121 protein-coding genes (2 of these 121 only partly in view) are annotated in these 108,527 nt (G+C 68.3%); 66 read left to right on the forward strand and 55 right to left on the reverse strand.

What is annotated here, in order from left to right; all coding sequences use genetic code 11:
• The 7 genes from O3139_RS04425 to O3139_RS04455 all read left to right on the forward strand — a co-directional run.
• On the forward strand, positions 1 to 1,077 hold the 3' portion of the coding sequence (locus O3139_RS04425; RefSeq protein WP_269515754.1) for a sensor histidine kinase. It extends 336 nt beyond the left edge of the window; 1,077 of the gene's 1,413 nt are visible here — the last part of the coding sequence; its start codon lies off the left edge, out of view; it ends in the stop codon at positions 1,075 to 1,077.
• The gene (locus O3139_RS04430; RefSeq protein ID WP_269515756.1) at positions 1,074 to 3,965 is read left to right on the forward strand and encodes a bifunctional [glutamine synthetase] adenylyltransferase/[glutamine synthetase]-adenylyl-L-tyrosine phosphorylase; all 2,892 of its coding nucleotides are present in this window, start codon (positions 1,074 to 1,076) and stop codon (positions 3,963 to 3,965) included. The genes O3139_RS04425 and O3139_RS04430 overlap by 4 nt, the downstream gene beginning before the upstream one ends.
• On the forward strand, positions 3,965 to 4,390 hold the full coding sequence (gene arsC / locus O3139_RS04435; protein ID WP_269515757.1) for an arsenate reductase (glutaredoxin): 426 nt from the start codon (positions 3,965 to 3,967) through the stop codon (positions 4,388 to 4,390). Before O3139_RS04430 ends, arsC begins: the two co-directional genes overlap by 1 nt.
• Positions 4,391 to 4,486: 96 nt before the next feature.
• Complete coding sequence (locus O3139_RS04440; protein ID WP_269515758.1) at positions 4,487 to 5,116, forward strand: EF-hand domain-containing protein; 630 nt, start codon at positions 4,487 to 4,489, stop codon at positions 5,114 to 5,116.
• Positions 5,117 to 5,176: 60 nt separating this feature from the next.
• Positions 5,177 to 5,737, forward strand: a complete 561-nt coding sequence (locus O3139_RS04445; RefSeq protein ID WP_269515759.1) for an RNA polymerase sigma factor — start codon at positions 5,177 to 5,179, stop codon at positions 5,735 to 5,737.
• Positions 5,738 to 5,757: 20 nt separating this feature from the next.
• The gene (locus tag O3139_RS04450) at positions 5,758 to 6,186 is read left to right on the forward strand and encodes a hypothetical protein (protein WP_269515760.1); all 429 of its coding nucleotides are present in this window, start codon (positions 5,758 to 5,760) and stop codon (positions 6,184 to 6,186) included.
• A complete protein-coding gene (locus O3139_RS04455; protein ID WP_269515761.1) occupies positions 6,183 to 6,701 on the forward strand; it encodes a periplasmic heavy metal sensor in 519 nt (172 codons plus the stop codon). The genes O3139_RS04450 and O3139_RS04455 overlap by 4 nt, the downstream gene beginning before the upstream one ends.
• Here O3139_RS04455 and O3139_RS04460 read toward each other — a convergent pair.
• The 3 genes from O3139_RS04460 to O3139_RS04470 all read right to left on the reverse strand — a co-directional run bounded on the left by O3139_RS04460 (position 6,698) and on the right by O3139_RS04470 (position 10,429).
• Positions 6,698 to 9,076, reverse strand: a complete 2,379-nt coding sequence (locus tag O3139_RS04460) for an ATP-binding protein (RefSeq protein ID WP_269515762.1) — start codon at positions 9,074 to 9,076, stop codon at positions 6,698 to 6,700. The genes O3139_RS04455 and O3139_RS04460 overlap by 4 nt on opposite strands.
• Positions 9,077 to 9,343: 267 nt before the next feature.
• Positions 9,344 to 9,928 carry a hypothetical protein gene (locus O3139_RS04465; protein WP_269515763.1) on the reverse strand — a complete coding sequence of 195 codons (585 nt, stop codon included), beginning with the start codon at positions 9,926 to 9,928 and terminating at the stop codon, positions 9,344 to 9,346.
• 87 nt (positions 9,929 to 10,015) lie between these two features.
• Positions 10,016 to 10,429, reverse strand: coding sequence for a CBS domain-containing protein (locus tag O3139_RS04470; protein WP_269515764.1), 414 nt, complete (start codon positions 10,427 to 10,429; stop codon positions 10,016 to 10,018).
• A 198-nt stretch (positions 10,430 to 10,627) separates the two neighbouring features.
• Here O3139_RS04470 and O3139_RS04475 point away from each other — a divergent pair, with 198 nt between their 5' ends.
• The 3 genes from O3139_RS04475 (at position 10,628) to O3139_RS04485 (ending at position 13,643) form a co-directional block, all read left to right on the forward strand.
• Positions 10,628 to 11,044 carry a hypothetical protein gene (locus tag O3139_RS04475; protein ID WP_269515765.1) on the forward strand — a complete coding sequence of 139 codons (417 nt, stop codon included), beginning with the start codon at positions 10,628 to 10,630 and terminating at the stop codon, positions 11,042 to 11,044.
• Between the two features lie 98 nt (positions 11,045 to 11,142).
• A complete protein-coding gene (locus O3139_RS04480; RefSeq protein WP_269515766.1) occupies positions 11,143 to 12,639 on the forward strand; it encodes an aldehyde dehydrogenase family protein in 1,497 nt (498 codons plus the stop codon).
• A 59-nt stretch (positions 12,640 to 12,698) separates the two neighbouring features.
• A complete protein-coding gene (locus O3139_RS04485) occupies positions 12,699 to 13,643 on the forward strand; it encodes a retropepsin-like aspartic protease (RefSeq protein ID WP_269515768.1) in 945 nt (314 codons plus the stop codon).
• A 131-nt stretch (positions 13,644 to 13,774) separates the two neighbouring features.
• Here O3139_RS04485 and O3139_RS04490 read toward each other — a convergent pair whose 3' ends face one another.
• The 3 genes from O3139_RS04490 to O3139_RS04500 are packed head-to-tail and all read right to left on the reverse strand — an operon-like array spanning position 13,775 to position 17,073.
• A complete protein-coding gene (locus O3139_RS04490) occupies positions 13,775 to 15,037 on the reverse strand; it encodes a glutamate-5-semialdehyde dehydrogenase (protein ID WP_269515769.1) in 1,263 nt (420 codons plus the stop codon).
• Complete coding sequence (gene proB / locus O3139_RS04495; RefSeq protein ID WP_269515770.1) at positions 15,034 to 16,176, reverse strand: glutamate 5-kinase; 1,143 nt, start codon at positions 16,174 to 16,176, stop codon at positions 15,034 to 15,036. Before proB ends, O3139_RS04490 begins: the two co-directional genes overlap by 4 nt.
• A 42-nt stretch (positions 16,177 to 16,218) precedes the next feature.
• Complete coding sequence (locus O3139_RS04500) at positions 16,219 to 17,073, reverse strand: neutral zinc metallopeptidase (protein WP_269515771.1); 855 nt, start codon at positions 17,071 to 17,073, stop codon at positions 16,219 to 16,221.
• A gap of 610 nt (positions 17,074 to 17,683) precedes the next feature.
• Between O3139_RS04500 and O3139_RS04505 the strand changes: the two genes are divergently transcribed.
• Positions 17,684 to 18,205 (forward strand): EF-hand domain-containing protein, encoded by a 522-nt coding sequence (locus O3139_RS04505; protein ID WP_269515772.1) that lies wholly within the window; start codon positions 17,684 to 17,686, stop codon positions 18,203 to 18,205.
• A gap of 38 nt (positions 18,206 to 18,243) precedes the next feature.
• On the opposite strand, the gene O3139_RS04510 is transcribed toward O3139_RS04505, so the two are convergent.
• Positions 18,244 to 18,894 (reverse strand): class I SAM-dependent methyltransferase, encoded by a 651-nt coding sequence (locus tag O3139_RS04510; protein ID WP_269516408.1) that lies wholly within the window; start codon positions 18,892 to 18,894, stop codon positions 18,244 to 18,246.
• A 32-nt stretch (positions 18,895 to 18,926) separates the two neighbouring features.
• Positions 18,927 to 20,219, reverse strand: coding sequence for an ABC1 kinase family protein (locus O3139_RS04515; protein WP_269515773.1), 1,293 nt, complete (start codon positions 20,217 to 20,219; stop codon positions 18,927 to 18,929).
• A 213-nt stretch (positions 20,220 to 20,432) separates the two neighbouring features.
• Here O3139_RS04515 and O3139_RS04520 point away from each other — a divergent pair, with 213 nt between their 5' ends.
• The 4 genes from O3139_RS04520 (at position 20,433) to O3139_RS04535 (ending at position 22,451) form a co-directional block, all read left to right on the forward strand.
• On the forward strand, positions 20,433 to 20,801 hold the full coding sequence (locus O3139_RS04520; RefSeq protein WP_269515775.1) for a lysozyme inhibitor LprI family protein: 369 nt from the start codon (positions 20,433 to 20,435) through the stop codon (positions 20,799 to 20,801).
• Between the two features lie 78 nt (positions 20,802 to 20,879).
• On the forward strand, positions 20,880 to 21,281 hold the full coding sequence (locus tag O3139_RS04525; RefSeq protein WP_269515776.1) for a hypothetical protein: 402 nt from the start codon (positions 20,880 to 20,882) through the stop codon (positions 21,279 to 21,281).
• Positions 21,281 to 21,478 carry a helix-turn-helix transcriptional regulator gene (locus tag O3139_RS04530; RefSeq protein ID WP_209321505.1) on the forward strand — a complete coding sequence of 66 codons (198 nt, stop codon included), beginning with the start codon at positions 21,281 to 21,283 and terminating at the stop codon, positions 21,476 to 21,478. The genes O3139_RS04525 and O3139_RS04530 overlap by 1 nt, the downstream gene beginning before the upstream one ends.
• 34 nt (positions 21,479 to 21,512) lie before the next feature.
• Positions 21,513 to 22,451 carry an alpha/beta fold hydrolase gene (locus O3139_RS04535; RefSeq protein WP_269515778.1) on the forward strand — a complete coding sequence of 313 codons (939 nt, stop codon included), beginning with the start codon at positions 21,513 to 21,515 and terminating at the stop codon, positions 22,449 to 22,451.
• A 1-nt stretch (position 22,452) separates the two neighbouring features.
• On the opposite strand, the gene O3139_RS04540 is transcribed toward O3139_RS04535, so the two are convergent.
• The 5 genes from O3139_RS04540 to O3139_RS04560 are packed head-to-tail and all read right to left on the reverse strand — an operon-like array spanning position 22,453 to position 25,782.
• Positions 22,453 to 23,271: a DUF3298 and DUF4163 domain-containing protein gene (locus tag O3139_RS04540; protein WP_269515779.1), complete on the reverse strand. Its 819-nt coding sequence runs from the start codon at positions 23,269 to 23,271 to the stop codon at positions 22,453 to 22,455.
• Between the two features lie 13 nt (positions 23,272 to 23,284).
• Positions 23,285 to 24,304: a UbiA family prenyltransferase gene (locus O3139_RS04545; RefSeq protein ID WP_269515780.1), complete on the reverse strand. Its 1,020-nt coding sequence runs from the start codon at positions 24,302 to 24,304 to the stop codon at positions 23,285 to 23,287.
• Between the two features lie 32 nt (positions 24,305 to 24,336).
• Complete coding sequence (locus O3139_RS04550; protein WP_269515782.1) at positions 24,337 to 24,792, reverse strand: YkgB family protein; 456 nt, start codon at positions 24,790 to 24,792, stop codon at positions 24,337 to 24,339.
• Positions 24,793 to 24,851: 59 nt separating this feature from the next.
• Positions 24,852 to 25,301: a DMT family transporter gene (locus O3139_RS04555; RefSeq protein WP_269515783.1), complete on the reverse strand. Its 450-nt coding sequence runs from the start codon at positions 25,299 to 25,301 to the stop codon at positions 24,852 to 24,854.
• Positions 25,302 to 25,311: 10 nt separating this feature from the next.
• Positions 25,312 to 25,782, reverse strand: coding sequence for an NUDIX domain-containing protein (locus tag O3139_RS04560; RefSeq protein ID WP_269515784.1), 471 nt, complete (start codon positions 25,780 to 25,782; stop codon positions 25,312 to 25,314).
• Between the two features lie 124 nt (positions 25,783 to 25,906).
• Between O3139_RS04560 and O3139_RS04565 the strand changes: the two genes are divergently transcribed.
• The 7 genes from O3139_RS04565 to O3139_RS04595 all read left to right on the forward strand — a co-directional run bounded on the left by O3139_RS04565 (position 25,907) and on the right by O3139_RS04595 (position 29,962).
• Positions 25,907 to 26,692, forward strand: coding sequence for a hypothetical protein (locus O3139_RS04565; protein ID WP_269515786.1), 786 nt, complete (start codon positions 25,907 to 25,909; stop codon positions 26,690 to 26,692).
• Positions 26,693 to 26,701: 9 nt separating this feature from the next.
• Positions 26,702 to 26,833 carry a hypothetical protein gene (locus O3139_RS04570; protein WP_269515787.1) on the forward strand — a complete coding sequence of 44 codons (132 nt, stop codon included), beginning with the start codon at positions 26,702 to 26,704 and terminating at the stop codon, positions 26,831 to 26,833.
• The gene (locus tag O3139_RS04575; protein WP_269515788.1) at positions 26,826 to 27,596 is read left to right on the forward strand and encodes an SDR family oxidoreductase; all 771 of its coding nucleotides are present in this window, start codon (positions 26,826 to 26,828) and stop codon (positions 27,594 to 27,596) included. Before O3139_RS04570 ends, O3139_RS04575 begins: the two co-directional genes overlap by 8 nt.
• A 4-nt stretch (positions 27,597 to 27,600) precedes the next feature.
• Positions 27,601 to 27,984, forward strand: coding sequence for a dihydroneopterin aldolase (gene folB / locus O3139_RS04580; protein WP_269515789.1), 384 nt, complete (start codon positions 27,601 to 27,603; stop codon positions 27,982 to 27,984).
• Between the two features lie 41 nt (positions 27,985 to 28,025).
• Positions 28,026 to 28,550 (forward strand): 6-pyruvoyl trahydropterin synthase family protein, encoded by a 525-nt coding sequence (locus tag O3139_RS04585; protein ID WP_269515790.1) that lies wholly within the window; start codon positions 28,026 to 28,028, stop codon positions 28,548 to 28,550.
• Between the two features lie 109 nt (positions 28,551 to 28,659).
• Complete coding sequence (locus O3139_RS04590; RefSeq protein WP_269515791.1) at positions 28,660 to 29,424, forward strand: DUF4870 family protein; 765 nt, start codon at positions 28,660 to 28,662, stop codon at positions 29,422 to 29,424.
• Positions 29,425 to 29,569: 145 nt separating this feature from the next.
• Entirely contained in the window at positions 29,570 to 29,962 is a 393-nt protein-coding gene (locus O3139_RS04595) for a hypothetical protein (protein ID WP_269515792.1), read from the forward strand.
• Positions 29,963 to 30,031: 69 nt separating this feature from the next.
• Here O3139_RS04595 and O3139_RS04600 read toward each other — a convergent pair whose 3' ends face one another.
• The 3 genes from O3139_RS04600 to O3139_RS04610 all read right to left on the reverse strand — a co-directional run bounded on the left by O3139_RS04600 (position 30,032) and on the right by O3139_RS04610 (position 33,376).
• The gene (locus tag O3139_RS04600; protein WP_269515793.1) at positions 30,032 to 30,349 is read right to left on the reverse strand and encodes a hypothetical protein; all 318 of its coding nucleotides are present in this window, start codon (positions 30,347 to 30,349) and stop codon (positions 30,032 to 30,034) included.
• A gap of 116 nt (positions 30,350 to 30,465) precedes the next feature.
• A complete protein-coding gene (locus tag O3139_RS04605; protein ID WP_269515794.1) occupies positions 30,466 to 32,319 on the reverse strand; it encodes a monovalent cation:proton antiporter-2 (CPA2) family protein in 1,854 nt (617 codons plus the stop codon).
• Between the two features lie 223 nt (positions 32,320 to 32,542).
• Positions 32,543 to 33,376 carry an alpha/beta hydrolase gene (locus O3139_RS04610; protein ID WP_269515795.1) on the reverse strand — a complete coding sequence of 278 codons (834 nt, stop codon included), beginning with the start codon at positions 33,374 to 33,376 and terminating at the stop codon, positions 32,543 to 32,545.
• Between the two features lie 46 nt (positions 33,377 to 33,422).
• Between O3139_RS04610 and O3139_RS04615 the strand changes: the two genes are divergently transcribed.
• From O3139_RS04615 to O3139_RS04635, 5 genes are all read left to right on the forward strand, one after another.
• Positions 33,423 to 33,680, forward strand: a complete 258-nt coding sequence (locus tag O3139_RS04615; protein ID WP_269515796.1) for an Lrp/AsnC family transcriptional regulator — start codon at positions 33,423 to 33,425, stop codon at positions 33,678 to 33,680.
• 107 nt (positions 33,681 to 33,787) lie between these two features.
• The gene (locus O3139_RS04620) at positions 33,788 to 34,966 is read left to right on the forward strand and encodes an acyl-CoA dehydrogenase family protein (protein WP_269515797.1); all 1,179 of its coding nucleotides are present in this window, start codon (positions 33,788 to 33,790) and stop codon (positions 34,964 to 34,966) included.
• A gap of 309 nt (positions 34,967 to 35,275) precedes the next feature.
• On the forward strand, positions 35,276 to 36,397 hold the full coding sequence (locus O3139_RS04625) for an acyl-CoA dehydrogenase family protein (protein ID WP_269515798.1): 1,122 nt from the start codon (positions 35,276 to 35,278) through the stop codon (positions 36,395 to 36,397).
• Positions 36,398 to 36,590: 193 nt separating this feature from the next.
• Positions 36,591 to 37,892 carry a homogentisate 1,2-dioxygenase gene (hmgA, locus tag O3139_RS04630; RefSeq protein WP_269515799.1) on the forward strand — a complete coding sequence of 434 codons (1,302 nt, stop codon included), beginning with the start codon at positions 36,591 to 36,593 and terminating at the stop codon, positions 37,890 to 37,892.
• Positions 37,893 to 37,894: 2 nt separating this feature from the next.
• Entirely contained in the window at positions 37,895 to 38,248 is a 354-nt protein-coding gene (locus O3139_RS04635; protein ID WP_269515800.1) for a hypothetical protein, read from the forward strand.
• A 7-nt stretch (positions 38,249 to 38,255) separates the two neighbouring features.
• Here O3139_RS04635 and O3139_RS04640 read toward each other — a convergent pair whose 3' ends face one another.
• The 4 genes from O3139_RS04640 to O3139_RS04655 form a co-directional block, all read right to left on the reverse strand.
• On the reverse strand, positions 38,256 to 39,224 hold the full coding sequence (locus O3139_RS04640; RefSeq protein ID WP_269515801.1) for a cation diffusion facilitator family transporter: 969 nt from the start codon (positions 39,222 to 39,224) through the stop codon (positions 38,256 to 38,258).
• A 152-nt stretch (positions 39,225 to 39,376) separates the two neighbouring features.
• Positions 39,377 to 40,036 carry a hypothetical protein gene (locus O3139_RS04645; RefSeq protein ID WP_269515802.1) on the reverse strand — a complete coding sequence of 220 codons (660 nt, stop codon included), beginning with the start codon at positions 40,034 to 40,036 and terminating at the stop codon, positions 39,377 to 39,379.
• Between the two features lie 18 nt (positions 40,037 to 40,054).
• The gene (locus O3139_RS04650) at positions 40,055 to 41,653 is read right to left on the reverse strand and encodes a hypothetical protein (protein ID WP_269515803.1); all 1,599 of its coding nucleotides are present in this window, start codon (positions 41,651 to 41,653) and stop codon (positions 40,055 to 40,057) included.
• Between the two features lie 73 nt (positions 41,654 to 41,726).
• Complete coding sequence (locus O3139_RS04655; RefSeq protein ID WP_269515804.1) at positions 41,727 to 43,052, reverse strand: SAM-dependent methyltransferase; 1,326 nt, start codon at positions 43,050 to 43,052, stop codon at positions 41,727 to 41,729.
• Between the two features lie 202 nt (positions 43,053 to 43,254).
• On the opposite strand from O3139_RS04655, the gene rplU reads away from it, so the two are divergent.
• The 3 genes from rplU (at position 43,255) to O3139_RS04670 (ending at position 44,834) form a co-directional block, all read left to right on the forward strand.
• The gene (gene rplU / locus O3139_RS04660) at positions 43,255 to 43,770 is read left to right on the forward strand and encodes a 50S ribosomal protein L21 (protein WP_269515805.1); all 516 of its coding nucleotides are present in this window, start codon (positions 43,255 to 43,257) and stop codon (positions 43,768 to 43,770) included.
• Between the two features lie 63 nt (positions 43,771 to 43,833).
• Positions 43,834 to 44,133: a 50S ribosomal protein L27 gene (gene rpmA / locus O3139_RS04665; RefSeq protein ID WP_269515806.1), complete on the forward strand. Its 300-nt coding sequence runs from the start codon at positions 43,834 to 43,836 to the stop codon at positions 44,131 to 44,133.
• Between the two features lie 167 nt (positions 44,134 to 44,300).
• Complete coding sequence (locus tag O3139_RS04670) at positions 44,301 to 44,834, forward strand: GNAT family N-acetyltransferase (protein ID WP_269515807.1); 534 nt, start codon at positions 44,301 to 44,303, stop codon at positions 44,832 to 44,834.
• Here O3139_RS04670 and O3139_RS04675 read toward each other — a convergent pair.
• The 3 genes from O3139_RS04675 to O3139_RS04685 form a co-directional block, all read right to left on the reverse strand.
• A complete protein-coding gene (locus O3139_RS04675; protein WP_269515808.1) occupies positions 44,831 to 45,028 on the reverse strand; it encodes a hypothetical protein in 198 nt (65 codons plus the stop codon). The two genes, O3139_RS04670 and O3139_RS04675, sit on opposite strands and share 4 nt — an antisense overlap.
• A 125-nt stretch (positions 45,029 to 45,153) precedes the next feature.
• Complete coding sequence (locus O3139_RS04680) at positions 45,154 to 45,642, reverse strand: BA14K family protein (RefSeq protein WP_269515809.1); 489 nt, start codon at positions 45,640 to 45,642, stop codon at positions 45,154 to 45,156.
• Between the two features lie 54 nt (positions 45,643 to 45,696).
• Positions 45,697 to 46,203: a hypothetical protein gene (locus O3139_RS04685; protein WP_269515810.1), complete on the reverse strand. Its 507-nt coding sequence runs from the start codon at positions 46,201 to 46,203 to the stop codon at positions 45,697 to 45,699.
• A gap of 115 nt (positions 46,204 to 46,318) precedes the next feature.
• Here O3139_RS04685 and O3139_RS04690 point away from each other — a divergent pair, with 115 nt between their 5' ends.
• A complete protein-coding gene (locus tag O3139_RS04690; RefSeq protein WP_269515811.1) occupies positions 46,319 to 47,521 on the forward strand; it encodes a threonine ammonia-lyase in 1,203 nt (400 codons plus the stop codon).
• The gene (locus O3139_RS04695; protein WP_269515812.1) at positions 47,502 to 48,029 is read left to right on the forward strand and encodes an FKBP-type peptidyl-prolyl cis-trans isomerase; all 528 of its coding nucleotides are present in this window, start codon (positions 47,502 to 47,504) and stop codon (positions 48,027 to 48,029) included. The genes O3139_RS04690 and O3139_RS04695 overlap by 20 nt, the downstream gene beginning before the upstream one ends.
• A gap of 4 nt (positions 48,030 to 48,033) precedes the next feature.
• Here O3139_RS04695 and O3139_RS04700 read toward each other — a convergent pair whose 3' ends face one another.
• The 5 genes from O3139_RS04700 to O3139_RS14745 all read right to left on the reverse strand — a co-directional run bounded on the left by O3139_RS04700 (position 48,034) and on the right by O3139_RS14745 (position 50,884).
• Complete coding sequence (locus O3139_RS04700; RefSeq protein ID WP_269515814.1) at positions 48,034 to 48,609, reverse strand: hypothetical protein; 576 nt, start codon at positions 48,607 to 48,609, stop codon at positions 48,034 to 48,036.
• Positions 48,606 to 48,803, reverse strand: a complete 198-nt coding sequence (locus tag O3139_RS04705; RefSeq protein ID WP_269515815.1) for a hypothetical protein — start codon at positions 48,801 to 48,803, stop codon at positions 48,606 to 48,608. Before O3139_RS04705 ends, O3139_RS04700 begins: the two co-directional genes overlap by 4 nt.
• Before the next feature lie 374 nt (positions 48,804 to 49,177).
• On the reverse strand, positions 49,178 to 49,519 hold the full coding sequence (locus O3139_RS04710) for a GIY-YIG nuclease family protein (protein WP_269515816.1): 342 nt from the start codon (positions 49,517 to 49,519) through the stop codon (positions 49,178 to 49,180).
• A 466-nt stretch (positions 49,520 to 49,985) separates the two neighbouring features.
• Positions 49,986 to 50,138, reverse strand: coding sequence for a hypothetical protein (locus O3139_RS14740; RefSeq protein WP_420022345.1), 153 nt, complete (start codon positions 50,136 to 50,138; stop codon positions 49,986 to 49,988).
• 530 nt (positions 50,139 to 50,668) lie between these two features.
• Positions 50,669 to 50,884 carry a hypothetical protein gene (locus O3139_RS14745; RefSeq protein WP_420022339.1) on the reverse strand — a complete coding sequence of 72 codons (216 nt, stop codon included), beginning with the start codon at positions 50,882 to 50,884 and terminating at the stop codon, positions 50,669 to 50,671.
• On the opposite strand from O3139_RS14745, the gene O3139_RS04715 reads away from it, so the two are divergent.
• Together O3139_RS04715 and O3139_RS04720 are read left to right on the forward strand one after the other, a co-directional pair.
• Positions 50,823 to 51,635, forward strand: coding sequence for a BglII/BstYI family type II restriction endonuclease (locus tag O3139_RS04715; protein WP_269515818.1), 813 nt, complete (start codon positions 50,823 to 50,825; stop codon positions 51,633 to 51,635). The two genes, O3139_RS14745 and O3139_RS04715, sit on opposite strands and share 62 nt — an antisense overlap.
• Positions 51,636 to 51,775: 140 nt before the next feature.
• The gene (locus O3139_RS04720; protein ID WP_269515819.1) at positions 51,776 to 52,423 is read left to right on the forward strand and encodes an MT-A70 family methyltransferase; all 648 of its coding nucleotides are present in this window, start codon (positions 51,776 to 51,778) and stop codon (positions 52,421 to 52,423) included.
• A 3-nt stretch (positions 52,424 to 52,426) separates the two neighbouring features.
• Here the strand turns inward: O3139_RS04720 and O3139_RS04725 are convergent, their stop codons facing one another.
• Together O3139_RS04725 and uvrB are read right to left on the reverse strand one after the other, a co-directional pair.
• Positions 52,427 to 52,714 (reverse strand): ribbon-helix-helix domain-containing protein, encoded by a 288-nt coding sequence (locus O3139_RS04725; RefSeq protein WP_269515820.1) that lies wholly within the window; start codon positions 52,712 to 52,714, stop codon positions 52,427 to 52,429.
• Between the two features lie 71 nt (positions 52,715 to 52,785).
• Complete coding sequence (gene uvrB, locus O3139_RS04730) at positions 52,786 to 55,017, reverse strand: excinuclease ABC subunit UvrB (protein ID WP_269515821.1); 2,232 nt, start codon at positions 55,015 to 55,017, stop codon at positions 52,786 to 52,788.
• On the opposite strand from uvrB, the gene O3139_RS04735 reads away from it, so the two are divergent.
• A complete protein-coding gene (locus tag O3139_RS04735) occupies positions 55,016 to 55,192 on the forward strand; it encodes a hypothetical protein (protein ID WP_269515822.1) in 177 nt (58 codons plus the stop codon). The two genes, uvrB and O3139_RS04735, sit on opposite strands and share 2 nt — an antisense overlap.
• A 70-nt stretch (positions 55,193 to 55,262) precedes the next feature.
• Here O3139_RS04735 and O3139_RS04740 read toward each other — a convergent pair whose 3' ends face one another.
• The 3 genes from O3139_RS04740 to O3139_RS04750 form a co-directional block, all read right to left on the reverse strand.
• On the reverse strand, positions 55,263 to 55,715 hold the full coding sequence (locus O3139_RS04740; protein WP_269515824.1) for an SgcJ/EcaC family oxidoreductase: 453 nt from the start codon (positions 55,713 to 55,715) through the stop codon (positions 55,263 to 55,265).
• A gap of 125 nt (positions 55,716 to 55,840) precedes the next feature.
• Complete coding sequence (locus O3139_RS04745; RefSeq protein ID WP_269515825.1) at positions 55,841 to 56,638, reverse strand: helix-turn-helix domain-containing protein; 798 nt, start codon at positions 56,636 to 56,638, stop codon at positions 55,841 to 55,843.
• A gap of 133 nt (positions 56,639 to 56,771) precedes the next feature.
• The gene (locus tag O3139_RS04750) at positions 56,772 to 57,155 is read right to left on the reverse strand and encodes a DNA-binding protein (RefSeq protein ID WP_269515826.1); all 384 of its coding nucleotides are present in this window, start codon (positions 57,153 to 57,155) and stop codon (positions 56,772 to 56,774) included.
• 120 nt (positions 57,156 to 57,275) lie between these two features.
• Between O3139_RS04750 and O3139_RS04755 the strand changes: the two genes are divergently transcribed.
• Positions 57,276 to 57,623, forward strand: coding sequence for an endonuclease domain-containing protein (locus O3139_RS04755; protein ID WP_269515827.1), 348 nt, complete (start codon positions 57,276 to 57,278; stop codon positions 57,621 to 57,623).
• Between the two features lie 132 nt (positions 57,624 to 57,755).
• Here the strand turns inward: O3139_RS04755 and O3139_RS04760 are convergent, their stop codons facing one another.
• Positions 57,756 to 60,851: a type ISP restriction/modification enzyme gene (locus O3139_RS04760; RefSeq protein ID WP_269515828.1), complete on the reverse strand. Its 3,096-nt coding sequence runs from the start codon at positions 60,849 to 60,851 to the stop codon at positions 57,756 to 57,758.
• A gap of 241 nt (positions 60,852 to 61,092) precedes the next feature.
• Positions 61,093 to 61,989 (reverse strand): hypothetical protein, encoded by an 897-nt coding sequence (locus O3139_RS04765; RefSeq protein ID WP_269515829.1) that lies wholly within the window; start codon positions 61,987 to 61,989, stop codon positions 61,093 to 61,095.
• Positions 61,990 to 62,085: 96 nt separating this feature from the next.
• On the opposite strand from O3139_RS04765, the gene O3139_RS04770 reads away from it, so the two are divergent.
• From O3139_RS04770 to O3139_RS04790, 5 genes are all read left to right on the forward strand, one after another.
• Positions 62,086 to 62,262: a hypothetical protein gene (locus tag O3139_RS04770; RefSeq protein WP_269515830.1), complete on the forward strand. Its 177-nt coding sequence runs from the start codon at positions 62,086 to 62,088 to the stop codon at positions 62,260 to 62,262.
• A 166-nt stretch (positions 62,263 to 62,428) separates the two neighbouring features.
• Positions 62,429 to 62,728, forward strand: a complete 300-nt coding sequence (locus O3139_RS04775; protein ID WP_420022346.1) for a PadR family transcriptional regulator — start codon at positions 62,429 to 62,431, stop codon at positions 62,726 to 62,728.
• Between the two features lie 24 nt (positions 62,729 to 62,752).
• Complete coding sequence (locus tag O3139_RS04780) at positions 62,753 to 63,901, forward strand: hypothetical protein (protein ID WP_269515832.1); 1,149 nt, start codon at positions 62,753 to 62,755, stop codon at positions 63,899 to 63,901.
• Positions 63,902 to 63,977: 76 nt separating this feature from the next.
• Positions 63,978 to 65,096, forward strand: a complete 1,119-nt coding sequence (locus tag O3139_RS04785; protein ID WP_269515833.1) for a bifunctional transcriptional activator/DNA repair enzyme AdaA — start codon at positions 63,978 to 63,980, stop codon at positions 65,094 to 65,096.
• Positions 65,077 to 65,601, forward strand: coding sequence for a methylated-DNA--[protein]-cysteine S-methyltransferase (locus tag O3139_RS04790; protein WP_269515834.1), 525 nt, complete (start codon positions 65,077 to 65,079; stop codon positions 65,599 to 65,601). The genes O3139_RS04785 and O3139_RS04790 overlap by 20 nt, the downstream gene beginning before the upstream one ends.
• A gap of 26 nt (positions 65,602 to 65,627) precedes the next feature.
• Here the strand turns inward: O3139_RS04790 and ilvA are convergent, their stop codons facing one another.
• Positions 65,628 to 67,148, reverse strand: coding sequence for a threonine ammonia-lyase, biosynthetic (ilvA, locus tag O3139_RS04795; protein ID WP_269515835.1), 1,521 nt, complete (start codon positions 67,146 to 67,148; stop codon positions 65,628 to 65,630).
• Positions 67,149 to 67,359: 211 nt separating this feature from the next.
• Here ilvA and nadA point away from each other — a divergent pair, with 211 nt between their 5' ends.
• The 4 genes from nadA to nadC are packed head-to-tail and all read left to right on the forward strand — an operon-like array spanning position 67,360 to position 71,691.
• Entirely contained in the window at positions 67,360 to 68,436 is a 1,077-nt protein-coding gene (gene nadA, locus O3139_RS04800) for a quinolinate synthase NadA (protein ID WP_269515836.1), read from the forward strand.
• A complete protein-coding gene (locus O3139_RS04805) occupies positions 68,436 to 69,317 on the forward strand; it encodes a metalloprotease (RefSeq protein WP_269515837.1) in 882 nt (293 codons plus the stop codon). Before nadA ends, O3139_RS04805 begins: the two co-directional genes overlap by 1 nt.
• Positions 69,314 to 70,825 carry an L-aspartate oxidase gene (locus O3139_RS04810; protein WP_269515838.1) on the forward strand — a complete coding sequence of 504 codons (1,512 nt, stop codon included), beginning with the start codon at positions 69,314 to 69,316 and terminating at the stop codon, positions 70,823 to 70,825. The genes O3139_RS04805 and O3139_RS04810 overlap by 4 nt, the downstream gene beginning before the upstream one ends.
• Complete coding sequence (gene nadC / locus O3139_RS04815; protein WP_269515839.1) at positions 70,822 to 71,691, forward strand: carboxylating nicotinate-nucleotide diphosphorylase; 870 nt, start codon at positions 70,822 to 70,824, stop codon at positions 71,689 to 71,691. The genes O3139_RS04810 and nadC overlap by 4 nt, the downstream gene beginning before the upstream one ends.
• A 54-nt stretch (positions 71,692 to 71,745) precedes the next feature.
• On the opposite strand, the gene O3139_RS04820 is transcribed toward nadC, so the two are convergent.
• Positions 71,746 to 72,789: a cell wall hydrolase gene (locus O3139_RS04820; protein ID WP_269515840.1), complete on the reverse strand. Its 1,044-nt coding sequence runs from the start codon at positions 72,787 to 72,789 to the stop codon at positions 71,746 to 71,748.
• Between the two features lie 515 nt (positions 72,790 to 73,304).
• On the opposite strand from O3139_RS04820, the gene O3139_RS04825 reads away from it, so the two are divergent.
• The 6 genes from O3139_RS04825 (at position 73,305) to O3139_RS04850 (ending at position 78,217) form a co-directional block, all read left to right on the forward strand.
• Entirely contained in the window at positions 73,305 to 73,487 is a 183-nt protein-coding gene (locus tag O3139_RS04825; RefSeq protein WP_269515841.1) for a hypothetical protein, read from the forward strand.
• Positions 73,488 to 73,731: 244 nt separating this feature from the next.
• The gene (locus O3139_RS04830) at positions 73,732 to 74,091 is read left to right on the forward strand and encodes a DUF6481 family protein (RefSeq protein WP_269515842.1); all 360 of its coding nucleotides are present in this window, start codon (positions 73,732 to 73,734) and stop codon (positions 74,089 to 74,091) included.
• Positions 74,092 to 74,316: 225 nt separating this feature from the next.
• A complete protein-coding gene (locus O3139_RS04835) occupies positions 74,317 to 74,799 on the forward strand; it encodes a Dps family protein (RefSeq protein ID WP_269515843.1) in 483 nt (160 codons plus the stop codon).
• Positions 74,800 to 74,897: 98 nt separating this feature from the next.
• Entirely contained in the window at positions 74,898 to 76,112 is a 1,215-nt protein-coding gene (locus O3139_RS04840; RefSeq protein ID WP_269515844.1) for a cell wall hydrolase, read from the forward strand.
• 76 nt (positions 76,113 to 76,188) lie between these two features.
• A complete protein-coding gene (locus tag O3139_RS04845; RefSeq protein ID WP_269515845.1) occupies positions 76,189 to 77,736 on the forward strand; it encodes a sensor histidine kinase in 1,548 nt (515 codons plus the stop codon).
• A 73-nt stretch (positions 77,737 to 77,809) separates the two neighbouring features.
• Positions 77,810 to 78,217 carry a response regulator gene (locus O3139_RS04850; protein WP_269515846.1) on the forward strand — a complete coding sequence of 136 codons (408 nt, stop codon included), beginning with the start codon at positions 77,810 to 77,812 and terminating at the stop codon, positions 78,215 to 78,217.
• A 52-nt stretch (positions 78,218 to 78,269) separates the two neighbouring features.
• Here the strand turns inward: O3139_RS04850 and trxB are convergent, their stop codons facing one another.
• Positions 78,270 to 79,277: a thioredoxin-disulfide reductase gene (gene trxB / locus O3139_RS04855; RefSeq protein WP_269515847.1), complete on the reverse strand. Its 1,008-nt coding sequence runs from the start codon at positions 79,275 to 79,277 to the stop codon at positions 78,270 to 78,272.
• A gap of 64 nt (positions 79,278 to 79,341) precedes the next feature.
• Here trxB and O3139_RS04860 point away from each other — a divergent pair, with 64 nt between their 5' ends.
• A complete protein-coding gene (locus O3139_RS04860; protein ID WP_269515848.1) occupies positions 79,342 to 79,692 on the forward strand; it encodes a hypothetical protein in 351 nt (116 codons plus the stop codon).
• Positions 79,693 to 79,695: 3 nt separating this feature from the next.
• On the opposite strand, the gene O3139_RS04865 is transcribed toward O3139_RS04860, so the two are convergent.
• The 4 genes from O3139_RS04865 to O3139_RS04880 all read right to left on the reverse strand — a co-directional run bounded on the left by O3139_RS04865 (position 79,696) and on the right by O3139_RS04880 (position 82,262).
• Positions 79,696 to 80,655 (reverse strand): mitochondrial fission ELM1 family protein, encoded by a 960-nt coding sequence (locus O3139_RS04865; protein WP_269515849.1) that lies wholly within the window; start codon positions 80,653 to 80,655, stop codon positions 79,696 to 79,698.
• A gap of 47 nt (positions 80,656 to 80,702) precedes the next feature.
• The gene (gene greA, locus O3139_RS04870; RefSeq protein WP_269515850.1) at positions 80,703 to 81,176 is read right to left on the reverse strand and encodes a transcription elongation factor GreA; all 474 of its coding nucleotides are present in this window, start codon (positions 81,174 to 81,176) and stop codon (positions 80,703 to 80,705) included.
• Positions 81,177 to 81,317: 141 nt separating this feature from the next.
• Entirely contained in the window at positions 81,318 to 81,548 is a 231-nt protein-coding gene (locus tag O3139_RS04875) for a hypothetical protein (RefSeq protein ID WP_269515851.1), read from the reverse strand.
• 48 nt (positions 81,549 to 81,596) lie between these two features.
• Positions 81,597 to 82,262 carry a glutathione S-transferase family protein gene (locus tag O3139_RS04880; RefSeq protein ID WP_269515852.1) on the reverse strand — a complete coding sequence of 222 codons (666 nt, stop codon included), beginning with the start codon at positions 82,260 to 82,262 and terminating at the stop codon, positions 81,597 to 81,599.
• 151 nt (positions 82,263 to 82,413) lie between these two features.
• Here O3139_RS04880 and selD point away from each other — a divergent pair, with 151 nt between their 5' ends.
• The 3 genes from selD to O3139_RS04895 are packed head-to-tail and all read left to right on the forward strand — an operon-like array spanning position 82,414 to position 85,819.
• Complete coding sequence (selD, locus tag O3139_RS04885; RefSeq protein ID WP_269515853.1) at positions 82,414 to 83,457, forward strand: selenide, water dikinase SelD; 1,044 nt, start codon at positions 82,414 to 82,416, stop codon at positions 83,455 to 83,457.
• Positions 83,454 to 84,536: a tRNA 2-selenouridine(34) synthase MnmH gene (mnmH, locus tag O3139_RS04890; protein WP_269515855.1), complete on the forward strand. Its 1,083-nt coding sequence runs from the start codon at positions 83,454 to 83,456 to the stop codon at positions 84,534 to 84,536. Before selD ends, mnmH begins: the two co-directional genes overlap by 4 nt.
• Positions 84,533 to 85,819: a dicarboxylate/amino acid:cation symporter gene (locus tag O3139_RS04895; protein ID WP_269515856.1), complete on the forward strand. Its 1,287-nt coding sequence runs from the start codon at positions 84,533 to 84,535 to the stop codon at positions 85,817 to 85,819. Before mnmH ends, O3139_RS04895 begins: the two co-directional genes overlap by 4 nt.
• A 233-nt stretch (positions 85,820 to 86,052) precedes the next feature.
• Here the strand turns inward: O3139_RS04895 and carB are convergent, their stop codons facing one another.
• From carB to O3139_RS04910, 3 genes are all read right to left on the reverse strand, one after another.
• Positions 86,053 to 89,355 carry a carbamoyl-phosphate synthase large subunit gene (carB, locus tag O3139_RS04900; RefSeq protein WP_269515857.1) on the reverse strand — a complete coding sequence of 1,101 codons (3,303 nt, stop codon included), beginning with the start codon at positions 89,353 to 89,355 and terminating at the stop codon, positions 86,053 to 86,055.
• A gap of 11 nt (positions 89,356 to 89,366) precedes the next feature.
• Complete coding sequence (locus O3139_RS04905; RefSeq protein WP_269515858.1) at positions 89,367 to 89,708, reverse strand: ribonuclease E inhibitor RraB; 342 nt, start codon at positions 89,706 to 89,708, stop codon at positions 89,367 to 89,369.
• Positions 89,709 to 89,818: 110 nt separating this feature from the next.
• On the reverse strand, positions 89,819 to 90,514 hold the full coding sequence (locus O3139_RS04910) for an HAD family hydrolase (RefSeq protein WP_269515859.1): 696 nt from the start codon (positions 90,512 to 90,514) through the stop codon (positions 89,819 to 89,821).
• Positions 90,515 to 90,627: 113 nt separating this feature from the next.
• Between O3139_RS04910 and O3139_RS04915 the strand changes: the two genes are divergently transcribed.
• From O3139_RS04915 to O3139_RS04935, 5 genes are all read left to right on the forward strand, one after another.
• Positions 90,628 to 91,323, forward strand: a complete 696-nt coding sequence (locus O3139_RS04915; protein WP_269515860.1) for an SDR family NAD(P)-dependent oxidoreductase — start codon at positions 90,628 to 90,630, stop codon at positions 91,321 to 91,323.
• Positions 91,324 to 91,332: 9 nt separating this feature from the next.
• Complete coding sequence (locus O3139_RS04920; protein WP_269515861.1) at positions 91,333 to 92,640, forward strand: amino acid permease; 1,308 nt, start codon at positions 91,333 to 91,335, stop codon at positions 92,638 to 92,640.
• A 57-nt stretch (positions 92,641 to 92,697) separates the two neighbouring features.
• The gene (locus tag O3139_RS04925; protein ID WP_269515862.1) at positions 92,698 to 93,096 is read left to right on the forward strand and encodes a DUF805 domain-containing protein; all 399 of its coding nucleotides are present in this window, start codon (positions 92,698 to 92,700) and stop codon (positions 93,094 to 93,096) included.
• Positions 93,097 to 93,185: 89 nt separating this feature from the next.
• A complete protein-coding gene (gene carA / locus O3139_RS04930; protein WP_269515863.1) occupies positions 93,186 to 94,343 on the forward strand; it encodes a glutamine-hydrolyzing carbamoyl-phosphate synthase small subunit in 1,158 nt (385 codons plus the stop codon).
• 1 nt (position 94,344) lies between these two features.
• A complete protein-coding gene (locus O3139_RS04935) occupies positions 94,345 to 95,301 on the forward strand; it encodes a hypothetical protein (protein ID WP_269515864.1) in 957 nt (318 codons plus the stop codon).
• A 7-nt stretch (positions 95,302 to 95,308) separates the two neighbouring features.
• Here O3139_RS04935 and O3139_RS04940 read toward each other — a convergent pair whose 3' ends face one another.
• Both O3139_RS04940 and O3139_RS04945 read right to left on the reverse strand, forming a co-directional pair.
• Entirely contained in the window at positions 95,309 to 95,575 is a 267-nt protein-coding gene (locus O3139_RS04940) for a hypothetical protein (protein ID WP_269515865.1), read from the reverse strand.
• A 188-nt stretch (positions 95,576 to 95,763) separates the two neighbouring features.
• Positions 95,764 to 96,912, reverse strand: coding sequence for a patatin-like phospholipase family protein (locus tag O3139_RS04945; protein ID WP_269515866.1), 1,149 nt, complete (start codon positions 96,910 to 96,912; stop codon positions 95,764 to 95,766).
• A gap of 92 nt (positions 96,913 to 97,004) precedes the next feature.
• Here O3139_RS04945 and dnaG point away from each other — a divergent pair, with 92 nt between their 5' ends.
• The 5 genes from dnaG to rpoD all read left to right on the forward strand — a co-directional run bounded on the left by dnaG (position 97,005) and on the right by rpoD (position 101,939).
• Positions 97,005 to 98,873 carry a DNA primase gene (dnaG, locus tag O3139_RS04950; protein WP_269515867.1) on the forward strand — a complete coding sequence of 623 codons (1,869 nt, stop codon included), beginning with the start codon at positions 97,005 to 97,007 and terminating at the stop codon, positions 98,871 to 98,873.
• A gap of 24 nt (positions 98,874 to 98,897) precedes the next feature.
• Positions 98,898 to 99,146 (forward strand): AbrB/MazE/SpoVT family DNA-binding domain-containing protein, encoded by a 249-nt coding sequence (locus O3139_RS14750; RefSeq protein ID WP_269515868.1) that lies wholly within the window; start codon positions 98,898 to 98,900, stop codon positions 99,144 to 99,146.
• Positions 99,143 to 99,547 carry a type II toxin-antitoxin system VapC family toxin gene (locus O3139_RS04960; protein WP_269515869.1) on the forward strand — a complete coding sequence of 135 codons (405 nt, stop codon included), beginning with the start codon at positions 99,143 to 99,145 and terminating at the stop codon, positions 99,545 to 99,547. The genes O3139_RS14750 and O3139_RS04960 overlap by 4 nt, the downstream gene beginning before the upstream one ends.
• Positions 99,544 to 99,882: a hypothetical protein gene (locus tag O3139_RS04965; protein WP_269515870.1), complete on the forward strand. Its 339-nt coding sequence runs from the start codon at positions 99,544 to 99,546 to the stop codon at positions 99,880 to 99,882. Before O3139_RS04960 ends, O3139_RS04965 begins: the two co-directional genes overlap by 4 nt.
• Positions 99,883 to 99,974: 92 nt before the next feature.
• Complete coding sequence (gene rpoD, locus O3139_RS04970) at positions 99,975 to 101,939, forward strand: RNA polymerase sigma factor RpoD (protein WP_269515871.1); 1,965 nt, start codon at positions 99,975 to 99,977, stop codon at positions 101,937 to 101,939.
• A gap of 40 nt (positions 101,940 to 101,979) precedes the next feature.
• Here the strand turns inward: rpoD and O3139_RS04975 are convergent, their stop codons facing one another.
• The 8 genes from O3139_RS04975 to O3139_RS05010 form a co-directional block, all read right to left on the reverse strand.
• Positions 101,980 to 102,330, reverse strand: coding sequence for a DUF1428 domain-containing protein (locus O3139_RS04975; RefSeq protein WP_269515872.1), 351 nt, complete (start codon positions 102,328 to 102,330; stop codon positions 101,980 to 101,982).
• A 38-nt stretch (positions 102,331 to 102,368) separates the two neighbouring features.
• A complete protein-coding gene (locus tag O3139_RS04980; protein WP_269515873.1) occupies positions 102,369 to 102,578 on the reverse strand; it encodes a flagellar hook protein FlgE in 210 nt (69 codons plus the stop codon).
• Positions 102,575 to 104,251, reverse strand: coding sequence for a pilus assembly protein TadG-related protein (locus O3139_RS04985; protein WP_269515874.1), 1,677 nt, complete (start codon positions 104,249 to 104,251; stop codon positions 102,575 to 102,577). Before O3139_RS04985 ends, O3139_RS04980 begins: the two co-directional genes overlap by 4 nt.
• Before the next feature lie 142 nt (positions 104,252 to 104,393).
• Positions 104,394 to 105,098, reverse strand: a complete 705-nt coding sequence (gene mtgA / locus O3139_RS04990) for a monofunctional biosynthetic peptidoglycan transglycosylase (RefSeq protein WP_269515875.1) — start codon at positions 105,096 to 105,098, stop codon at positions 104,394 to 104,396.
• Positions 105,099 to 105,279: 181 nt separating this feature from the next.
• Complete coding sequence (locus tag O3139_RS04995) at positions 105,280 to 106,266, reverse strand: WD40 repeat domain-containing protein (RefSeq protein WP_269515876.1); 987 nt, start codon at positions 106,264 to 106,266, stop codon at positions 105,280 to 105,282.
• A 64-nt stretch (positions 106,267 to 106,330) separates the two neighbouring features.
• Complete coding sequence (locus O3139_RS05000) at positions 106,331 to 106,741, reverse strand: type II toxin-antitoxin system VapC family toxin (protein ID WP_269515877.1); 411 nt, start codon at positions 106,739 to 106,741, stop codon at positions 106,331 to 106,333.
• Entirely contained in the window at positions 106,725 to 106,991 is a 267-nt protein-coding gene (locus tag O3139_RS05005) for an AbrB/MazE/SpoVT family DNA-binding domain-containing protein (protein WP_269515878.1), read from the reverse strand. Before O3139_RS05005 ends, O3139_RS05000 begins: the two co-directional genes overlap by 17 nt.
• 31 nt (positions 106,992 to 107,022) lie before the next feature.
• Positions 107,023 to 108,126, reverse strand: a complete 1,104-nt coding sequence (locus O3139_RS05010; RefSeq protein WP_269515879.1) for a CobW family GTP-binding protein — start codon at positions 108,124 to 108,126, stop codon at positions 107,023 to 107,025.
• A gap of 100 nt (positions 108,127 to 108,226) precedes the next feature.
• Here O3139_RS05010 and O3139_RS05015 point away from each other — a divergent pair, with 100 nt between their 5' ends.
• On the forward strand, positions 108,227 to 108,527 hold the 5' end (the start) of the coding sequence (locus tag O3139_RS05015; protein ID WP_269515880.1) for a DUF1295 domain-containing protein. It continues 506 nt past the right edge of the window; 301 of the gene's 807 nt are visible here — the first part of the coding sequence; its start codon is at positions 108,227 to 108,229; the stop codon falls past the right edge of the window.

The raw sequence follows: 108,527 nt of genomic DNA on the forward strand, positions 1-108,527 counted from the left end.
ATCACCTTCCCCTTCACCGACACCGATGCCGAGGGCAATGTGATCCGGCCCAAGGTGCGGGCGGTCACTTCGCGCCTGTCGGGCGGAGAGACCCTGATCGTCGGCGAGAGCCTGGGCGACACCGAAGCCTATCTGAACCGGCTGACCCAGGCCCTGTGGGCGGCGATGGGCATGGTGCTGCTGCTGGGGCTCAGCGGCGGGCTCCTCATCAGCCGAAATCTCGAACGGTCGATGGCGCGGCTGAACCGTGTCGTCACGGCTGTGGAGGAGGGGGATCTCAAGGCCCGTGTGCCGGTCAAGGCGTCGGGCGACGAGCTGGACGAGCTGGGACGTGGCCTGAACCACATGCTGGACCGGCTGGAGGGGTCGATGGCCTCGATCCGGCATGCGGGCGATGCCATCGCCCATGACCTGCGCTCGCCGCTGACGCGGATGCGGGCCAAGCTGGAGGTTGCCCTGATCGATGCCGACAGCGGCCGGGTGACGGGCGTCGAGGCCCTGGGCATCGCGCTGGACGAGGCCGACACCCTGCTGAAGACCTTCAACACCGTCCTGGCCATCGCCCGGCTGCAGGCGGCGGCAGGGCGGATCCCCGACGCCGCCGTGTTCGACGCCGCTGACCTGGCCGCCGACATGGCCGAGCTGTACGAGCCCGCCGCCGAGGACAAGGGGCTGGAGTTCTCGGCCGAGATCGAGACCGGACTGATGATCGAGGGTGGGCGGCCCTTCCTGGCCCAGGCCCTGGCCAACGTCATCGACAACGCCATCAAATATACCCCGGTCGGGGGTGCGGTGATGCTGCGCGCGCGCAGGCGCTCCTCGGGCGAGATCGAGTATTCGGTCACCGACACCGGACCGGGCGTGCCCGAGGCGGATCGCGGTCGGGTGATCGAGCGCTTCGTGCGGCTGGACAACAGTCGCACCGAAGCCGGGTCGGGGCTGGGCCTGTCGCTGGTGGGCGCCGTGATGGAGGCGCACATGGGCCGCATCCAGCTGGACGAGGGCCCGGGCGAATACGGCGGCTTCGGACCCGGCCTTCGCGTCGCCCTGATCCTGCCGCCCGCGAGCGTGGCGTGAGCGATCTGCCGCTGGGCCGGCGGATCGCGCCGTGCGGTCCGGTGGTCGATGCGAGCGCGGCAGAGCGGGCGCGCGAGCGGCTGGCCCCGCTGGCGGCCGAGGGTGGCTGGGGCGAGGCTCTGGAGGCTGCCTGGCCCGCCCTGGCTCCGGTGTTCGCGGCTTCGCCCTATCTGTTCGGTCTGGCCCGGCGCTGGCCCGACATCCTGCAGGCCGTACTGACCGATCCGGTCGACGACCGGCTGGCCGACGTCATCGCCCGCACCATCGCCCTGACCGGCGGGGCCGACGACATGCGGGCCCCCCTGCGGCACCTGAAGGCCGAGCTGCATCTGCTGACGGCGCTCGCCGATCTGGGCGGTGTCTGGGATCTGGATCAGGTGACGGGCGCGCTCAGCCGGTTCGCGGATGTCGCCAGCCGCGCGGCCCTGTCCGGCGTGGCCGAGGACCTGCGGCGTCGCGGCAAGCTCCTGACCCCCGCCGCCGACACCCGAGGGCCCATCCCCGGCCTGTTCGGCCTTGCCATGGGCAAGCACGGCGCGTTCGAGCTGAACTATTCCTCCGACATCGACCTCAGCCTGTTCTTCGATCCCGAGCGGCTGGCCCCCGTCCTGGCCGGGGGCACGGAGGCGCAGGGCTTGATGAACCGGGTGGCCCAGGGGGTCGCGGCCCTGCTGAGCGAGCGCACCGCAGACGGCTATGTCTTCCGCGTCGATCTGCGTCTGCGGCCCGATCCGTCGTCCACGCCGCCGGTCGTGGCCGTGCCCATGGCGCTCGATTACTACGAGAGCGTCGGCCAGAACTGGGAGCGGGCCGCCTTCATCAAGGCGCGCGCCATCTGCGGGGACTTCGAGGCCGCGACGGCGTTCCTGAAGGAGATGGTCCCCTTCGTCTGGCGACGCAGCCTCGACTATCAGGCCGTGCTCGACATCCAGTCGATCAAGCGACAGATCCATGTCCACAAGACCGGCGAGGGGCTGGAGGCGGCGGGTGCGAACCTGAAGCTGGGGCGCGGCGGCATCCGCGAGATCGAATTCTATGCCCAGACCCAGCAGCTGATCCTGGGCGGGCGGGACGCCGGCCTGCGCAAACCCCGCACCGTCGATGCGCTGGCGGCCCTGGTCGACAGGGGCCATCTGCCCGCCGAGGTCGCCGCCGGGATGACCGACGCCTATATCGAACTGCGTGGTCTGGAACATCGTATCCAGATGCTGGACGACGAACAGACCCACGTCCTGCCCGCCGATCCCGTCCGCCGCGCGGCCGTCGCGGCCCTGGCGGGGGCGGGCGACCTGGCGACCTTCGACGCCGGGGTGGAGGCGGTGCTGCTGGGCGTCAACCGGCGCTACGGGGCCCTGTTCGAGGGGGAGGAGGAACTGTCCTCGCCGTTCGGCAGCCTGGTGTTCACCGGGGTGGACAACGACCCGGAGACCCTGGCGACACTGCAGCGGATGGGGTTTTCGGACCCCTCGAACGTCGCCGACACCATCCGGTCCTGGCACCATGGCCGCATCCCGGCGACGCGGTCGGTCCGGGGGCGAGAGCTGTTCACCCGGCTGGCCCCGCGCCTGCTGACGGCGCTGGCGCGGACGGGCGCGGCGGACGCGGCCTTTCGTCGGTTCTCGGTCTTCTTTTCCGGCCTGTCGGCGGGCGTGCAGATCCAGGCCCTGTTCCTGAACCAGCCCGAGCTGTTCGAGCGCATCGTCGGTGTCATGGCCTTCGCCCCCCGGCTGGCCCGGACCCTGGGACGCTATCCGGCCGCGCTGGATTCCATGCTGGACGTCCGGTTCGAGACCGAGCTGGGCGTCAACACCGGCCTGTTCGACCAGATGGACGAGGAGGCGAAGGCCGCGGGCGACTTCGAGGGGGCCATGAACGCCGTGCGCCGCCTGCACCGCGAACAGGCCTTCCGTATCGGCATGCAGACCCTGACCGGCCGGGTCGGCCCACAGGCGGCGGGGAAGGGTTTCACCAACCTGGCCGACGCTGTCCTGCGCACCCTGTCGGCCGCGGCCCTGACCGAGACGCTACGGCTGGGCGGGACCTTCCCCGGCGCGGTCGCGGTCATCGCGCTGGGCAAGGCGGGGTCTGGCGAGATGACGGCGGGGTCCGATCTGGATCTGATGACCGTATACGATGCGCCCGCCGATGCGGTGTCCGCGACCCGGGGCTGGTCGGCAGACACCTTCTATGTCCGCTTCACCCAGAGGCTGATCTCCGCCCTGTCGGCGCACACGGCCGAGGGCGGGCTGTACGAGGTCGACATGCGGCTGCGGCCGTCCGGCTCCAAGGGACCGGTGTCGGTCAGGCTGTCTGGCTTCAGCGCCTACTATGCCGGGGAGGCCGCGACCTGGGAGTTCATGGCCCTGACCCGCGCCCGCGTCGCCTGGGCCAGCGACCCGGCCTTCGGGTCTCAGGTGACCCAGGCCATCGAGGAGGCCCTGCGCCGGCCGCGTCCGGGCGTCGATGTCGCCGCAGAGGTGCGCGCCATGCGCGACCTGATGGCACGCGAACGCCGCGCCTCGGGGTTCTGGGACCTGAAACTGGTGCCCGGCGGTCTGGTCGACGCCGAATTCGTCGGTCAGTTCCGGCAGTTGCAGGCTGCGGCAAAGGGCGGCGCGCTCGGCGTCTCGACGCTACAGCAACTCGCCTCCGACAAGGCCCTGCAGGAGGCCTGGGCCCTGCAGCAGGGTCTGTCCCAGCTGCTGGCCTGCGCCTTCGACGACCGCGCCGACGTCGAGGCCGAATCCGCCACCTTCCACGCCCGGCTGGCGACAGCGGCCGGCGAGAAGGACTTCAAGGCTCTGGTCCGGCGGCTGGAGCGAACACGCAAGGCGGCGCGCAAGGCCTTCGACAAGGCCCTGCCACCCCTCGGAGGACCTGCGACCTGATGGACGTCGTCATCTATCACAACCCCGCCTGCGGCACGTCCCGCAATACGCTGGCCCTGATCCGTCACGTCGGGATCGAACCCCATGTGATCGAGTATCTGAAGACCCCGCCCAGCCGGGCCATGATCGTCGATCTGGCGGCGCGCGCCGGTGTTCCGATCCGGATGCTGATGCGCGAGAAGGAGGCGGCGTTCGCCGATCTCGGCCTGGGCGATCCCGGGCTGGACGACGACCGGCTGCTGGATGCGATCGAAGCGCACCCGGTCCTGCTCAATCGCCCGATCGTCGTGTCCGTCCTCGGCGTTCGGCTTTGTCGGCCGTCGGAAGCCGTCCTCGACCTGCTGCCGTCCGACGGCCTCAGGCCGTTCATCAAGGAGGACGGAGAGGTGGTCGTCGATGCCTCCGGACAGCGCGTCCTGCCCTGACGACGGCCCCGCGACGGACTCCCGGGCGAGCCGCGTTGAATGTGTCGGTGGGCAACACGGGGCAGCGCACGGCGCACCCCTTTCGGAGACGACATCATGAGAAAGACCCTTCTGGCCGCGGGCGCGGCGAGCGTCCTGGCCATCCTCGCCGGAGCCGCCGTCGCCCAGACGGCGACACCGGCACCGCATGGCATGCGCGCGGATGCCAATGTCGACGGCCGTATCAGCCGTGACGAGTTCGTTCAGGGCCGGGTGGCACGGCTGACGGCCGTGGACGCCAACCGCGACGGCTCGGTCTCGGCCGAGGAAATGCGCTCCGGCTTCGACACCCGCCGCAACCAGCAGGTCTCGGCCCGCTTCGACACGGCCGACACCGACGGCAACGGCATGCTGAGCCGCGAGGAGTTCATCTCTGCTGCGGGTCAGCGCGGCGAGCGCGCCGGGCGTGGCGGCCACGGGCGGGGTGGAGAGCATCGCGGCTGGCGCGGAGCGGGCAGGGGCGGTGCAGAGCGCGGCACGCGCGGACCGGTGGCCATCGCCGATGTCGAGGCCCGCACTGCAGCCGCCTTCGCCCGACTGGACCAGGACGGCGACGGCTATGTGACCGCCGGGGAGCGTCAGGCCGCCCGGGGCGAGATGCGCCAGCACCGCCAGGAGCGTCGGGCGGAGCGGATGGCCCACCGCGCCGCCGGAACCCCGTCGCCATCGACGGCTCCTTCGGAGTAGGGTCCATGTCGGGGTCGACGATGCGCGTCCCACCGTCTCTCTTGTCCGGAAAGGGACCGATTGGCTTCGATCGTCGACCCCGACGAGGACCTGGTGCGCCGCGTGGGTCAGGGCGACCCGGCGGCGATCCAGGCCATGGTGGCCAGGAAGTTGCCGCGCATGCTGGCTCTGGCCCAGCGGATGCTGGGCGATGCCGGCGAGGCCGAGGACGTGGCCCAGGACGCCATGCTGCAGGCCTGGAAGCAGGCACCGCGCTGGCAGCCCGGCAAGGCCAGGTTCGACACCTGGCTGCACCGGGTCGGGCTGAACCTCTGCTACGACCGATTGCGGAAACGGCGCGAGGTCCCGATCGCGACGCCACCGGACCGGCCCGATTTGGGACCGGCGCCGGATCGGGGCCTGCTGGCCGCGCAGCTGGGCGACCGGGTCAACCGGGCGCTGGCGAACCTGCCGGAGCGCCAGCGCGAGGCCATCGTCCTGTGCCACTACCAGGAGCTGGGCAATATAGAGGCCGCCAGCCTGATGGATATCAGCGTCGAGGCGCTGGAGAGCCTTCTGTCGCGGGGCCGCCGGACCCTGCGCCAGACCTTGTCGGACCTGGCACCCGGCGCTGAACCGTGACGGGCATGAGGAGCGAAGAGATGGACGAGGCGAGGCTGCGTGCACTGGCCGATATCTGGGGCGCGGACCTGCGCCGGTGGCCCGTGACCGATGCTGCTGCCGCGCGGGCCTGGTCGGCGGCGAATCGACTCCTGGCCGAGCGGGCCCTGTTCGAGGCACGTCAGCTGGATGCCGCACTGGATACCTCGCCCCGGCCGGCCGTATCGACCGCCTTGCGGGATCGGGTCATCGCCTCGGCGGGCACCGCCGGGCTGAAGGCGCGGGAAGGCCTGTCCGTCGCGCTGAAACGCCTGTTCTGGATCGGCGGGGTTGGCTGGGCCGCCGCCGCCTGCGCGGGCGTCGTGTTCGGTACCGCTCTTGGCAGCCAGATGGCGGCCGACCAGCAAACCGATCTGGTGCTGGAACAGGCGCTCGTCTCCGGCCTGGACGACACGTCGGTGCCGGGATGAAGACTCGAACCCTGACCATCGTCCTCGGCGCGGCCCTGGCCATTTCGGTCGGTGTGAACCTGTTCGCCGCGACCGCCGCCTATTCGGTCCTCTTGCGCCAGGACAGCGGCGAGCACCACCGGGGCGACGCGGATGGCACGGGTCGCCCGTCCAGCCGCGAGATGATCGACAGGCTGAGCCCGGAGGCCCGTGAGCCGGTCCGTCAGGCCCTGCGCGTCGCCGCCCGGCGTGCCCGTCCGGACTTTCAGGCCTCACGCGAGGCCAGGCGTCAGGCGATCGGGGCCGCATCGGCCGAGCCCATGGACGCCGCCCGCGTCGCCGCCCTGCTGGATCAGTCGCGCGCCGCCGAGGTCCGGGGCCGTGAGTCGCTGGAGGTCGACGCCGTCGCCATCCTTCAGACGCTGAAGCCCGCCGACCGGGCGGTGCTGGCCCAGATGCTCAATGCCCGCGGGCGCGGAGGGGGTCATGACCGCCGCGATTTTCCGGCTCCGCGTCCGAACACGCCTTCCGTTTAGGCCGCGCGCGCCTGCTCGACCTCGACCTGGGCGGGGCGACGGATCGGGATGTCGAAGCTGACCGTCGTGCCTTCGCCCGGCGTGCTGGTCATGATCATCTCGCCGCCGTGCAGTTCGATCAGCGACTTGGTCAGGGCCAGGCCCAGCCCCGTGCCTTGCGTCGTCTTGGAATGCTGGCCCTCGACCTGTTCGAACGGTTGGGCCAGACGCGCCAGGTCGGCCTCGGCGATGCCGATGCCGGTGTCGACGACCGCGATCCGCATCCGCCCGATGCTCGCTGGCGCGATCGAGACGGTGATTTTTCCACCTTCCGGCGTGAACTTCACCGCGTTGGAGATCAGGTTCAGCATCACCTGCTTCAGGCCGCGATAGTCGGCCTCGATCTCGGGCACGTCGCCGGCCTCCAGGGTCAGGGTCAGGCCGCAGTCCTGGGCCTTGCCACGCATCAGCCGGATGGCCTCCCCGCAGACCTCGGACAGGGACACCGCCTCATAGTGCAGGGTCATCTTGCCGGCCTCGATCTTGGCCATGTCCAGGATGTCGTTGATCAGACTCAGCAGGTGCTGGCCGGACTTCAGGATGTCCTGGGCATACCCTCTGTATTTCTCGTGCCCCAGCGGGCCGAACATTTCGCCGGCCATGATCTCCGAGAAGCCGTTGATGGCGTTCAGCGGGGTGCGCAGTTCATGGCTCATATTGGCCAGGAACTCGGACTTGGCCTGGTTGGCGGCCTCGGCCCGGGTCATGGCGATCTCGTACTTGCGGGCGAGCAGCGAAAGCTTCGCCTGGCTGGCCTCCAGCTCGTCCACGGTCTTGCGCAGGCTGTCGGCGGCGCGTTGACGCTCCACCTCCTGGCGACGGATGGCGGTCACGTCGGCGGCGGTGATGACGGTGCCGCCGTCCCCGGTGAAGCGCTCGGACAGCTGCAGGACCCGGCCGTCGTGCAGCTCGACCTCGCGAGCGCCGGCGCGGCCCTCGGGCGAGGGCCGGTCGGCCCTGATGGCCAGGGCGGCGATGCGGTTCAGTTCGTCCTTCTGGGCCCCCTTCCTGACCGCCTCGTCGGAGAAATTGAAGGCGTCCTTGAAGGCCTGGTTCCACAGGATCAGCCGGCCGAGCCGGTCGAACAGAACAAAGGCGTCGGACACGCTTTCGATGCCGTCGCGAAGGCGTCCCTCGGCCGCCTGGGCCTGGGCCTTTGCGCGGCGGGCCTCGGTGATGTCCATGGCGACGCCCAGGATCATGCCGTAGCCATCGTCGCCACGACTGCCCTGGGCCTGGCCCCGCGCGTCGATCCAGCGGGCACCTCCGCCCTCCAGGGGAACGGCGAATGTGACCTCGAACGTGCCGAAGGTCGCCGCCTGGCGAAGGGCATGTTCGACCAGATCGCGATAGCGCGGATGGATGCGCTCCATCACCCCGGCCGTCGTCACCGATCCTCCATCCGGCAGTCCGAGCAGGGCGGCCATGTAGTCGGAGACGTCCACGGTTTCGGCCACCAGGTTCCATTCCCAGACCCCGCACCGGGCCGCCTCGACCGCCACGCGGAAGCGCTGTTCGCTCTCGGCCCAGACCCTGGAGGTTCGCGACTGGCGCCAGCGCTGCATCGCGGCCAGGCCCAGCATCAGCACCCCCAGTCCGATCGGGGCGATCACCAGCCACAGATCGCTGATGAAAGCCGCCGCCCCCGTCGATCGGGGACGCCAGGCCACGACGACCAGCCCCGTGTCACCCACCATCGCACCTGCAGCGGTCAGAGGCGTGTCTCCGGTCTGGCCGGGCAGGGGCTTCCGGGCTCCGACGAGCGCGCGCGGGTCCAGGCCCAGCCACGCCTTCAAGGTCGCCGATGTCCCGATGACGCGACCGTCCAGACCGACGAAGACCACACGATCGGCCCGGGGCAGGGTCGTGCGGGCGATCACGGTGCGCCCGTTGACGGCGTGTCGGCGCAGAATGCCCTGGGTCGTCGAGACGAAATCCTCTGGAGCGGCCCCCTTCACCGCCACACGGGCCCCGTCGGGTGCCGTCACCAGAAAGGCCGTCTCGGGGGCCACGGCATGGCCGGCCTCCACGGCATCCATGGGGCGGTCCGGTGCGCTGGCCAGGCGCCCGGCGACGACATCGAGCCCAAGCTGTGCCCGCCCCAGGGCCGCGTCCAGACGGGCAGCCGTCAGCTGGGCTTCGGCCACCAGGGCCTGTTCGCGCAGATTTTCGGCCTCGCGCGCCGGGCGCGTGCTCTCGCGGGCGAACAACAGGACATAGATGGCCAGACCCAGGGTCAGGGCCAGCACAAGCACCCTCGCCCATGCCGGCAGGCCATCGGGTTCGTCCGCGACGCGGCGGCCCGACTGCTGAATGCGGCGCTCTTTGCCCCGCAAGGCGCTCTCCCGGACAGGTCGCGGCCGTGTCCGGCGGGGCCGGGTGCGCGCGTTCTTGACGACGCCCTGGAATCTAAGCTGCGTCGCGGAATCCTGTCGAGGTCTGGTTAACGAAAGATGAGGGCGTGACGCCGAAACGTGTAACGGATTTCCGGACGGGATGACGCTGCGGATCCTGGAGCGCGAATCAGGCTCTCGCTCATCCCCAGAGGCTGATTCACGGCATCGGCGGAAGCGCGAAGCGATGCCACCTCAGCCGATCCGGCGCTAGGCCGCGGCCTGTCCGGGCATCAGCGGCACGACGCCCTGGTCCACATCGTTCGGCGGCGTCGTGATCTGGGTCACGCCTTTCAGGATGTCATGCGCTTCCCGCGCCAGCTCCATGCCTTCGACCGTGGCGTCATCGGGGCTCTCGGACACCGCATCGATCAACCGCTGCGCCAGCTGCATCAGGCGGGGCGCGGCCACGATCAGTCGGCTCTGAAACTCGATCTTCTGTGGGTCGCGGTCGTATTCCGCGCCCGGTACGCGCCAGCCGCCCCAGTCTGCCGCGTCGGTCACGACGACGGGATAGGTGCCGGGGTAGGGATGGTGCGCCACGTCCTCGGCCGTCTGCCACTTGTTGCGGGCGCGCAGCAGACGCCAGTTGCCGAGGTCGGCTCCCGCCTCGTCCTCGACCGGCCGGGTCAGTTCGCTGGCCTGGAATTCGCGCCCCAGGCCGACGTCATAGGTGACGCGCACGGGTTCCTCGAACCCCTTGGCCCAGATAGGCTGAACCTTTTCGATCTGGGCCCATGCACCGACGCACTCGACCCAGACCTTCTGGCCCTTTTGAAACTGCGCGCGTGCCATTCTGGCCACTCCTGATCGTGCCGCCTACCTTGCTCCAAGGCCATTGACGCACGGTGTCCAGACAGGGTGAAGCAGGCATGAAGGCGATCATGCCGACGCCGAGATCGTCTCCAGCGCCACGCCGATGGATGTCGCCTTCACACGCGCCGACAGGTCACCCAGCGACACCACGCCAACGAGCTTCCCGTGCCGGTCCAGTACGGGCAGCCGGCGGATCTGGCCGGAAGCCATCAGGTCCAGTGCGGACTTCAGGTCGTCGCTGTCGAGCACGGTGGTCGCCCCGGCGGTCATCACCTCGCTGACCGGTGCCGCTCCCGGCTTGCCCTGACCCGTTCCGCGCACGGCGATGTCGCGATCGGTGATGGTGCCGATCAGGGTGTCGCCGTCCGACACGGGCAGGAAGCCGAAGTTCCCCGCGCCCATGCGCGCCGCGACCTCCTGGATCGGATCGGCGGAGCGGGCGACCTGCACGTCCCTGCTCATCATATCCTTGATCTTCACGATGCAACTCCGGGTCTGCTGCGGTGATCCCTCTGAACCCGCTGCACCGGCCCGCGTTCCCCGCTCTTCCGGGCCGTGAACGTCGCCGTTCATCAAGCTGTCCGTTTGACAACGGACGGCTCAGACCTGTGTCAGCTTCACCGTGGTTTTCTGGTCCTCGCCGCCCAATCAAGGGCCGGTGAACGAGGAACGAAGATCATGACGACCGCCCTGACGAAGAAAGCCCTGCTTTCGCTGCTGGCGGCGTCGGCGGTCGCGATCGCGACCCCGACGCTGGCCCAATCCTATGGAGGCCACCACGGAGGAGGCCATGGTGGAGGCTATGGGGGAGGCTATGGCCAGGACTACAACGGCGGCTGGAATGGCGGCGGCCTGAACGGCGATCAGGCCCGCCTGTCCCAGCGCATCGACCGCGCCGCCTATTCGGGCCGGATCAGCCGCCGTGAGGCCCGCGACCTGCGCTGGCAGCTGAGCGAGTATCAGCGGGTCGAATGGCAGTACCGCCGCGACGGCCTGAGCCGCTGGGAACGCCGTGACCTGGAGGACCGCCTCGACCGGATCAGCCGCGCCCTGCGCGACGACCGTCGCGACGGCGGCTGGCGCGATCACGACTGATCCATCGATGATCTGAACGAGGGCCGCTTCCGAAAAGGGGGCGGCCCTTTTGCTTTGTCCGACGCAAGGCTAAGCCCGGCCCGAAACCGGAACCGACCATGACCGCCGCCGCTGATGCCCGCCTGATCCTGACCCATCTGGGCGTAGCTGAAACCGCCTTCGCGACCGACGGGCTGCCGACCCGCTCTCCGATCGACGGCTCGACGGGCGCATCGGTGCGCATCGCCAACCCCTCCGACGTCGACACTGCCCTGTCGGCAACCACCGCGGCCTTCGAGGCCTGGCGACGCGTGCCGGCGCCGCGTCGGGGTGAGCTGGTCCGGCTGCTGGGCGAGGAACTTCGCATCGCCAAAGCCGACCTGGCCATGCTGGTCACGCTTGAGGCCGGCAAGATCACCTCCGAGGGTCTGGGCGAGGTGCAGGAGATGATCGACATCTGCGATTTCGCGGTCGGGCTGTCGCGCCAGCTCTATGGTCTGACCCTGCCCAGCGAACGCCCCGGCCACCATATGCGCGAGACCTGGCAGCCGCTGGGTCCGGTCGCGGTGATCTCGGCGTTCAACTTTCCGGTCGCCGTCTGGGCCTGGAACGCGGCGCTCGCCCTGGTCTGCGGGGATCCGGTCATCTGGAAGCCGTCGGAGAAGACGCCGCTGACGGCCCTGGCCGTCCATGCGGTTGCCCGGCGGGCGCTGGCGCGGTTCGGGGACGCACCGGAGGGTCTATTGCAACTGCTGATCGGCGGCCGCGACGTGGGCGAGGCGCTGGTGGCCGATCCGCGCGTGGCCCTGGTGTCCGCGACCGGATCGACCCGGATGGGCCGGGCGGTGGCGACGACGGTGGCGGGACGGCTGGGCCGGTCGCTGCTGGAGCTGGGCGGCAACAACGCCATGATCGTCACCCCGTCCGCCGATATGGACATGGCGGTGCGGGCCATCGCCTTTTCCGCCGTGGGGACCTGCGGCCAGCGTTGCACGACCCTGCGCCGCCTGCTGGTCCACGAGGACGTGGCCGAGGCCCTGATCGCGCGGCTGGCATCCGCCTACGCCAGCCTCCCCATCGGCGACCCGCGCACGCCCGCCACCCTGGTCGGACCCCTGATCGACGAGGAGGCGGCGAAGGGCTTCGACGCGGCCCTGGCCCAGGCGGTCGCCGAGGGCGGCGAGATCGTGGTCGGCGGGACGCGGGTGGAGGGCAGCTACGTCCGCCCCGCCATCGTCCGGATGCCTTCCCAGAGTGCGGTCGTCCGGCACGAGACCTTCGCGCCGATCCTCTATGTCCTGACCTGGCGCGACTTCGGCGAGGCGGTGGCGATGCAGAACGCGGTCCCGCAGGGCCTGTCGAGCTGCGTCTTCACCGACAGTGTCCGCGAGGCCGAGGCCTTCCTGTCGGCCTGGGGCTCGGACTGCGGCATCGCCAACGTCAACATCGGCCCCTCGGGGGCCGAGATCGGCGGGGCCTTCGGCGGGGAGAAGGACACCGGCGGCGGGCGCGAAAGCGGCTCGGACGCCTGGAAATCCTATATGCGCCGCCAGACCCAGACGGTGAATTTCTCGGCCGATCTGCCCCTGGCCCAGGGCGTGACGTTCGAGGTTTGACCGCGACCGCGACAGCACCGCGCCTCGACGCGGGGGCCGAACGTCCCCATTGTTGATCCATGAACCGTCGTGACCTCCTGACCCGGGCTGCGCTGCTCGCCGGTGGGCTGGGCGGGGCCTGGTGGCTGCGCGACAACGTCCTGTGGCGCCATCCGGTCGTGAGCTTCGGCCCCGACGGAACCAGCGGCTGGATGCCCTATGACGCCCCGTATGCCGCGACGCCGACCGCGCTCGTCACCATCGCCGGCCAGACGGTCCGGGCCCTGATCGATTCAGGAGCCCAGTATTCGGTCATCGACAGTGGCCTGTTCGACGCCCTGGGCCTGACCCGGGCCTTCGACCTGCCGCTGGTGGCCTATGGCGTGGGCGGCGGGGCCCAGATGGGCCGGGGCACCACGCTGCAGATCGCGCTCGGCGGCATGCGGATCGCCGACCTGCGGGCGGCCATCCTGGCGCTGGGTCCCCTCGCCATGCGCGAGGGCCTGTCCGCCCCGCTGATCCTCGGTCAGGATGTTCTGGGCGAAACGGTGCTGGAGCTGGACACGGCAGGGCGGCGGCTGCGCTTTCACTCGCGAACCGGTCACGTCCTGCCGACCGATGTCCTGCCCGTCCTTGTGGGCAAGTCGCGCGGGGCCCTGGAGACCGAGGTCACGGTAGAGGGCGCGCGGGTTCAGGCGGTCATCGACACCGGTGCCTCGGCCCTGATCGCGCTGGGACGCGAGACGGCGCAGGACGCGGGCCTGCTGGACGGCCGTCCCGTGCGGCGCGGGTCCAGCATCGTGCTGGGCGGCGCCATCGCCTCACAGCTCGTCCGTGCCCGGACGGTCACCGTCGGCGACCAGCTGTACCGCGATGTGGAGACCGCCATCTATGCCGACGTCGCTCTGCCGGGCTTCCCCAAGGCGCTGATCGGTATGGAGGCGTTCGAGGGGCGACGCCTGGTCATCGACCTCGGCGGCACAGCGCTGCACACCTCCCGGCCCATGGATCTGACAGTTGGCTAGGGCATGATCGTTTGAGGTGGACCCACGGAGTGGGTCCAGCGAAAGCGTGAATCATGCCCTCGCTCATAGCTGGAGCCTGATTCACGGCATCGGCGGAATCGCGAAGCGATTCCACCTCAGCCGATCAGGCTCTAGGCCCGCGTCTGGCCCGTGCCGGTCACCAGATATTTGAAGCTGGTCAGCTGTTCGGCCCCCACCGGCCCCCGCGCGTGCAGGCGAGAGGTCGAGATGCCGATCTCGCCGCCGAAGCCGAACTCTCCGCCGTCGGCGAACTGGGTCGAGGCGTTCCACAGCACGATGGCGCTGTCGACCGCCTGCTGGAAGGCGGCGGCGGCCCAGGCCTCTTCGGCCACGATCGCCTCGGTGTGGCCCGATCCATAGGTGGCGATATGCGCGATGGCCTGATCCAGACCGTCCACGATCCGCACCGACAGCATGGGTGCCAGATACTCCGTCGACCAGTCGGCCTCCTCGGCGGCTTCCATGCCGGGCACCAGGGCCATGGCCTCCGCATCGCCCCGCATGGCACAGCCCGCCGCCGTCAGGGCCCGGGCCACCGGCACCAGAAGCCGCTCCGCCGCCGCGCGGTCGACCAGCAGAGTCTCGGTCGCGCCGCAGACCGAGACGCGCCGCATCTTGGCGTTGACCACGATGTCCACCGCCATCGCCGGATCGGCCGAGGCGTGCAGATAGGTGTGGTTCAGCCCCTCCAGATGCCCCAGCACCGGCACCCGCGCATCCGCCTGCACCCGCGCCACCAGACTCTTGCCACCGCGCGGGATCAGCAGGTCGATATGGCCCTCAAGCCCCGTCAGCAGGGCACCGACGGCGGCGCGGTCCGGCGTATCCACCAGCTGAACCGCATCGACCGGCAGCCCGGCCTCGGCCAGGCCCTCGACCATCGCCCGGTGGATGGCGCGCGAGCTTTCCAGACAGTCGGACCCGCAGCGCAGGATGGCCACATTGCCCGCCCGGATCGACAGGGCGGCGGCGTCGGCCGTCACATTGGGCCGGCTCTCATAGATGATGGCCAGCACGCCGAGCGGTGTCCGCACCCGCTGGAAGGCCAGCCCGTTCGGCCGGGTCCAGCGCTCGGTGACGACGCCCAGCGGATCGGCGAAGGCGGCGACCGCGTCGACGCCGTCGGCCATGGCGGCGATGCGGGCCGGCGTCAGGGCCAGCCGGTCCAGCATGGCCTCGCCCATGCCGTTCGTCCGGGCCCGGTCGATGTCGCGCTGATTGGCGGACAGGATTGCATCGGCACGGGCGCGCAGGGACCGGGCGGCCGCCGACAGGGCGCGGCTGCGCACCTCGGCCGGGGCGGTGCGGACCGCCGCCGCCGCCGCCCGCGCGCGCCGCCCCATGGCCAGCATGTCGGTGTCGATATCGCTCATCCGCTCAGCACCAGATCGTCGCGGTGAATGGCCACGCCGGGACCCTTGTAGCCCACGATGGCTTCGATCTCGCCCGAGTGACGGCCGAGGATCAGGGTCATCTCCTCGGCCGAATAGGCCGCCAGTCCGACGCCGACGGCCGTGCCCGCGCTCAGCACCCGCACGCTGTCGCCGCGGTCGAAGCGTCCCTCGATCCGGCGCACGCCCGAGGCCAGCAGACTGCGTCCCCCTGCCAGGGCACTGGCCGCGCCGGCGTCGATCTCGATTGTGCCTGCGGGTTCCAGACTGCCCGCGATCCATGATTTGTAGGCCTGCATCGGACTGGCTGGCGCGGTGATCAGCGTCGCCCGTGCGCCCCCTGTCACCGCCGCCAACGGACGCGTCACCAGGCCCGAGACGATCAGGGTCGCGCAACCCGCCGACCGCGCGATCCGCGCCGCCTCCAGCTTGGTCGCCATCCCGCCCGTGCCGACGGAGGCCTCCGCATTGGCCCCACCCGCCATGGCCAGGATGTCCGGCGTCAGGGCGTCGATCCGGTCCAGATGGCTGGCATCGGGGTTCCGCCTCGGATCGGCCGTGTACAGACCATCCACATCCGACAGCAGGACCAGCAGATCCGCCCGCGCCAGCTGGGCCGTCCGCGCGGCCAGCCGGTCGTTGTCGCCGTATCGGATTTCCTCGGTGGCGACGGTGTCGTTCTCGTTGACCACGGGCACGACGCCCAGCTTCAGCAGGGCCTCCAGCGTCGCCCGCGCATTGAGCCAGCGGCGGCGGCGTTCGGTGTCGTCGCGCGTCAGCAGGACCTGCGCCGTCGTCATCCCGCGAGAGGCCAGCGCCGCCTCCCACGCCTGCATCAGCAGGGACTGGCCCACCGCCGCCGCGGCCTGCTTCTCATCCAGCCGTGCGTTCTTCTCCAGCCCCAGACGCCCACGCCCCAGCGCCACGGCCCCGGACGAGACGACGATGACGGATCGCTTGCTGGCCCGCAGCGCCGCGATGTCCTCGGCCAGACCCGCCAGCCAGGGCAGGGCGGCCGCGCGGCTTTCTCCATCGACCACCAGCGAGGAGCCGACCTTGACCACCACGCGGCGGGCATGGCGAAGGGCGTCGGCGGCGGTGGCAGGCGGGGAGGCAGTCACGGCGTGACAATGGCGTCACCCCGCGTGCACTGCAACATGCGATCAGATGTCGGTATAGCTGTCGCAGGCTGCCGGATCGCCGGACCTGTATCCGCGCCGCAGGGCGTCGACCCGCTGGGCCGAGGTGCCGTGGGTGAAGCCGTCGGGGTTCACCTGTCCACCCGAACGGCGCTGCAGGGTGTCGTCGCCGATGGCCGAGGCGGTCTTCAGACCCTCTTCCAGATCGCCCTGTTCGACCGCGACCTCCCCGCCGGACACCGACGCGGCATTGGCGGCCCAGACCCCGGCGTAGCAGTCGGCCTGGAGCTCCAGCCCGACCGAATACTGGTTCGCCTCGGCCTCGTCCGAAGCGCGGGCCTGGGCCCGTTCGACGCGCTGCGAGGCCCCGGTCAGGGTCTGGACATGGTGACCGATCTCATGGGCCAGGACATAGGCGCGGGCGAAGTCGGCCCCGGAGGCCCCCAGCTGGGTCTCCATCTCTTCCCAGAACGACAGGTCCAGATAGACCTTGTTGTCCGCCGGGCAGTAGAAGGGCCCCATCGCCGACTGGCCGAAGCCACAGCCCGTCGGGGTACCCTGGGTGTAGATGACGATGTTGTCGGGTGGCGTATAGCCGTCGATCTTCGAGGCCCAGACCTGGTTGATGTTGCCGCCGACGATGTCCACGAACTGCCCGGCCTGATCCTCGGGCGTGCCCTGGGTGCCTTCCTGACTGGCGCTCGCCCCACCGAACTGGCTGGCGACCTGTTGGGTCGTGGACGGATCGATGCCGAAGACGAAATAGCCGATCAGGCTCAGGACGATGACGCCGATCCCTCCGCCCGCGATGGTCCCGCCACCGACACCGCGTCGATCCTCGATATTGCCGCCACCGCGTTCACCACCCCGCCAGCGCATGTTCGCCTCCCGATTTCCAGACCCAAGCTAGGCCGGAACGCGGGGACAGGGGAAGGGATGCCGTCGCCGGTCGCGACCTGTCGCGGCGGGCGGCCTCGGGTGTCTTCGACACCGGTGGCTGCAGACGGATGCAGGGCCAGGGCTTTCGCGCGGCTTGAAGCTCCTGCCGGGTCAGGCCGGCATTCAGCTGATTCTGGTGCGCATCGGTTCCACCGGCGACCGGTAGCGTTCATCTCTTGGCAAGGCGTGAGGCGGTGGTGTGACCGGCGCGGACGGTTTTGTTTCACGGCCGCAATATCTGATGGCCAGCATGGTTTCTGCCTCATTCGGGGACGCGAACTTGCACGGACATCGTCGTCGGGACGTGGCTGAAGGACGCTGCGGGACGCCGATTTCCTTCCAGGGAGCCGAGATGCAGATATCTTCATCCTCATCCTCTGCGGCGACATCCAGCCTTGCGCTGAATGTCCTGCGCGACCTTTTTCAGCCCGCGTCCAGTCAACCCACCGGGCAAAAACCGCCGACCCATGAGCCCCCGGGAGGCACGAAAGGTCGACCACCGGGGCCGCCACCACCAGGAATGAACGGCGGAGGTGTCAAACCTGACACAATGTCGTCCCTGCTGGGGGCCCAGGAACATGGCCACCGCCGGGCCTCGGATGTCATCGACGCGGCGGACACCAATGGTGACGGCACGGTCAGTCTTGACGAACTGGCGGCGTCTCTCCGCGCTGACCCGGCCTCGCTGACCGACGCCTTCGCCCGGGTGGACGGCGACGACGACGGCCAGATCACTGCCGACGAACTGGAAGCGGGACTCCAGGCGGCTCATGGCCACCGTGGGCCGCCACCTCCGCCTCCGCTTTCGGCGTCGGACCTCGCGTCCAGCATCCTGGCCTCGAGCGACACGGACGGCGGCGGATCGTTGAGCCTCAGCGAGATCACCGCGTCGCTGGGCCAGGACGACAGCAAGGGCCTTTCGGACGTCTTTGCCGGGCTGGATACAAACGGCGACGGCGGTCTGGGCGTCGAAGAGCTGACGACGGCGGTCGAGGCCTCCTTCGCCCGGCAAATGGCGGCCTATACAGCCAACGGAACAGGCGAGAGGTCGTCCATCCGGGTCGCAGCCTGAAGCAGAGGGGGGCGGTCAGAAGGCCGCTCCCCTTCCGCTCAGGGCATGGCCCAGACGCTGGAGCGCTTGATAGCGAAATCCTCCAGCTCGCGCGTGGTCGGGACCTGGTACTCGGCCAGCAGGTCGAGCCCGGTCTTCGGAAAATAGGTCCGGTGGGGATCGCCGATCAGGACGCGCGTGCCCTGTCGCCGCGCCCGCCCCAGCCAGTGAAGCACCCGATCGGTCATCGGCTTCTCATAGCAGACGTCGCCCGCGCAAATGACGTCGACCGGCGGCGGATCGGCGTCCAGAAGGTCCGTGTCGGTAAAGGCCACCTCCACGCCATTGGCCCGGGCGTTCAGCGCGACCGCCGCGCCGCAGAACGGATCGATGTCCGCGCACAGGACACGGGCCGCCCCCGCCTTCATCGCCGCGATCCCGACCAGTCCCGATCCGGTGGCGAAATCCAGCACCGACCGCCCCGCGACCTCGGCGGGCGTATCCAGCACCCAGCGGGCCAGCCCCTGTCCGCCCGACCAGGCGAAGGCCCAGAACGGCGGCGGCAGGCCCAGTTCGCCCAGCTCTTCCTCCGTCATGCGCCAGATCGGCGTGATCTCGTCGGCCAGCCACAGCTGGATCTCCGGCGTATGCGGCACGGCCTGCAATCGGGTGTGGGTCAGGATGAAGGTGGATGGATCGGCGATGGCCATGCGCGGCATGTGCGCCTTCCCGCCCTGACCGGCTAGAGCCAGGGTTTCAGGATCGCCCGGACATCGACCCGCGCCTTCAGCCGGGCGGCCAGCAGATAGATGCCGCCCAGCTTCCTCTGGATGAACAGGGTGTCGATCGGAGGGATGTGCCAGACCGCACGGTCCTCGGCGAATGTCATGCCGCGCGTCCGCAGCTGACCGACCACGGCCGTGTCGCCGAAATTGAACGGCGTGGTGGCCTGGAACGGGGCCATGGCCAGGTCGAACATGGCCTCCAGCCCCGCGCGGTCCTTGCTTAGCGCCCGGTCGTCGAAGAAGCCGATCCGCCGCGCTGCCGCGATGGCCCCGTCGCGGTCGTCGTCCAGCGCGGCCTTCAGAAAGATGCGGTAGCCCTCCGCCACCTCGGGCCGGATCTCGCGCGTCGCGCCGAAGTCCAGCAGGACGATGCGACCGGTCGTGGCATCGTGGCGATAGTTGGCGAAGTTGGGATCGGTCTGCATCAGGCCGAACTCGAACAGCTCCCGCAGAAGCAGCTGCATCAGGACGGTCGCGGCCTGGTCGCGTTGCGCCTGCGGCGCGGCGATCAGGTCCTCGACCGGATCGCCGGCCAGATAGGTCATGGCCAGGACGTCCGGCCGGGTCAGCCCGGCGTGCAGGGCGGGCACGACGACGTCCGGATGGTCGGCCAGCAACGCCCCGAACCGCGCCAGATGCTGGCCCTCGCGCTCGTAGTCGGCCTCCTCGTGCAACTGGCGCTTGGCCTCGCCCAGCAGAGGGGTGACGTCCAGCTCCCGGGGCAACAGGCCGGAGACCCGCAGCAGGGTGGCGACGTTGTCCACATCGCTGTCGATGCTGTTCCGGACGCCCGGGTACTGGACCTTGATGGCCAGGTCCTCGCCCTCCTGCGTCAGGGCGCGGTGCACCTGTCCGATGGAGGCCGCGGCGATGGGATCGAAGTCGAACCGCTGAAACCGCGCCTCCCAGCCCCGGCCCCAGCGCCGGTTCAGGGCCGCCCTCAGCTGCACCTGCGGCATCGGCCGCGCGTCGGCCCGCAGGCGCGACAGGATGTCCGACAGTTCGGGCGGCAGCATCTCGCCCGCGTCCATGGAGATCAGCTGGCCCACCTTCATCGCCGCGCCGCGCAGCTGGGCCAGCTGTTCGGTGACCCGCACCGCATTGGCGGGGGTCAGCAGCAGGTCGCCGACGGTCGGTCGCCTGCCCTGGCTGAACTGACGCGCGCCTTCGGCCAGCATGCCGCCCGCCACACCCGAGGCCAGCCCGCCGAAGCGGGCAAGCCGCGACAGCCGTCCGCTGGGGACGGCCATGCCGCGTGGGGATGAAACGGGCGATCGCATACCCGCACAGATGGCCTGTGTATGCTCGATCCGGAATGCGGCATGTCCGCCGGGTCGGTCGGTCCGTCAGAAACCGTCGGCCTAGTCGGGGGGCGCGGCCATTGACCCGGATCAGGCTCCGTGGCGTGATCGTCAAGGCGTCGCAGGGTTTGCCAGACAGCGCGACAGATAAGGAACACGGCCATGCGGACAGCCCTTGCAGCGATCCTCCTGTTTTCCGGCGTCGTGGGGACGGCGACGCTCGTTCCGGTCGGGCCGGGCGCGCAGGCGGCCAGTTTCGACTGCACCCGCGCGCGCAGGGCGGACGAGGTTGCGATTTGCGGCAACCGATCGCTGGAAGACGCGGACGTGAAGATGGCGACCACCTATACCCTGGTCCTCCAGCTGGTCGGCATGGGGATGCGCAGCGACCTGCGCGACAGTCAGACCGCCTGGCTGCGGGAGCGGGGCCAGTGCGGCGGCAACGTCAGCTGCATCGCACAGTCCTATCGCGTCCGGACCCAGCGGCTGGAAGCCGTGTTCCAGACTGTTGTCCGCCAAGGCCCGTTCTGACGTCAGCCTGACCTGACAAAAGTCAGGTTGACATGACATGGGAACGATGTAAGGTAGGCCTTACATCGGAGAGCCATCATGCAACTGCCCAAGGTGTGGGACGCGGCCCACAAGAAGTATTTCATCCGTACCAACGCCTTCATGGCCGGCTATGTCGCCGTGAACGTCGCGGCCATTCTTGGCGCGTTCGACGCGATCATCGGCAAGCCTGCCGGCCTGCTTCTGGGTCTGGCCGTGGCGGCACCCATCGCCGGTCAGGTCTGGGCCACCCTGACGCTGATCAACGAGACGGACGAGTTCGTGCGCGTGCTCACCGCCAAGCGGTTCATCCTGGCGTCGGGCCTGGCCATGGCGCTGTTTTCCGGTTGGGGCTTTATGGAGAGCTATGGCGGTGCGCCCCATGCGCCGGGCTGGATCGTCTATATCCTGTTCTGGGGCCTGTTCGGCCTGGTCTCTCCGTTCGTGCGGGACAGCCGCTGATGCGGAATTCCCTGCGTGACCTGCGCACCGCGCGCGGCTGGACCCAGGAACAGCTGGGTCAGGCGCTGGGTGTCTCGCGACAGGCGGTCAACGCCCTCGAGACCGAGAAACACGACCCGTCCCTCGACCTCGCCTACCGGATTGCCACCGTCTTCGGCCAGCCGGTCGAGGCCATCTTTGAAAACCCCCACGCCTGACACCCGTCAGGCTCAACCCCAGAAGGACATTGCCATGCGTTTCCAGACCGCCTTTCCGCGGTGCCGGCGCCCCCTTGCCTGGTTCCCGATCATCGTCGCCATCGTCGTGGCCTGCACCCTCGGCCAGAGCGATGCCCGGGCAGAGCCGGCCCGTGCCGTTCAGACGGCGCCCTTCACCTCCGACCGCCTGTCGGTCGAGGTGATCGGCTCAGGCCCCGACGTCGTCCTGATCCCGGGCCTCGCCTCCTCGCGCGAGGTCTGGCGGCCCCTCGCCACCCGCCTGGCCGCGACGCACCGGGTGCATCTGGTCCAGCTGGCCGGGTTCGCCGGGGAGCCCTGGAGCCACGGCGACGGCCCGTTCGTCCAGCCGGAAGTCGACGAGCTGGCCCGCTACATCGCCGAGGCGGGCCTCGAACACCCGGCCGTCATCGGCCACTCCATGGGCGGGCTGTCGGGCCTGCTGCTGGCCCAGCAGCATCCGGACCGGGTCGGCCGGCTGATGATCGTCGATGCCCTGCCGTTCTACAGCGCCCTCTTCGGTCCCACCGCAACGCCCGAGTCCGCCCGGCCTTTCGCGGCCCAGTTCGCGGCGGGTATGCTCGCTGCCGACGATGCCACCTTCCGCGCGCAACAGGCCCAGACCGCCATGGGCCTGGCCCGCGATCCGGCCATGCGCCAGACCATGGTCGAATGGTCGATGGCCAGCGATCGCCACGCGGTCGCCGCGGCCCTGACCGACGTCATGACCACCGACGCCCGGCCCGGTCTGGCCGCCATGACCACCCCCGTGACGGCGATCTACGCCACCGATGCGGATGGCGGCCCGCCGCCCGCGATGGCGCAGGGCCTGTGGACGCAGGAGTATGCGAGCCTGCCCGGCGTCACCCTGATCGCCGTCGACGGCAGCCGCCATTTCATCATGGCCGACCAGCCGGCGCGGTTCGATGAGATCGTGGATCAGTTTCTGAAGTAGATCAGTCGGCGGCGGGCTTCGGCTCGCCGCCGAACTCGTCCGCATAGGCCGGGGCGATCAGGCTGCGGAAGGCGCTCTGCGGCACGGTCACCTGATAGCTGCCCTCGGCATAGGGGCCGACCAGATAGGGGGCGATCAGGAAGACCAGTCCGCCCGCCTTGCCCGGCGAGACGCCCTGCGCCAGCACGAAGGGCGTGGTTGCCGCCCGGGGACAGGTCCAGTCGCCCCCGGTCAGGGATACGGTTTGGGCCGCCGGATCGCGCTTCTTCTTTTCGGCATTGATGGCGGCGCACAGGGCGGTGTCGAGCGCCGACAGATCGGCCCCCTTGGTGAACAGGTCGGCCGCCGTGATCTCGCGCTTCAGGGCCTTGTCCCACAGAATCGACAGGAAGGACGCGTTCGGATGCGCCCCGCCGGTGAACTCGCTGTCGGTGCGGATCAGGCTGAACAGCTTGCCGGTCTCGGCCCCCGGGGTGATCGCGATCGACTTGTCATAAGGCCCCATGCCCTCGTCGCCACCGGCTTCGGTGCGATCGGCCTGGGCCCCTTCGGTGAAGTCGCGCAGGTCCGCGACCGTGCGGGCATAGAGGGCGGCGTGCAGGTCGGGCTGGCTCTTGATGGCGACCGGCAGGGTCAGTTTGACCTCGGCATAGGGCGTCTTTGACCCATAGGCCATCGGGGCTGCGGCCTCGGCCGGGGTCACGACGGCCCCGACGGCGGGCGCGGTGGTGGCAGTCTCGGCAGGCTTGTCGCGGTTGCACCCGGCCAGCGTCCCGGCCAGGGCCAGGCTGATGACGAGGCTACGAATGGGGACGGTCATGACGATCTCCGGGTCAGAGCGAAACTGTTAGCCCACCCAGAGCGATCGCCGCCAGCAGGATCAGCCCGGCCTCGCGGTTCGACCTGAACAGCCGCAGGGCCAGCGCCCCGTCCTCGGGCACCAGGGTTCGGACCTGCCAGGCGAGGTGGGCGGCGTAGGCGACCAGCACGACGAAGAAGGCCACGCCCAGCCCTGCCGCGAGGCCCGCCGCTGCCGCGCACAGGGTCGCCAGCCCGTAGAAGATCGCCACGCCGCGCCGCACATCCTTGCCCAGCCGCCGTGCGGTGGACTTCACGCCCACCATGGCGTCGTCCTCGATGTCCTGCAGGGCATAGATGGTGTCGTAGCCGAGCGTCCAGAACACGCCGCCGAGGTAGAGGAGGGCGGCTGCGACCGTCAGCGAACCGTTCACGCCGGGCACGGTGTCGTAGATCGGCCACTGGCCCGTCGCCATCATCAGCTTCGCATAAGCCCAGGCGAAGAACGGCAGGATACCGGCCGCTGCCGCAAACCCCATCAAGGCACCCCAGTTGAAGGTCAGCCCCAGCCACGCCTGCGGCCACCAGGTAATCCGCTTCATGAACGGGTAGGCCGCGACCAGCGCCAGCGACCCGACCCCCAGCATCACCGCCGTCAGGTTCAGCGTCAGCAGGATCAACAGACTGACCAGACTGCAGCCGACCAGAAAGCCCCAGGCCTGTTTCACGCTGATCCGGCCCGACGGGATCGGCCGCGCCGCCGTGCGGGCGACCTGCGCATCGATGTCCCGGTCGACGATGTCGTTGAACGCGCAGCCCGCCGCCCGCATCAGACAGGCCCCGAGGCCGAACCCGACGAACAGCCAGACATCACCGAGGTCCGGTGCGCGCCGGTACTGGGAGATGGCCAGGGCGATCCCCTGCCAGCCCGGAAGCAGCAGCAGCCAGATGCCGATCGGCCTGTCGAACCGGCCCAGCTTCAGCCAGGGCTTCAGCCCCTCGGGCGCGCGGTCATCGACCCAGTTTCGACCGGCATCGGGAAGGGGCGTGGACATGGGACGGGCGATAGCATCCCCGCGCACATTCGTCAGGTCGTCGCCTGTGTCAGTCTTTGTCGCGCATCGAGCGCCAGAAACACGCAGATGGCCAGCAGGCCAATGTCCTTGGCCAGGAACTGACCCGTCCCACCAAGCGCCGGAAAGATATAGCCCGGCTCGACGATGCCCGGGGCGGTGAAGAAGAAGCTCAGCGTCACCAGAAAGGTCGAGGTACCCATTAGCCCGCCGACCAGTCCGGCCAGTGGAAACCGGCCGCCGAGCGCGATCAGCAGCCCGGCCGAGACCTCCAGCACCCCGATCACGTTCGACGCGCTCTGGACGCCCAGCAGAGGATACATCCAGCCGAACAGCCAGTAGTGTTCCGCAATGCCCTGCACGCCCTCGGCCTCATAGGGCAGGAACTTCATGTAGCCGAAGACCAGGAAGATCAGCACGACCCCAAGACGGAGGCCGGCGCGGGCGTCGATGGAAATGGGCTTGGTCATCTGGGCGGCTCCGGACAGGTCAGCCCCGGTTCGCCTCCACCCGCGAAACGGTTACAGCCTCAGCCACGGCGGACCAGCAGGACGCCGGCGATGACCAGGGCGACCCCGGCCACCCGGGTCAGGCTGATCGGGCTCTGCGGTACGCCCAGGGCGCCGAAATGGTCCAGCACAAGACTCAGCAGCAACTGGCCCGCCACCATCAGGGTGATGGTCATGGCAACCCCCAGCCGGGGCACGGCCCAGGCCGCCGCCACGACGAAGATCGCGCCATACAATCCGCCGAACCAGGCATAGGTGGGCAGGGCCTTTGTCGCGACCATGTCCGGCCGCGTGTGCAGGATGGCCGCGATGATCCCCAGCGCGGCCGTCCCGACCGCGAACGAGATGAAGGCCGCATTGACCGGGCTGGCCACGGCGCTGGCCAGCCGCGCATTGGTCGGGGCCTGCAGTGCCGTCGCACCGCCGGCCAGAACGACGGCCAGCATGGCCAGATAGGGGGCGAAGTTCATGGCCGGGCCTCTACCAGTTCGGATCGACCGGCGCGTCCCCGAAGATTTCGGCCAGGCGCGCGACCGTGGATCTGTGCGCGTCGGGCGGCAGGTCCATCGGATCGAACCAGCCGGTCTCGGCGATCTCTCCGTGATGGGTCCGTTCGCCCGGCGTGAATTCATCGAACCGATAAACCGCGACATGGTCGCCGCGAAAGAACCGTTCGTTGGAGTGCAGCGACAGCAGCCGCCCCGGTGCCGTGGCCCTCAGGCCGGTCTCCTCGAACAGCTCGCGCGCGGCGGCGTCCAGACAGGTCTCGCCCCGGTCGACCCCGCCACCGGGCAACCACCAGCCATGCAGGTAGGTGTGCCTGACCAGCATGACCCGGCCCCGGTCATCGACGGCCACGGCCCTGACGCCGAGAGTCATGCCCCGCGTCGCGCGCGAGACGGCGAAGAACAGCGGGCGGGTGAACGGCTCGATTCGGGTGCGCCAGGGCATGGGCCTTACCCTGTCAGACTCTGCCACGAGGGCCAAAGGCATCCGCATGGCGCGGCCGAAAATTCCGTCGTGACAAAGCCGCGTTCGGGGACCAAGCCTTGCCGCCGAGGCTGGAGTACTGCCCTTGACCCATGACACCCGCGAAATCCTGTCCAAGGTGCCTGCGATCACTGCCGGCTTCTGGCTCATCAAGATTCTGGCCACGACGCTGGGCGAGACGGGCGGCGACACGGTCAGCATGACCATGGGGCTGGGCTATCTGACCGGTACGGCGATCTTCGCGACCCTCCTTGTGGGGCTGGTTGCGGCCCAGATCATGGCGAGGCGGTTTCACGCATTCCTGTACTGGGCGACGATCATCGCCTCGACCACAGCAGGCACCACCCTGGCGGACTTCGCCACCCGGTCGATGGGCATCGGCTATACCGGCGGCTCGGCAGTGCTGCTGGCGGCGGTGCTGGCCTCGCTGCTGGCCTGGCGGCTGACGCTGGGGTCGATCGCATCCGATACCGTCAGCACCCCCCGGGCCGAGGTCTTCTACTGGGTCACCATCACCCTGTCACAGACCCTCGGCACGGCGCTGGGCGACTGGACGGCCGATACCGGCGGGCTGGGCTATCTGGGCGCAGCGGTGGTGTTCGGCGGCCTGCTGGTCGTCGTGGCCGGGCTGGCGCTGTGGACGCGGGTCAACCGGGTCCTGCTGTTCTGGGCGGCCTTCATCCTGACCCGGCCGCTGGGTGCGGTCGTCGGCGACTTCCTTGACAAGCCGCTGGACCACGGGGGCCTGGCCTTTAGCCGCCCCATCGCCTCTGCCGTGCTGGCGGTGGTGATCCTGGCGCTGATCCTGCTGTTGCCCCAGCGCGCGGGTCGGCATCCGGGCGAGGGCGACGGAACGCCGCAAGCCGCGTGATCGTTCGGCTTGAACAGGCGGTCCGCCCGCTGTATCGCACGGCCTGAACAGGAGAGTTCCATGATCGCCCTCGGCATCATCATCGGTTTCGTCGTCGTCCTCGCTGCTGTGAACATCTTCGAGTTCGGCCGGGTTGACTGACACGCCCAGGGCGGCGCTACCGGGCGCGGCGCTGGTCACCGGCGGCGCGCGCCGCATCGGTCGTGCCATCGTCCTGGCCCTGGCACGTCGTGGCCATGACGTGGCCATCCATCACCGCGAATCGACAGACGCCGCCGAAGCGGTCGCTTCGGAGGTGCGTGCGCTGGGCCGTCGCGCCGCCGTCATCTCCGCCGACCTGACGGACGAAGCCGCGGTTCGCGCCCTGGTCCCCGCTGCCACCGCTGCGCTGGGCCCGTTGTCGGTGCTGGTGAACAATGCCTCCGTGTTCGAGGACGACCGGGTCGGCGCCTTGTCGCGCGAGATCTGGGACCGGCATATCGAGACCAACCTGCGCGCCCCCGTGGTGCTGGCGGAGGCCTTCGCGGCCCAGGCCCCGGACGGATCGGCCATCGTCAACCTGCTGGACCAGCGGGTGCTGAAGCCCGATCCGCGCTTCGTCTCCTATGCAATCTCCCGAAACGGGCTGTGGTGGGCGACGCGCACCCTGGCCCAGGCGCTGGCCCCGCGCATCCGCGTGAACGGCGTCGGCCCGGGCCCCACCCTGAAGTCCATCCACCAGTCGGACGCGGACTTTCAGGCCGAAGCCGCCGCCGTGCCTCTGGGCCACGGGGCCGCTCCGGACGAGATCGCCGAGGCCGTCCTCTATCTGGTTCAGGCCCGGTCCGTGACGGGCCAGATGATCGCCGTCGACGGCGGCCAGCACCTGGCGTGGCAGACGCCCGATATCCTGCCGGAGTCCTGAAGCCGTGTCCCAGTCCCCCGAGTCCCCGTCCGCGCCCCGCCGCCAGGGCCTGACCATCTTCGTCGAGGGTCTGAAGGTCGAGGCCGGAATCGGCGTCTACGACCATGAACACGGCCGGCTGCAGACCCTGCTGATCGATGTGCGGCTGGAGCTGGGCCCAGTCGAGATCCACGGCCTGGCCGACACCGTCAACTACGAGACCGTCGCCAATGCCTGTCGTCGCATCGTCGCCGAGGGCCATGTCGGGCTGGTAGAGACCTTCGCCGAGCGGCTGGCGCTGGATTGCCTGACCGATGCGCGCGTGCGGGCCGTCACCGTCCGCGTCGACAAGCCGGGTGCCCTCGAGGCCGCCGCCGGGGCCGGGTGCGAGCTCAGCTACAGCCGCTAACCTTGCGTTTCCGGCCCTTTGGCACGACATAGCGGCCTCCCATGCCCCAGGTTCGCTTCACCCGCCGGTTTTCCATGGCCCATCGCCTGCTGGCGGATGCGGGGTCGCGATGCGCCGTGCCGCACGGGCACAACGAATTCGTCACCGTCACCCTGGCGACCGATGCCGCCATCGACTTCGGCGGCTCCAACTATGTCGCCTCGTTCGAGACGCTGAAGACGCGCTGGCACGGCTTCATCGACGGGGCGGTGGACCACGCCTTCCAGATCGGGTCGGCCGATCCGCTGCTGGACTGGTTCCGCACGCACGAGCCGCACCGGCTGGGTCAGCTGATGGTGTTCGAGGGTGACCCGACGACCGAGGCTTTCGCCATCGCCCTGCGCCGCAAGCTGGACGCCATCCTGGCCGACGACGGCTCTCCCTATCGCTGTGTGGAGCTGGCGCTGGAGGAGACGCCCACCAACACCATCGTTGTGGGCGAGCAGCTGAGCGCGGCCGAACGCGCCTGGGCGGCGGGCAGCTGGATGGACCGCCCCGACATGAGCATCAACGACCTTCAGGGCTGACCCGGAAAAGCGCCTGCGGTTTTCCGACAAGGTCAGCGCCCGACCGCCATGCCTTGCCTAGGGGCGGGCGGACCGCCATTGTCGCCGCACCTGAGTTTCGAGGATTCCGATGGCCGAACCCGGCGATCCAGACGCGCCCATGCCGACCGATCCGGCCGTCGATCATGACGATCTGATCGGCTTTTCCTCGGCTGCAGCCCTGCAGGGTCGTTCGCGCGTCGTGCCCGAGCCCGAGCCCGAGCCTGAGCCTGAGCCTGAGCCTGAGCCTGCCCCGTCTGTCGATCCGGAGGAGGACGCGGCCTCGGGGCGGGAAGCCGATCCGGTCACCGCCATCGCACCGGCACCGCCGCCCGTCGAACGCGTCCCGCCTGTGCCGGATTCCCGGCCCGCTCCGCGCTTCGAGGCCCCGCCCCGACGTGAGCCGGCACCGACGTTTACGCCCGCACCGCAGCCCGCTCCGGTGCCCGGCTGGGCGGTCGAATCGCCGCGCGTCTTCGGGTCGGCCCGCGTGGACCGCCGCACCGTCGTCCCGCCGAAGGACGTTACGGGCAGCACGGGTCTGTACACCGTCTATGCCCTGATCCTCTTTTCCGTGCCGACACTGGGCGTTTCGGCCCTGATCGCCCTGCTGGCCGTCACCGGTCGGCCCGGTCCGGGCGGCGCGGTGGCCGACAGCCATTTCGTGTTCCAGCAGCGCACCCTGTGGACGGGCGCTGTCGCAGCCCTTCTGGGGGCCATACTCATCGCAGTGGGTCTGGGCGTCTTCGTCCTGTTCATCGTTGCGGTCTGGTTGATCCTTCGCGGGGCCAGCGGCGTTCTGGCCCTGAAGGCCGGACGGCCGGTCCGCAATCCGCGCGGCTGGTTCCTCGCCTAGGGCATGATCGTTTGAGGTGGACCCACGGAGTGGGTCCAGCCGAAAGCGTGAATCATGCCCTCGCTCATATCCGGAGCCTGATTCACGGCATCGGCGGAATCGCGAAGCGATTCCACCTCAGCCGATCAGGCTATAGGAGCCCTGAATGTCGGACGCACCCCAGCCTCGCCTCACCCCCGGCCATGAGGCCGAGGGCAAGCCCGCCGCCCTGATCGCCTGGGGCCTTTATATCCTGTCGATCCCCAGTGCGAACGTGCTGGTCCTGGTCGGGCTGGTCGTCGCCTATGCGGCGCGCGGCACGGCCACCGGTCTGGCGCGCCAGCATATCGAGGCCCAGATTGCGCTGTTCTGGTCGGTCTTCTGGTGGACCATCGCCACCTGGGTCCTGATCGGCCTCAGCGCGGTTGCCTCGATCGTGCTGATCGGCATCCCGTTCCTGCTGCTGTTCCTGGCCCTGTGGTTCCTTCTGAGCGTCTGGTTCACGGTCAAGAGCGTGCTGGGCCTTCTGTCGCTGCTCGACGATCGGCCGCCGGCCTGAGGCGGAACGACCGCCTCCGGCCAGGCAGACCGGCGAAGCGAAGGCGCGAGCGCCTGTCCTGCGATCCGGTCAGATCGCCCGCGACACGATCGCCTTGATGCTTCCGGCCCTCGACGGCAGGTCCTCGGCCAGGCGGGTCGCGATCTCGCGCGCGCCGACCGGATAGGCGTCGCCGCCCTTCGAGATCTCCTCCGCCACGGTCGCGGCCTCGAGCAGCAGCCGCTCCAGCGCCTCCACCTGTTCGACGGCCAGGGCGCGCGCCTCGGCCTGAAGCCGCTTCACGCGCTCCGCCGTGGTCATCGGCGCGCGCATCAGATCGTAGATTTCCGCCTCGGCCGACACCAGGCGCAGGTCGGGCTTCCCGGGGGTTTTCGTGGTCTTGGGCATCGTCAGTCTCCTGACCCGAAAACGGGCCCGGGACGCCGGGGTTTCACGGTTCCGTCGCCCGGCAGCGCTTCCGGATCAGGCTGTGCCGAAACCGCCACAGGTCAGGGGACCGGCGCTCAGGCCTGCTCCTGCTGTCGCTCCATCTCCTCGGCCGTCATCATCCCGGCCGCCTCCTCGTTCAGGGCGCGACCCTCGCGACGCGGCTTCACATAGGGGGCCGGTTCGGGCGTCGTCGCATTGCCGCGTGTCAGATCCCGACCCGCCTGCAGCCCGCCCGCGACCTGCAGCGTCAGCCGCTCGTAGTCCCGGCGGCGAGCGTCCTCGACGGCTTCGCGCGCATCCTCGTCGGAGAATCCCAGGTCCATCAGCACATGCTCGCTGAAGGCCAGGGCGCTCTCGAAGGTCTCGCGGATATGATACTCCACGCCCGCCTTGATCAGCCGGATCGAGTGTCCCCGGTCATAGGCGCGCACGAACAGCTTGGTCAGGGGGAATTCGGACTGGACCAGTTCGACGATCCGGTCCGCCGTCTCGGCCTTGTCGACGCAGACCAGGATGCTTTCGGCATCGGCCGCGCCCGATGACCTCAGCACGTCCAGCCGCGACCCGTCGCCGTAATAGACCTTGAAGCCGAAATTGCCGGCGGCCTTGATCATGTCCACGTCGATGTCGACGATCGACACGTCCACGTCGCGCGCCAGCAGCGGCTGACAGACGACCTGGGCGAAACGGCCGAAGCCGATCACCAGCACCCGCTCCTGCAGGTTCCGGGCCTCCTCGACGCCTTCCAGAGATACCTTTTCGCGGGACTTCAGCCGGTCGGCGACCAGCATCCGCACCGGTGTCAGCGCCATTGACAGGATCACCACCGCCGAGGCGATGGCCCCGGTGCGCGCATCGAACAGTCCGGCGGCAAGGGCTGCGGCATACAGGACGAAGGCGAACTCGCCGCCCTCGCCCATCAGGGCCGCACGCTTCAGCGCCTCCGGGTGACCGGCCTTCATGAACCGGGCGACCGAATAGACGCCGATCATCTTGGCCCCCATGAAGGCCGCGACCCCGCCCAGCACCAGCGGCCAGTCCCGCGCGACCACGCTGAGGTCCAGCGACATGCCCACACTGAGGAAGAACAGGCCCAGCAGGATGCCGCGGAAGGGCTCGACATCCGCCTCCAGCTGGTTGCGGAAAGTCGATTCCGACAGCAGCACGCCCGCCAGAAACGCCCCCATGGCCATCGACAGCCCGCCCAGATCCATGGCCCAGGCCGCGCCCAGAACGACCAGCAGCGCGCCGGCCGTCATCACCTCGCGCCCCCCGTAACGGGCCAGCAGCCGGAACGCCGGGTTCAGCGCCCAGCGCCCGATCACATAGACTGCCGCCACCGCCGCGATGGCGAACCCGACGGTCATCCAGATCGGCTGGGGATTCTCGATGGTGGTGCCGAACTGGCCGGCCAGGATCGCCACGATGGCCAGCAGCGGCACGATGGCCAGGTCCTCGAACAACAGGATGGAGACCACGCGCTGCCCGTCGTTCTCGTTGTTCTCGTTCCGCTCTTCCAGCAGCTGCATGACAATGGCCGTGGACGACAGGGCGAACCCCGAGCCGATGATCAGCCCGGCATACCAGGGCAGGCCGAAGGCGATGGCCGCGCCGGTCAGCAGGCTGGCGCACACCACCACCTGAAGCGCGCCCAGACCGAAGATCTCCTTGCGCAGGCTCCACAGCCGCGCGGGCCGCATCTCCAGCCCGATGATGAACAGGAACATCACGACGCCCAGTTCGGCGACGTGCAGCACCGATTCCGTGTCCTGGATCATGCCGATGCCGAACGGGCCGATGACCAGTCCGGCCGCCAGATAGCCGAGCACGGCCCCCAGGCCGAACCGCTTGAACAGCGGCACGGCGAACACCGTCACGGCCAGCAGCGCCACCGCATGGCCCAGCCCCATTCCCGTCGGTTCCGCCATGACGTCTGCCTCTGCTGCGAACCGCTATAGTGGCGTCACAGCGTCGCGATTGCGAGGGTGATGACGCCAACGTCTCCCTCCCCCTCGGGGGAGGGTGGTCGTAGCGAAGCGGAGACCGGGTGGGGCGGAGGAGGCGATACGGACACGGATGGTCGCCGTGTTGCCTTGCCGCCCCCACCCGGTCGCTTCGCGACCTGCCCTCCCCCGAGGGGGAGGGAGACGACTACCGCGCCAAATCGGCGATCCGCTTCACCAGCGGACTGTCCGGGTCGGTCAGGGGCTCCAGCACGGTGAAGTGGTTCAGGCCGGGCAGGGCCTCGAACCGGGTCTCCACGCCCTTGGCGCCCCAGTGATCGGCCATGTCGCGCGACTGGCGGATGAACTCGGACGTCTCGTCCCCGCCGACGACGCAGTCCAGCACCGTGCCGCCGGGCGTCGATCCGTCCGGCGCGGGCCAGTGGATCGGCGACAGCGCCGCCGCGTCGCGCGCATCCAGCCTCAGCGCCGCATTGATCGAGGTCGGGATCAGCGGGGCCAGGTCGAACACGCCCGAGATCGCGACCGCCGCCGAGGCGCGTCCCTGGCTGAGCAGGCAGGCCGCCAGATGCCCTCCGGCCGAATGTCCGAACACCACCGGGCGACGTCCCGACCGCGCGCGCAGCTGATCGGCCACGGTCTCCATCTGCCGCACGATCGCGCCCAGCCGCACGGTCGGACACAGGTCATAGGACGGAATGGCCAGGCTGATTCCGTGAGCCAGCAGGGCCGGGGCGATCCCGCTGAACCAGTCCTTGTCCAGCGCCTGCCAGTAGCCGCCATGGATGAAGACGACGATGGGGGCGTCCGGCCCGGCCTCGAACAGGTCCATGACCTGGCGCTCGCCAGAGCCATAGGCGATCGGGGTCGGGGGGTGGGCCGCACGGACCTCCGCCGCCGACGCCTTCCAGCGGCTCATCAGCACGGGGTGGTCCGGCACCGCCGCACGATTGTTGTATTCGGCCTCCAGCCATTCGGGAGAGGGCCGGGCGGCCGGGGACATGGGGGGCTTATCGGTCACGCCTGCATCCGCTACGACACCCGCGAACAGCCGGGAGCTTGCCGCCATGATGACCGCCATCTTCGTCTTCATCAAATGCGAGCTGGGCCACGCCAACGACGTCGCCGCCGACATGGTCGACAATGTCGAGAACGTCTCGGAGGTCTATTCGACCTCCGGCCAGTACGACCTGCTGGCCAAGTTCCAGCTGCCAAAGGAGATGGACATCGGCACCTTCGTCACGAAGTCGGTCCAGACGCGGCCGCACATCCGCGACACCTTCACCGTCATCACCTTCTCGCCCTTCCTGCCGACGGCGCGCTGACACTCTCCCTCCCCCTCGGGGGAGGGACAACGCTGACGCTACGTCACCCGATTTTCTTTGCTAACCTGACCGTCTGAGACGCACCCGAAGACGTCAGGGAGACGACCATGGCCGATCTGGACACCTTCCGCAGCGAAACGCGCGCCTGGCTGGAGGCGAACTGCCCCGCCGAATGCCGCGGCCCGCTCGACAATGACGAGGACCGCGTCTGGGGCGGTCGCAATGCGACCTTCAAGACCCCGGCGCACAAGGCCTGGATGGAGGCCATGGGCGAGCGCGGCTGGACCGCGCCGGAATGGCCGACCGAATATGGCGGCGGGGGCCTGTCGCGCGAGGAGGCCAAGGTGCTGGCCTCGGAGATGCGCCGCATCGACGCCCAGTCGCCGCTGTCGTCCTTCGGCATCTGGATGCTGGGCCCGGCGCTGCTGCAGTTCGGCACCGAGGAACAGAAGAAGCGCTTCCTGCCCGAGATCGTGCGCGGCGAGATCCGCTGGTGCCAGGGCTATTCGGAGCCCGGCGCGGGCTCCGACCTCGCGGGCCTGCAGACCCGGGCCGAGGATCGCGGCGACCACTGGATCGTCAATGGCCAGAAAGTCTGGACCTCCTATGCCGACAAGGCCGACTGGATCTTCTGCCTCGTCCGCACCGACCCGGACGCGCCCAAGCACCTGGGCATCAGCTTCGTCCTGTTCGACATGGCGACGCCCGGCGTGTCGACCAGGCCGATCACTCTGATCAGCGGCAAGTCCCCCTTCTGCGAGACCTTCTTCGACGACGTGCGGGTGGAAAAGGAAAACCTGGTCGGGACCCTGAACCGGGGCTGGGACGTGGCCAAGGCGCTCTTGGCCCACGAACGCACCATGATCGGCGGCATGGGCGACATGGGCCGCCCCATGGGTCACGTCGCCGTCGATTCTATCGGGCTGGACGAGGCGGGCCGGCTGGACGAGCCGATGCTGCGCACGAAGATCGCCGAACTGGACATCGACGTCGCCGCCTTCCGCCTGTCGATGGAGCGGGTCGGCGATCAGGTGAAGGCCAGACAGGTCTCGCCCGCCATCGCCTCGATGCTGAAATACTATGGCTCGGAGCTCAACAAGCGCCGCCACGAACTGGCCATGGCGGCCGGGGGCTCTGATGCGCTGGAATGGGAGAGCGACCGGTCGCGGAAGGGCACGGCGGCGCGGGACTGGCTGCGCACCAAGGCCAACTCCATCGAGGGCGGGACCAGCGAAGTGCAGCTGAACATCATCGCAAAGCATCTGCTTCAGCTGCCGGGGGCTTGACGGTGGAGACACGGCCCCAACGCCCCATTTTGATCGGTGCAGCGCTGGTCGGCTTGGGTGCGAGCTTCTTCCTCAGCTGGATTCTGCTGACCCCTCTCGGTTTCGGTGCGGACTGGGAGGGTATCGCTCCAACCTGGACGGCCAAACTGGTCTTCCTGGCACCGCCGATCGCTTTAGTAACGGGGGGTGTCGTTTGGCTGGTGACACGATCCTCACTGCGGGCGAGCGCGATCTTCTTGAGCGCTCCAGTCTATCAGGCCGCCAACATCGCCTTCGCCACTTTTGTTCTGCGCTAGGATTTCAAGAACCATGCCCCTGATCCTGACCGAAGAGCAGACCATGCTGAAGGAGGCCACCGATGGCTTCCTGTCCGAGAACGCGCCCATCGCCCACCTGCGGCAGCTGCGGGACTCGAGGGACGCGGACGGCGTCTCGCGCGACCTGTGGAAGGCGTTCGGAGAGATGGGCTTCGCCGGCGTCATCATCCCGGAGGACCACGGCGGCTCCGGGCTCGGCGCGGTCGAGGCGGGGATCGTAGCCGAGGGGCTGGGCCGGACCCTGACGCCGTCGCCCTTCTTCGGGTCGTCGATCCTGGCCGCCCGCATCCTGATCGATGCGGCATCGGCCGATCAGCAGGCCGCCTGGCTGCCGAGGATCGCGGCGGGCGAGGCCATTCTGTCGCTGGCGCTGGACGAAGGCCCCAAGCACCAGCCGTCCCGCATCGCCACCACCGCCGAGCGCAGCGGCAACGGCTTCAAACTGAACGGGGCCAAGGGCTTCGTGCTGGACGGCCATATCGCCGACGCCCTGATCGTGGCGGCCAGGACCGGGGCGGGCACGACCCTGTTCCTCGTCGATCCCAGGACGGCGGGCGTGGAGATCGAGCGCACCGTCATGGTCGACGCCCACAACGCCGCCCGGATCGTCCTGACCGACGTCCAGGTCGACGCCGACGCCGTGATCGGTGAGGTCGATGGCGGGGACAAGGCGCTCGAGGGTGCCCTGAACCTCGGCCGCGCCTGCGCCGCCGCCTGCCTGACCGGCGCCGGGGATCAGGCCTTCCTCTCGACCGTCGAATACCTGCGCGGACGCAAGCAGTTCGGCAAGGCGATCGGCGAGTTCCAGGCCCTTCAGCACCGCGCTGCCCATCTGTTCACCGAGCTGGAACTGGCCAAGGCGGCCGTGCTGGGGGCCCTGCAGCGGATCGACGCCGGGGCCGACAAGGCCGACCTCGCTGTCTCGGTCGCCAAGGCCAAGGCCGGCAAGGTCGCCGAACTGGCCGTCCAGGAAGCCGTCCAGATGCACGGCGGCGTCGGCATGACCGATGAATACGACGTCGGCCTCTATATGAAGCGGGTCCGTGTACTGAACGAACTGCTCGGCGACGCCGGGTTCCACGCCGAAAAACTGGCGAGGGCGGGAGGGTACTGATCCCGCTTCCTTCTCCCCTTGCGGGAGAAGGTGGCCGAGCGGAGCGAGGTCGGATGAGGGGTGACTGTGGATTCACCGGTGAGCCGCCTGGCCCGCCCATCTCGTCCGCATCCTCGTACCCCTCATCCGCTCCTCCGGGGCACCTTCTCCCGCAAGGGGAGAAGGGCTAAGTCCCGGTTCAGGGAGACCTTGCATGACGCTGAACAGCGCGACCTACCTGACCGGCTTCGGCAATCATTTCGCGACCGAGGCGGTCCCCGGTGCCCTGCCGGTCGGCCGCAACTCGCCGCAGAAGACGCCGATGGGCCTGTATGCGGAGCAGCTCAGCGGCACCGCCTTCACGGCGCCGAGGGCCGAGAACCGCCGCAGCTGGCTCTATCGCCTTCGCCCCTCGGCCCAGCATCCGGCCTATCGGCCCTTCGATCGGGGCCTGATCCGCTCCGGCCCCTTCCACGACGCCCCGCCCAGCCCCAACCGCATGCGCTGGGACCCCCTGCCGATCCCGACCGCCCCCACCGACTGGGTGGAGGGCCTCGTCACCTATGGCGGCAACGGCGACGCGGAGGCCCAGACCGGCGTGGGCATTCACCTCTATGCTGCCAACCGCTCGATGGTGGACCGGGTCTTCTATTGTGCCGACGGCGAGCTGCTGATCGTCCCGCAGGAGGGATCCCAGACCTTCGTCACCGAGTTCGGCCGCATCGATGCGGACCCCGGCCACATCGTCGTCATCCCGCGCGGCGTCCGCTTCCGCGTCGAGGTGAGCGGGCCGGTGCGCGGCTATGTCTGCGAGACCTATGGCGCGCCCTTCCGCCTGCCGGATCTCGGCCCCATCGGTTCCAACGGCCTGGCCAATCCGCGCGATTTCGAGACGCCCGTCGCCGCCTTCGAGGATGTCGATCGCCCGACCGAATGCATCCAGAAGTTCGCCGGGCGTCTGTGGACCACGACCTTCGCCCACAGCCCGCTGGACGTCGTCGCCTGGCACGGCAACAACGCGCCGTATCGCTGGGACACCGCCCGGTTCAACACCATCAACACGGTCAGCTTCGACCACCCGGATCCGTCGATCTTCACCGTCCTGACCAGCCCCTCGGATACGCCCGGCACCGCCAACTGCGATTTCGTGATCTTCCCGCCGCGCTGGATGGTGGCCGAGGACACCTTCCGCCCGCCGTGGTTCCACCGGAACGTCATGAGCGAGTTCATGGGCCTGGTGACCGGGGCCTATGACGCCAAGGAGGGCGGCTTCGCCCCCGGCGGCGCCTCGCTGCACAACGCCATGAGCGGCCACGGCCCCGATCAGGCCAGCTATGACAAGGCGGTCGCCGCCGAGCTCAGGCCGCACAGGCTGGAAAACACCCTGGCCTTCATGTTCGAGACACGGCTTCCGATCCGCACCACGGAATGGGCGCAAACGACCCCGACGATGCAGCTCGACTACGACGACGTCTGGACCGGGTTCGCGAAGGGCGACGTCTCGCACAAGGGATAACCATGCGCCTCCTGATCGCCGCCCTCGCCCTGTTGGCCTCCGCCTGTTCGCCAATGGCGGCCCCGACCCCGGAGACGGCCACGCCGACCCGGACGGCGGAACAGGCCTGCGCGGCCCGGGGCGGCGCCCTGATGCGGGTGGGCCGGTTGCAGACCGAGCAGTGCATCATTCCCTTCGCGGACGGCGGCAAGGTCTGTCGCGACGGCGATGACTGCCGGGGCAATTGCTACACGGAGACAGCAGGCAACCAGCCTCCCGGCCCGGTGACCGGGCGCTGTGCCGTCAACGACCTGCCGTTCGGCTGCCGCACGCCGGTCGAGGACGGGCAGGCCGGCCCGACCCTCTGCGTGGACTGATGGCCGTCTAGCAGTCCGGGCAGTCCGGCATCACGTCGGTTTCCAGCTGCAGGGTCGTGTGGCCGATGCCGAAGCGGCTGCGCGCCAGGGTCTGGGCTTCCAGCAGCAGGGCCCGCGGATCACCCCGGTCGTGGACCAGATGCGCCGTCAGCGCCGTCCGGGTCGTCGACATCCCCCAGATGTGCAGGTCGTGCACAGCCGTGACGCCCGGCAGCCCGGCCAGGGCCGACCGGACCGCGGCCACATCCACCGAGGCGGGGGCCGCGTCCATCGCCAGGCCGACAGAATCCTTCAGCAGGCCCCAGGTGCCCCACAGGATCACCGCCACGATGACGATGGATACCAGCGGATCCAGGATCGACCATCCGGTCATCATGATGACCCCGCCTGCGATCACCACCCCGATCGACACCGCCGCGTCCGACAGCATGTGCAGATAGGCCCCGCGCGCATTCAGGTCCGAATGCTGGTCCCGCATGAACAGCAGCGCCGTGGCCAGGTTGATGACGAAACCGATGCCTGCCACGATCATGACGACGCCCGACTGGACCGGCGCGGGCTCTGACAGTCGCTGCACCGCCTCGAAGGCGATGGCCCCGCAGGCGAAGATCAGCAGCAGGGCATTGGCCAGCGCCGCCAGGATGGTCGCCTTGCCGAAGCCATAGGTCAGCTGGCTGCCCGCCGCGCGCCTCGCCAGCACCGCCGCCCCGCCTGCCATGGCCAGACCCAGCACGTCCGACAGATTGTGCCCCGCGTCCGCCAGCAGCGCCGTCGAGCCGCTGAACAGCCCGGCCCCGAACTCGCACGCCACAAAGGCCAGATTGATGATCAGCCCGACGCCATAGCGCCAGTCGCCCGTGTCGACCGGACCGTGCGCATGTCCATGTCCGCCGTGGGCGTGCCCCGCGTGCCCATGGGTGTGACCACTGTGGTCGTGGTCGTGGTCGTGGTGAGGGTGCGCGTGGTCGTGAGCCATGGGGGATGGGTAGGCCGGGGAGTGGCGAGTGGCTAGTGGCGAGTGGCGAGGGATCGCCGCACGGTCAATTCTCTCCATACCGGATACCCTGGGGCCGTGGACAACGCGCGCGGTTCAAGCTGAACCACTCGTCACTCGTCACTCGCCACTGCCTAGTGCCGATGCATCACGACAAGAAGTCCGATCGCGATCAGGGCGACACCCAGGATGGCCCCCTCATATCGCGCCCACCGCTCCAGCCTCAGCACCGAAGCGCCCGCGCGGGCCAGGGTCGTGAAGGTCGCCATGCCCAGGATCGTCCCGACGGCGAAGACGATCGTCAGCAGCGCCAGCGCCATCGTGCCCTCCTGGGCCGAGGACATGTAGATCGGCAACAGGACCTCCCCCGGCGACAGGGCCATGACCGCCACCAGCCCCCAGAAGGCGGCCGAATGCGACACCGCGGGTTCGGCCAGATCCAGCAGCGGCCCGCCCGCCGTCGCCGGCCTGCGGACCATCGATTTGATCAGATAGAAGCCGCCGAAGCCGAACAGCAGCACCGCCGACAGATGCGGCAGCAACCCGGCGACCACCTCGTCCAGCGCCATGCCGGCCGCGACGATCAGACTGCCGACCACGGCCGTCGTGGCGATATGGGCCAGCCCCGCCGCCGTGACCGCCAGAAGGCTCCGCGTCAGGCTCCATCGCTGGGCCCGGCCGACCAGCACGAATGGCAGCCAGTGCGTCGGCAGGGCCGCGTGCAGAAAGGCCGCCGCGAACCCGCCGCCCAGAAGCGACCACAGGACCGGCTGTTCAAGGGCGGACGGGGACATCGTCCGCCCTATAGCGTGTTACTTTGTAACGGTCGAGCGCGATTCGTCCTTGATCGCCAGCGGAGGGGCGTCGACGATGGTCCAAACCTCGGGTTCGACCAGAGGCTGGTTGCAGCTCGCTTCCAGGACGCGGCCGTCGCGCGTGCCGTAGCGGATCGGCAGGTTGTCGGCGCAGCGAGCCTGGATGGCTTCGAACATGGGACGGCTGGCGCGGTGCGGGTCATGGCCCTCGACCGTGTCTATGATCGGCTCGCCAGACAGGACGCCGCAGTTGGCCCCGTCCAGCGTCAACTCGCCTGGAGTGTCGTAGAAGCCGTAAGACCCGCCCGGGCAGTTGATCCGGGCGACGTGCATCAGGGCGGCACCGCGCAGGTCCTGATCGCCCGGGTGGTTCTCGATCGTGACATCCAGATCGGCGAGGCGGGCCTTGATCGTGGCCCAGCGGGTAGCGCTGGGTCCGTCGAGCAGAACGGCAACAGCGCTGCCGGTGCCGGTCAGAGCGCGGAATTCGCTGACGCCATAGCCTGTCGGAGACGTACGAGCGGCTGCCAGCATTGTTTTCCACAGCATGAAGACATCGCCGGATCCGGCTTTCCGGGCCTCGAGGTCTACCAGCCACTGGATCAGGACACCGCAATCATAGGGGCCGTTGCCGGACTGGAGACGAACGGGGTCCAGGTCGTCCGCGCCCAGGAGGCGGTGACACCCATTGAGACGGCGTGCGATGCTCGATCTCGCCGATGCCTCGTCCATCGCGCCCGTCGAGACCGCGCCGACGACAGCGGCGTATTCGGCACCACCCTCGTGCAACCACGGGGCGTCTTCCGCGTCCGGCGTCTCCACGCTGTGACTGTTCCACAGGTGGAAGGTCTCATGCCAGACGAACGGGTCGACGGCTTCGATCGCGTCGCGCCATGCATTGCCCTGGAAACGCACCGAGATCACGCCTGTTTCGGTGACGTCGCCGCGGAAGCTCGCCGGGCCGGGGCTGTCGACACTGCCGATCAGTACCGGGCGGAACGGCAGGCCCGCATTCAGGCGAGCCGCGTAGAAGGCCATGGAGTCAAAGAAGCTGTGCCTTAGTGCTTCGCTCAGTTCGGGGGCGATGTTCGTCCCGGTGACGACGTCACCACGTGGGTCGATCGCAATATCGGTCGATGGTCCGACATAGGCATAGCCGTCGATCAGATGGGCGTCCGGCAGGCTGGTCTCGCCCATGGTCAGGGCGAACGACAGTTCGGTGCGGATGCCCTCCAGCATAAAGCCGGGGCCGAAGACGACGCGGCCTTCGCCCGCGAGGCTCAAGCCCATGTAGACGCGATCGACCTCGGCCGCATCAGGGCGGAGGTGCAGCTCGAACGCGTCGAACGGCCTTTCACTGCTGATCACGTCGTCGTCCAGCGTCAGGCCGGGCGTGGTGACGGCCCAGAGCGTACGGATCGTGTCGTGGTCGGAAAAGGCGACGCGGGTGACCGGCTCGGGCAGGGTGTAGCGGACGGTGACGCCAGCGGCGTCCCGCGATGCGACGGCCTGGGCTGTCTGGATATCCTGAGCAGCGGTCGAACGGCCGATGCTCGCGAAAGCGAGTGCGACGACTAGGACGAGTAGCTTCGGCATGGAGCGGTCCCGGCGAGCGAAACTATGCCTGACAATGCCCGACACTCGGGAGTCAGGTCCAGTGTGGCCTGCGTCACCGATACAAACTGGCCCGGTCCAGTGGCAGGCCACTGGGTCCGGGACGGCGTTTCTGGGCGACGGTCTGGTAGACCAGGACCGAGCCGCGCTCGAAGCCCTTCTTGAACAGGGCGAAATAGATCAGCCACAGCCGGGTGCGGGCCTCGCCGACCAGGGCATAGGCCTCCTCGCGCCGGGCATACAGCCGGTCTTCCCAATGCTTCAGCGTCAGCTCGAAATGCTCGCGCATGTCCTCGACATCCAGGGTCTCGAATCCGAGACGGCCCAGGTTGGTCACCGTCATGCCGATGGTGTCCAGCTCGCCGCCCGGAAAGATGAAGCGGGTGATGACCTTGGTGGTGTCGGTCGGCCTGATCGGATCCTGGCCGCCGCGCCGCACCGACGCCTGGTGGAAATACAGGCCGCCGGGCTTCAGCAGCCGCTTCATCTCCAGGAAGTGGCGTTCGTGGTTGGCGAAGCCGACGTGCTCGAACATCTCGACCTGGCTGATGGCGTCGTACTCGCCCTCGACGTTGCGATAGTCCTTCAGCTCCAGGGTGATTCTGTCCGACAGCCCCTCCCGCTCGACCTTGGCCCGGCCGAAATCCAGTTGCGCCTGCGACAGGGTCACGCCGTGAACGGTGACCCCGTAATGCTTCGCGGCCCAGCAGGACAGACCGGCCCAGCCGCAGCCGACATCCAGAAGGCGTTGCCCGGGCTGGAGCCGCAGCTTCCTGCAGATGCGGTGCAGCTTCTCTTCCTGCGCCGCCTCAAGCGTCGCGTCGTGGCGGGTGAAATAGGCGCTGGAATAGACCATCTCCGGGTCCAGGAAGAGCGCATAGAAGTCGTTGCCGACGTCATAGTGGAATTGGATGAAGTCCTGGTCGCTGCGTCCGGCCTTCTCGGCCCCGATGCCGTCGTTGCCGGTCGTGTCCCAGGCCGGAAGCTGCGTCGCCTCCGCGTCCGATCCTCCCAGCAGGAAGGGCAGGGCCTCCTTCGCCATCAGGACCTTGTCGAGCCGTGAGGCCAGATGGATGGCGCGACCGTGGTCCCAGCGGTCGGCGGCATCCAGCGGACTGCCCCCCTCGACCCGCAGGTCGCCGGTGCCGAACATCTCGAACAGCGTCATCAGGCCGGGCTTCAGCAGCAGGCGACGCACCGCCGACGGGCGCGCAACCACGATCTGGATGTCGTCGCGGGCTTTCGGTCCCAGCGGCAGGACCTCGCCGGTCCACAGCCGCAGCGACAGGTCGGCCTGAAGATGTTCGGCCACATGGGCGACGATCCGGCGGGCGGCGGTCACGCGGCGGTCGGTCGCGCCGCCGGCTTCAGTCTGGGTCATCGAGGGCCTCTGTCTGGAAGGTCGTCCCGTCTTTGCACAGCCGGTTGGGACAGGGCTAGATCAGCGTCGCAAATCAGCACCCGGCGGCATTTCCGGTGCGTTTCGCGTTGACTCGCAGGGCACCATCCGTATATGTCGCCGCTCTTCGCCCGCGGGGTCTCCCGGCGGGCGCATTCTTTTTTGCGTTAGCCAAGGCTTCAAGATGTACGCGGTGATCAAGACCGGCGGCAAGCAGTACCGGGTCCAACCGGGCGACACGATCGTCGTTGAAAAGCTCGACGGCGCGGCCGGCGATGTCCTCAGCCTGGGCTCGGTCCTGATGCTGGGCGGCGACAAGGGCGTGACCCTGGGCGCTCCCCTGATCGAGGGCGCGACCGTCGCCGCCACCCTGATCGAGACCCGCAAGGGTGAGAAGGTCAAGATCTTCAAGAAGACCCGCCGTCAGGGCTATCGCCGTACCAATGGCCACCGCCAGATGGAATCGGTCCTGCGCATCACCGGCATCGACGGTGCCGGCGAGACCGCAAAGTGGGACGGCAAGGTCGATCTGATGACCAAGGCCGAGATCAACCTGCGTGCCCGTGGCCTGGCGCCCCGTGTGGAAGCCGCCACTCCGGTGGAAGCCGAAGCGCCCGCCGCCGCCGCCAAGCCTGCGAAGGCTCCGGCGAAGAAGGCCGCGCCCAAGACCGAAACCGCCGCTTCGACCGACGAAGCCTAAGCAGGACTCGCGCTCAGCCAGGCCGAACGGCCGCTGGCGCAACAAGGAAGCAGGAGCGCCCAGATGGCTCACAAGAAATCCGGTGGTTCGTCGCGTAACGGTCGCGACTCTCACTCCAAGCGCCTCGGCGTGAAGAAATACGGCAGCGAGAACGTGCTGGCCGGCAACATCCTGGTGCGTCAGCGCGGCACGACCTTCCACCCCGGCGACAACGTCGGCATGGGCCGTGACCACACCCTGTTCGCTCTCGAGCACGGCGCGGTGAAATTCACCAAGAAAGCCAACGGCCGCTGTTACGTGTCGATCCTTCCGGCGAACGACGACGCCTCCCTTGCCCAGAATGGGGCGATCGCCGCCGAGTAGCGCGAAACCGGATTTCGGATCGCGCTGCTTCCTCGAAAAAGCAGCCGATCCGGACCAGGGAAATATTTCCGCGGGGAGTCTGGATCACCAGGCTCCCCGTTTGCGTTCCCCGCCTCGAAGTCCGCCCGAGCCCTCAAAGGAGGTGGACCGAAGACAAGGCTGGAAACATGTGCGTCATCGAAACCTCTCCGGTCATCGAGACCCGGCGCCTGCTGCTGCGCGCGCCTGCGCCCCGGGACGTGTCGGCCATTGCGCAATTGGCCAATGACGAGGCCATCACCCGCAACACATTGCGGATGCCCTATCCCTATGGCCATCGGGAAGCCGAGGCGTTCGTGACCGATGTCGCGGCCCAGAACCCGGCCAAGGCCAACACCTTCCTGATCGAGCACGAGGATCTGGGACCCGTCGGGGTCATCGGACTGTTCGAGGACGCCGACCTGGCCCCCGAGATCGGCTACTGGATCGGTCGGCCCTTCTGGGGCCGGGGCTTTGCCACAGAGGCCCTGGAAGGCGCCCTGGTCTGGGCCGGCAAGCGCTGGCGCAGGCGGGCCCTGATGTCCGGCCATTTCGCCGACAACCCGGCCTCGGGTCGCGTTCTGGAAAAGGCGGGCTTCCTCTACACCGGCGAGGTCCGGCGTCAGTTCAGCAAGGCGCGGGGCGCGCCGGTCGACACCCGCCGGATGGTCTGGCTGGCCTAACCGCCGGCCAGGCCCGGTCCGAAGGCCAGGACGGCGGCGACCACGCCGCCAACCAGGGCGGCGGCCGCTCCGGCCACGAAAGCGAAGGCCGTGCGGGTCTGGCGGCGACGCATGCCGCCCGTCCGCACGCTGCGGATGATGACGAAGGGCGATCGGTTGAACGCTTCCGAACCGACGATGTTGTGCTGGGACATGAACGCGCTCCCTGAACTGAGACCGGCCCGGGACGGGCCTGGCACAGGTAAGGCGATCCCGCTGCGTCCGAAAGATGGCGAACGCGGGTTACCCACTGTCTCGTGATCGGCCGGGAGGCCCGGCGTCACCCGCAGAACACCAGACGGCCGGAATAGGCGCGGTAGTAGCCACTGCCGGGATCGTAGGAGCGGTAGCGCGCGGCGCACCAGGACGACCGGCTGCCGACCTGACCGCCGTAACCGCTGCCAGGATACACCTGGTCCGGGCGGCCGTATGCTCCGTAGTACTGGGTGCCCTGGCTGTAGGGCTGGTAGACATAGCCGCCGCCCTGCCCATGGCCGTAGGACGTGTAGCGTCGATGGTCATAGTCCGGACCACGGGTCTGGCTGCTGTCGCGCCGCTGGTCGCGCCAGGAGGCTCCGCAGTCGTCCCGCCCCCGATCCCAATAGGCGTCGCAGCGGTAATCGCCCGGCCGGTCGGCCTGACCGCTGAAGTCGTCTCCATACCGGCCGTCGCTCGAATAGGTCCGGGCCGGATCGGGATGGGGCCCGCTCTGCGCCGAGGCGGGGCCTGCGACGGTCAGGACAAGGGCGGCGAGGGCGAAGGCTTTCATCGAAGGGACGCCTCGGGCTGGGGCGGGACCGGCCCGCGCGGATGGGGGTAAGCCTTACAGGGTGACGTTGGCGGTCGTGCCGGCGCGGGTGACGACGTGGCGCATCAGGATGATCCGGTCCGCCCCGGCGCTGACCGGCGTGATCAGGAACCAGCCGCCCTCGGGCAGGGCGTCGAACCGGAACCGGCCGTTGGTGCAGGTCTGGGACCGGACGTAGGAGCGGTAGTCGGCATTGGGGTCGGGCACGGTGCGGGCGCGGACCACCACCTCGGGCACGGCGGCCTGTTCGGTCGAGCCATACAGGGTCTGGAACCGCTGGCGGGTATAGGGGGTGTCCGGCGTCAGGCCGACCGAGCCGGTGCAGGCGAAGCTCTGGCCGTCGCGCCCGAAGGCCACGCGCCCCTCGATGGCGGCGTTCCCGATCCGGGCGGAGGGTGCGAAGTCGGCGGCGTTGAAGGCGGCGGGGGGACCATAGCCGCCACCGGCCGTTCCCATGGTCGGGGCGCAGGCCCCCAGACCGGCCGCGACGGCCGCAACGGCGACGAAGGTACGGATCGACATCGGCAGGCTCCCTTCAAGACACGCGGAATCGCCCGTCAGGCGACCGCCACAAGACCCCTAACGCAGGCGTAAGGTCAAGGTTGCGAGACCTGACGGCGGGCGCCACAACCGCCCCATGAGCGTCACCTTCGAAGACATCCAGGCCGCGCAGTCGCGCATCGCCGGCCAGGTCGACCGCACCCCCGTCCGCCACTCCCGCCGCCTGTCGCAGGCCACGGGGGCCGAGGTCTGGGTCAAGTTCGACAACCTGCATTTCACCGGCTCCTTCAAGGAGCGCGGTGCGCTGAATCGCCTCCTGTCCCTGACCCCCGACGAGCGGCGGCGCGGCGTGGTGGCGGCCAGCGCGGGCAACCATGCCCAGGCCCTGGCCTATCACGGCGGCCGGCTGGGCATCCCCGTGACCATCGTCATGCCCGAGGGCACGCCCTTCACCAAGGTCGACGGCACCCGCGGCCACGGCGCCCATGTGGTCATCCACGGCCTGGACTTCACCGCCTCCACCACCGAGGCCCACCGGCTGAGGGACACCGAGGGCTTCGTCTTCATCTCCGCCTTCGACGATGCGGGCATCGTGGCGGGGCAGGGGGTCTGCGGCCTGGAGTTCCTCGAGGACGCCCCCGATCTGGACGCCCTGGTCATCCCCATCGGCGGCGGGGGCCTGATCGCGGGCTGCGCCATTGCGGCGAAGGCGATGAAGCCCGACATCCGCATCTTCGGCGTCGAGGCGGCCATGTATCCCTCCTTCAGCGCCCGGCGGGCGGGCCTGCCGCCCGTCTGCGGCGGGGCGACGATCGCCGAGGGCATCGCCATCAAGGCCGTCGGCGACATCCCCTTCGCCCTGGCCGACCCCCTGGTCGAGGACGTCGTGGTCTGCGCCGAGGAGGATTTCGAGCGCGCCGTCTCCCTGTTCGCCACCCTCGAAAAGACCGTCGCGGAGGGGGCCGGGGCCGGGGGTCTGGCCGCCCTGCTGGCCCAACCGGAGCGGTTCCGGGGGATGAAGGTCGGCCTCGTTCTCTGCGGCGGCAACATCGACGCCCGGATGCTGGCCGTGGTCCTGAACCGCGAGATGGTCAGGGAGCGCCGCCTGATCGTCTATCGCATCCTGTCCGACGACCGGCCGGGCATCCTGTCGGCCATGGCCCGGGTCATCGGCGACGTCGGCGGCAACATCATCGACGTCGTCCACAACCGTCTGGCGCTGGACGTGCCGGCCAAGGGGGCGGAGTTCGACATCATGGTCGAAACGCGCGATAGCGCCCACGCCGACGAGATCGGACAGGCTTTGAGGGACCAGGGTTATGCGCTTCGGATGGGTTAGGCCTTTCGTTCTGGTCGCGGTCCTGGCCGTGTCCGCCTGCAACAGGGGCGACGCCGCGCCGGGCGCCGATGCGGAGGCGGACCTGAAGGCCGCCGAGTTCTTCCTGACCTCCAACGCCCGCGCCGAGGGCATCCGCACCACGGCCAGCGGCCTGCAGTACAAGGTCCTGAACAGCGGCCCGTCCGGCGCCCCCAGCCCCGACCGCAACGACCTGGTCCGCGTGGACTATGAGGGGGCGCTGACGGACGGCACGGTGTTCGACTCCTCCTTCGCCCGGGGCATCCCCTATGCCACCCATGTGGACGCGGTCGTGCCCGGCTGGACCGAGGCCCTGCAGATGATGAAGGCCGGCGACGAGTGGATGCTCTACCTCCCGCCCGACCTCGGCTATGGCGACCAGGGCCAGGGCGACATCCCGCCCAATTCGGTGCTGGTGTTCCGGGTCAAGCTGCTCGACGTCGCCCCCGTCCCGGGCGGCGGACGGGGTGTCGGGCTGGCGACGGGCTGACCCTCTAGGGCCACCTCTCCGCCACCCCGTCCGGCAGCCCGACTTCCTCACGCCAGGTCCGCGCGTGCAGTTGCAGGATCAGGATGTCCAGCTCCCACTGCGGCTTCAACCGCCCCTCGGCATCCCACAGCACTTCGCCCCAGGCATAGCCGCGCGCCTTCTCCCGATCCGCCACCGCCACCTCGGCCCCCAGAAGCCGCGCCCGCTCGCTATAGATGAAGCCCAGGTGCCACAGCGGCGCGTCCCCGATCGGCCCACCCTTCAGGATGCGCATCAGATCGAGCGCCAGCTCTCGCACGCTCTCCAGATCGTTCAGGAACCGCTCTCGCTTCCGTTCCGCAAAGCTGTCCCATCCCTCCACCGGCTCGACCGGTCCCGACTGCGGTTCGGGCCGCGTCCACCCCTCGGCTTCCCTCCGTTTCCACAGGGCGGGCACGCCGACGTCATAACGTCTGGCCACCGACCGCGCCGTCTCCCCGCTCTCCCAGGCCTTGCGCACCTCGGCCCAGACGGAATCGGGACGGATCTTGCGCCGCGTCGGCCGGACCTCGTCCTCCGCCGCCCCTTCCGCCGCCGTCACGCCGTCTCCCGCTCCAGGGTCTCGATCTGACGATCCACCTCGGCCTTCAGTGTACGCCGGACCCGCCCCTCGGGCAGGGTCGCCACCAGCTTGATCAGCCCCACGATCCGTATCGCTTCCGACGCGACCCGACTGGCCTTGGCCAGCCGCGCGTCATCCCCCATCCCCGCCCACTTCGCCTTCACCCTCGCCATCCCGTCCTCCGCATCTGGCCCGACTCTCATCATCGCACGGCCCGATATGCGGGCGCGTTCGGGGGGCCGGTCGCGTGATCGGGTGTTGAAAGGACGGGGGAAATCGGAGCGAGCGCGGACAGTTGGGGGTGGTGGACCGGACATTTCCCTCGTCATTCCGGCCCTTCCTCCCCTTCGTCATTCCGGGCGCAGCGGAGCGGAGACCCGGAACGTGGCGGCGCCGCAGCGAAGCGAAGGCGATCTTCCAGCAACACTGTCCGCGACAGCTTAGCGCTCCCGCGCGCCGCCTCGTTGGCTGCTACGCGCCGCCCTTCGGGTCCGGGTCTTCCCCCGCTTGCGCCGGGGTTCGCCCGGAATGACGAAAGGGGGGTGGCTCAGTCCGCCTCGGACGGCGGCACCCAGGCCGGATCGTTCACCGGATACCAGTCCGCCGCCAGGTCCAGCCAGTCGGGGTTCGCATCCTCGATCAGCTTCAGCTTCCAGTCGCGTTTCCAGCCCTTGATCCGCTTCTCGCGCCGGATCGCCTCGACCACCCATTGGTGCTGTTCGTACCAGACCAGCGACGTGCAGCCCTTGTCCATCGAATAGCCGTCATAGGTCCCGTTCTTGTGCTTCCACACCCGCGCGTGGAGGTTGGACGTCATCCCGACATTGGTCGCCCCATTGCGCCCGTTCGCCATGATGTAGGTGGCGATGAAGGGACGGCGGATGGACATGATTGCAATCTAAACGCGCTTTTCCTCTCCGTCATTCCCGTTCTTTTTCTTCATTCGTCATTCCGGGCGCAGCGCAGCGGAGACCCGGAACCAGGCGGCGCCGCAGCGAAGCGCAGGCGATCTGTCAGCCGCCAGTGTCCGCGACAGCTTCGCGCTCCCGCGCGCCGCCTTGTTCCGGGTCTCCGGCGCAAGCGCGCCTGCGCCCGGAATGACGAAGGAGAAGAGTGCATCCCATCTCATCATTCCAGCCCTTCCTCCCCTTCGTCATTCCGGGCAAAGCGCAGCGGAGACCCGGAACCAGGCGGCGCCGCAGCGAAGCGCAGGCGATCTGTCAGCCGCCGGTGTCCGCGACAGCTTCGCGCTCCCGCGCGCCGCCTTGTTGGCTGCTACGCGCCGCCCTTCGGGACCGGGTCTCCCCCCGGCTTGCGCCGGGGTCCGCCCGGAATGACGAAAGAGGGGCGGGGGTTTAGGTCGTCCGCCGGTACGACCCCCGCCTGTTGAACGCCAGCCACCCCCGGTCCCGCAGCCCCTGCAACGGCTGCCTGATCCAGGGCCGGACGTTGTGGTTGCCGGGGTAGAGGGCCGCCAGCCGCGCCTCGAACCCATAGACCTCCGCCAGGGTGAACCCGGGTCGTCTCCTCCCTCTCCCGGCGGGAGAGGGCTTGAGCGCACGGCGGCCTCAGCCGTCGTCCTGGCGCGAAAGGGTGAGGGGTTAAGGTGCCAGCCGGTGAGTGCGTAACCCCTCACCCTTTGGCTGCTACGCGCCGCCCTTCGGGTCGGCTGATGCGCATCGCTTCGCTCTGCGAGCCTCAAGCCCTCTCCCTATGGGAGAGGGAGTGGCCGGGCGCAGTTGAACCGCGTCCTCGACCCGAATGCCTCGAATGTGACGCTGGACATCCTGAACCGCGCGGCGCGGGTGCTGGGGCATTCGCTGAAGGTGGAGTTGGTTTAGGGCGAGCCGCCCCGTCCCCCTTTCGTCATCCTCCGGCGAAGCGCAGCGGAGACCGGGTGACGCAGCGGCGCGCGAGAGCGCGAAATTGCCGCACACACTGACTGCAAAGAGATCGTGCCTGAACAGATCGCCTTCGGCGCCGCTGTGTCCCCCGGTCTGCGCCGCGAAGGCGCGGCTTGCCGGAGGATGACGAAAGATCAGGTCGTCCGCCTGTACGTCCCCCGCCCGTTGAACGCCAGCCAGCCCCGGTCCCGCAGCACCTGCAACTGCTGCCTGATCTTCGGTCGCACATTGTGGTTGCCGGGGTAGATCGCCTTGTCCCGGCGATGGAATCCGATGCATCGTGCCGCGATGAACGATGACGAGACATTCGAGGACGAAGTATCGCGAGACGAGGTCGCGCTTTCTCCCAACGAGGCCGCTGACCCTCAGGAGATCGTCGCGCGGATGATACCCCCGGACCTACTCGCGAAGTATGAAGTTCACAGCTATCGCAGCGCGGCGACGATCCTGGCTCTGAGCCACGAAGGTCTGTTCGAGGAACTGTGTGACGCCCTGAGAGACTTCGCGATTACGGAGACGATGATCCGGACCGCAGGCGGCAACGAGTCCGAAATCCCCAAGCTTCTGTCCGCCAGTCTTCGCCCCAAGGAATGGCGCGAAACCATCATTCGAGGCGACCTGAAGGTCGAGAAGATCGCCAAGCGTTACGTGACGACAAGCAAACGCGGGAAGCCGCTTGCGAAGCCCAGATACGAGAAGATGGAGCCGGAGATTATCACGAGGGCAAAATACCTCGACGGGCATAAGGTCGACTACGTGAAGGGCAAGGTTGCCTTCGACCTCGAATGGAACAGCAAGGATCAGACCTTTGACCGGGACCTATACGCCTTCTCGGCGTTCGCCCAGACCGGGGTCGTGGATGTGGGCGTTCTGGTGACTAGAGGCGTCGAGATGACCGAGTTCATCAAGGGGCTCGGCCCCGCGCTGACGAAAAGCGGCAAGATAGAAATGAAAGACGGGACGCCGCGTACAACGGCAGCCAAATACGGGGCCAGCACCACATGGATGGGGAAGTTGCTTTATCGCCTAAATGCCGGCCGCAACGGTGCCTGTCCCGTCCTCGTATTCGGGATCACGCCCCGCTGCGTCGTGGAACGCTAACGCCGTCGTGGACACCCGGTCTACTTTTTGTAGACAAATCGTCCAGAACAAACGATGAACTAGGTATGCGGAGCGCACACCTTGCCGTTACCGTCGGTTACGCGCGCCACTGATTCTGTCCGCAGCGCGGGGGTGAGTGAATGGCCTACGATGCAGAGCAGCCCGATGCAGGCCGTGATCTCCTTACCTTCGCGAAGGGGAAGAAGTTCCGCACGATCCTGGCCGATCCACCTTGGCAATTTCAGAACCGCACGGGGAAAGTCGCGCCGGAGCACAAGCGGCTGAACCGCTATCCGACCATGGACCTGCAAGGCATCTGCGACCTGCCGGTTGCCGAGGTCGCTCAGGACACGGCGCATCTCTACATGTGGGTGCCCAACGCCCTGCTGCCCGAGGGGCTGGAGGTCATGAAGGCCTGGGGCTTCAACTACAAATCCAACCTGATCTGGCACAAGATCCGTAAGGACGGCGGTTCGGACGGTCGGGGCGTCGGCTTTTATTTCCGCAATGTGACCGAGATCATCCTGTTCGGAACGCGCGGCAAGAATGCGCGCACCGAGGCTCCGGGGCGGCGGCAGGTCAATATGATCGAGACGCGCAAGCGGGAACACAGCCGCAAGCCCGACGAGCAGTACGAACTGATCGAGGCGTGCAGTCCAGGGCCGTATCTGGAACTGTTTGCGCGCGGCGAGCGGCCGAAATGGGCCGTCTGGGGCAATCAGGCGGATGAGACCTATGCGCCGACGTGGAAGACGTATTCGTACAACTCTTCGGTAGCCGCCGAGTAACTCTCACGCCGCGCGGTCGGCGAACCCGGCTTCGACCTCGGCCTCGATCTCGTCGAGGAAGGCCCGGATGTCGGTGACCTCGATGACTTCGCCGCGCTCGATCTCGTCGAGCCCCACCTGAACCAGGCCATTGAAGCGTTCCACGCGGAAGGCGTCGGCCTCGGCGCGGGGCATCATCCGCAGGATGGCTTCATGGATCAGGGTGTCGGTGTCGGGATATTCCCCGGCAGCGACCTGATCCCGGACGAACCGGTCGAGCGCGGGCGGCAGGGTGACATTGAGCACGGCCATGGGGAGAGGATAGCACAGATGGCGGCGGTGCGGAATGTGGGACCCTCTCCCCTTGGGGGAGAGGGGACCGACTACAACCGCCCCTTCCGGAACGCCTCCGCCTTCTCCGCCGCCGCCTCCGCGCGCCACTTCTTCGGCGCGGTCTTGTCGACCGCTTCCCCCGCCCCGGTCATGATCTCGTTGGCGAACTCCAGGTCCAGCAGCTTCAGTTTCTTGATCTCGTCGCGCAGGCGGCCGGCCTCCTCGAACTCGAGGTTGGAGGCGGCCTCGCGCATCTTGCCTTCGAGGTCCTTCAGCGTGGCCTGGAAATTGTTGCCGATGAAGGGGCGGGTGTCTTCCTTCACGCCCGTGGTCGGGATCAGGACGCGGTCCTTCTCATAAGGGCTGTCGAGGATCTCCTTGATGTCGCGCTTGACGCTCTCGGGCGTGATGCCGTGTTCCAGATTGTAGGCGGTCTGGCGCTCTCGCCGGCGATTCGTCTCGGCCATGGCGCGCTCCATCGAGCCGGTGACGCGGTCGGCATAGAGGATGACGCGGCCGTCGACATTGCGGGCCGCGCGGCCGATGGTCTGGATCAGGGAGGTCTCCGAGCGCAGGAAGCCCTCCTTGTCCGCATCGAGGATGGCAACCAGGCCGCATTCGGGGATGTCGAGCCCCTCGCGCAAAAGGTTGATGCCGATCAGGACGTCGAAGGTGCCCAGGCGCAGGTCACGGATGATCTCGATCCGCTCCATGGTGTCGACGTCAGAGTGCATGTAGCGGACGCGCACGCCCTGTTCGTGCATATATTCGGTCAGGTCCTCGGCCATCTTCTTGGTCAGGACGGTGACCAGGGAGCGGTAGCCGGCGCGGGCCACGGCCTTGACCTCGTCGATGACGTCGTCGACCTGGTTGCGGGTGGCGCCGCTGACGGGGCGGATCTCGACCGGGGGGTCGATCAGGCCGGTGGGGCGGATGACCTGTTCGACGAAGACGCCGCCGGTCTGTTCCATCTCCCACGGGCCGGGGGTGGCCGAGACGTGGACCGTCTGGGGCCGCATCGCCTCCCATTCGTCGAACTTCAGCGGGCGGTTGTCGATGCAGGAGGGCAGGCGGAAGCCGTATTCGGCCAATGTGGATTTGCGGCGGTAGTCGCCCCGGAACATGCCGTTGATCTGGCCGATGGTGACGTGGCTCTCGTCCACGAACAGCAGGGCGTTGTCGGGGATGTATTCGAAGAAGGTGGGCGGGGGCTCGCCCGGCGCGCGGCCGGTCAGCCAGCGGGAATAGTTCTCGATCCCGGCGCAGGAGCCGGTGGCCTCCATCATCTCCAGATCGAAGCGCACGCGCTGTTCCAGCCGCTGGGCCTCCAGCAGCTTGCCGTTCTCGATCATCCAGTCGAGCGTCTCCTTCAGCTCGGCCTTGATGCCGCCGAGCGCCTGGTTGAGCGTCGGCCGGGGGGTGACGTAGTGGCTGGCGGCATAGACGGTGACCTCCTTCAGATCGGCGGTCTTCCGGCCGGTCAGGGGGTCGAACTCGGCGATCGCCTCGATCTCGTCGCCGAACAGGCTGACGCGCCAGGCCCGGTCGTCGAGGTGGACGGGGAAGATCTCGACGGTGTCGCCGCGTTTCCTGAACATGCCGCGGTCGAAGGCGACGTCGTTCCTCTTGTACTGAAGCGCGATCAGGTCGGCCCGCAGCTTCGACTCGTCGATCTGGTCGCCGACCTTCAGGTCGAAGGTCATGGCCGTATAGGTCTCCACCGACCCGATGCCGTAGATGCAGGAGACCGAGGCCACGACGATGACGTCGTCCCGCTCCAGAATCGACCGCGTCGCCGAGTGCCGCATCCGGTCGATCTGCTCGTTTATGCTTGAGTCCTTCTCGATATATGTATCAGTTCTAGGTACATATGCTTCCGGCTGGTAGTAGTCGTAGTAGCTGACGAAGTATTCGACCGCATTGTCGGGGAAGAAGGCCTTGAACTCGCTGTATAGCTGGGCCGCCAGGGTCTTGTTCGGCGCGAGGATCAGGGCCGGGCGCTGGGTCGCCTCGATGACCTTGGCCATGGTGAAGGTCTTGCCCGAGCCAGTGACGCCCAGCAGGACCTGGTCGCGGTCGCCCTGGGCCGCCTGGGACACCAGTTCGGCGATGGCGGCGGGCTGGTCGCCGGCGGGGGTGTAGGTGGTCTCCAGCCGGAAGCGGTGCTTCTGGCGGCCGGTCAGGGATTTGGCGGGGCGGTCGGGGCGGTGCGGGGTCCACTCGCCCGCATTGACCGGCGGCTCCTCCGGCGTCAGGCGCGGTCCGGTGACGGGGGCGAACATGGGCAGGTTCGACGTGGCCCGCCCTCCGGTCGAGCCGGAGGAGGACGGGATATCGCCGTCGCGGAGGAAGGCCGACGGGGCCTCGGCCACGCCCCTGTTCGGAACGTGGACCGGCTTCCTGGTAACGGGGGCCGAGCCCTTCGGGGTCGAGGAACGGTTCATGAACGCAACCTAGTGCGCCGGGGACGATGTCGCCAGTCACTGCGCGGTCGCGTCGTCGGGTCCGGGAGGCTGTGTCGCTGACCTCAACCCGGCGCGGGGTCGTGGCGGGCGGCGTCGGCATCGATGCGGATGTTGGCGACGTGGCGCAGCGACAGGCCGTCGTCCCGCCCCGTGAAGACCAGGGTCATGCGGTTGGTCTCCGCCACGATCCGGTCCCCCGACGGCGTGGTGTAGTCGCCGAGCACCCAGCGGGCGACGCAGATCCGGACGTCCGGCGCGATCTGGACCACGCTGTCCACGCCCAGAAGGGTCAGGGGCACGTCGCGGAACATGATGGCAAAGAACACCTCATGCGCATGGATCACGGCGGGCAGGCCCCGCCAGTGCATGCCGACCACATTGACCCAGTGCAGGTCGGGCGCGGCGCGGGTGTACATGCCGGGAACGTCGTTGGCGTTCCAGGCGGCGGCGTGCTGATCCAGCCAGGCGTGGATATCGGCGTGGCCGTCGGTGGAGGGCTGGGCGAGGGCGGTCATGGCGGTGCCTGCGAGAGGAAGGGAAACAAGGCCGAGAACGGCGTGACGGCGGTGCATGGGTCGGTCTCCGTCCGGACGGACCCGCAGTCAGCCACGCCGGACCCCCGACCGATAGGACGGATCGGTCATGCCCGGACGACCGGAAGCGGCGAGGCGAACCCGCCGGGCGCGGTTCCGGCGAAGGCGTGGAAGTCGCGCTGGAGATGGGACTGGTCGAAATAGCCGTGGTCCTGGGCCAGGGCGGTCCAGGGGCGCGACGGGTCCCGGCCCCGGTCCGCCAGCATGGCGTCGAAGCGGACGATGCGGGCATAGAGTTTCGGCGCGACTCCGACCTGGGCGGTGAACCGCCGGTGGAACTGGCGTTCGCCCAGGCCCGCGCGGTCGGCCAGGGCGTCGATCCGCACCGCCCCCCGCATCCGGCGCAGGACATCCGCCGCCTGGTCGACCGCGTCGCGCGGGCGTGCGGCCTGCATCCGCCGCGACAGCCAGGCCTCGGCCGCGGCGACCCGCCCCTCGAAGCCCGCCGCCGACTGCACCGCGGCGCGCAGGTCGACCAGGGCCGCCCCGCCGACGTTGTCCGCCGCATGGGCGGCATCCGCCATCTCGTCCATCGGCAGTCCCAGAAGCCGGTTGAGGCCCCCCGCCTGGAACTGGATGTTGAAGCTGCAGATCTCGCCGCGCATCAAAAGGTCCGTATGCCGCCGGGTCTGGGGCCCCACGATCACGGCGTCCGGCACCGCCGCGAACCCCGACCCCACATCGGCCCAGTAGGGGGTGGCGGCATAGATCTCGATGAAGGCATTCGGCCGCGCGGTCAGCGGCAGCACCACCCCCGGCCCGGACAGGCGACCGGTCCGCTCCTGATAGCCGCGCACGACACCCCGAAGGCGGGCGGCGGCGGGCTGGCGACGATAGACGAGCATGGCCTCAGCCTAGCCGAAGCGCGGCACCCCGATCTACCGGCCCTGAGCTCGGCTCGGCTGCCGACACGCGCAGGCGGAGCCGGGGCGATTGTGGCGGAGGGCGCGGGGGGTGCCGAACAGGTCGGGTTGCAACTCAGTCCTTGCCGTCGCGGCCGTCGGGTTCCCTGGCGACGCCCTTGAAGGGGCCTTCGCTGGACTTGCGCTCCATGAACTGGCCCGTGCGCTCGTCGCGCTTCTGCCAGTCGCCGTTGGGTTGCTGAAACTGGGTGCGGCCGGTGACGGCCCCGCGGCGAAAGTCGTTACCCGTGTTCTTGGCCATCACAGCCTCCGTGGGAACAGATCGGGAACGTATACCGATTCTCGCCTTTGTCATCCGCACCCGTGCGCGAGCCACGACCTCGACGGCGCGCGACAGGGCGACCGCGCCGTCCAGCCTGGCATCGGCGAGATAGGCGGCAATGGCTTCCTCGGTGTCGAGGTAGTCCGCCGGATCGAAAGGCAGGGTTTTGAGGGGCATCATAATTCTCGTTCGAGCGCCTTGGCCCTGGCGATGTCTCGCGATTGAGAACTCCTGTCTCCGCCCCACAATAGCACAATCACTGTTTCTCCGGGAGAAGGAAAACGGTAAAGTTGTGCGATGAGAAAGATCTCGCAGGCGCGGGCGCTGCGACAATCCTCCGGCCTCGCCGAGGACAGGATGTGGGCCAGGCTGCGCGGGGGCCGGGTCGATGGACACAAATTCCGGCGGCAGCACCCGATCGGCCGTTTCATCGCCGACTTCGCCTGCGAGCCACTGAGGCTGGTAATCGAGTTGGATGGCGGCGTGCACGGGCTGGAGGCGGTGGCGGAACGGGACCGGGCGCGTCAGACGCAGATCGAGGCCATCGGCTGGACCGTGATCCGGTTCGACAATGCCGTAGCGCTGGGCGAGCCGCGCCGGATCGACGAGGCGGTGCGGGAGCATGCGAGGGCGTTAAGGCTGTGATCCCTCTCCCGGCGGGAGAGGGCTTGAGGCTCGCAGAGCGCAGCGATGCGCAAGCCGAAAGGGTGAGGGGTCGGTGCGTGACGGGTGGCGGGGTGCCCCTCACCCTTTCGCACAAGACTGATCGCTACGCTCTCAGGTGCTCAAGCCCTCTCCCGCCGGGAGAGGGAGTTCCCGCGCCCCCGGCGGCAATCCCGCCATGGCGTCGGTGATCGCCACTGTCTCGACGCTGACCGTCACCACACGGGCAAGCAGGTCCACGACCGTCTCCTTGTAGTCGGCGAAGCGGTAGGTGTTGAACTTCGCGGCGATGGTCGGGTCTTTCGGCTTCTTTTCCTTGTGCTGGTCCAGCACCCAGTCGATGGCCGAACGGTTGCCGAGGCGATAGCGCCAGGCCTCGGTCGGAATGCCCGACAGCTGGGTGTCGGCGTCCAGCACGACGATACCGGCGTCGGGATCGGACTTCAGCTTGACCACCGGGGTCGTGTCCGGCGCGCGTTTCGGGTCAGGGGTGTCGGTGCGGGTGAGGGGCGCGGGGGCTTTGGTCTCATAGCCGATGTGCAGGTCCAGCAGGGCCTGACCCCAGTCACGCCATTTCTTGAAGTCGGGATACAGCGGGATGCGCGGGAACTCGCGCTTCAGATTCAGGGCATAGGTCTCGCGGTACACCGGGTCGTGCAGCACGGCATAGACATAGGCGAAGATGTCGTCCTTCGATATCGCGGCGGCCTTGCCGTAGCGTTCGGTGAACTGTTTCAGCGCCCATTCGGTGATGTTGTCGAGACGGTCGCCTTCCTTGTTGTAGCGGAAGCGGGAAACGCTCTGGGTGCCACCATTGCCCTGCTTCAGGAGGCAGAGGTCGAAAACCTGTTGCACCGCTAGAGTCGACAAGTGATTCTGGGACGCGATACCCAAAAACGTGAGCGCCGTATTTGGCCCGCGACCGAACATCGATGGCTGCTGATAGGTCATGCCGTTGAAGTGTTGGTCGAAGTAAAGCCAGCGCTTAACAAACGGTCGGTAGGCTGCCTTTATGACGGCAGCGTCGCTGAATTCCTTTGTTACGCCGCTGCCGAGGTAGCGTGCCAACTCGCGGTCCCACTTGATCGTAGCCCTGCCTGTAAAAGTCGGCTCGCGGCGAGTGGCCTCATAGACCTCGACCATCTGCTTAGCTTTTGATTCCACGTTCGATTTGTCAGCATCATATACCCACTCGTCGCGCTGAGTTTTAAGGCCGTTTGAGCTCAGTCGGAAAATGGCATTGTGCTGATTGGTCATCCGCGTAGCCGAAATGTTTGGATCGACTAGGGGCAGCAGCTTATCCCAGTCATTATCGCTCAGGTTCAACCAGTCGTTCTTCCTGTCCGGCTGGATCGTCTCGACGGCTAGATTGCCCAGTCCGCCGATCGCGGAGATCGCCGCCAGCTTGTCCTCCGCCGTCTCCATTTCCGGTCGTCGCGCATAGCGGATCACCGCCCCGCCGGACTTGCCCTTCTTCTTGACCAGAAACACCATCGCCACGCCGGTCTGGATGCCGAAGACGTTGTGCTTGGTGCCCGACAGTTTCGGGTTGTCACGCACGTCACCACCCAGATCGACGACCCAGATTTCCGCGAACTCGCGCGCGATGACCTTTCGGAATCCGTCATAGGCGGCCTTGGCGAAGGGCTTTCGCCCGATGATGAAGGCGATGACGCCTTCGTCCTTCACCCGGTCCGAGGCCCAGCGGATGAAGCGGGTGTACATGTCATAGACGCTGTTCTTGTTCTGGGCCGTGCCTTCCTTGATGTAAGTCGCGCCGATCCGCTGATCGACGCGCGCATAGGGCCGGTTGGCGTTGTTCTGATTGTAGTTTTCCTGCCAGGCATTGTAGGGCGGATTGCCGATCACGACGCTGATCTTGCGGCTGTTCTGGCGCTTCACCCGGTCGGCGTTCTCGTCCGACATGCCGCCCAGCAGATCGTACTGGTGGCCGGAATAGATGCCGAGCGCGGCGACATTATCCAGCGTGTCCACGAAGCACAGGCCGGGGAACTCGGCATAGCCGCCGGTGATGGCGTTGTAGGTCGCCTCGATGTTCAGGTTTGCGACGTAATAGGGCAGGATCGCCACCTCATTGGCGTGCAGCTCCTCGGCGTATTTGTGCTTCAGCTTTTCGGGCTGGCCGCTGAAATGTTCCAGCAGTTCGACGATGAAGGTGCCGGTGCCCGTGGCGGGGTCGAGGATTTCGACGTCGCGGTCGATCAGGTTCTTCTTGAAATGCTTCTCGCACAGCCAGTCGGCGGACTCGACCATGAAGCGGACGATCTCGTTCGGGGTATAGACGACCCCCAGCCGGTCGGCGGCCTTGGCGTTATAGACCTTGTAGAACCCCTCATAGATCGCCTTGAGGAACCCCTGCTTTTCGCTGTGGGATTTGATCAGGGCGGCGGCGGATTCGATGGCGGCGTAGTAGGTCGAGAGTTTGGACAGGGTGCGGCGGCGCACGTCGCCGGAGAAGAAGGTGTCCTCCAGCGCATACAGGGCCTGGGCGACGTTGTTCTTGCGGTGGAACTCGTCGTCGCCGAACACCTTGGCGAAGATGTTTTCGGTCAGGATGTGCTGGATCAGCATTTCCCGAACGTCGTCGGCGGTCACCGAGGGATTGATCGTCTCCTTGGCCTGTTTCAGGAAGGCGGCGGCGGCGGTCTGGAACGCCGGGACGTTCGCCTGGGCCGCGTCGATCTGTTCGCGCAGGATGTCGAGGACGGGGGGCAGGTCGACCTTGAACTGGGCCACGGCCCTTTTGAAATTGGTCGTCTCCTCGCGCTCGTAGCCGAAGAAGATATCGAGCAGCTTGCCCAGTTCCGGGCCGTCGGTGACGGCGCAGTCCATGACGAACTTGCCGTGCTGCCACAGGACCGCGCGGTGGGTGTCCTCGAAGATGATGTTGGTCTTGGGATAGCCGCGCCGGAACTTCTTCTCGATCTCGACGTCGAGGTCGTCGTCCTCGTCCTTGGCCTCCCAATATCCGATGGGAAACCGCTCCAGCATGATCGCGCCGTCGACGCGATTGTTGACCTTGGCCGTCGTGGTGAAGGCGTGCTGGGGGATGAAGGTGAAGCCCAGCGGGCGGGCCCAGGCCTTCAGCAGGTCCTTGAACGCCTCGGAGGTCACGCCCTCGGTCGTGCCGCCGATGCGGCGAAGGGTGGCGAGTTCCTTCAGATAGGCGTTGATCAGTTGCTGGCTCATGCGGTCCCCTGCGCCGGGAGACTTTCGCCCGGTTCGCGGGAGACGTGCAACGCAAAAACCCTCTCCCGGCGGGAGAGGGTTTGAGCCCCCGATCAGGTCGGGGGGAGCGATGTGTCTTGAGCCGAAAGGGTGAGGAGTTGGTGCGAAGGGGTGAGGGGGTGCCCCTCACCCTTTCGCGTGGCCGATCGCTTCGCTCCCGGACGCTCAAGCTCTCTCCCGACGGGAGAGGGAAGGGACAGGCCTAGCGCCGCACTCTCGCCTGGACCTCCAGCTCGCCGAGGCGGCGGTCCAGATAGGCGCGGTCGTCGGGGGAGGGTTGGGTGCGGCTGTAGGCGGCCTCGAGGCGGGTGAGGTCGTCGAGCGGGACGCGGATGGCGTCCTGCTGGCCGCGCGGCAGGGTGTAGAGGGCGCGTTCGATGGCGGTCAGGCGGTCGCGGGGGCTCGGGGCATAGCCGCCGCCGTTGCTGCCGTTGCCGTAGCCGGTGTCGCCGACGCGGGCGTCCAGGGCGTCGAGGCGGGTCTCGATGTCGGCGCGCTCGCGGGCGGTCAGGCCGTCCCGCTGATAGCCGGCCTCGACCTGGACCAGGGCGGCATAGTCGGAGCGCAGACGCGTGGCCTCAGTGCGGGTCAGGCGGCGGGTGCCGACGGCGGCGTCGACGCGGGCCTCGAACTCACGGCGGCCGTCGGCGACCGATTGATAGCCGCCGACGTCGTCGCCATAGCCGCCATCTTCCACCGCCAGGGTCAGGGCGTTGTAGCGGGTGGTCAGGTCCTGACGTTCCTGGGTCGTGAAGCGGCCGTCGCGGGCGTAGGAGGCCTCCAGCTGGACCAGGGCGTCATAGTCGGCGCGGATGCGGTCGCCGCTGTACGACTGGATGGCACCGGAGCGGACCTGGGCGTCCAGCCGGCTGTCGAAGGTGGCCTGTTGCGACGCCAGCGGGCGACGGCCGCGGCTCCATTCCGCATCGACGGTGCCGGAGGTCTGGCCGCCCAGAAGCTGCTGCAGGATCTGGCCGAAGACCTGCTGGCCGGTCGAGGGCTGGCCGTATGGCGACGGGGTCTGGGCGGTGGCGACCGATGCGGTGGCGAGCGCGAGGGTTCCGGCCGCGAGGGCGGTGAAGGTCTTCAGCGATGTCATGGGGGTCTCTCCGGGTCTGGCCCTGTTCGGATGAGAGAACGGCGTCGGCTGGTTATGGTTGCCGCCGGGGCCGGTTCGTCGTGCTAGGATCACGGCATGACCGACGAAGCGAACGACCCGGAAACGCCCGCCGAGACCCCGGCCCGCAAGGCCCTGAGGCTGAAGCAGGCGCGGCTGGAGGCGCGGCCCAAACCGCCCCGGGGCGGGAAGTTCCAGAAGGATCAGGCGGCGGGCGTCAATCCGGGCGCCAACCGGCCTTGGACGCATAAGTAGGCGATGCCCCGTCCCCCGTCGGGGGGGGGGGAGGGGCGGTTCTAACGGGTGGAGTGACAGGCCTCGCTTGACTCCCTCACACAGTATGCGGCATACACTGTGCGTCACACACTATGTGACGTGAAGGGCCGAACGCGTGACCGTCGACGCTGACCTGTTTGAATCGATGCGGCTGGAGCTGCGGCGCGGGTCGCTGGTGCTGGCGGTGCTGGCCTGCCTGCGGACCGAGCGGTACGGCTATACGCTGCGTCAGGCCCTGGCCGCCGACGGGCTGGAGATGGAGGAATCGACCCTCTATCCGCTGCTGCGCCGGCTGGAGAGCCAGGGCCTGCTGAACAGCGAATGGCGCGAGGAAGAGAAGCGGAAAAAGCGCTTCTATGTGCTGTCGCCCCTGGGCGTGCAGCTGCTGGCCCGTCTGGGCGACGAGTGGCGGGCGATCAACGCCTCGCTCGACAGGATTCTCTGACATTTCGGATTTGAGGGGAGCGTCATGAACGCCAGGACCGAAGACATGATCGACCGCTATCTGGAGGCCGTCGCCGCCCAGCTTCCGGTCGAGGAACGCGACGACATCATCGCCGAGCTGAAGGACCTGATCCTGAGCCGCGTCGAGGCGGGCGAGGCGGAGAAGGCGCGGCCGCTGACCGACGACGAGCGCGAGGCGATCCTGAAGGAGATCGGCCATCCGCTGGTGGTCGCCGCGCGCTACCGGAAGGGTCCGGACAGTCTGATCGGGCCGGAGCTGTTTCCCTACTGGCTGTACGGCGCCAAGGCGGGACTGATGATCCTGGCGACGGTGTTCGCGCTCGGTCTGTTGATCCGGCTGATCGGCGGGTCCGCGAACTTCGGTCAGGACATCGCCCAGGCCTTCCACGGCTTCTTCGGTGCGGCCCTGACCCTGATCGGGGCGCTGACACTCGCGGGGGCGGTGATGGAGCATTACGCCATCCGTCCGAAATGGCTGACCGACTGGCGGGTCAAGGACCTGGGTGCCTTCGGCCTGTCGGACCCCTCGACCTGGGGCATGGCGGCCAAGTCTGCGGGCGAGCGGATGAAGGCCGAGGCGAGCGGGCGACCGCTGTCTGTGCGACCCCTGCGGATCCGTCAGCGCAACGTCGTGGGCGACGCCGCCTTCAGCTTCATCGCCCTGGGCATGTTCGTGCTGTGGTGGGTGGGCGTGGTCCATTTTCCCGGCGTCGGCATGCTGTCGCTGGACGGCGAGACCGCGCGGCTGAGCGCGGCGCCGATCTGGACCGTGCTGTTCCTGCCGATCCTGGCCTATGCGCTGGGCCAGATGGGGGTCGCCATCTTCACTGTCGTCCAGCCGCAGGCGGCTCGGTTGCGGGCGCTGCTGAACCTCCTGGTCGCCGGGTTCGGTGTGTGGCTGACCTGGACGATCTTTCAGGCTGGCGACTGGTTCACCCTGTCGGCCGGAGCCGAGACGGCCCGGATCGCGGGCGATGTGACGATGCTGGACTTCGACCTCGTGAGGACCTTGGGCGACGGGCCGCGTGACCTCGCGGGCATTGCCTCGACGCTGTCGATCGCGGGGACCTGGATGCTGGCCTTCATGGGATTGAGCCTGGTCTGGAAGGCGGTCGCGAGCCTTGGGCGGTTGCTCCAGTCCTCCCCCGAGTAGGGAAGGAGACGGGGGAAGATAAGTCCGAAAACCGCGAGACATCGGCGGTGTCCCGGGTCATCTTCGCGGCATGGACATGCGCGCCGAACCGCTGGATCAGGAGGCCTGCTATCGTGCGGCCCTGACGCGGGATGCGCGGTTCGACGGGCGGTTCTTCGGCTGTGTGAAGACGACGGGCATCTATTGTCGGCCGGTCTGTCCGGCGCGGACCCCGAACCGCCAGAACATGATCTTCGTGGTCACGGCGGCGGCGGCGGAGGAGGCGGGGTTCCGCGCCTGTCTGCGCTGCCGGCCGGAGACGGCCCCGGATATGGGGGCCTGGCGTGGCACCTCCAACACCGTCAGCCGGGCGCTGACCCTGATCGAACAGGGGGCGCTGGATGAGGGCGATGTGGATGCCCTGGCCGGGCGGCTGGGGGTCGGTGAGCGGCAGCTAAGGCGGCTGTTCCGTCAGCATCTGGGGGCTGCGCCGGTCAGCGTGGCCCAGACGCGGCGCGTGCTGCTGGCCAAGGCCCTTATCCAGGAGAGTGATCTGTCGATGGCGCAGGTGGCGCTGGCGTCCGGCTTCGGATCAGTGCGGCGGTTCAACGAGACGTTTCAGGCGCTGTACGGGCGGGCACCGTCGGCCCTGCGGCGCGGCAAGGACCGGGTGTCGGACGGGGGCGTGAAGCTCAGCCTCAGCTATCGGCCGCCCTATGACTGGGACGCGATGTTCGAGGCGCTGAAGGCGCGGGCCCCGGATCAGGTCCGGGGTGACAGGCCGGGACGCCGGGTGTGGTCGCGCGAGCTGGATGCGGCGATCGACGGGGCGACGGGGCGGGTGACGGCGACGCCCGGCCCGCCGGGGCGGCTGGAGGTGCGCGTGGAGGCCTCGGACCTGAAGGCCCTGCCCGGTGTGCTGGCGCGGGTGCGCCGGGTGTTCGACCTGTCGGCGGACCCCGAGGCGATCGCGCGCGACCTGTCGGCCGATCCGGTGCTGAGGCCCCTGATCGAGGCGCGGCCGGGGCTGCGGTTGCCGGGCGACTGGGTGGATGCGGGCGAGGATGCGCCGTCGGACCGACTGACGGATGCGACGCTCGAGGCACGGGCCGAGCGGTGGCGGCCCTGGCGGGCCTATGGGGCGCTGTATCTCGGCCTGGCCGGGATCACGGGCGCGGACCTGATGGAGAGAGACGATGAAAAACGCGCAGCCTGAGACCCTGACGCTGGACCGGATCGCGACGCCGGTGGGCGAGGTGCTGCTGGTCACCGATGCGGACGGTGCCGTGCGGGCGCTGGACTTCGTCGACTATGAGCCCCGGATGATGCGGCTGTTGGCACGGCACGCGCCGGGCGCGATGCTGAAAGGCGGCCGCGCGCCGGAGACGGTGCGGGGGGCGGTCGAGGCCTATTTCGCGGGTGATGCGAAGGCACTGGACGGGCTGACGGTCCGGACGGCGGGAACGGCCTTCCAGTCGGCGGTCTGGGCCGCGCTGCGCGCCATCCCGGCGGGCGAGACCCGCAGCTATGGCCAGCTGGCGGCGGCGGTGGGGTCGCCGAAGGCGGTGCGGGCGGCCGGGCTGGCGAACGGACAGAACCCCGTCGCGGTGATCGTGCCGTGCCACCGGGTGATCGGGGCCAACGGGACGCTGACAGGCTATGCCGGCGGGCTGGAGCGCAAGCGGTGGCTGCTGGCGCATGAGGGGGTGGTCCTGGGTTAATCCTTCCCCGCCGAGGGGGAGGATGGCTACACTGCCTCCAGGAACAGTTTCGTCGCCGGGTTGTCGGTCTCGTCGACATAGGGATAGCCCAGCTCGGCCAGGGCGGTGGTCAGGGCGGGCTGTTCGGCGGGCGGGACCGAAATGCCCGCCAGCACCCGGCCGACGTCGTCGCCGTGGTTGCGGTAGTGGAACAGGGTCAGGGCCCAGGCGGGCTTCAGACTGTTCAGGAACCGCAGGAAGGCCCCGGGCCGTTCGGGGAATTCGAAGCGCAGGATACGTTCGTGCGGCACGCCGGTGGCGCGTCCCCCCACCATGTGGCGGACATGCAGCTTGGCGGTCTCGTTGTCGCTCATGTCCTCGATGTCAAAGCCGTCAGCAGTCAGGGTCGAAATCAGGTCGTCCTTCTCGTGCGGCCCCTGTTTCAACGCCACGCCGACGAAGATGTGGGCCCGTCCCGCGCCGGCCCAGCGGTAGTTGAACTCGGTGACCGACCGGCCGTCCAGGGCGGAGATGAACCGGCTGTAGACCCCCCGGTCCTCGTCCATGGCGACGGCCAGAAGGGCTTCGGTGCCCTCCCCGATCTCGGCGCGTTCGGCGATGTGGCGCAGGCGGTCGAAATTGACGTTGGCCCCGGAGTTGACCGCGATCAGGGCACCTTGATCTGCTTCCGGATGGGCGGCGGCCCAGGTCTTCAGGCCCGCAAGCGCCAGGGCCCCCGACGGCTCGGCCACGGCGCGGCTGTCGTCGAAGATGTCCTTGATCGCGGCGCAGATGGCGTCGTTATCGACGGTGACGATCTCGTCCAGCAGGTCCCTGCACAGGCGGAAGGTCTCGGTGCCCGCCTGGCGCACCGCCACCCCGTCGCAGAACAGGCCGACCTGGTTCAGGGTGACGACCTCGCCCGCCGCGATGGCGGCCTGCATACAGGCGGCGTCGACCGGCTCCACGCCGATGACCTTGGTCTCGGGCCGCAGGAATTTGACGATGGCCGCGACCCCGGCGGCCAGGCCCCCGCCGCCGATGGGCACGAAGATGGCCTCGATCGGCCCGGAGTGCTGGCGCATGATCTCCAGCCCCACCGTGCCCTGGCCCGCGATCACATCGGGGTCGTCGAACGGGTGGATGAAGACCGCGCCGTCGGCCTCGGCCATGCGGCTGGCCTCGGCGAAGGCCTCGTCGAAGGCGTCGCCGTGCAGGATGACGTGGCCCCCCAGGGCGCGCACAGCCGCGACCTTGATGGGCGGGGTTGTGACCGGCATGACGATGGTAGCGGTCGCGCCCCGCTTCCGGGCGGCGAAGGCCACGCCCTGGGCATGATTGCCGGCCGAGGCACAGATGACGCCCCGCGCCAGCTCCGGGCCGGTCAGACCGGCGATCTTGTTGTAGGCTCCGCGGATCTTGAACGAGAAGATCGGCTGCAGGTCCTCGCGTTTCTGCAGCACGGCGCGGCCGAGACGGCGGGTCAGGCCGGGCAAGGGATCGAGCGGCGTCTGGATCGCCACGTCATAGACCCGGGCGGTCAGGATGCGACGGAGGGTTTCTTGCATGGGAGGGCGATCAGGTAGCGGTTCCGTGGAGGAACTATCTCGCTTACGCGATATTTGCGAACGGATTTCCCTCGAATGACCGCATTTCGCGCGGACGGCGGTCGGCGATAGCGCACACGATCGGTCGTTCACCTGCCCTTGCACCCGTCCGTCATCGGCCTATATTGCTCCCAGTTATGCTAACTTTGAGCATAAGGGTCGGGAGGCCGCATTGGTCGTCAGTCTGCAGCTGGATCGCAGGATCGCCGAGGAGACCGCACCGGTCTGGGCCAAGGTCAAGGACTTCGTCACGCCGATGGAGTGGCCGGATCAGGCGCGACTGATCTCCGAGATCAATGCGCTCAAGAAGGAACGCGACGCGGTCATTCTGGCGCACAACTACATGACGCCGGAGATCTTCCACGGGGTCGGCGACTATGTCGGGGACAGCCTGGGCCTGGCCAAGGAGGCGGCGAAGTCCAGCGCGAAGGTGATCGTGCAGGCGGGCGTGCACTTCATGGCCGAGACGTCGAAGATCCTGAGCCCCGACAAGACCGTGCTGATCCCCGACCTGAAGGCCGGCTGCTCGCTGGCCGAGGCGATCACGGGGGCGGACGTGCGGCTGATCAAGCAACGCTATCCCGGTATTCCCGTCGTCACCTATGTGAACACCACGGCCGACGTGAAGGCCGAGACCGACATCTGCTGCACATCCGCCAACGCCGTTCAGGTGGTGGAATGGGCGGCGAAGGAATGGGGTGTCGACAAGGTCATCCTGATCCCCGACGAGTTTCTGGCGCGCAATGTCGCCGCCCAGACGACGGTCGGCATCATCGCCTGGAAGGGGCGTTGCATCGTCCACGAGCGGTTCCGCGCCGCCGACATCGAGGAGATGCGTCAGGCCTGGCCGGGTGCCGAGATCCTGGCCCACCCGGAATGCCCGGAGGACGTGCTGGCCGCCGCCGACTTCGCCGGATCGACCGCGGCGATGACGGACTACATCACCGCGAGAAAGCCGCGCCAGGTGGTGCTGATCACCGAATGCTCGATGGCGGCCAACATCAAGGGCGACGTGCCCGAGGTCCAGTTCATCGGGCCGTGCAACCTGTGCCCCTATATGAAGCGGATCACCCTGACGAATATCCGCGACTGCCTGCGGGACATGCGGTTCGAGGTGACGGTGCCTGACGCGCTGATCGCCCCGGCCGCCCTGGCCGTGCAGCGGATGATCGACCTGCCGCCGCCGTCGGTGCCGGCGCGCTATGACATGATCAAGGCCCGGCACCCTGTGTCGGTGGAGCTGATCTGATGGCGGACGAAGAGCGTCCCCGCGGCCCGTGGGATCCGAAGCCTGAAGATCAGGCGCCACCGTCCTCGGCCCCGGGCAAGACCTACACCCTTGGGCCCGTCGGCGTGCGGTTCGAGAAGACCGTGGGCGCGCCGCCGGTCGACAAGGGGCAGAGCCTGCCCTGGGCGATCGCCTCGACCCTGCTGCTGGGCGGGTTCATCTGGTGGTCGACAGGCAGCTGGGTCGTCGCGATAGCGGCGATCTTCGGCCTGTTCGTGCACGAATACGGACACGTTCTGGCGATGAACCGGCTGGGGATGGGCCCGGCGAAAATCTACATCATCCCCTTCCTCGGCGGGCTGGCGCGGGGGCAGCGGAACCCGGACAGCGAGTGGCACGGGGTTCTGGTGGCGCTGGCGGGGCCGGCGTTCGGCCTGTTGGCCATCCTGCCGGTGGTCGGGATTTGGCTGGCGACTGGCGACGATGCCTGGATGCTGGGGGCCTTCCTTATCGCCATGATCAATCTGGTGAACCTGGCCCCCGCGCCGCCGCTGGATGGATCGAAGGCGCTTGGCCCCGTGCTGGCCCGGATCGACCCGATGGTCGAGAAGGCCGCGCTGATCGCCATCGGCGGGCTGGCGGTCTGGTGGGGTGTGTCCACCGGGCGGTGGTTTCTGGCGATCTTTCTGGCCATCGCGGTGTTCGGTTCGCTTCAGCGAGGGGCCTGGCGGCCGGGCGAGAGGACGCTGACCTGGCCCGAGGCGGCGAGGTCCCTGGGCCTGTTCCTGCTGACCGGTGCGGCCTGTCTGGGCGCGGCGATCGGCGTGCTGCTGCCGATCGCGGATGGCTCTCCGGGCAAGGCCCTGTCGATCGCCGCCCGCTTCATCGGTTTCGACCAATGAGCCGGATCGTGCATGACGGCCCGTTGATCATCGGCGGCGGGCTGGCCGGGCTGTCTGCCGCCCTGGCCGCAGCCCCGCGACCGGTTCTGGTCATCAGTCCGGCCCCCCTGCTGGAAGCCGCATCGAGCGCCTGGGCCCAGGGCGGCGTGGCGGCGGCCCTGTCCAGGGACGACGCACCTGCGCTGCACCTGAAGGACACCGAGGCGGCCGGGGCCGGTCTGGTCGACCACCACGCGGCCGAGGTCCTGACGGACGAGGGGCGTTCGACAGTCGAGTGGCTGGCGTCTCTGGGCGCGCCGTTCGACCGGGATGCGGATGGCGAATTCTCCGTCAGCCTGGAGGCGGCCCATTCGAAGGCACGGGTGGCGCGGGTCGGCGGCGACGGCGCCGGGCGGGCGATCCTGTCGGCCCTGGTCGCCTCGGTGCGGGCCGCCGAACACATCACCGTCCGGGAGGATGCGCGGCTGCGGTCGCTGATCCAGGACGAGACCGGCCGGGTGCGCGGCGCAGTGATCGAGCATCCGGGCGGAACCCTGGTCGAGGTGCTGGCCCCGGCCGTCGTGCTGGCGACCGGCGGCGCGGGCGGGCTGTTCGGGGCGACGACAACCCCGACCGCGCTGAAGGGCGAGGGCATGGCCCTGGCCTGGGCGGCGGGGGCGGAAATCCTCGATCCGGAGTTCGTGCAGTTCCACCCCACGGCGATCGATGTCGGCCTGGACCCCATGCCGCTGGCGACCGAGGCACTGCGCGGCGAGGGCGCGCGGCTGATCGATCGGGAGGGGCGTTTCCTTCTGGGAGAGGCACCGGATGCGGATCTGAAGGCGCGCGACATCGTGGCCCGCGCGGTCCATGCCGCGCGGGCGTCGGGGCGCGGGGCCTTGCTGGATGCGACCCGGGCGATCGGCGCGCATTTCCCGACCGAATTCCCGGCCGTCTTCGCCGCCTGTATGAAGGCCGGGCTGGACCCGCGCACGACACCGATCCCGGTGGCGGCGGCGGCCCACTATCACATGGGCGGGATCGGCGCGGACCCGGACGGACGTACCAGCCTGCCGGGCCTGTTCGCCGTCGGCGAATGCGCGGCAACGGGGGTTCATGGAGCCAACCGTCTGGCGTCGAACTCCCTGCTTGAGGCGGCCGCATTCGGGCGCCGGACGGGGCGGCTGGCGGCGACGATGACGGCCGGGACCGGGCCGGTCGTGGTCGGGTCAGTGATCGACGACCTGCCGGCGCCGGTCATGCTGGAACTCCGCGCGGGCATGAGCGCGAACTGCGGCGTGGTCCGCGACGGTGACGGTCTGCGGCGTCAGATCGCCGTGATCGACCGGCTGGAGGCGACCTGCGGGGCGGCACCGGCCCTGGTTGCGGCCCGGCTGATCGTCGAGGCGGCCCTGGCCCGGCACGAGAGCCGCGGCGGGCACTACCGCAGCGACTATCCGGACACGGCGTCCGTGGCGCGACACACGCGCTTGCGTCGGTCGGAGATCGAGGCGATGGCGGCGGAATGATCCCGTCGCTTCCCGACATCCTGATCCTGCCCATCGTGCGGGCCGCCCTGGCCGAAGACCTGGGCCGGGCCGGCGATGTGACGGCGGCGGCCTGTATTCCGGGCGGCGCGCGGATGCGGGCGGTCTTCGCGGCGAGGAAGCCCGGCGTGCTGGCGGGAATCGATGGCGTGCGGCTGACCGTGCTGGAGATGGACCCCGAAGCGTCCGTGGACCTGCGGATGCGGGACGGGGACGCGTTCGAGGCGGGAGCCGTGCTGGCCGAGGTCGAGGCGGACGCGCGGGCCTTCCTGTCGGCGGAGCGCTCGGCGCTGAACCTGCTGGGACGGCTGTGCGGGATCGCGACCCTGACGCGGGCCTATGTGGAGGCGGTGGCCGGCACGGGGGCGCGGATTGCGGATACGCGCAAGACCACGCCCGGCCTGCGCGCGCTGGAGAAACACGCGGTGCGCTGTGGCGGGGGAATCAATCACCGCTTCGGTCTGGATGACGCCATCCTGATCAAGGACAACCACATCGCCGTCTGCGGCGGCGTGGAGGCGGCCGTCACGGCTGCGCGCGCCCGGGTCGGTCACCTGATGAAGATCGAGGTCGAGGTGGACGGACTGGATCAGCTGGACGTCGCCCTGGGACTGGTCGCAGCAGGCCGGGGGCCGGACGTCGTCATGCTGGACAATTTCGACCTGGCGATGCTGGTGGAGGCGGTGCGGCGGACGCGAGAGGGTGGACACCGGGTGGTGCTGGAGGCGTCAGGCGGCGTGAACCTGTCGACGGTGCGGGGCATCGCGGAGACGGGGGTCGACGTCATCTCGGTGGGCGCGCTCACCCATTCGGCATCGATTCTGGATATCGGTCTGGACGCGGTCTGACGTCGGCGCTGTGCCTTGCAATGGCACGTTCCGGACCGGCAGGCGCGCGACCGATCAGGCCGTCGGCGTGCTCGCGGGCTGGACCTGGGCCGGTGTCCTGGCCGGGGCGGTCGGAGCCTGAACCGGGGGCGATGCGGGCTGATTGGTCGGGGCCTCTGAGTCCGGGGCCGATGTCGTGCCGGACGCCAGGTTCTCCTGTGCCACCAGCGCCGTGTAGGCGATCGCCTCGCCCGCCTGACGCAGGCTGGTCGAAGGGTCGATACCGGCATAGACGGTGCGTTGCATCTCGGTGCCGCTCGATGGCTGCGTCTGATAGGCGAAGGCGCTGGTGGTGCCTGAGCGACCGCCGAAGCGGTAGAAGACGTGGTTGCCGACCTGGCCGACGCGCATCAGCGCGTTCCGCCATGACGGTGAGACGCCGGTGGTGTGGAAGTGAGTCGCATTGCCGACCCCAGCATAGACCGAGCCGGACAGGGCTGCCGAGGCGATGGAGCGCGCCCGGTTCCAGGCGACACGGTTGACGGCACCACGCATCGAGCCGTCGCAAGTGAAGCTGAACTGGCAGCCGACCCGACGGCCGGCACCCTGGAACACGACGCCGCAGATGCTGTGCGGGAAGGCCGGGTGGCGGGCGCGGTTCAGCACGACCTGGGTCACGGCGCGCATGCCGTCGGCACCCTCGCCGCGCGCCTCGTAGTAAGCCGCCTGGGTCAGGCATTCGAGGTCACGGCTGTCATCGAGGGCGTTGCCGAGATGGAAGGGCCGCGGGGCATCCGACAGACTGGCGCGTCGCAGACCGGCATCCAGACGCTGCGGACGAAGCTGCTCCAGGCGGGCGGTCAGCAGTTCGGCCTGGCGGTCACGCTGGGCGGAGCCGGCGACGGTATAGGGATCGTGACGACGGGCGATGGCCAGGGCACTGGCGTCGAGACCGCCGGCGGCTGCGGCCAGGGCCTCTTCGGTGAAGCCGGCAGAGGTGGCACCCTCGAGCCGTTCGGCCTGGGCGCGCACGGTGGTCGCCCTGGCAACGGTGCCGCCCAGATAGGCGCAGCCGATTCCCAGCCCCAGCACTGCGCCGAACACCGCTGCCGCCGTCATGGGCCGAATCCGGGCCACACGATCGGCGTGCGGATTCGCACGCGTCTGCGAGGGATGGATCAAAGGCGTCGTCCTATTCAGCAGGGCGGGAAGCTGCCCCTTGGTCGTCTGCAGAACCGGGCGACATGGTGGGTCGCGGGCCGGTTTGCGAATCGAGGCTCGGTGAACGCAAAGCCATCGAAGAAAGCGCCTTAAGCCACCCGTTTATGGCACCAATGTGTTTGATTCGCAACTCCGTGCTGCAGCGCAGCATCCGGCCCCCTGTGTTCACTCAAGGTGAGGTGAATCGGCACAGCCTTGTGAACAGGCTAATGGCTTTCGTTTTCAAATCTGTATCGTGATGCACAGAGCTTTCATGGAGCGAGGGCCCGAAGTGAAAAAATCACTCTGATGTCTGTCCTTTATTGTATTTGTTGACTGTCGCTCGCTCATGCGAACTGGAGCCCGGTCCGGTGCGTGGAACCCGGGCGATCATCCTGCGTTTCGGAACCGTCATTCCCGGAAGGACCGAAACCATGCGCCACGCCATCCTCGCCTCCCTGGCGCTCTCCGCCCTGGCGCTCACCGCCTGTGGCCAGACGATCGAACAGCGCGCGGCCACGGGCGCCGTGGCCGGAGCGGTCGTGGCGGGACCTGTGGGCGCGGCGGTCGGTGGCGCGGCCGGAACCGCTGTCGGTCAGGCCGGCAAGCCGGACTGACCTGGTCGCGCGCCCGGCACTGGATAAGGACCAGCGGCGCCCCCGATGCGTCGGCCCGTCTGCGACACCGGTGCGACGGTCGACCATGAACCGTGCCCAAAGCGGTTCCGGAAATGGCTGCGCGCTTGATTTTTGCCGCCGTTTCGGGTTTGCCGACCGCCAGGTGCCGTGACGCACCCTGTTCGCGTCGTCCGGCTGATCCGGACGGGCGACCCAAACCCCCGAAGGACGACCGACCGCCCGCATGAGAGATCTGAAACAGACCGGCTTCAACGACCGCATCACGGCCCAGCAGGAAGCCAAGAAGGCGCTGCTCGCCAAGTTCAAGCCCAAGCCGACCGTGACCGACCCCGAGTTCGACCGCCTGGCCGAAAAGCGTGCGGCGGAGAAGGAAGCCCTGCGCCTGCAGCACGAGGCCGCCAAGGCCGAGGAACGCCGCATCAAGCAGGAGCGTGAAGAAGCCCGTCTGGCCGCCATGCGCGAGACCGAGGAGGCCAAGGAGGCCGAGAAGCGCGCCGCTCGCAAGGAGCGCAAGCAACTCACCAAGGAAGAACAGAAGGCCGCACGCGACGCCCGCTACGCCGCCCGCAAGGCGCGTCGCTAGGGGACCATCGGTCGAGACAGAACCGCGCCGCGGGTCCGGCTTTCCCGCGCTTGCGGCCGTTCGCCCACGCATTCGCCCGATATGCGGCAACGCTGGGGAAGTCCGTGCGTTCTTCGTCCCTGCGCGCCCCTCCGGCGCGTTGATGAGGCCCGGGATAAGGGTTGGGCAGACGCGTTCGGTCGTCTGCCCGCTGTCCCGGGGTCGCCAGAGGGACAAGGATTTCGCATGACCGCCGCCACGATCGACACAGGCCTGACCAGGGCCGAACGCACCCATGTGACCGGGGAGCTGAGCAAGGTCCTCGCGGACAGCTTCGCGATCTATCTGAAAACCCACGGCTATCACTGGAACGTGCGCGGGCCGGAGTTCTTCACCTATCACACCCTGCTCGAGCAGCAGTACCGCGACATCTGGACCGCCCTGGACGAGATCGCCGAGCGGATCCGGGCTCTGGGAGAGTTCGCGCCGCAATCCCATTCCGCCCTGGGCAACCTGACCTCCATCAGGGACGGCGACTCGGAAAAGGACGCCTCGGCCATGCTGAAGGAGCTGATGACGGACCACGAGACGGTCATCGCCACCTGCCGCACGGCTCTTACGGCTGCCGATGACGACGGGGACGATGTGTCGGTCGACCTGCTGACCCGGCGCCTGGCCGCGCACGAAAAGTTTGCCTGGATGCTGCGATCGACCCTGGGCGGGCGCTAGGGTAGGCTGACCGAACCGTAGTCAACGGCCCGAAAAGCGCCGTGAAGGGCGGTTAAGGCCCCGTCCTCGCGGCGCTCGCGCCCCAGCCCGAAAGCGTCATGACGCCATCCTTCGCCTCGCCGATCGACTGGAACCGGGTGAACACCCGTGCCCGTCGTTACGCGGCGGCGCTGCCGGCCGCACTGGCGGCGCTGGGTGTGGCCATGGCGGCGGGATCGACGGCGCGTTCCGATGCGGACCGGACGGCCGAGGCGGTGGCGCGGGTCACCGAGGGCGATCTGTCCTCGCGTGGTCTGGCCGCGCTGTCGGCGCGGATGGATCCGGCGCAGCTGGCCCTGGCCATCCGTTTCGACCCCAATGACCGCCACCCGGCGTTGCTGGGTCTGACACCCGGCTGGGAAAGCCTGACGCTGGCGGGCAAGCCGTCGCTGGAGCTGGGCACCAACGGGCTGCAGGCACAGCGCCTGAATGCGGCGATGCCGTCCGACACGGGCGCGCTGCGCGAGGCCAAACCGTTCGTGTTCAGTCCCGCGAGCGAGGCGGACCGCCAGCGCGCGCTGCGCTGCCTGACGCAGGGCGTCTATTACGAGGCGGCCCTGGAAAGCACCGAGGGCCAGGAGGCGGTGGCGCAGGTCATCCTGAACCGCGTACGCGACCCCAACTATCCCAACACCATCTGCGGAGTCGTGTTCGAGGGTGCCGAGCGGACGACGGGCTGCCAGTTCAGCTTCACCTGCGACGGTGCCCTCGCACAGGCCCCTGTCGGCTGGGCCTGGAACCGGGCCCGTTCGGTGGCGGAGCGGGCGCTGGCCGGGCACGTTGCTGAAAAGGTCGGCACCGCGACCCACTATCACGCCGACTATGTCCATCCCTGGTGGTCGCCGACCCTGGCCAAGATCACCCAGATCGGCGCGCACATCTTCTATCGCTGGAAGGGCATCTACGGCGAGACCGCCGCCTTCCGGCAGCGCTATGCCGGGCATGAGCCGGTGATCGACGAGGCGCGCTTTTCGCGTCCCCGCTTTGCTGCCCCGCCGACGCTGCTGGCCGGGGGCGATCTCGATGCCGCGGATGCGGCGGTGCTGGCCAGGGGCGGTGCCAATCTGCGCACCGTGGAGATCGACGGCCATACGCGCGTCGTCGGCGTAGCCAGCCTGGGCGGACGGCGCCCCGGCACGGCCGAGGAGATCGCGGCCATCAACGCGCGCCTGGCGGCCTTCGAGGCTCCGTCCATCGCGCCCGCGCCGCTGGACCCCCCACCGGCCGGCGTGACCCGGATGGAAGTCGAGGAAGTCGGCAAGCCCGTCGGCTGAATGGTCGCGTCTGCAACCGGTGCGGGGTTCAGGCATTTGACGGCCTGGCCATTCGTGGCGCCGCCAGAGAGACCGCTTGACCGCCCGAGAGACAGACCGTCCCCGCTGGACCGAAGCCGAGCGCCTTCAGGCCCTGCAGGACTACGGCATTCTGGACACGGCGCGCGAGGCCGCCTTCGACGACATCGTGTCCCTGCTGGCGACCGTGTTCGACGCGCCCATCGCCCTGGTCAATCTGATCGACGAGGATCGGGCCTGGTTCAAGGCCGAGGTCGGGACCGGCATGACGGGCAGTCCGCTGGGCGTGTCCTTCTGTGCCCGGGCGATCGAGGACGACACCGACCGGCTGGTCGTGGCCGATGCGACCCGGGATGTGCGCTTTGCCGACAATCCGCTGGTGACGGGGGCACCGCATCTGCGCTTCTATGCCGGACAGGTGCTGCGCACGCCGGAAGGTCTGCCGCTGGGGGCGCTGTGCGTCCACGACGTCAGGCCGCGGCCCGAGGGCCTGACACCGGCCCAGGACAAGGCGCTGGAGGTTCTGGCCGGTCAGGTCATGGCCCAGATCGAGTTGAAGCGGGCCGTGCGCGAGCGCGATCAGGGCATTGCCGATCTGGCGGAAAGCGAGTCGAAATTCCGGGCCATCGCCGACTCCATGCCCCAGATGGTGTGGTCGACCCGACCGGACGGCTTCCACGACTACTACAATGCCCGCTGGTACGAGTTCACCGGCGTGCCTGCCGGTTCGACCGACGGCGAGGGATGGAGCGGCATGTTCCACCCCGAGGACCAGGATCGCGCCCGGGCGGCCTGGCGGCACTCGCTGGAGACCGGCGACCTTTACGAGATCGAATATCGGCTGCGGCGCGCGGACGGGGTGTATCGCTGGGCGCTGGGTCGGGCGACGCCGATCCGGAACGCGGAGCGTCAGGTCGTCCGCTGGTTCGGCACCTGCACCGACATCGACGAGCTGAAGCGGATGGAGCAGGGCAAGGACCTGCTGAGCCAGGAACTGAGCCACCGCATCAAGAACATCTTCGCCGTCATCTCGGCCCTGATCGCCCTGTCGGCCCGGGAACACCCGGAGGCCAGGGCGTTCGCCGCCGCCGTCCGGAACCGCATCGGGGCGCTGGCCCGCGCCCATGAGTTCGTGCGGCCGCACTCGGAGGTGTCCCGGCCCACGGTGGGCAACACCACCCTTCACACCTTCCTGAATGCCCTGTTCGTGCCCTATGCGGACAACAGCGGCAGGCCCCGCGTGCTGATCCAGGGCGACGACGCCGTGTTCGACGACCAGTCGGCGACCTCGGTGGCTCTGCTGTTCCACGAACTGGCGACCAATGCGGCGAAATACGGGGCCCTGTCGAGGCCGGACGGGCGGGTCCTTCTGACCACGCGCGCCGAGGACGACCGCTTCATCCTGAGCTGGAGGGAAATCGGCGGGCCGGCGGTGACGGGCGAGCCTGTCCGTTCCGGCTTTGGATCGTCGCTGGCCACCCTGTCGGTCGAGGGTCAATTGGGTGGACGGCTGGAACGAAGCTGGCGGCCGGAGGGTTTGATCGTGGAAGCCGACCTTCCTGCCACTGCGCTCTCACGACGCAGGGCGGCCCTGAAACGTTCCTGAAACCGATAACCGCGTTTTGCGTTTGCTGGCGGAAGCGGGACGAACTGACACAGAGACTGAAACGAAAAGACCCATGACTGCGCGTATCCTGATCATCGAGGACGAGGCCCTTGTGGCTATGGAACTCCGCTTCGTGCTGGAGGACCTCGGGCATGACGTGATCGGGACCGTGGCGGACGCCCGCGCGGCGCGCGTCATGGCCTCCAGAGCCGACATCGACCTGGCTCTGGTGGACATCCACCTTCAGGACGGGCCGACGGGAATCGAACTGGGTCGCGAGCTGGGCCAGGACAGGGGTGTGACCGTGCTGTTCATGACCGCCAACCCGGGTATGGTGCGCGATGGTGTCGCCGGCACGATCGGGGTCCTGACCAAACCGACCGACGAGCGCGCGGTCCAGACCGCCGTCGACTATGCCCTTCGCCGTCGCATGGGCCGCCCGGTCGAATATGCGCCGCCGGAGTTGCAGCTGTTCGCGTAACGCCGGATCTGAAGCGGCCGCCCACCCCGGGGCGGGCAGGCAGAAGGTCAGATCACCAGACCCCGATCTTTTCGGCCTCATGGTGGGAGATCGGATGATGGGCGCGGGCGTGGTCTTCCTCGGCGAGGAAGCGGACGGCCTCCAGCGCGGCCATACAGCCCATGCCCGCCGCGGTCACGGCCTGGCGATAGACATCGTCGGTGACGTCGCCGGCGGCGTAGCAGCCCTCGACATTCGTCGAGGTGGTGCCCGGCTTCACGACCAGATAGCCGCCCTGCTTGGTCTCAAGCTGACCCAGGAACAGTTCCGATGACGGCGCGTGACCGATGGCGATGAAGACCCCGTCGCAGGACCGCTCGTGCGTCTCGCCGGATTTGGCATTCTTCAGTCGTACGCCGGTGACGTTGGAGGCGACCCCGTCATTGTGGCCCAGGATCTCGTCGACCTGGTGGTCCCAGACCACCTCGACCTTCGGGTTGGCGAACAGCCGGTCCTGCAGGATCTTTTCGGCGCGGAACTCGTCCTTCCTGTGCACCACGGTCACCCCGGCGGCGAAATTGGTCAGGAACAGCGCCTCTTCGACGGCCGTATTGCCACCGCCGACCACCACGACCTGCTTGCCGCGATAGAAGAAGCCGTCGCAGGTGGCGCAGGCGCTGACGCCGAAGCCCTGGTATTTCGCTTCGGATTCCAGACCCAGCCACTTGGCCTGGGCCCCGGTGGAGATGATGACCGTCTCGGCCAGAATTTCGGTGCCACTGTCCAGCTTCAGTCGGAAGGGGCGCTGCGACAGGTCGCAGGACACCACGATGTCCTCGATGATCTCGGTACCGACGTGAAGGGCCTGGGCCTTCATCTGCTCCATCAGCCAGGGGCCCTGGATGACCTCGGCGAAGCCCGGGTAGTTCTCCACGTCGGTCGTGATGGTCAGCTGACCGCCCGGCTGGATGCCGGCGATGACGATGGGGTTCAGGCTGGCCCGCGCCGCATAGATGGCGGCGGTCCATCCGGCGGGGCCGGAACCGATGATGGCGACACGGGTGGTTATGGGATGGCTCATGAGTGCTATCTAGTCGCTGATTCCGCCGGGCGCGATGCCCGCAGGTGTGGATAAGGATCGTCTCATGCAGGGTCGCAGTTACATCGGGATCTTCATCGCCCTGGGCGCGGCGGTCGGGGCCGGCATCGGCTATGTCGTCGGCAGCATTCTGATCGGTCTGATCATCGGGTTCACCCTGGGGATCGCCGCGGGCCTGGCGCTGGATGCGCGGGGTAGCAAACGAAGCGCAACCCGCCGCAGTGACGATGGCGGAGACGCCGCGATCTTTCCCCTGATCATGGGCACCGGGAGCGACGGCCACGGTCACGGCCACGGTCACGGCCACGGCCACGGCCACGGCTCGCACGGCGACGGGGGATCTGACGGGGGTGGAGACGGCGGCGGCGGAGGCGGAGGCGGAGGCGGAGGCGACTGAGCCTTACCGCGACTGCGGCCCAGGAAAGTTGCGCCTGTCCATCGCCTTCAGCACCGCCCGCGCGGCCCGGTCGGTCTCGGCCAGTGGCGGATAGGTCCAGGTCTCCAGCACGTCGTCGAAGGGTCGCGCCGCGCCGCGTTTGGCAAGGTCGGCGTGCAGCCGGGCGAACTTGCCGGGCGGCTTCCGTGCAATCATGGGCAGGATGTGGACGGGCTTGCCGGTCGAGGCGGCCTCGGCGGCCATATTGGCGCTGTCCTCGGTGACCAGGATGTGGTCGGCCGTCTCCAGGAAGGCGAACATCGGATTGGGTCCGCTCCCGTCCCAGATCCAGCCGGGCAGATCGGAAAGCCGCGTCGTCATCGCCGCGCGCGCCAGAGCCGGGGTGCGTCGCGAGAAGCTCAGCAACAGGGCGCCGCCGACGGCGCGCACCGCCGCCTCGATCCGGTCGGCCAGGGCCAGGGCGTGGTCCTCGGTCAGGTCGAAGGCCTTCGAGCGGCCGCCGATCAGGACCGTCACGCGCGGTCGGGACAGGGCATCCAGCCGGTCGGCGAAGGCGGGCGCGGCGGCGGCCAGGGCCCCGGGCGTGATCCGGTGCGGCGAGCCGGTGATGGAGACGACATTCGGAGCGGTCAGGCCGTCATGGGCCGGGGCCACGATCAGGTCGAATCCGGCCGGGTCGATGCGCGGGTCCTGGGTCTGGACGACGAAGGTGCGGCCGCCACTCAGACGACGGGCCGCCAGCGACAGGGGCAGGGTCGCGCGGCCGGTAGCGATCCACAGATCGGGCCAGGGCTGGCCCTCGGTCGGAAAAGGCGCGTCACCGGCCGGGTCCAGCATCCCGGGCGACTTGAGGCCGACCGGCAGCCAGTCGAACGCCCGCCGCCAGCGAACGCGCTTCACGGTGATCTCTGCAGGCGTCAGCCGCGCGATGGCCTCCGCCAGACCGAGTGCCTGATTTTCCATGCCGACCCGGCCGTCGGAGACGACCTGGATGCGAAGAGGGCCGGAGCCTATTTCCACTCGACCTTGAGGATTTCGTAGGCCTTCACGCCGCCGGGGGTGTTCACCTCGACCGTGTCGCCGACCGACTTGGAGATCATGGCGCGTGCGATGGGCGACGAGATCGAGATCTTGCCCTTCTTCACATCGGCCTCATGCTCGCCGACGATCTGGTAACGGCCCTCTTCCTCGGTGTCCTCGTCGACCACGGTGACGGTCGCGCCGAACTTGACCTGGTCGCCGCTCAGCTTGGATACGTCGATGACCTGGGCGCGGCTGATCTTGTCCTCGATCTCGGCGATCGACCCTTCGATCCAGCCCTGACGCTCTTTCGCAGCGTGATATTCAGCGTTTTCCGACAGGTCGCCGTGTTCGCGCGCCTCGGAAATGGCGGCGATCACGCTGGGCCGTTCCACCGACTTCAATTGCTTAAGCTGATCGTCGAGGGAGCGGTATCCCTCGGCCGTCATCGGCACTTTTTCCATGTGGTCGTGATTTTTCTGGGTTGTCGCCCGGTAAACCGGAGAGGGGACTGAAGAGAAACTCTGGCGAAAGCACTGGGTCGCTGGGCGCGCGCGACCGGCCGAAGACACTAGGGCAGGCCAACCGAAAACTCAAGGTGGGGGTCAGGTGGCAGGCGGGGGCACCGCCCGGGGCGGGCTTTCGGCGGCGACCCGGCCCGCCCGGTCGCGGGTCAGGGCGTTGCGCGCCACGCGGTAGGCGATCCAGGCCACCAAGCCCGCAGCGAGCAGGGCGGCGAGACCGGACATCACGGCGATGCCCATGGCGATGAAGGCCAGAAACAGGGCGACGGCAGCGGCCAGGGCCGCACAGATGTGGATCATTCGAAGACGCATGGGCCGCTTAACGCCCGCACGCCGCCATGGTTGCCGGGGCGGCGACCGTCAGGCGTAGGCGTAGGGTCCGCCGCGTTCCAGCGCCTGCTGATAGGCCGGGCGTGCATGGATGGCGGTCAGGAAGGCCTTCAGCCGGGGCTTGTCCTTGCCATAGGGCGCGCGGCTGGCCCCGGCCTCCAGCGGGAAGCTCATCATGATGTCGGCGGCGCTGAAGGTCTCGCCTGCGAACCAGGCGGATTTGGTCAGTTCGGCCTCCCAGTAGGCCGTGTGGCTGGCGATCTGGGGGTCGATGAAGCCGGTCTGGGCCTTGTTCGAGATCGCCTTGACCAGTGGCCTGACCAGACCCGGTGACCGGGTCGGCAACTGGCCGAAGATCAGTTTCAGCAGCAGGGGCGTCATGGCAGACCCCTCGGCATAGTGCAGCCAGTAGGTGAAGCGGCGCCCTTCCGGCGAGCCCGGCTGGGGTTTCAGCCCCCGCCCGGGATAGGCCTCCAGCAGATATTCGACGATGGCGCCGGTCTCGGCGACCACGATATCGCCGTCCTGGATCACCGGCGACTTGCCCAGCGGGTGGATGGCGCGCAGCTCGGGCGGGGCCAGCATGGTCTTTGCGTCGCGCCCGTAGCGCTTCACCTCATAGGGCAGGCCCATCTCTTCCAGCAGCCACAGCACGCGCTGCGAGCGGGAGTTGTTCAGGTGATGGACGACGATCATGGTGCGGCTCCGCTGACGACGCGTCACCTTAGCGGAGTTGACGCCACGGAGCGCAAGCCCGGCGTCAGCCGGTCCGCCCGCTCCGGACGCGCGCCTCGACCCCGGCTCACCGGCGTTGAAACCCTGCTCGGTTTCGCCCACACCTTAACGCATGACCACGCCCGAACCGCGCCTGACCAGTCTCGCCCACGGCGGGGGATGCGGCTGCAAGCTGTCGCCCGGCGTGCTGCGCGACATCCTGTCCGGAATGCCCCAGGCGGCGGCCTTCGCCAGCCTGATGGTCGGCACCGAGACCAGCGATGACGCGGCGGTCTGGCGGCTGAACGACACCCAGGCGCTGGTGGCGACCACGGACTTCTTCATGCCGGTGGTGGACGATCCGTTCGACTTCGGCCGGATCGCCGCGACCAATGCCCTGTCCGACGTCTATGCCATGGGCGGGCGACCGATCCTGGCGCTGGCCCTGGTCGGGATGCCGGTGAACGTGCTGTCGACCGGGACGATCGGACAGATCCTGGCGGGCGGGGCCAGCGTCTGCGCCGAGGCGGGAATCCCGATTGCCGGGGGCCATTCGATCGACAGCGTGGAGCCGATCTACGGGCTGGTCGCCCTGGGGCTGGTGCATCCCGACCGGGTGCGGACCAACCGGGGTGCACAGGCCGGCGACGTCCTGATCCTGACCAAGGGGCTGGGCGTGGGCGTGCTCAGCGCGGCGCTGAAACAGGGGCGGCTGGATCAGGCGGGCTATGCGACGATGCTGGCCTCGACGACGGAGCTGAACGCGGTCGGGGCCGATCTGGCGGACGTCGATGCGGTCCACGCCATGACCGATGTGACCGGCTTCGGTCTTCTGGGCCATGCGCTGGAGATGGCGCGGGGGTCCGGACGGGCGGTCGAGATCGAGGCGGCGGCCGTGCCGCTGCTGGACGGGGTCGAGACCCTGGCGCGCGATGGCGTGCGGACCGGGGCCTCAGGGCGGAACTGGGACAGCTATGGCGCGGGCGTATCCTTGTCGGACGGATTCGACGGCTGGCGACGCGACCTGCTGACGGATCCGCAGACCTCGGGCGGCCTGCTGATCGCAGTGGCTCCCGACGCAGCTCCTGGCGTTCTCGCCCGGGTCCGTGCGGCAGGCTTCGAGCGGGCCGCCATCGTCGGCCGGATGATCGAGGGCACCGGAGTGCAGGTCGTTTGATCCGGCGCACGACCGATCTGTCGGCCGCGGCCCGCGCGGGCTTCCACGCCATCATCGATGTGCGCAGCCCCTCCGAGTTCGCCCTGGATCACATTCCGGGGGCCATCAACCTGCCGGTGCTGGACGATACGGAGCGGGCGGAGATCGGGACCCTCTATGTCCAGTCGTCCAAATTCCTCGCCCGGCGCATCGGGGCGGCAAAGGTAGCGCGCAACATCGCCGCCCATCTGGACGGCGCGCTGAAGGACCGGGACGGCAGCTTTCGCCCCTTGGTCCACTGCTGGCGCGGCGGACAGCGCTCGGGGGCCATGGCGGCGGTGATGGACCAGATCGGCTGGCCGGTCACGGTGCTGGACGGTGGCTACATGACCTGGCGGCGCAGGGTCCAGGCGGCCCTGTATGGCGACGGCGCGGACCGGCAGGTCGTGCTGCTGGATGGCGGCACCGGTTCGGGCAAGACGGCGCTGCTGGCCCGGCTGGCGGAGCGCGGGGTTCAGGTCATCGATCTGGAGGGACTGGCTGCGCATCGCGGCTCCCTGTTCGGGGCGCTGAAGGACTGTCCGCAGCCGTCGCAGAAGCTGTTCGAAAGCCGTCTGTTCGTGGCGCTCGAAGGGCTGGACCCGGGCCGCCCGCTGGTCGTCGAGGCCGAAAGCAGCCGCATCGGGGCTCGCACCGTCCCGCCCGCCCTGTGGGCCGCCATGGGCCGGGCCCCGGTGGTCGAACTGTCCGCTCCCGTGGCCGCCCGCGCCGCCTTCTCGGCGCGGGTCTATGCCGATATCGCGGCGGACCCGGCCGCGCTGGAGACCGCCCTGACCCGCCTGCCGCCGCATCATTCCAAAGAGACCGTCGCGGGCTGGAAAACCCTGGCGCGCGAGGGCGCGTTCGAGGCTCTCGCCGCCGCCCTCATCGCCGAACACTACGACCCCGCCTATCGGCGCACGTCGGCCCGGCGGGACCGGCCGGTACTGGGCCGGGTGGAGATGGCGGACCTTTCCGACGGGGCGCTGGACCGGGCGGCGGATCGTTTGGTTGCAACCCTCTCCCCACAGACCGGCGAAGGCACTAGCGTCTCCTCATGACCTCATCCCGCACGCGCTCCATCCTGACCTCCCTCAGCCTGTGGGTGCTGATCGCCCTGGTCGGGGGTGTGGCGGCGGGGGCGGCGGCGCAGGCGTATGGCATTCCGGGCGGGACGGGGACGATCGCGGTGGTCGATGCCCTGGGCCAGCTGTGGCTCAATGCGCTCAGGATGACGATCATCCCGCTGGTCTTCAGCCTTCTGGTCACCGGCATCGCCTCCATCGCCGATGCGGCGGCCTCGGGGCGGCTAGCCTTGAAGGCGGTGCTGGTGTTCGCGGCCCTGCTGGTTGTCGCCACGGTCTGGGCCGTCGCCTCGTCGCTGGGGCTGCATATGCTGTGGCCGATCGACCCGGCAGGGGCCCGGGCCCTGATCGCCGGAGCGCCACCGGAGGCCTCCCGCGAAGTGGCTGGCAATGTCACCGGCGGCGGGTTCGAGGCCTTCCTGACGGGCCTGGCCCCGTCCAATCCGATCCGGGCGGCCGCCGACGACGCCATCCTGGCCATCGTCGTCTTCGCCATCGCATTCGGCTTCGCCACGACCAAACTGCCCGAGCGCCTGCGCCAGGCTGTCGCCGTCTTCTTCGAGGCGGTGGCCCAGACCATGATCGTCATCGTCCAGTGGGTGCTGGCGGTCGCCCCGCTGGGCGTGTTCGCCCTCGCCATGGGTGTGGGCCTGCGCGCCGGGCTGGGAGCCGCCGGCGTGCTGGGGCACTACATCGCCCTGGTGGTGCTCAGCCTGATCGGCCTGATCCTGCTGACCTATGGGATCGCCGTCGTGTTCGGCCGGATCAGCCTGTCGCGGTTCGCCTCGGCCGTCGCCCCGGCCCAGGTGGTGGCCTTCTCGACCCAGTCGTCCCTGGCCTGCCTGCCGGTGATGGTGGAGCGGGCGACGACGCGGCTGGGGGTCTCAGCCCCGACGGCGGGTCTCGTTCTGCCACTGGCGGTGGCGGTGTTCCGCATCACCTCGACCGTCGCCAACCTGGCCGTCGCCATCTATTGCGCCAGGCTGTTCGGCGTCGCCCTGTCACCGCAGGTCTTGCTGGCCGGCAGCGTGGCGGCACTCGCCATCAGCGTCGGCACCGTCGGCCTGCCCGGACAGGTCAGCTTCTTCGCCTCCATCGGCCCCATCTGCCTTGCCATGGGCATCCCGCTGCAGGTCCTGCCCCTGCTGCTGGCGGTCGAGGTCGTGCCCGACATCTTCCGCACGGTCGGCAATGTCACCGCCGATCTGGCGGCGGCGCGGATCGTGGAGGGGCAGGGGGCGGATGCGGCCGACGGCTGAGCGGAGGTCTGGAGTCAGTGGGCGTGGTTGCATCCACTGCACCGACCCGTTCCTCACCTCCCCGACCGCCTCAGCCTGTCCAGCGATGTCGCGGCACGCAGCAGGGCGTTGGCGGCGTCTGTCTTGTCCTGGCTCAACAGGGCGGCCAGCCCTCAATCCACTGGCCCGTGAGACCCCCCATCCGTCAGCCTTCGGCTGCCACCTTCTCCCGCAAGGGGCGAAGGAAAAGGACCTCAGTGCGCAAAATCCTGGATCGGCCTTACGTCCAGCGCATCCGCCTGGATCGCCCCGATCCCCTGCGCCGCCGCCAGCGCCCCGGCCGCGGTCGTATAGTAGGGGATCTTCATCATCAGGGCGGTGCGGCGAAGGCTGAAGCTGTCCTGAAGCGACTGCTTGCCCTCGGTGGTGTTGATGACCAGCTGGACGTCGCCGTTCTTCATCGCGTCGACGATGTTGGGGCGGCCCTCCAGCACCTTCTTGACGTAGCCGACCTCCAGACCGTGCTCGACCAGCCAGGCGTGGGTGCCGCCGGTGGCGATGACCTCGAAGCCCTGTTTCAGCAGCAGGGCGACGGCGTCGGCGACATAGGGTTTGTCGGCATCCTTGACCGACACGAAGGCGCAGCCGGTCGTGGGCAGGGTGGTGCCGCCGCCGATCTGGGACTTGGCGAAGGCGCGGGCGAAGGCGGGGGCCATGTCGGTCTCGCCCGGGCGTTTGAAGTCCAGGCCCATGACCTCGCCGGTCGAGCGCATCTCCGGGCCCAGGATGGTGTCCACCCCGGCGAAGCGGGCGAACGGGAAGACCGCCTCCTTGACCGCGATATGGTCATAGGGGACGTCCTTCAGGCCGAAGGAGGCCAGGGGAACGCCGGCCATCACCTTGGCGGCGATGGCGGCGACCGGCTGGCCGATGGTCTTGGCCACGAAGGGCGCGGTGCGGGACGCGCGGGGGTTCACCTCCAGCACGAAGATGCGGGGGGTCTCGCTGTGCGGCTCCTCGATGGCGAACTGGACGTTCATCAGGCCGCGCACCTTCAGCGCCCGCGCCATGGCCTCGGTCTGGCGCTTCAGCTCGGCGACGATCGCGGGCGACAGGGAGAAGGGCGGCATCGAACAGGCGCTGTCGCCCGAGTGCACGCCGGCCTCCTCGATATGTTCCAGCACCCCGGCCACGAAGACCGTCCCGTCGTCGCACAGGGCGTCGACGTCCACCTCGGTGGCGCGGTTCAGATAGTGGTCGATCAGGACCGGATCGTCGCCCGAGACGCGCATCGCCTCGCCGACATAACGGTCCAGCTGCTCGCGATCGTGGACGATCATCATGCCGCGTCCGCCCAGAACGTAGGACGGGCGCAGGACGACGGGATAGCCGACCTCGTCCGCCTTTTCCGCGGCTTCCCGGGCGCTGCGGGCCAGGCCGTTGGGCGGCTGCATCAGGCCGATGTCGTTCAGCATGACCTGGAACCGCTCGCGGTCCTCGGCCAGGTCGATGGAGTCGAGCGACGTGCCCAGGATCGGAATGCCGTCCTCGTGCAGGGCATGGGCCAGCTTCAGCGGCGTCTGGCCGCCGAACTGGACGACGACGCCGATCAGCTCGCCCTTCGACCGCTCGACCTCGATCAGCTCCAGCACGTCCTCGGCCGTCAGCGGCTCGAAATACAGCCGGTCGGAGGTGTCGTAGTCGGTGGAGACGGTCTCCGGGTTGCAGTTGACCATGATCGACTCGACGCCGATGTCGGCGAAGGCAAAGGCCGCGTGGCAGCAGCAGTAATCGAACTCGATCCCTTGCCCGATCCGGTTCGGACCCCCGCCCAGAATGATCGCCTTCTTCCTGTCGGTGGGCTCGGATTCGCAGAGTGGAATCTGGCCCAGGGCGCCGGTCTCATAGGTCGAATACATATAGGCGGTGGCCGATTTGAACTCGGCCGCGCAGGTGTCGATGCGCTTGAACACGGGCCGCACGGACAGGGCGCGACGGGCGTGACGGACCTCGCGTTCGGTCGAGCCGGTCAGCTGGGCCAGGCGGGCGTCGGAGAAGCCCTTGGCCTTCAGCGCGCGCAGCTCTGTCGGGTCGGTGGGCAGTCCCTGGACGCGGACATGGCCTTCGGTCCGCACGATGTCGGCGATCTGGCGCAGGAACCAGGGCTCATAGGAACAGGCGGCATGGACCTCCTCGACCGACAGGCCGTGACGGAAGGCCTGGGCGATGACGCGGATCCGGTCGGGCGTCGGCTGTCCGAGCGCGCGCACGACGGCGGCGCGGGCGCTGGCATCGTCCTCCACATCGACCGTGCCCTCGATCTCGATCTCGTCGAAGCCCGACAGGCCCGTTTCCAGCCCGCGCAGGGCCTTCTGCATCGATTCCTGGAAGGTCCGGCCTATGGCCATGACCTCCCCGACCGACTTCATCGAGGTGCTCAGCGTCGCCTCGGCACCGGGATATTTCTCGAAGGCGAAACGGGGGATCTTGGTGACGACATAGTCGATCGACGGCTCGAAGCTGGCCGGGGTGACCATGGTGATGTCATTGGTCAGCTCATCGAGGGTGTAGCCGACCGCCAGACGCGCCGCGACCTTGGCGATGGGGAAGCCTGTGGCCTTGGACGCCAGGGCCGAGGACCGCGACACGCGCGGGTTCATCTCGATCACCACCATCCGGCCGTCGGCGGGATTGATGGCCCACTGGACGTTGGACCCGCCCGTCTCGACGCCGATCTCGCGCAGGACGTTGATGGAGCCCGTGCGCATCCGCTGATATTCCTTGTCGGTCAGCGTCAGGGCGGGGGCGACGGTGATGGAATCGCCCGTGTGGACGCCCATCGGGTCGATGTTCTCGATGGAGCAGATGATGATGCAGTTGTCCGCCTTGTCGCGGACGACCTCCATCTCGTACTCCTTCCAGCCCAGCACGCTTTCCTCGATCAGCACCTCGGTGGTCGGGGACAAGTCGAGGCCGCGCAGGACGATCTCCTCGAACTCCTCGCGGTTGTAGGCGATGCCGCCGCCGGTGCCGGCCAGGGTGAAGCTGGGGCGGACGATGGCGGGCAGGCCGACGAACTCCAGACCCTCCAGCGCCTCTTCCATCGAATGCGCGGCCTTGGAGCGGGGCGATTCCAGGCCCAGCTTGTCCATCGCGTCGCGGAATTTCTGGCGGTCCTCGGCCTTGTCAATGACCTCGGCCCGGGCCCCGATCATCTCGACGCCGTACTTCTCCAGCGCGCCCGACGCGTCCAGCGCCAGCGCCGTGTTCAGCGCCGTCTGCCCGCCCATGGTCGGCAAGAGGGCGTCGGGGCGCTCCCGGGCGATGATCCGCTCGACGAACTCGGGCGTGATCGGCTCGATATAGGTCGCATCGGCCATGTCCGGATCGGTCATGATCGTGGCCGGGTTGGAGTTGACCAGGATGACCCGGTACCCCTCCGCCTTCAGCGCCTTGCACGCCTGCACGCCCGAGTAATCGAACTCGCACGCCTGACCGATCACGATCGGCCCGGCCCCGATGATCAGGATGGATTTGATGTCCGTACGTTTGGGCATCTCAGCCTCCTCTAGTTCGTCACGACCGCGCACTCCCAGCCGTCGTAATCGAGCTGGAAGGCCGCGGCCCAGGATTGCATCATGGCGGAAACCGGCGTGAAGGACGCCTCGTCCACCGCCATGGTCGTTTCAAGAATGGTGGTGTCGTCCTGGCCCCGGGTGAGGAAGCCGGCGCGGCGTGCGACCTCGTTCAGATCGTCGTGGTCGCCCTCGCCATGGAAGTAGAACAGGGTGTGGCGCGGCGTGATTCCGCTGTCGCCATGCTCGGCCAGCGAGGCGCGCACCATGGCATCGCGTTCGTCGTGGGGGATGGCGTCGTCGTCCAGTGCGGTCTCTCGCTCGCGCGCAAGCAACCGGCGACGCCATCCCCACAAGGGTTCGGCGCGCCGGTGGCGGTAGGGGTATCGGCTAAGCGGCCCGTCTAAAGACGGGGGGGGCGGGGGGCAAGCCCCTTGGTTCCGCTTCAGGTCCGGCCGGCGATCCAGGCGGGCAGGGCGGTGATCGTGTCCAGAGCCCCGTATCGTGCATGACCCTCCGGCGCATCGGCCAGTTCATGCGCCCAGGTGACGGGATAGGGGATGTGGACGGCGAAGGACCCGGCCTGCAGCGCGGGCAGGATGTCTGACTTCATGGAGTTGCCGACCATCACCGCCTCGTCCGCGCCGGTGCCGTGGCGGGCGAAGACGCGATCATAGGTGCCGCGGTCCTTCTCCGAGACGATCTCGACGGCAGCGAACAACTCGCCGAGGCCCGAAGCCGCCAGTTTGCGTTCCTGATCCAGCAGATCGCCCTTGGTGATCAGCACCAGGCGAAAGGTTTCGGCCAGCAGCGCCACGGTCTCGTCGACGCCGGGCAGGGTTTCGACCGGATGGGCGATCATCTCGCGCCCGGCGGCCAGGATTTCGCGCACGACGGAGGCGGGGGCGTCGCCTTCGCACAGCTCCATGGCCGTCTCGATCATCGACAGGGTGAAGCCCTTGATGCCGTAGCCGTAGAGCCGAAGGTTGCGCCGCTCGACCTCGGCCAGTCGGGCTTCGGTCGTGTCCGTATCGGCATAGGCGCCCAGCAGCTCGCGGAACCGCGCCTGGGTCAGCCGAAAGATCGTCTCGTTGTGCCAGAGGGTGTCGTCAGCATCGAGACCGATCGTGGTGATGGGCATGGGGAGGGCTCCGGCCGGGACGGGTGATCTGGCGCGCGCCCGATGCGGGGTCAACCGGTCGCGTTGCGCCCCGGGCCGGAGCGCGGCATGGCCTTCACATGGACCCGAGCGACATGAAGACATCGGCCGTGGTGATCGGAGCCTCCGGCGGGATCGGGGGCGCCGTCGCCGATGCGCTCGAGGCCGGGGGCGCGTTCGGTGTCGTGCATCGCTTCGCGCGGTCGACGCCGGGCGAGAACCACATCGACCTGGAAGATGAGGATTCCATCGCCGCCGCCGCTGCGCGGGTGGCGCAGGGGCCCGTTCCCACCCTGGTCTTCGTCGCCACCGGCGTGCTGCATCACGGTCAGGAACCGGAGCGGTCCTACAGGGCGATGACGGCCGGGCATCTGTTGCGCGATTACAGGGTCAACACCGTCGGTCCTGCGCTGATCGCCAGGTATTTCGTCCCGCTGATGCCGCGCGACCGGCGGGCGGTCTTCGCGGCCCTGTCGGCGCGGGTCGGCTCTATCGGGGACAACCGGCTGGGCGGCTGGCACAGCTATCGGGCGTCCAAGGCGGCGCTGAACATGATCCTGACCAATCTTGCCATCGAGCTGGGGCGGTCGCATCCGCAAGCCATCGTGGCGGGCCTTCATCCCGGCACGGTCGACACCGGACTGAGCGCGCCCTTCCAGCGCGGGGTAAGGCCGGAAAAGCTCTTCACGCCCGCAGCCTCGGCCGCGCGGCTGCTGACGGTGCTGGACGGTCTGACGCCGGCCGACAGCGGTGGCGTTTTCGCATGGGACGGCACACGAATTCCGGCATAGCGTTTTGCCATGAGCCAGACCGAAACGATTCCACTGGCGGCCCGGCACGGCGGCCGCAAGCTCGGCTGGGGCCTGGCTGCGCTGGTGGTGGCCGGCAACATGATCGGCTCGGGCGTCTATCTGGCACCCGTGGCCCTGGCCGCAACCGGGTCGTCCAGCCTGATCGGCTGGCTGATCTGCGGGGCGGGAGCCATGGTGCTGGCGGCGGTGTTCGCGGGGCTGGGCCGGCTCCAGCCGGACGCGGACGGGCTGACCGACTTCACGCGCCGGGGTCTGGGGCGGTTCGTGGGGTACCAGACCGCCATCGCCTACTGGGGCGTCTGCCTGACCGGCAATGTGGCGGTTGCCCTGGCGGGAACCGGGTATCTGGCCTTCTTCCTGCCGTCGCTGGCCGAGCCCGTTCCGGCGATGCTGTGCAATCTCGCCCTGATCGGGATCACGACGGCGGCCTATGCGGCCGGAGCGCGCGTCGCGGCGCGCCTGGGGGCGGTTACCCTGGTGATCGGGCTGTTGCCGCTCGTGCTGGCCATGGGGGCGGGGGTCGTGGCCTTCAGCGGGACGACGTTCGCGGCGTCCTGGTCGCCACAGGGCCTGCCGCTGGCCCAAAGCGTGCCGGCGTCCCTCGTGGTGATCTTCTGGTCCTTCCTCGGGCTGGAGAGCGCCGCAGCCCTGTCACGGCTGGTGCGGAACCCGGCAAAGGACGTTGGCCGCGCCAGCGTCGCGGGGGTGGGACTGGCTCTGGTCGTCTACGTCGCCGCCAGCGTGGCGGTTTTCGGCGTCATACCGGCCGGACAGCTGGCCAGTTCGACCAGCCCGTTCGCCGATCTGGCGGCCCGGGTGTTCGGGGCCTCGGTCGCCGGGTTCGTGGCGGCCTGCGCCGTCATCAAGGCGCTTGGCACCATTGCCGGCTGGACCATTCTGGGCGGCGAGACAGCGAGGAGCGCCGGCGAGGCCGGCTATCTGCCGCGCTGGTTCGGATCCGCCGCGACGCCGGGGCGGTTGCCGCTGGCCAATCCCCTGATCAACGGGGCGATCATGGCCGCCCTGATCGTCATGACCTCCCAGCCGACGCTGGCCGGACAGTTCGCCCTGCTGATCGGGGCCTGCACGGTTCTGACCATCTGTCTGTATGCCCTGTGCTGCGTCAGCCTGTTCCGGGCCAGCCGGGCACCGGGCTGGAGAGCCCTGGCCGTTGTCGGGCTGGTGTTTTCGGTGGGGGCCGTGGTGGCGGCGGCACCGGGGAATATCGTGCCGGCCATCGTCCTGTTCCTCGTAGCGTCGATCGGATGGCTTTTCGTCAGACGTCATCAGGCCTGAGAGACTTGCGTGGCGACCGGTGGCCCCTCACGGTGACGCCTCATCAAGGGGGACATCATGAACGACTTCATCCAGCCGTATCGGAAATACGCGCAGTTCAGCGGTCGGTCAGACCGCAAGGAGTTCTGGTATTTCATCCTGTTCTACATCGTTGTGGCCGGTGTGCTGTCGATCGTCGACGGCATCGTTTTCGCGGGCCAGATGGCGGGGTCTGACGATGGCTTTTCGTCCTCGTCGTCCGGCCCGCTTCAGGCCATCTTTATCCTGGGGTCCTTTATCCCCCTGCTTGCGGTGACGTTCCGCCGGCTGCACGACATCGGCAAGACCGCATGGTGGATTTTCCTCGGCCTGATCCCGGTGGTCGGCACGATCGTCCTCATCATCTGGTATGCCCGCAAGGGTGAGCCGGTGCCGAACGCCTACGGCGAGGTTCCGGCCGGCAGTCTGCCAGCCTGAACGGTTTCGCGGTCGGGTTTGACCCGGCCGCGACGGCTCTGTAGCAAGCCAGCCGTTTGTTCGCCGGGATTCGGTGTAAGGGAACGGCCATGACCACTCAGCTTCTGCCCGGCTGCACCGGCGTTCTGGCCCTCGCCGACGGCACCGTCTTTCAGGGGATCGGCGTCGGCGCGACCGGCTCCGCGCTCGGCGAGGTGGTCTTTAACACCGCGATGACCGGGTATCAGGAAATCCTGACCGACCCCAGCTACATGAGCCAGATCCTGGCCTTCACCTTCCCGCACGTCGGCAATACCGGGACGAACGTCGAGGACATCGAGCAGATGGGTGGCGGGTCGGACACCTCGGCGCGCGGCGCGATCTTCCGCGACCTGCCGACCGATCCGGCCAATTGGCGCTCGGACGCCAGTCTGGACGCCTGGATGAAGCGTCGTGACGTCGTGGGTCTGTCGGGTATCGACACCCGCGCCCTGACCCAGCGCATCCGTGACCACGGCGCGCCCCATGCGGTCATCGCCCACGATCCGGAAGGCCGCTTCGATCTGGAGGCACTGGTCGAGCAGGCCAGGGCCTGGACCGGTCTGGTCGGCCTCGATCTGGCTAGACCCGCCTCGACGCTGCAGGCGTTCGAGTGGGACGAAGGGCTGTGGGAATGGCCGGAAGGGCATCCGAAGACGATCGGCAGGAAGTCGGTCGTGGTTCTGGACTATGGGGTGAAGCGCAACATCCTGCGGGCCCTGGCCTCGACCGGCGCGAAGATCACGGTGGTCCCGGCGACGACGACGGCGGAAGAGGTCCTGGCGCGCCATCCGGACGGCATCGTCCTGTCGAACGGCCCGGGCGATCCGGCGGCGACCGGCGACTATGCCGTGCCGGAGATCCGCAAGCTGGTCGACAGCGGCAAGCCGGTCTTCGGGATCTGCCTCGGCCACCAGATGCTGGCTCTCGCCCTGGGCGCCAGGACGGTGAAGATGGATCAGGGGCACCACGGGGCCAACCATCCGGTCAAGGATCTGACCACCGGCAAGGTCGAGATCGTGTCGATGAACCACGGCTTCACGGTCGACCGCGACAGCCTGCCCGAGGCGGTGGTGGAGACGCACGTTTCGCTGTTCGACGGCACCAACTGCGGTATCCAGCTGAAGGGCCGGCCGGTGTTCAGCGTCCAGCATCACCCCGAGGCCTCGCCCGGGCCTACGGACAGCCTGTATCTGTTCGACAGGTTCCAGGCCCTGATGGACGCCTAGGTTGGCATCCTCGCCCAGCGTCCGGTCGGACTATCTGCACTGGCTGTCCCAGGCGCTGGGATCCGCGCGGGTGGAGGCGGTGTCGGGTTCGGGCACCGTCGATGTCGTGGCCGGCTATGCCACCGGCTATGACGCCCACCATATCGCACCCTTCGTCCGCTCGCTGCGCAGCGTCTTCGATGGCGAGATCACACTTGCCGCCGACGCGCGGCCCGACGTCGAGGCCCTGTTCGCCGAACACGACGTGCGGTTCCTGGCGCAGCCGCAGACGCAGGGCTGGCGGCCCCATCCGGTCATGGCCCGGTTCGCGGCGGTGGATGCCTGTCTGTCCGGGCGGCCCGATGTCCGCAACATCCTGCTGACCGACGTGCGCGACGTGATCTTCCAGAAGGCCCCGTTCGACCCCGCGCCAGAGGGGCTGGAGGTGTTCCTGGAAGGCGACCGGCTGGCCGACCACGCCTTCGACATGAAGTATCTGCGGGCCCTGGCCGGAGACGCGATCGCCGACGACCTGGCTCGGGCACCCGCGATCTGCGTCGGCACGATCCTGGGGCCACGCGCCGACATGATGCGGTTCTGCCGAACGGTGCTGATGCTGGCGGCCGTGCCCCGCTCGGAGATGGGCGGCAGCTTCGGGGCCGATCAGGCCGCCTGCAACCTGGCGATCCACATGGGGCTGGTGGAGGCTGAGGTGCGCGAGAACTACGGCCGGGTCGCCACCATCGGTCTGGCGGCGGCGGAGGGGTTTGCCTTTCGTGACGGGCAGGTGGTCAATCCCGACGGCACGATCAGCGCCATCGTTCACCAGCACGATCGCCACCCGATGCTGGCCGAAGCGGTGCGCGGGCGCTGGGCCGTCGGGCTGGAAGCGCGTGAGCGGGTGACGCCCAGGAGCCTGATGTCCCGGCTCCAGCGGCTCAGGCAGTCCCTCGCGCGACGGCTGCCCGAGGCACGCTAGATTCCCTTCAGGGCAGGGGCGCGAAGCTGCGTTCCTCGCGCAGGGCGCAGGCCTTGCGGACCGCCACGGGCGCGGCGTGAAGCCAGTATTCCGCATCCTCGAGCCGGTCGGCCCGCTTTCGCTCCATGCCGCGCAGCCGCCGTTGGGCGGCATTCTCCAGAAGACGCGCATGCAGGGCGCGCGGGGTCAGATCGTGGATGGCGGGGGAACCGGGGACGGCGACGGCGTCGGGGCCGAGGGGTTCCACCGCCGGGCGGGCGATGGCGATGAACATGGTGGACAGATCCGAAGACTGAGGCCGCCCGTGGCGCATCGCGTCCGGTGTGGCGAGGGCGCTCCCCTTCTGGGAGCGTTCGACAGGGTTAATCCACAAACCCTGTGGATTGTTCCGGGTGTCCCACAGAAATATGCCCGAAATCAGATGTTTACGGACACGCTTTGGCCCGGGTGGTTAATCAGAGGTTAATGGGGCAAGCCGGGATCGCGGGTCCATGCCGTGCCGCTGAGGGCCGCCGCCCGGCCCTGATCGAACAGTCCCTGCATCCACGCCCGATCGAAGCGCAGGTTGTTCTCGCTGGACCCCACGGGGGCCATGGCGACCGACAGCGACAGGCCGCGCAGCCGGGCGAACTGGTCGGCGGCCACCACGCTCATGCGGGTGGAGGCCTTCATCATGGCGTCCAGGCCCCGGGCCGCGACACCCACGCCACTGTAGGATGCCACGCTGAACCGCGCGTCGGGCCGCCCGTTGATGGCGACCCACAGCCGGCCGCCGGCGGCGTTCGCCAGCAGGTCGGGGTCCAGCATCAGACGTTCCGGCGCGATGAAGAAGTTGGCGGTGGTCCGGCCGTCGGCGTGCAGCTCCCGCACCGTGTGTCCGTCGTGCGCCAGCGCCACGAAGACCGGAGGGAAGACGCCGGGGATGCTGGCCGAGGCCGTCAGGATGTCGATGAAGACCTGGCGTCGATCCGGGCGATCCGATGCCGCTAGGGCCCCCATGTCCCAGACGACCTGACCCTGGGTGTCCAGGCTCGTCGTGGCGACATACAGTCTGCGTCCGGCCCGGTGACCCGCCGCGATCCGGTCCAGCAGATCGTCGGTGACCGAGGCGGCGACAAGGTCGCGCAAGGGGCGCTGACGAAACAGGCCCGGACCCACCAGCGACATGGCCCAGCGCGCCTGCAGCAGACGGTCGGAGCGGCCATCGGTGAAGGCGGCCTCCAGCGCGGCGTCCTCATCCAGGCCGACGAAGGCGAAGGGCGCGATCAGGGCCCCGGTCGAGACGCCGGTGACGACCTCGAACTCCGGTCGGTCGCCATGCTGGCTCCAGCCGACCAGCAGGCCCGCGCCATAGGCCCCGACCGCGCCCCCGCCGGACAGGGCCAGCAGGTCGAAATGTCCGTCTCGTGAGCTCAGGGCGGCCGCGTTGGCGTCGGCCACATAATGGTCGCGGTCTGCCGGTCTCTGGAAGTCCAGCCGGATGTCCGGACTGGCTGCGGCGATATCGTCATAGGTAAAGGCTGTGCGCGACATCGTCTGGCAGCCGCCCAGCAGCAGCGCGCTGATCAGCCCCGCGATCGCGACGGCACGACGTATGATGGCGGACCCCATGCCAACGCCCATATCAGGGGTCTGTGACGCTATCCACCGCCATGACGTCGTCCTTGCTTCGCGTCGGGACGCAATGGCGTTAAGGATTGCGGGTGCGTTTCGATGACCGCTTCCTGGAAGAACTGAAGGCCCGCCTTCGCCCGTCCGACGTGATCGGCCGGTCGGTGAAGCTCAAGCGTCAGGGACGCGAGTGGGTGGGGCTGAGCCCCTTCTCGAAAGAGAAGTCGCCGTCCTTCTTCGTCAACGACGACAAGGGGTTCTTCCACGACTTCTCCTCCGGCAAGCACGGCGACGTCATCAGCTTCCTGCAGGAAACCGAGCGGCTGAGTTTCCCTGAGGCGGTCGAGCGGCTGGCGGCCGAGGCGGGGATGCAACTGCCGGCCGAGGACCCGCAGGCCGCCGAGCGTGAGGCGAGGAAGCAGGGCCTGTCGGACTGGATGGACCTGGCGCAGAAATGGTTCGCGGCCAACCTGCGCCGGTCGGTCGGCAAGGCGGCGCGGGAGTATCTGGAGCGGCGCGGCCTGCCCGAGGATCAGTGGGACCGGTTCGGACTGGGCTATGCCCCGAACGACCGCGAGGGGCTGAAGACGGCGCTGGTCCAGCGGGGCGCGAAGCCGGGCGACCTGGTCGAGATGGGCATGCTGATCGCGCCGGAGGGCGGCGGCGCGCCCTATGACCGGTTCCGCGACCGGCTGATGTTCCCGATCCTGGATGCACGCGGGCGGCTGGTCAGCTTCGGTGGCCGGGCGATGAACCCCGACGACCGGGCCAAATATCTGAACGGGCCGGAGAGCCCGCTGTTTCACAAGGGGGCCACCCTCTATGGCCTGCCCGAGGCGCGGCGCATCCTGGGGGCGGAATCGAAGTCGACCCAGAGCGTGATCGTGGTCGAGGGCTATATGGACGTCATCGCCTGCCAGCGCGCGGGCCTGCCGGCCGTGGCTCCGATGGGCACGGCCCTGACCGAGGAGCAGATGGCCCTGCTGTGGCGGGTCTCTTCCGAGCCGATCCTGTGTTTTGACGGCGACGGGGCCGGGCAGAGGGCGGCCTATCGCGCCATCGAGCGGGCCTTGCCGCTGCTCAAGTCCGGCCGGTCGTTCCGGTTCGCCTTGCTGGAGGGCGGCCAGGACCCCGACGATATCCTGCGCGACAAGGGGGCACCGGCGCTGCGTCAGGCCATGACCGAGACACGGCCGTTCGCCGAGGTCCTGTTCAGGCGCGAGGCCGAGGTCGAGCCGCTGGACACGCCCGAGCGCCGCGCGGGGCTGAAGGGCCGGCTGCGCACGGCCGCTGCGGCCATCGCCGACAAGGATCTGGCCGAACAGTATCGCAGGGAACTTTTCGACCGGTTCGACGCCCTGTTCCCCGCGCGGGCGCAGCCCCCGCAGCGCGCCCGACAGACCGGCGGACGCTGGCGACCCGGCCCGCCACCAAAGCTGGGCCAGACGGCCGAGGGGGCTCAGGCCATGCGGGCGCTGAACCGATCCATCGAGCCCGTTGCAGCCGCTCTGGCCCACGGGGCAATCGAAGACCCCGAACGTATTGATGATCATCTGGAAGAGATATCGTCGCATGGATTTGGCGACCCGGCCCTGGACGGGCTGGCGCAGGAGCTGGTGCGATTGCGGTTCTCCAGCAGAGCCGTTGATGGTGCATCTGCGCGGCGAGAGCTTGCCGGTGCTGGATTGGATGCCCTTCTGGTCGAGGTCGACAAGGCGGCTGGAAAATCCGGTGCTCCTTTCCTCCTGTCGAGTCTGTCAAGAGAGGAAGCCACTTCGCTTTGGTCCCGCACTCTTGAACTCGTCATCCGTTTGGGAGCCCTCGACAAGGCAACCGAGATGGCAAAACAGGAACTGGGGTTGCGGTCCGGCAGCGACACTTTTGCGCGCCTGAAAGCGGAGCGGGACGCGCTGCGACGTGCGGTCAATGCGGAGACGGATTGGCGCGGGGGGCGAGCTTGATTTCCTTGGCCTATGCCTCGACCTATGCTAGTCAGAGCCGTGCAGAATTCGCGTTCAGTCAAATTGTTCAGAAACGGCCGGAACCAGGCCGTAAGAATTCCCCGCGAGTTCGAACTTCCGGGCGAGGACGCCGTCATGAGGCGGGAGGGGGATCGTCTGATCATCGAACTGCCGGAACGGATCGGTTTGTTGGCCTTGCTTTCGACTCTCGACCCGATTGACGAGGATTTCGCCCTGATCGAAGACGCCCGGCCCGAGGACGTCGATTTTTGATCCGGTATCTTCTCGACACCAACATGCTTTCGGATCTCGTTCGCCGGCCGCTCGGAGGCGTTCGACAAAGGGTCGCCCTGGTCGGTGAGGCGGCCGTGGGGACCAGTATCGTTGTCGCCGCCGAGGCTCGCTTCGGTGCCGCCAGGGCGTCGTCCGCGCGCTTGACAGATCAGCTTGAAAGAATCCTGTCCGAGCTCGTGGTCCTGCCTTTCGAGGCCCCGGCCGACCGCCATTACGCGGATGTGCGCTCCGCCCTGACACGTGCAGGCACCCCTATCGGTGCTAACGACACGCTGATCGCGGCCCATGCCTTGGCGCTGAATTGTATTCTGGTAACCGACAACGAGCGTGAATTTGGTCGGGTTTCCGGCCTGAGCATCGAGAATTGGTTGCGGGCGTGAACTCCGTCCAGACGCTTGACAGCGCGGCCCTGCGTCGCCATCTCGCGTCCTCCGGACACGACGCTTTAGTGCGCGAGGTCGAGAAGGCGGCGGCAAAGTCCGGCGCGCCTTTCCTGGCCGCGAATGCGCCCCTCGCCGAGGCAAGGGTCCGGTGGTCGCAAGGCTTCGATGCCCTGACCCGCGTGGCGGGTCTGGACGCGGCGCTGGCGTCAGCGAAATCGGGGGCGGATCACGCCTTCGATGCCTCGGCCTTCAGTCGCCTGAAGGCGGAGCGCGATGCGTTGCGACGAGCCATCAAGACCGGGACGATCTGGGACGACGCGGCGGTTTCGTAACGAACTGCGCGTCCAGGTGTTCTGTTTTGGAACGGATGTTGCATTATTGCCAGGGGGCCTGATCCTCCCCTGTGGCCGGAGAAGAAGACGTAATGAGCGATACGCAGGAAGCGCCCGAGGCCACCACCGACGGGCCGCTGCTCGACCTCACCGATGCCGGGGTCAAGAAGTTCATCAAACAGGCCAAGGCGCGCGGCTATGTGACGATGGAGGAGCTGAACAAGGTCCTGCCGTCCGAAGAGGTCACGCCGGACGCGATCGAGGACACTCTGGCGATGCTGTCCGAAATGGGCGTCAACGTCGTGGAGGCCGAGGAAGACGCAGCGGAGTCCACCGGCGGGGAGCTGGCCGAGAAGGCCGAGACCTCGGTCACCGAGGGCGACGCCAAGCCGACCTATGACCGCACCGACGACCCCGTGCGGATGTATCTGCGCGAGATGGGCTCGGTCGAGCTGCTGAGCCGCGAGGGCGAGATCGCCATCGCCAAGCGGATCGAGGCCGGACGCGACGCGATGATTTCGGGCCTGTGCGAAAGCGCACTGACGTTCGAGGCCATCATGGTGTGGCGCGACGAGCTGGCGAACAATCGCATCCTGCTGCGCGAGGTCATCGACCTGGACGCCACCTACGGCGTGCTGAACCCGTCTTCGCTTCCGCACAACCAGCCGCAGCCACCGATCCCGGGCCAGCCGATCCCGCCCAAGCCCGAGCCCGAGCCCGAGCCCGGCGCGGAGGCCGAGGCTGAAAAGCCAGAGGGCGACGACGAAGACGAGGATTTCGACGACGGTGGCGGGATGTCCATCTCGGCGCTGGAAGCCGAATTGCGCGAAGGGGTCATGGAGACCCTGGACGCGATCGCCGGCGACTTCGACGCCTTCAGGAAGCTGCAGGAGAAGCTGGTCGAAAGCCGGCTGAAGGGCGAGGAGCTGAGCGCCAAGGATCGCAAGGCCTATGACACCCTGTCGGCCGCCATCTCGGGCCGCTTGAAGACACTGAAGCTGAACAACAACCGCATCGAAGCCCTGGTCGAGCAGCTGTATGCGATCAACAAGCGCCTGATCGGTCTGGAAGGCCGCCTGCTGCGCCTGGCCGACAGCTATGGCATCAGCCGCCCCGAGTTCCTGAAGGCCTATTTCACGGCCGAGCTGGACCCGACCTGGTCCACGCGCGTCAAGGACATGGGCGTGCGCTGGACCAAATTCAGCGACAACGAGGCGACCCAGATCGCCACGATCCGGAACGACGTCGCCGCCGTCGCGGTCGAGGCCGGCCTGCCGATCGACGACTATCGCCGCATCGTCCAGACCGTGCAGAAGGGCGAGCGCGAGGCCCGTCAGGCCAAGAAGGAAATGGTCGAGGCCAACCTGCGCCTCGTGATCTCCATCGCCAAGAAATACACGAACCGCGGCCTGCAGTTCCTGGACCTGATCCAGGAGGGCAACATCGGCCTGATGAAGGCGGTCGACAAGTTCGAGTACCGCCGCGGCTACAAGTTCTCGACCTATGCCACCTGGTGGATCCGCCAGGCGATCACGCGCTCGATCGCCGATCAGGCCCGGACCATCCGCATCCCGGTCCACATGATCGAGACGATCAACAAGATCGTCAGGACATCACGCCAGATGCTGCACGAGATCGGCCGCGAGCCGACCCCGGAAGAACTGGCCGAGAAGCTGGCCATGCCGCTGGAGAAGGTCAGGAAGGTCCTGAAGATCGCCAAGGAGCCCATCAGCCTCGAGACGCCCATTGGCGACGAGGAGGACAGCCACCTGGGCGACTTCATCGAGGACAAGAACGCCATCCTGCCCATCGATGCGGCCATCCAGTCGAACCTGCGGGAAACCACGACCCGCGTGCTGGCGTCGCTGACGCCGCGCGAGGAGCGGGTGCTGCGCATGCGCTTCGGCATCGGCATGAACACCGACCACACCCTGGAAGAGGTCGGTCAGCAGTTCAGCGTGACCCGCGAACGCATCCGCCAGATCGAGGCCAAGGCGCTGAGGAAGCTGAAACACCCCAGCCGGTCTCGGAAGCTGCGGAGCTTCCTGGACAGTTGATCGATCTACGGAGGCCCGGGAGCGATCGCGGGCCTTTCGTCTATCGGCCGTCGAAGATCACCTCGAAGCCGCCCCACATCATGCGCTTGCCGTCGAAGGGCATGTCCAGGTCCTTCCAGGCGGGGTCGGTTTCCATGGTGGCGAAACAGGCCTCGGCCGTGGCCTTGTCGGGCCATTTCAGCCACGAGAAGACGACGACCTCGTCCGGCTCCAGCTTCACCGCCAGGTCGAAGCCGGTCAGCTTGCCGGGGGGCACGTCCACGCCCCAGGTCTCGACCTGTTCGAGGCAGCCGTATTTCTGGAAGATCGGCCAGCTGGTCTGCGCCGAGGCGATGTAGCGGTCCCTGTTCTCCGCCTTCACCGGGGACAGGAAGCCGGAAACGTAGGGCATGAGGGTGCTCCTTCGAATGGAGCCTCACGGTGCGACCGTTACGCCAGCATGTCCAGCAGGGTTCCGGTCATGTCGTCGGCCGTGCGCAGGACGGCGACGTTGGCGGACAGGGCGACCTTCGCCTGCATCCTTTCGACGGTCTCGGCGGCGAGGTCGTCCAGAGGCGCGGCGGCGGTGCGCGCCGCGCTCTGGTCGAACCGGGCCACGGCCGAGGCGATGCCGGCCGTAGCGATGGAGGCCGCGATCATCGGCTGATCCGCAGTTTTTCGATGGCACCTGCGATGCGGTCGAAGGCGTCCCCGATGCCGGAGGCGCTGCTGACCGGGAAATAGTGGTTGCCGTCAGTGGCGCAGCGCCGCAGCAGGGCCTGGGCCGAGGCACCGACCTGGACGGCCACAGTGTAAACCTCGACGTTCTTGTCCTTCATGTTTCCGCACATATCCTCGGTGCCGGGGGTGGCGCTGTCGAAACGGGCGTCCATTTTTGCCCGGCGGTCCGCGTCGCTGCCCGAGGTGATGCCCAGCCGGTTCTGCCAGATGTAGCCGTTGCCGTTGTAGGTGCTCTCGTTGGGGGTGTTGGCCACGCTCATCACGTTTTCGCCGTCCGTCATGATGATGATGATCTTCTTCAGCCCCTCTGTGTTGTAGGCAAGGCCGTCACCGAACGGGGCGTTGGGCGACAGGGTGTGCCAGCCCCACATCGTACCGAGGGGGACATTGGTGTTGCCGGACGCGATCATGTCGTTCACCCCCGCGCGCAGGGCGTCGAAGTTGTCCGTCAGACGGACGATCGGCCCGAGGGTACAGCCGTCATTGGGACCATAGGAGGCGTGCAACCTGCTGCGCGGGGCGTTGGAATATCGGCTGGTATTTCGGACCCGGGTCCACCAGGCCCTGTCCCGGGCCGTGTCCGCCGCCGCCCCGGAACCGAACGGATTGTTGCCGGTGATGGCCGGGATGCCGTCATCCACATAGTCGTTGCCCTGGTAGCCATAGTTTCTCCAGGTCGAGTCCCTGGGATAATCGTCCCTGTCCGGCTCGTCCGGGGCGAAATAGGGCACGAACCAGCTGGCCTTGGTCCCCGCGACCGGAGGCGTGTCGCGAATGTCGTAGGGCGCCCCGCGCGCCTCCACGCAGCCGCCCCAGGTGGTGTTCAGGCGACCGAACAGGGTGAACCGGCCCGTCGCATTGGCGTCGAACACGCTGTATTTATTGGACGGATCCGCATAGACCCCGCCGCCGGTGTGATCCGTGGCATTTGTCATCCAGCTGGGCGGAGTGTTGGTGCCGCCCGCTGTGACCCGAACCGTCATGGAGAAGGGCACCAGCGCGATCTTGATCGCGTCCGGCTCGAGCGAGCGACCGTCGGCGGCCTCCAGCCGGTTGATCAGGTCGATGGCGGCGGCCTTGGTGTTGGACAGTTTGGCACCGGCCATCGATCCGGTGTTGTCGATCACCAGGGCGACCTCGATCCGGTTGTTGGCCCGCAGCACCTCGGAATGGGCATTGGCCGGCAGCTCGTCGTTGAAGAACTGGCCATAGGGCGGCAGGAAGATGTTGGCGACCATGGCCTTGACGCTGACCCTGGCGTCGGCCACGACCGCGCCGGTGGTCGGGTTCAGGACGAAACTCGTGTTGGCCGTGTCCAGGGTGACGTCGTCGTAGGGGGCCAGATTGGCCCTCAGGGCGGCCATGCCGACCTGATTGATGCGGGAATCATCAGTGTACTGCGAGCGGGCGGCGGCCAGGGTGGCGGCATCCAGGGCGTCCTGGACGTTCACGCGCACGGTGGAAACACGGGCGATATCGACCCCGCCAAGGGTCATCAGCAGCAACGGCGGCAGGGCCAAAGCGAAGATCATGGCGACGTTGCCGCGCCGGTCGCCGACGAACCGGGCCCCGAATGTCCTGAGTGCAGACACTGTCCTTTTCACGATCCGCATAGCCCACCGTCTGGTCTGTCACGAGCGGGCCGCAGGGTCCGCAATCGACCTGATCTAACAAGGCGCGGTTAAGGGATCGGTGAAGCCGAGGGTTAACGGGCCGCAATCGACCGACGTTCGATCAGAGCACGCAGGCGGCCAGACCCTCGTTGCGGACCACCCGGGCCGAAGCCTGGATGCGTGCGGCCCGCCGGCGGACATAGGGGCCGGGGGTTCCGGCATTGTAGCGGCGCGGACTGGGCAGGATGGCGGCGATGCGGGCGGCCTCGCGGGGGCTGAGGTCCGCGGCCGATTTGCCGAACCAGTGGCGGGCGGCGGCCTCGGCACCAAAGATGCCAGGGCCCATCTCGGCGACGTTCAGATAGACTTCCATGATGCGGCGTTTGCCCCAGCCCGTCTCGATCAGGACGGTGTAGCCCGCCTCCAGTCCCTTGCGGACCCAGTCGCGGCCGGGCCACAGGAAGACGTTCTTGGCCGTCTGCTGGCTGATGGTTGAGCCGCCGCGCATCCTGCGACCGCTCTCGTTGTCCTTCATTGCCTTTTCGATGGCCTCCAGGTCGAAGCCCCTGTGGCTGCAGAAGCGCGCGTCCTCTGCCGCAATGGCCGAGACGACCAGGTGGGGGGAGATGTCGCCAAGCGGCTTCCAGCGATAGTCCATCCCGTGTCCGGCCAGACCCTCCCGGAGCATCAGCAGGGTAAGGGGCACCGGGGCAAAGCGGTGGATCAGCACCCCGCCGAACGGCAGCAGGGCCAGGACCATGAGGAGGGTCAGGATCGGGCGGGCCTTGCGGCGCGGGCGCTCTGACGGGATCGGTGTGTCGCTCATTTCGGCAGGTTCACGTCCCACAAGAAGACCACGAGCCAGGCGCCGACCGCGACGACCAGGATCACGATCACGGCCAGGCACCCGAAGGCCATGCGCGGCGACCCGCCTCGCCCTTTCCGGTTTCGCATCAGAACCCCCGTTCCCTTCAACGATAGGCGCGGGCGGCGCGGCCTGTCGAGGGTCAGTCGATCACGACGTCCGCGACCCCGGCCCGGCCGTCCTCGTCGGCCCAGGCGACGCGCGTGGTATCGGGGCTGAGGGCCAGGGCGACGATGGGCGCGCCCTTTTCGGCCTTGACGAAGTTCAGGCCCTGACCCGCCGGATCGGCGACCCAGACGCGGCCGTCGGCGAGACCTGCCGCCAGCCGGCCGTGCGGATTGGAGGCGGCGACCAGGGTGACGGTGGTGGCGTCGTCGAAGCCGATCTCCGACGCCTCGCGCCCCATCGGGCCGTTTGAGCCGGTGAAGGGCCACAGCACCGCCCCCTGCGCGCCCGAGGTGGCCAGCAGCGACCCCTTCGACAGGAAGGCCATGGCGCGAATCTTCGATGGATAGCCGCCCATGCGCATGTTCTTCGAATCCTTCAGCCGCCAGCCATGCAGCTGCATGTCCTGCATGGTGGTGACGACGAAGGCCCCGTCCGGCGAGAAGGTCACGCCGGTGTGCGATCCGGCCCAGACCAGCTTCGTCGGCTTCTGGTCGGCGATACGGGCGAACCAAAGGCAGGCTCCGCCATAGGTCGAGGTGGCGACGCGGCGGCCTTTGGGATCGAAAGCGACGCCGGACACCGTGCGCTCGTGCTGGAAATCGCGCCGGAAACCAGCGTCTGTGGCGTCAATGACCGATAGCGTCTTTCCGGACGAAAAGGCGATCAGCTTCGTCTCTGGCGATGCGGCGATCGCATCGATCCAGCCGCCTGTGCCGGGGCCCGGTGCGGTGGCCAGGACACCGGCCTCGCCCTTGCGGCTCCAGATCACCCGCCCGTCGTCGCCCCCGGTGACCAGACCTTCTCCGGAGGGGTGGACGGTGGCGCACAGGACCGCGCCATCGTGCACGGCATCGAACACACCGTCCTCGAACCGGACCGAGCCGTCGCCCAGGGCGAAGACCGCGCCGGACCTGTCGAAATGCGCTGAGGTGACCTGGGCGTCGAAGGAGAAGGTGGTCATTTACGAGAACACTTTTCTGCGTCTTTCAAGACTCGTTGAGGAACGCCGGAACTCCGGATCAGGGTCATTTCGCCAAGGCGCCCGGCAGTCTCGCTGCCAAACCCGATTGAGTCAGTCGACGGATCGCCTTGCGATCGAACGAAACAAAGCTTTGGCTGCCGAGCGCCAGCCCTTCCGCTGCGATGATTGCATCGGTGAAGTCACCGCCTTCGTTCAGATGCGCCAGTCCGTGTTCGACCGTCGGTCTGTCCACGATCACGGACGGAATCGACAGGAACACTCCGATCGCGCTCCCAATTTCAGCGCGACCAAAGCCGTATCGGCTTTTCAGGACCCATACCGCTTCGCACAGGGCGACCAGGGTCACCACCACCCGTTCCGCCGCGAGAACTTCGGTGCGAGCCGACCGGGTCTGGTCCGCATCGTCGCCGACGATCAGACGGACGAGGACGTTGGTGTCAATCGTGATCGTCAAGTTCGCCTGCCCACCCGCTGGCGATGGTCTCGTTCATCTCTTCGATCGACACGGGTGGCGTCCCCGGAGGCGGTTTCAGGATGCCGATGAGATCGTCCCAGGTTTTGGTGGCCGGCCTTACGGGAGGAATCACGAGGCCCCCGTCGGGCCGCACTTCGACGCGCAGCTTCTGTCCGGGTTTGGCACCCAGCCCGTCGCGCAGGGTCTTGTTGATCGTAATCTGACCCTTGGATGTCATCGTCAGTTCCATCATCGGAACGTAATGTAAAACTGCCTTACATTCAAGCGGCGCACCCCTCGAACCCCGCCTTCAACGCCGCCTCGTCGAGGTCGCGGCCGATGAAGACGGCGCGGCTCCAGCGGCGTTCGGCGGGTCCCCATTCGCGCTGGAGGTCGCCCTCCAGGATCATGTGGACGGCCTGGAAGACCAGGCGGCGGTCCTCGCCCTGGACGTCGATGATCCCCTTGGCGCGGAGGATGTTCTGGCCCTGCTGGCCCAGCAGCGTGTCCAGCCACTGGGTGAACTTCACGCCGTTCATGGGCCGGTCGAGGCTGAGGGAGATGCCGCGGATGTCGTCGCCGTGGCTGTGGCCGCGCGGGCCGTGGGCCGAATGTGCACTGTCCGGATTCGCGTGTACTTCGTGCACTTCGTCATGGTGGTGGTCGTGGCCGTGATGGTCATGGCCGCAGTGTTCGTCGTGGACGTGGCCGGCCTCACCGTGGGCCGGATTGGCGAACTCGGGGTGGAGATCGAGGATGCGCTCCAGATCGAAGCCATGCAGCCCCAGGACCTGGTCCAGCGGCACGTTCGCGCGTTCGGCGCGGGTGATCGGCGCCAGCGGGTTCAGGGCGCGCAGGCGGGCCTCGACGGCGGTCAGTTCAGCGGGCGTCGCCAGGTCGGTCTTGTTGAGGATGATGCGGTCGGCAAAGGCGACCTGTTCGCGGGCCTCCTTCGAGTCATCCAGGCGGGCCATGACGTGTCTGGCGTCGACCAGGGTGGTGACGCTGTCCAGTTTCGTCTTCGCCTTGACGTCCTCGTCCACGAAGAAGGTCTGGGCGACCGGGCCGGGATCGGCGAGGCCCGTGGTCTCGACGATGATGGCATCGAATGCGGGGGCGCCGGGCTTCTGGCGTTTCATCAGGCCGGCGACGACGCGGATCAGGTCGCCGCGCACGGTGCAGCAGACGCAGCCGTTGTTCATCTCGAACACATCCTCGTCGGCACCGACGACCAGGTCGTTGTCGATGCCGATCTCGCCGAACTCATTGACGATGACGGCATAGCGCTTGCCGTGGTCCTCGGTGAGGATGCGGTTCAGAAGGGTGGTCTTGCCTGCGCCGAGGTAGCCGGTGAGGACGGTGACGGGAATGCGTGTGTCGGTCATGCGCGCTAGATGGCGGCTGCGGCGGCGAAGGGGAAGGGGTCGACGCCATGACATATGTCCGGGCTTGCGTCCGGGCGGGCGATAGGCTCGTTAGGGTCCCATGACGCTGATCGAACTCGCCGGCCTGCTGGGCCTGAACCTGGTGCTTGTCGTCGCCGTGATGCTGGGTCTGTGGACCCTGGCGCTTCGGCTGAAGGACGTCAGCTTCATCGACGGGGTCTGGCCGCTGGGGATGCTGTTCCTGGCGCTGATCACCTTTCCCCGGACGGACGGCGATCCGGTGCGGAAGGGGCTGCTGCTGTGGTTATGCGCGGTCTGGGCGATCCGGCTGGGCTGGCACCTGCTGCACCGCTGGCGCGGGCACGGGGCGGACGGGCGCTATACCGACATCGTCGAGCATC

This window comes from Brevundimonas subvibrioides, from assembly GCF_027271155.1.
GTDB lineage: Bacteria > Pseudomonadota > Alphaproteobacteria > Caulobacterales > Caulobacteraceae > Brevundimonas > Brevundimonas subvibrioides_D.

Excerpts from the sequence above, each read along its gene's own strand:
- arsC (WP_269515757.1), top strand. The coding sequence starts at position 3,965 with ATGGACGTCGTCATCTATCACAACCCCGCCTGCGGCACGTCCCGCAAT.
- O3139_RS04440 (WP_269515758.1), top strand. The coding sequence starts at position 4,487 with ATGAGAAAGACCCTTCTGGCCGCGGGCGCGGCGAGCGTCCTGGCCATC.
- O3139_RS04450 (WP_269515760.1), top strand. The coding sequence starts at position 5,758 with ATGGACGAGGCGAGGCTGCGTGCACTGGCCGATATCTGGGGCGCGGAC.
- O3139_RS04455 (WP_269515761.1), top strand. The coding sequence starts at position 6,183 with ATGAAGACTCGAACCCTGACCATCGTCCTCGGCGCGGCCCTGGCCATT.
- O3139_RS04465 (WP_269515763.1), bottom strand. The coding sequence starts at position 9,928 with ATGGCACGCGCGCAGTTTCAAAAGGGCCAGAAGGTCTGGGTCGAGTGC.
- O3139_RS04475 (WP_269515765.1), top strand. The coding sequence starts at position 10,628 with ATGACGACCGCCCTGACGAAGAAAGCCCTGCTTTCGCTGCTGGCGGCG.
- O3139_RS04480 (WP_269515766.1), top strand. The coding sequence starts at position 11,143 with ATGACCGCCGCCGCTGATGCCCGCCTGATCCTGACCCATCTGGGCGTA.
- O3139_RS04485 (WP_269515768.1), top strand. The coding sequence starts at position 12,699 with ATGAACCGTCGTGACCTCCTGACCCGGGCTGCGCTGCTCGCCGGTGGG.
- O3139_RS04490 (WP_269515769.1), bottom strand. The coding sequence starts at position 15,037 with ATGAGCGATATCGACACCGACATGCTGGCCATGGGGCGGCGCGCGCGG.
- O3139_RS04500 (WP_269515771.1), bottom strand. The coding sequence starts at position 17,073 with ATGCGCTGGCGGGGTGGTGAACGCGGTGGCGGCAATATCGAGGATCGA.
- O3139_RS04505 (WP_269515772.1), top strand. The coding sequence starts at position 17,684 with ATGTCGTCCCTGCTGGGGGCCCAGGAACATGGCCACCGCCGGGCCTCG.
- O3139_RS04510 (WP_269516408.1), bottom strand. The coding sequence starts at position 18,894 with ATGGCCATCGCCGATCCATCCACCTTCATCCTGACCCACACCCGATTG.
- O3139_RS04515 (WP_269515773.1), bottom strand. The coding sequence starts at position 20,219 with ATGGCCGTCCCCAGCGGACGGCTGTCGCGGCTTGCCCGCTTCGGCGGG.
- O3139_RS04520 (WP_269515775.1), top strand. The coding sequence starts at position 20,433 with ATGCGGACAGCCCTTGCAGCGATCCTCCTGTTTTCCGGCGTCGTGGGG.
- O3139_RS04525 (WP_269515776.1), top strand. The coding sequence starts at position 20,880 with ATGCAACTGCCCAAGGTGTGGGACGCGGCCCACAAGAAGTATTTCATC.
- O3139_RS04530 (WP_209321505.1), top strand. The coding sequence starts at position 21,281 with ATGCGGAATTCCCTGCGTGACCTGCGCACCGCGCGCGGCTGGACCCAG.
- O3139_RS04535 (WP_269515778.1), top strand. The coding sequence starts at position 21,513 with ATGCGTTTCCAGACCGCCTTTCCGCGGTGCCGGCGCCCCCTTGCCTGG.
- O3139_RS04540 (WP_269515779.1), bottom strand. The coding sequence starts at position 23,271 with ATGACCGTCCCCATTCGTAGCCTCGTCATCAGCCTGGCCCTGGCCGGG.
- O3139_RS04545 (WP_269515780.1), bottom strand. The coding sequence starts at position 24,304 with ATGTCCACGCCCCTTCCCGATGCCGGTCGAAACTGGGTCGATGACCGC.
- O3139_RS04550 (WP_269515782.1), bottom strand. The coding sequence starts at position 24,792 with ATGACCAAGCCCATTTCCATCGACGCCCGCGCCGGCCTCCGTCTTGGG.
- O3139_RS04555 (WP_269515783.1), bottom strand. The coding sequence starts at position 25,301 with ATGAACTTCGCCCCCTATCTGGCCATGCTGGCCGTCGTTCTGGCCGGC.
- O3139_RS04560 (WP_269515784.1), bottom strand. The coding sequence starts at position 25,782 with ATGCCCTGGCGCACCCGAATCGAGCCGTTCACCCGCCCGCTGTTCTTC.
- O3139_RS04585 (WP_269515790.1), top strand. The coding sequence starts at position 28,026 with ATGCCCCAGGTTCGCTTCACCCGCCGGTTTTCCATGGCCCATCGCCTG.
- O3139_RS04590 (WP_269515791.1), top strand. The coding sequence starts at position 28,660 with ATGGCCGAACCCGGCGATCCAGACGCGCCCATGCCGACCGATCCGGCC.
- O3139_RS04595 (WP_269515792.1), top strand. The coding sequence starts at position 29,570 with ATGTCGGACGCACCCCAGCCTCGCCTCACCCCCGGCCATGAGGCCGAG.
- O3139_RS04600 (WP_269515793.1), bottom strand. The coding sequence starts at position 30,349 with ATGCCCAAGACCACGAAAACCCCCGGGAAGCCCGACCTGCGCCTGGTG.
- O3139_RS04605 (WP_269515794.1), bottom strand. The coding sequence starts at position 32,319 with ATGGCGGAACCGACGGGAATGGGGCTGGGCCATGCGGTGGCGCTGCTG.
- O3139_RS04615 (WP_269515796.1), top strand. The coding sequence starts at position 33,423 with ATGATGACCGCCATCTTCGTCTTCATCAAATGCGAGCTGGGCCACGCC.
- O3139_RS04620 (WP_269515797.1), top strand. The coding sequence starts at position 33,788 with ATGGCCGATCTGGACACCTTCCGCAGCGAAACGCGCGCCTGGCTGGAG.
- O3139_RS04625 (WP_269515798.1), top strand. The coding sequence starts at position 35,276 with ATGCCCCTGATCCTGACCGAAGAGCAGACCATGCTGAAGGAGGCCACC.
- hmgA (WP_269515799.1), top strand. The coding sequence starts at position 36,591 with ATGACGCTGAACAGCGCGACCTACCTGACCGGCTTCGGCAATCATTTC.
- O3139_RS04635 (WP_269515800.1), top strand. The coding sequence starts at position 37,895 with ATGCGCCTCCTGATCGCCGCCCTCGCCCTGTTGGCCTCCGCCTGTTCG.
- O3139_RS04640 (WP_269515801.1), bottom strand. The coding sequence starts at position 39,224 with ATGGCTCACGACCACGCGCACCCTCACCACGACCACGACCACGACCAC.
- O3139_RS04645 (WP_269515802.1), bottom strand. The coding sequence starts at position 40,036 with ATGTCCCCGTCCGCCCTTGAACAGCCGGTCCTGTGGTCGCTTCTGGGC.
- O3139_RS04650 (WP_269515803.1), bottom strand. The coding sequence starts at position 41,653 with ATGCCGAAGCTACTCGTCCTAGTCGTCGCACTCGCTTTCGCGAGCATC.
- O3139_RS04655 (WP_269515804.1), bottom strand. The coding sequence starts at position 43,052 with ATGACCCAGACTGAAGCCGGCGGCGCGACCGACCGCCGCGTGACCGCC.
- rplU (WP_269515805.1), top strand. The coding sequence starts at position 43,255 with ATGTACGCGGTGATCAAGACCGGCGGCAAGCAGTACCGGGTCCAACCG.
- rpmA (WP_269515806.1), top strand. The coding sequence starts at position 43,834 with ATGGCTCACAAGAAATCCGGTGGTTCGTCGCGTAACGGTCGCGACTCT.
- O3139_RS04670 (WP_269515807.1), top strand. The coding sequence starts at position 44,301 with ATGTGCGTCATCGAAACCTCTCCGGTCATCGAGACCCGGCGCCTGCTG.
- O3139_RS04675 (WP_269515808.1), bottom strand. The coding sequence starts at position 45,028 with ATGTCCCAGCACAACATCGTCGGTTCGGAAGCGTTCAACCGATCGCCC.
- O3139_RS04680 (WP_269515809.1), bottom strand. The coding sequence starts at position 45,642 with ATGAAAGCCTTCGCCCTCGCCGCCCTTGTCCTGACCGTCGCAGGCCCC.
- O3139_RS04685 (WP_269515810.1), bottom strand. The coding sequence starts at position 46,203 with ATGTCGATCCGTACCTTCGTCGCCGTTGCGGCCGTCGCGGCCGGTCTG.
- O3139_RS04690 (WP_269515811.1), top strand. The coding sequence starts at position 46,319 with ATGAGCGTCACCTTCGAAGACATCCAGGCCGCGCAGTCGCGCATCGCC.
- O3139_RS04695 (WP_269515812.1), top strand. The coding sequence starts at position 47,502 with ATGCGCTTCGGATGGGTTAGGCCTTTCGTTCTGGTCGCGGTCCTGGCC.
- O3139_RS04705 (WP_269515815.1), bottom strand. The coding sequence starts at position 48,803 with ATGGCGAGGGTGAAGGCGAAGTGGGCGGGGATGGGGGATGACGCGCGG.
- O3139_RS04710 (WP_269515816.1), bottom strand. The coding sequence starts at position 49,519 with ATGTCCATCCGCCGTCCCTTCATCGCCACCTACATCATGGCGAACGGG.
- O3139_RS04715 (WP_269515818.1), top strand. The coding sequence starts at position 50,823 with ATGAACGATGACGAGACATTCGAGGACGAAGTATCGCGAGACGAGGTC.
- O3139_RS04720 (WP_269515819.1), top strand. The coding sequence starts at position 51,776 with ATGGCCTACGATGCAGAGCAGCCCGATGCAGGCCGTGATCTCCTTACC.
- O3139_RS04725 (WP_269515820.1), bottom strand. The coding sequence starts at position 52,714 with ATGGCCGTGCTCAATGTCACCCTGCCGCCCGCGCTCGACCGGTTCGTC.
- O3139_RS04735 (WP_269515822.1), top strand. The coding sequence starts at position 55,016 with ATGGGCAGGTTCGACGTGGCCCGCCCTCCGGTCGAGCCGGAGGAGGAC.
- uvrB (WP_269515821.1), bottom strand. The coding sequence starts at position 55,017 with ATGTTCGCCCCCGTCACCGGACCGCGCCTGACGCCGGAGGAGCCGCCG.
- O3139_RS04740 (WP_269515824.1), bottom strand. The coding sequence starts at position 55,715 with ATGACCGCCCTCGCCCAGCCCTCCACCGACGGCCACGCCGATATCCAC.
- O3139_RS04745 (WP_269515825.1), bottom strand. The coding sequence starts at position 56,638 with ATGCTCGTCTATCGTCGCCAGCCCGCCGCCGCCCGCCTTCGGGGTGTC.
- O3139_RS04750 (WP_269515826.1), bottom strand. The coding sequence starts at position 57,155 with ATGCCCCTCAAAACCCTGCCTTTCGATCCGGCGGACTACCTCGACACC.
- O3139_RS04755 (WP_269515827.1), top strand. The coding sequence starts at position 57,276 with ATGAGAAAGATCTCGCAGGCGCGGGCGCTGCGACAATCCTCCGGCCTC.
- O3139_RS04760 (WP_269515828.1), bottom strand. The coding sequence starts at position 60,851 with ATGAGCCAGCAACTGATCAACGCCTATCTGAAGGAACTCGCCACCCTT.
- O3139_RS04765 (WP_269515829.1), bottom strand. The coding sequence starts at position 61,989 with ATGACATCGCTGAAGACCTTCACCGCCCTCGCGGCCGGAACCCTCGCG.
- O3139_RS04770 (WP_269515830.1), top strand. The coding sequence starts at position 62,086 with ATGACCGACGAAGCGAACGACCCGGAAACGCCCGCCGAGACCCCGGCC.
- O3139_RS04775 (WP_420022346.1), top strand. The coding sequence starts at position 62,429 with ATGCGGCTGGAGCTGCGGCGCGGGTCGCTGGTGCTGGCGGTGCTGGCC.
- O3139_RS04780 (WP_269515832.1), top strand. The coding sequence starts at position 62,753 with ATGAACGCCAGGACCGAAGACATGATCGACCGCTATCTGGAGGCCGTC.
- O3139_RS04785 (WP_269515833.1), top strand. The coding sequence starts at position 63,978 with ATGCGCGCCGAACCGCTGGATCAGGAGGCCTGCTATCGTGCGGCCCTG.
- O3139_RS04790 (WP_269515834.1), top strand. The coding sequence starts at position 65,077 with ATGAAAAACGCGCAGCCTGAGACCCTGACGCTGGACCGGATCGCGACG.
- ilvA (WP_269515835.1), bottom strand. The coding sequence starts at position 67,148 with ATGCAAGAAACCCTCCGTCGCATCCTGACCGCCCGGGTCTATGACGTG.
- O3139_RS04805 (WP_269515837.1), top strand. The coding sequence starts at position 68,436 with ATGGCGGACGAAGAGCGTCCCCGCGGCCCGTGGGATCCGAAGCCTGAA.
- O3139_RS04810 (WP_269515838.1), top strand. The coding sequence starts at position 69,314 with ATGAGCCGGATCGTGCATGACGGCCCGTTGATCATCGGCGGCGGGCTG.
- nadC (WP_269515839.1), top strand. The coding sequence starts at position 70,822 with ATGATCCCGTCGCTTCCCGACATCCTGATCCTGCCCATCGTGCGGGCC.
- O3139_RS04820 (WP_269515840.1), bottom strand. The coding sequence starts at position 72,789 with ATGACGGCGGCAGCGGTGTTCGGCGCAGTGCTGGGGCTGGGAATCGGC.
- O3139_RS04825 (WP_269515841.1), top strand. The coding sequence starts at position 73,305 with ATGCGCCACGCCATCCTCGCCTCCCTGGCGCTCTCCGCCCTGGCGCTC.
- O3139_RS04830 (WP_269515842.1), top strand. The coding sequence starts at position 73,732 with ATGAGAGATCTGAAACAGACCGGCTTCAACGACCGCATCACGGCCCAG.
- O3139_RS04835 (WP_269515843.1), top strand. The coding sequence starts at position 74,317 with ATGACCGCCGCCACGATCGACACAGGCCTGACCAGGGCCGAACGCACC.
- O3139_RS04840 (WP_269515844.1), top strand. The coding sequence starts at position 74,898 with ATGACGCCATCCTTCGCCTCGCCGATCGACTGGAACCGGGTGAACACC.
- O3139_RS04850 (WP_269515846.1), top strand. The coding sequence starts at position 77,810 with ATGACTGCGCGTATCCTGATCATCGAGGACGAGGCCCTTGTGGCTATG.
- trxB (WP_269515847.1), bottom strand. The coding sequence starts at position 79,277 with ATGAGCCATCCCATAACCACCCGTGTCGCCATCATCGGTTCCGGCCCC.
- O3139_RS04860 (WP_269515848.1), top strand. The coding sequence starts at position 79,342 with ATGCAGGGTCGCAGTTACATCGGGATCTTCATCGCCCTGGGCGCGGCG.
- O3139_RS04865 (WP_269515849.1), bottom strand. The coding sequence starts at position 80,655 with ATGGAAAATCAGGCACTCGGTCTGGCGGAGGCCATCGCGCGGCTGACG.
- greA (WP_269515850.1), bottom strand. The coding sequence starts at position 81,176 with ATGGAAAAAGTGCCGATGACGGCCGAGGGATACCGCTCCCTCGACGAT.
- O3139_RS04875 (WP_269515851.1), bottom strand. The coding sequence starts at position 81,548 with ATGCGTCTTCGAATGATCCACATCTGTGCGGCCCTGGCCGCTGCCGTC.
- O3139_RS04880 (WP_269515852.1), bottom strand. The coding sequence starts at position 82,262 with ATGATCGTCGTCCATCACCTGAACAACTCCCGCTCGCAGCGCGTGCTG.
- selD (WP_269515853.1), top strand. The coding sequence starts at position 82,414 with ATGACCACGCCCGAACCGCGCCTGACCAGTCTCGCCCACGGCGGGGGA.
- O3139_RS04895 (WP_269515856.1), top strand. The coding sequence starts at position 84,533 with ATGACCTCATCCCGCACGCGCTCCATCCTGACCTCCCTCAGCCTGTGG.
- carB (WP_269515857.1), bottom strand. The coding sequence starts at position 89,355 with ATGCCCAAACGTACGGACATCAAATCCATCCTGATCATCGGGGCCGGG.
- O3139_RS04910 (WP_269515859.1), bottom strand. The coding sequence starts at position 90,514 with ATGCCCATCACCACGATCGGTCTCGATGCTGACGACACCCTCTGGCAC.
- O3139_RS04915 (WP_269515860.1), top strand. The coding sequence starts at position 90,628 with ATGAAGACATCGGCCGTGGTGATCGGAGCCTCCGGCGGGATCGGGGGC.
- O3139_RS04920 (WP_269515861.1), top strand. The coding sequence starts at position 91,333 with ATGAGCCAGACCGAAACGATTCCACTGGCGGCCCGGCACGGCGGCCGC.
- O3139_RS04925 (WP_269515862.1), top strand. The coding sequence starts at position 92,698 with ATGAACGACTTCATCCAGCCGTATCGGAAATACGCGCAGTTCAGCGGT.
- carA (WP_269515863.1), top strand. The coding sequence starts at position 93,186 with ATGACCACTCAGCTTCTGCCCGGCTGCACCGGCGTTCTGGCCCTCGCC.
- O3139_RS04940 (WP_269515865.1), bottom strand. The coding sequence starts at position 95,575 with ATGTTCATCGCCATCGCCCGCCCGGCGGTGGAACCCCTCGGCCCCGAC.
- O3139_RS04945 (WP_269515866.1), bottom strand. The coding sequence starts at position 96,912 with ATGGGGTCCGCCATCATACGTCGTGCCGTCGCGATCGCGGGGCTGATC.
- O3139_RS14750 (WP_269515868.1), top strand. The coding sequence starts at position 98,898 with ATGCTAGTCAGAGCCGTGCAGAATTCGCGTTCAGTCAAATTGTTCAGA.
- rpoD (WP_269515871.1), top strand. The coding sequence starts at position 99,975 with ATGAGCGATACGCAGGAAGCGCCCGAGGCCACCACCGACGGGCCGCTG.
- O3139_RS04975 (WP_269515872.1), bottom strand. The coding sequence starts at position 102,330 with ATGCCCTACGTTTCCGGCTTCCTGTCCCCGGTGAAGGCGGAGAACAGG.
- O3139_RS04980 (WP_269515873.1), bottom strand. The coding sequence starts at position 102,578 with ATGATCGCGGCCTCCATCGCTACGGCCGGCATCGCCTCGGCCGTGGCC.
- mtgA (WP_269515875.1), bottom strand. The coding sequence starts at position 105,098 with ATGAGCGACACACCGATCCCGTCAGAGCGCCCGCGCCGCAAGGCCCGC.
- O3139_RS04995 (WP_269515876.1), bottom strand. The coding sequence starts at position 106,266 with ATGACCACCTTCTCCTTCGACGCCCAGGTCACCTCAGCGCATTTCGAC.
- O3139_RS05005 (WP_269515878.1), bottom strand. The coding sequence starts at position 106,991 with ATGGAACTGACGATGACATCCAAGGGTCAGATTACGATCAACAAGACC.
- O3139_RS05010 (WP_269515879.1), bottom strand. The coding sequence starts at position 108,126 with ATGACCGACACACGCATTCCCGTCACCGTCCTCACCGGCTACCTCGGC.